Origin of the sequence: Bradyrhizobium sp. AUGA SZCCT0169, assembly GCF_018130085.1 — a bacterium.
Lineage (GTDB): Bacteria > Pseudomonadota > Alphaproteobacteria > Rhizobiales > Xanthobacteraceae > Bradyrhizobium.
The window spans coordinates 113472-205275 of sequence record NZ_JAFCMC010000009.1 but is presented as its reverse complement, the minus strand read 5'-3'; the positions used below and the strand labels follow the sequence as shown (position 1 = coordinate 205275).

Here is a 91804-nt window from a genome sequence, read left to right as displayed (position 1 = left end):
CCGGTGGCTCCAGTCAGACCGGTCGCACCCGTGGCTCCCGTCAGACCCGTGGCGCCGGTGGCTCCAGTCAGACCGGTCGCACCCGTGGCTCCCGTCAGACCTGTGGCGCCGGTGGCTCCAGTCAGACCGGTCGCACCCGTGGCTCCCGTCAGACCCGTGGCGCCGGTGGCTCCAGTCAGACCCGTGGCGCCGGTTGCGCCGGTATCGCCGGTCGCACCCGTGGCTCCGGTCAAACCTGTGGCGCCGGTGGCTCCAGTCAGACCCGTGGCGCCGGTTGCGCCGGTATCACCCGTTGCACCCGTGGCACCGGTCGCACCGGTATCGCCAGTCGCACCTGTGGCGCCGGTGGCTCCTGTCGAACCGGTGGCACCCGTGGCTCCGGTCGCACCCGTCGGGCCTGTTTGACTCGTGAGGCTGAAACTACCCTCTTCAAACGTAACGCCATTATCGCCATTATTATTGTCTACGGGATCGAAAACATAAGTATTTCCGGCACCAGGCGTAAGTGTACCGTATAAGTTGAAGCCGCTGTCGTACACGAGATAAGTATGAGTAGTGTCGGGAATTGTTATCGTCGTAGCAAACTCAAAAACCAAATTGTTATTTGCGGATGGAAGTACAAAGCTCCCAACGATTGTATCAGGAGTGGCTGTTTGATCCACGAGATAAAACGTGTTTATACTCTTACTATTACCATCAGCTATGGTACCGGTGAGTGTCAGATCGGCCGCTGCAAGCACCCCGGTGTAACTTGCCGCCCCATCTGTGGTCAGCGGCGGCAGGGGCCTGGATGCGCTCACGCTTGCGGATATTTTCCAGGCGCCGCCCAGGGCCGCTGCGCCCACAAGCGACGTAGAAGCGCAGACGTCTGCGCCCACGGCCGTACCCAGCGCCTCTATGAAGGCTTCGCCCGCATCCCCTGATGCCGTCTCACAGCTCCACAGCCGCAGGTCGCCGTGCCCGCCCAGGGCCCGGCCAATGGCGGCTAGATGGCGCGCGTCACGCTCAAGCGTCGCAAGTTCACCCTCATCACGCGCCAGCGTCTCCAACGACCATTTGTCTGAACTGAAGATCACCTGGCCCGGTGCGCCGTGCGCAACAACGTGGATCGCATCAAGTCGCGCAACACCGTTCAGTGCTTCTGCCATCTGCTGAGCCGCAGGCCTCCCGCGATCGAGCACGACAGCCCGCACTTCGGGGCGCAGATTTGACAGCAGTGTTGCTAGATCCGGAACGGCGGGATCAACGAACAGAAACTCTGATTGGTGGGCCATGGAATTGGTCCTCTTTTGACTTTGACCTTCACGATTCACGGCAGGCCGAGTGGTGGAGGAGATCAACAAACAAATAGACGCCCTAGCCGAGAGATTACTCTCCGCTAGGTCCATCTGGCTGTAAGGGATTCAGAGAGCTACGAACGGAAATAAACTGGCAGAGCTTGAACTCTCCGTTCGCATCAAAGGTGCCGATGTCGTAAGCGCTCGCGTAGCGTCCGACCTTCAACCGCATCTCGACCGTGTTAAAACTGTTCGATGCGTCTGGCAGATTGACTTGGGAGACGATCGTTTTTGTAGCCCGATCGACAATGAAGAAAGTGACGTTTTGGGTGGTCTCGCCGTGTGGCAAAGTCCCGGTCACGACAATTTCGTGCGAGACGCCGGCAGAGAGAAGGCCGCCATATTTGGCAATACCTACGGCCGTTAGCGGCGGCAGAACATTCTGTTGCTGATAAGAAATCGCCGACACGTCGGCTCGATCTGATTTAGACATACGCCCCACCTAACGCTACTCACGAGATCGACTTCCGGAGCAAATCGACGTTGGTCCGTCGTTCACACCCTGCTGAACTCAGCTCGAACTAGCATTTGTCTCGCCTTATACGCAGAGTCAATTACATCGCCACCAGCACGATATATGTGCGCGCATGTTCCGCATCAGCCAACGGCAACCTCACTGGCAACTGTCCGCGTTGGTTTGTCTGTAGCGGTTCCGAAACAAAAATTTACTTGCGCCCTACCTCGGCTGTTTCAATTGACGAACTTTGAGCGGTGCAGACAGATTGAACGGCCTTCGCCTGTTACCATCGCATCAATCGACGACGCGCCGGTGCCTTCGGTTCCACGACATACCCCTTTCGAGTTACCTCGAAATGTCTTCGCTGGCTGGTGCGCCTGCCCGACGCCTCTTAAGGGATTGCGGCTGACTCGAGATAGGAAACTAGGGTGTTCTTTCCCCTCGGCATTATTGAAGGAACCGAAGATGAGGTAGGCGCAGACAGAATTTGAATGTAGAGTGGTTATGCTGCTTGCGCGCAGATCGATATGCAGCGTCGTCAGACTTGAGAGATGGATCGAGAGTAGGCCTTCGCGTGAACCCTCAGCCTCACATCCAACATCCGGACACTTGCCGCGGGGCGAAGGGCGCGCCCAGTGACACAATGCCGGACGGGCAAGGCAGGCATGACGCAGCTAAGGCGCGCGTAGACGCGCTCGCCGTTGTTGCCCAGCACCACGGCGTCGAACTAGATCGCAAAGCGCTACGCGTTTCTCCCGGCGAGGTACCCTCTCCCGCCGCTCTTGCCACTTGGGCGCGCGAGGGCGGACTATGGGCAAAAGCGACGCGCCTGCGATGGCGCCACCTGATCCGCATGCAGTCGGACGCCCCGGTGGTGCTCTTGTTTTCCGACGGTGGTGCTGGCGTCCTCGTCTCGCGCGACGCCAACGCTGGCACAATACGTGTACGGGATCCGAGCCGTCCCGGCGAAGAACCCGTCGCCGTCGATGAGCTTCGCCTCGCAAACGTCTGGCATGGGGATGTATTGCTCCTGCGGCGTGAGCGAGGCACATCTGCCGATGACGAGCCATTCTCGTTCTCCTGGATGATGAGTCGCGTTCTGGAAGAGCGCCGCAATCTGCGCGAGATCGCCGCCGCCTCAATCAGCTTGAGTGTCCTGCAGATCGTGCCGCCTTTCCTTATCCTGGTCGCAATCGATCGGGTGATCACGCATCAGGCCATGGCGACGCTGGGCATGATCTCGCTGATACTCATCCTCGTCACGGCCTACGACACGCTGCTTGGCTACGCTCGTCGCGAGATCATCGAGGTCACCGCGACACGCATTGACGCGCGGTTGGGGATGCACGTCTTCCGGCGATTGCTCGCACTGCCAATGGACTTCTTCGAGCGCCATCCGACCGGCGAAACGGCCCGCAAAGTCGGCCAAATCTTCAACATCCGCAGCTTCTTCACCGGCAAGCTCGTTAGCACGTTTCTCGACGTATTCACCCTGATCGCATTGCTGCCATTTCTGTTCTGGATGAGTGCGACGCTCGCGTGGTTGGTGCTCGCGGCCTCTGCTGCCGTTGCACTCGTGGTATTTGCGTTTTTACCCGCGATAAGGCGGGTTTTTGCGCGCCTCGTGATAGCTGAAAACCGTAAGAATTCCGTGCTCGTTGAGACCGTATATGGCATGCGGACCGTCAAGTCGCTCGCAATCGAAAAAGTGCGCAACGAGGAGTGGGACGCGCGCGTGGCTGAGGCAGGCCAAGCGCGTCTCGACGCCGGTCGCATCTCGAACGTCGCGCAGACCATCGTGAACCCAATCGAGGCGTTCATCAATCGCGGCGTTCTGCTCGTTGGCTGCTACATCCTCATTGCTTCGCCTCCCGGGAGCACCGCGATTACCGGCGGTGCTCTCATCGCGTTCTTAATGCTCGGCGCTCGAGTAGCAAGCCCGCTGATTGGTCTGGCAAAGCTCATGCAGGATATCGAAGAAGTTCGCCTTTCGGTGAGCGAGGTGGCGGACGTACTCAACCATCCAACAGAAGCGGCGGCGATGCGGACCGGCCTTCGGCCGAAATTTGAAGGTGCGATTGCATTCCAAGACCTCACCTTCACCTATCCTGGGTCAACGGTGCCGGCGCTTGACCGCATCTCGTTCGAAATTCCAGCGGGAACCATGCTCGGCCTCGTGGGTCGCAGCGGCTCGGGGAAATCGACGATCGCGCGCCTCCTTCAGGGCATTAACCGCGAGTATAGCGGTTACCTTAAGATCGACGGCACCGATCTACGGGAGATCAATCTAACGCACCTGCGCAGCAGCTTTGGGGTAGTGATGCAGGACAACTTCCTGTTTCGCGGCACTGTGCGGGATAACATCATTGCCAGCCGACCTGGCTTGACGCTTGAGCATGCTGTGCAGGCGGCCCGTCTTGCGGGTGCCGAGGAGTTTATCGAGCGGCTGCCGCGCGGGTACGAGACTTGGCTCGAGGAAACCTCGTCCAACCTGTCGGGGGGACAGCGCCAGCGTCTTGCCATCGCGCGCGCGCTCGTCTCCGATCCGCGCCTGATGATCTTGGACGAGGCGACGAGCGCGCTCGATCCCGAGAGCGAGGCCCTTGTCAACGCGAACCTTTTGCGCATTGCCAAAGGTCGGACCATGATCATCGTTTCGCACCGCTTGTCCTCGCTGGTCGACTGCGACCAGATCCTCGTCCTTGACAAGGGTAAGGTCGTCGATATCGGCCCACATGAGGAAGTGCTTGAGCGCTGCGCCGTTTATCGACAACTGTGGCAGCAGCAACACCGGCATTTGGAGGGCGGGCGCCCACGTTCGCTTAAATCCGCCACGACACGAGAGTGACGATTATGGCCAGGCGCTCGGTCACCACTCGCGGATTGTTGCCAAACCTAAGGAAACGCGGGCCCACGCAACCGATACTGGTGGCGCTCTTCGAATTTCAGGCGGAAGTCCACCTGTTTATGTCGCACGCTTCTTTGAATGGTTCACCAAGCAAGGCCATAGAATGAGTTTCGTTGATCGTCTGATTGCGCCGGTCTCAATATCAGCCCGCGCCCGGCGTGGGACTGAACTCCTCGAGTCCGGCCGCGCGGCTGAAGGCTTCCATCAACTCGCCTACGCCGCTCGCGGCGGCTGTATTGAGGCGCAGTATCGAGTCGGGCGATGCTATCTCGAGGGCACCGGCGTGCCACAAGCGACCACGGAGGCGGTACGCTGGCTCCAGCGTGCTGCGGAAGCCGATTCAGCGGACGCCCAGTTTTATCTCGCGCTTCTGTATGTTCAAGGAGTGATCATCCCTGAGCAGTCGAGTGCGGCTCTCTTTACCGTCGACAATGAAAGTGGCGGCCCAGATTTCTTCACGGCACTTAATTGGGCGCGCCGCGCCGCCGAGGGCAACTCGGCCGAGGGCCAGGCGCTTCTGGGATATATTCTAACTTCCGGCCCCGATACCATAACCGATGAGCGGGAAGCTGAGCGCTGGTACGCGCGTTCGGCGGAAGCCGGCTGTCCTCAAGGGTCTCTTGGCCTTGGGCTCGCCCTGCTCCGCCGGGCACAGGACGAGCGGACACAGAAGGAAGCAGCTGAACAGATCGCGAAAGCGTCGGCGGCCGGCATTCCAACGGCCCTCTATCTCATCGCTGTGCTCACGGAATTTGGCATAGGCGTGGGAGGCGAACTCACTCGAGCCGTCGAGCTTTATCGTCGCGCTGCCGACAAAGGCGTGTGCCTAGCGCAAAGGCGTTTAGGCGTGGCCCTCATCAATGGTCACGGTGTCGAGCGCAACCTGGTCGAAGGGGAAACCTGGCTGCGCCGGGCCGCACTTGCCGGCGACGCAGAGGCGGCCGCCCGGGTCGGCCTTCTCTACGCTCGCGGAGGCGAATTGCCACCTAACTATGTCGAAGCCGTAGCATGGCTCGAGCGCGCCGCCGAAGGAGGTTACGCGCCAGCTGCGAGGACTTTGGGTCAACTCTACTCGATCGGCACCGCCGTCGGCCGCGATCTGGACCTCGCAAATTTCTGGCTGGAGCGTGCAGCCGAACTCGGTAACGAGGCGTCGAAAGCCGACTTTGCTAATCTCGTGCTCCGCGGCGGCGGCAAATCCGGCGATCAGGCCAAGACGCGTCATTGGTTCCAAGAGGCGGCCGAGACGGGGGACCTCATAGCCGCTTTCAACTTCGCCGTCTGCTTCGCCGAAGGAATCGGGATCGAGCGCGATGAGACCGCGGCTGCGCTGTGGCTTCGCCGCGCGGCAGTGGGCGTCCCGACTGCCCAGTACTGGTACGGTCGGATCTTGATCGAAGGCCGTGGCGTCCCAGAAAACCCAGTCGAAGGGCGAATGTGGTTGAGACGCGCCGCCGACGGCGGGATCGTCGATGCGCAAGTTCTTCTCGGCGAGATGCTTGTAAACGGCCGAGGCGGACCACCCGACCATCGCGCGGCCCGCGCGCTATTCGAAAAGGCTACTAGTCAGGGCCACATTGGGGCGATGTTCGCGCTCGGTGCGCTTTATCATGGCGGTCATGATATCGCAGCAGATCCTAGTCTGGCACAGCGCTGGTTCCGCGATGCAGCGCAGCGCGGGCATCCAAGGGCGCAACTGATGCTCGGCCGATATCTCCTCGGCGGCGCTGCGGGCCGGACTGATCTTGCCGAAGCACGGCAATGGTTCGAGGCGGCCGAAGCCCAAGGGGTGACTGAAGCGGCGCTCGAGTTAACACGTCTTGCTAAAGGACCGGGCGGAGAGGCTCGTAATTTGAAAGGAAGTGCCTCGGCCGCGTAGTCAACAGGAAGGTCTGAATGCGGGATTCGGAAATGGATTTTTCTCGCGTGTGGTGGCGCAAGCTAGCAAAAAGCCTGTGAACCTGTGCGGCGCGGAGGCACTGGCTAACCTAAAAAGCGTTCGGCGAAAGCTTTAATCCAATATGGATAGAATGACCAAGTACTACCCGCTCATTGATAAGGCTGTCACCACGCTGGCGCTCAATACCGGCGAGGCTCGGCGTGAGCTTTATGAGCGCACTCGCTCCGCCTTCATCCGGCATTCGGGCAACCAAAATCCGCCGCTCACGAAAACAGAGCTGATATGTGAGCATCTCGCCCTTGAGGAAGCGATCCAGAGGGTAGAGGCCGCCCGCAGCCGCACGGACCCGCCCAGCGGCGAAGCCTTTTCGGTGGCGGCGGTTGGGCAGATTCCAAACGGCGCTCGCTCCCCGGCTCTGCAACCAGTATCGGCCGCGGTTACTTTACTCAGCCGCGAGCCTGTCCAGGCGCCACAGCGTGAGCAGCCTGTATTCACGCGCCGCGAGCAAGCAGAAGCATTCCCCCGTTCGACGATGTTCGCCGCCAACATTGAAAAAGCGTCGGCCGCAACCCAGGCTGCGGATCCGCCGCGGGCGTCATCGCCTCTGCGCAAGCGCTTCAGTTTGTTTTTCGGTCGCAAGCAGGAAGCACCGTCGGTACCGCCGCCTCTTGAGTTCAAGTCTTCGAGCACCGCGCGAAAAGTTCTAGCCAAGCCTGCGGCCGGAAGTATTCGTTGGCCCTCTATCCCCACAGTCCCCGCCATAAAACGATTGTTCAGCGATCGTAATAAAGTCGATGCGCAACCGTCGTCGCTCCTCGAATTTGAGTCCCCGACGGCAGCGCTTGTTGAAGCACCGATCAAGCCTGCGGCGCGAAGCATGCTCTGGACGGTTGTCTCGGCGATCCTAGCCTCGATGGCGGTGTCTGCGCTGTTTCCTATTGATATGGTGGTGACCGGTTCGGGACGTGTCGTGTCGCTTCAGGCGACCAATGTCGTGCAGCCGCTTGAAACGGCTATTGTGCGCGCGATCAACGTGCGCGAGGGCCAAACCGTGCGCGCCGGAGAGCTGCTGGCGCGCCTCGACCCGACCTTCTCCGCGGCCGACGTAAGCGCGTTGCAGACACAGGTGAAAAGCTTTCAGGCAGAGGTCGACCGGCTCACGGCGGAAGCTTCCGGGACGCCGTACCAGCCGACGAGCGCGGATACCTCCACGGTCCTGCAAGTTGCGATGTATGGCCAGCGCCAGGCGCAGTATCGGTTTCAGATTGAGAGCTACAACCAGAAGCTCAGCGGCCTTCAAGCGCAGATAACCCGCGCTGAACACGACGTCGCGGCATTTGGCCAACGCCACCGGATCGCGAGCGTGCTCGAGTCAAAGCGACGGGAACTCGAGCGGTTGCAGGTCGGCAGCCAAGTGAACCGCTTAATCGCGGAAGACCAAGCCATCGAGATGCAACGCAACTTGACGGACGCGACGGGCGCGGCCGAGCGCGCCCGCCGCGATCTCGACCAGTTGGTCGCCGAGCGTGACGGCTACGAACAGCAGTGGAAGGCGAAGATAAGCGAGGAACTTACGTTGCGCAGACGCAGCCTTAGCGATGCAACTGAAAGCCTGCGCAAGGCGACGCTTCGGCGCGAACTCGTTGACTTACGCGCCGACCAAGACGCGGTGGTCCTCAGTGTGGCTAAGATCTCCGTCGGCTCTGTGATGCAATCCGGCGAACAGCTGATCACGCTCGTGCCGACCGATGCGCCGCTCGAGGTGGAGATGCGCATCGCCACCGCCGACGCGGGTTACGTCCACGCCGGACAGAAGGTCGCGATCAAATTCGACACTTTCCCGTTCGTCCAATACGGCATGGCCGAGGGGACAGTCCGCTTTATCAGCCCTGATAGCTTCGGCGGCGGGCAAGATACGCAGCGTGGAACCGTCGTCACCCAAGGTGATAGCTCTGCGGTCTTCTACAAGGCCCGCGCGGCCATTGATGAGCTTAAGATGTACGGCGTCCCTGGCGGCTTCCAGCTCAAGCCGGGCATGACCGTTACTGCCGACGTCAAGGCGGGCAAACGGACCTTGCTAACCTATCTGTTCGCCCGGGTACTGCCAGTTGGCCTCGAGGGAATGCGCGAACCTTGAATGGTTCACCAGCAAGGCCGAAGATGGTCCTGGCGCAGCGCTTTTCTCGCGAGGCCAGGGCAGTGCGGCTCTCGCCCATATCTCCTAGGCGGCGCAGCTCATTCCCTTTGAGGGGTTGGCTTGCCCTCATTCATGGGGTTCAAATGCGCTTCGATGAACGGTACTATAAGCACCGCTTGGTCCGGTTCGATCGCAACACTTGCGTCGTGTTAGCGAGTCCTAGATTGCCCTCATCGACGCAGCCGAGATCCGCGCCGCTCTCTCCGATGTCGCAGTGCAACAGATTGGCGCTGGATCTGCTGTGAATTTCCTTTCACCCGCCGGTGTGCGGAGAGAAAACCAAGCGTCCCTTGCCTCGGAGACCGAATTTGCCGCAGCGAAGCACTCCCTCGATCGGCCTGTGCATGAACCGCACCGACATTTTCCAAGACGCGTTTCATCTAAACCCGGTTGGTGCCGAGGCCGCGGCCCGTTCACTTGTTGCAGTTGGTTTGCACATCTCTACTTGCGAAGGGTTCGGCCGAGTCAGAACTCGAATTTGCCGCTATCGACTAGGGATCCAATCGCGTATTTGAAGTCTCATGCCAGTTCTCGGATACCGCAAGCGGAGGCATGCAGACATAGGCTTTCAGGCGCGGATATGCCCTGTTCATGATTGCGTCTATCGTCTTGTTTTCGATTACAACTCCAAACCCGTCGAATTCAATAAGCGTATCCCGCAATGGAAGGCATATCTCCATCATCGACTTCGCACCTGTCGGCGAAATCGTGTATGCCATCAGCCCAAAGCTATGACGCAGCCGAAGAGGATTGTAACTGAACTCCCTGCTTCGAAAGACCTCAATGTTCTTGCGGAGCTCTGTTTGATCGAATTGAAGTTTGCAGGTCGAAACCCCTTCCGGAATCTCCAGCCACAAGAACGCGTCGAAATTCCACCCCCAAAGGATGATGTCCCAATCAGCATCTAGCTTACAGAGAACTTCCGCTGAAGCAGATGAAAAATTCGGTGCAAAGATCGCGTCATCTTCCGCGATGGTGACTGATTCGCCCGACTCAACCGCCTTGCACCACAATTCGATGTGCGAATAGGCGTTGCCTAGAGCCGCATTGTTGTAGGACAGGGGCTTTGAAATGTAGCCCGTTTTTTCCAGCAGATCACGATCGAGTTTCCGTCCTTCGATGGCAGGAGGTCGAACTATGGCGGGAAGATGCGCGTTGCCCGCCAGAAATCGCTTGAGTCGCTCGTGGTCCCGTTCGAGATTGATGACATGTATTTGCATTCGCGCCCACAACGTGTTGATACCTTGACGGCTGACGTTACCTATAACGAGGGCATGGTTGCAGAGCAATCACAGCGCGAGGATTGCGATGCGTTATGTCGTTTTTGGAGCCAGGCTACTGTGAAACTTGATGCTGTCCAGCCGCCGATAACACGCGGCTAACCTCATTCACGGCCCAAGTATCGAACGCTCCACGTACCAATCGTCAAATTTCGACAGGGGCTCGAATAATCGCACAAACCCTCTGTCAATAAGTAGCTCGAAAACTGCTTGCCGGTTGGCCTCAACGTAGTTGTGCTCCACTGTCATGATTTTAATGTCATGTTCAGCGAAGTTGAAAGCTTTCAGGATCGCGGCCTCTGATCCTTCAGTGTCAATAGATACATAATCGATCTCCCGCGGAACATTGTGTGCTTTTAGGAGCTCATTGAGCGAGATCGTCTCCACAGAATAGACTGTACCCTTGGATCGATTGTTCTTTTGGTAGTCCAATTCTGCCAATTGCCTGATCGTAGACACTTCCGCCCATTCTGTTTCCAGAAATTCGAGTTGCTCGCCCGTCTGCGTCCACACGCAGCGGGTGTCGATCAATGCCTTGCGATTGGCCCTTAGCGCTGAGTGCCAACACTTAGCTGGCTCGGCTAGTAGCCCTTTCCAGCTGAAAAGCTCTTCAAGCATCAGTGTGTTGCTTAGGTCTCGACCGTTTGTCGCTCCAAATTCAACGAAAAACCCCTCCCGCTTTCCTCTCAATAGGAAGATTACCAGCAGGTCTTGAAAAAGCTGCGCGTGGGAGTTGATAAAGTTCTCGGCGCAAAACCGCGCAAATAGGGCACTAAAGTCATTGGCTCGGTTCAAATCGCGCAACATGTCGCGGAGGTTTATTATTTGATCGAAGCTAGCGACGGCTTGATGCGGGTTCATTCGTTAGTTTCTTCCGTTGATGCCTTCGGTGTTGTGCACTACGGCTTGAAGTCGGGAAATCTGGTCATCTGCGCGCTCTCCAAAAACTTGAAATGCCCGATGGTCGTTTCCCAGCTGCCTTAGGGACCGCGGGTCATTGAACTCCAATGAGGCTTCCACCACAAGAAAAACTCGCCGACGTGAACCGGCGGGCCTTGGCTCAGCCGATTCCGCTGTTCGATCTCGGCGTAATAGTGCTCTTTTAGATTCTGCGCCATCGCGACGCGAGCAAGCAGAAGCATCCCCTCGTTCGGCGGTGCCCCGCGCCAACGGCGAAACGACGTCGGAGTGGACCCGCAACCGTTGGCGCTCCTCGAATTTGAGTCCCCGACGGCAGCGCTTGTTGAAGCACCGATCAAGCCCGCGGCGCGAAGCATGCTCTGGACGGTTGTCTCGGCGATCCTAGCCTCGATGGCGGTGGCTGCGCTGTTTCCAATTGATATGGTCGTGACCGGCTCGGGACGTGTCGTGTCGCTTCAGGCAACCAATGTCGTGCAGCCGCTTGAGACGGCTATTGTGCGCGCGATCAACGTGCACGAGGGCCAAACCGTGCGCGCCGGAGAGCTGCTGGCGCGCCTCGACCCGACCTTCTCCGCGGCCGACGTAAGCGCCCTGCAGACACAGGTGAAAAGCTTTCAGGCAGAGGTCGACCGGCTCACGGCGGAAGCTTCCGGGACGCCGTACCAGCCGACGAGCGCGGATACCTCCACGGTCCTGCAAGTTGCGATGTATGGCCAGCGCCAGGCGCAGTATCGGTTTCAGATTGAGAGCTACAACCAGAAACTCAGCGGGCTTCAAGCGCAGATAACCCGCGCTGAGCACGACGTCGCGGCATTTGGCCAACGCCACCGGATCGCGAGCGTCCTCGAGTCAAAGCGACGGGAACTCGAGCGGTTGCAGGTCGGCAGCCAAGTGAACCGCCTGATCGCGGAAGATCAAGCCATCGAGATGCAACGCAACTTGACGGACGCGACGGGCGCGGCCGAGCGCGCCCGCCGCGACCTCGACCAGTTGGTGGCCGAGCGTGACGGCTACGAACAGCAGTGGAAGGCGAAGATCAGCGAGGAACTCACCTTGCGCAGGCGGAGCCTGAGCGATGCAACTGAAAGCCTGCGCAAGGCGACGCTTCGGCGCGAACTCGTTGACTTACGTGCCGACCAGGACGCAGTGGTCCTCAGTGTGGCTAAGGTCTCTGTCGGCTCGGTCATGCAATCCGGCGAGCAGCTGATCACGCTCGTGCCGACCGATGCGCCGCTTGAGGTGGAAATGCGTATCGCTACCGCCGACGCCGGCTACGTCCACGCCGGACAGAAGGTCGCGATCAAATTCGACACTTTCCCGTTCGTCCAATACGGCATGGCCGAGGGGACAGTCCGCTTTATCAGCCCCGATAGCTTCGGCGGCGGGCAAGATACGCAGCGTGGAACCGTCATCACCCAAGGCGATAGCTCTGCGGTCTTCTACAAAGCCCGCGCGGCCATTGATGAGCTCAAGATGTACGGCGTGCCTGGCGGCTTCCAGCTCAAGCCGGGTATGACCGTTACTGCCGACGTCAAGGCGGGCAAGCGGACCTTGCTGACCTATTTGTTCGCCCGGGTACTGCCAGTTGGCCTTGAGGGAATGCGCGAACCTTGATTTTGAATGGTTCACCAAGCAAGGGCCAAACACGGTCCCGGCACAGCGCTTTCTCGCGAGGCCAGACAGCGCGGCTCTCGCTGCGGCTCCTACAGCCGGCTGCTCGGGGGAACACCGAGCGACGTAGCCGCATGAAGAGAGAGGACGAGTTTGAACCCCCAAGCATGAGCGATTGGCCCCGGCTGAGATGGCCTCACCGAGATCTACCAGTGCGAAGCCCGCCGGCGTGAACCGGCGAGCGCGATAATCAGAGTCCGGTTTGGCTTACGGCTTTCGCAGGCACAAACCGACGGTCGGGGCCGTCCCGCATTTGGCGCCATCAGCGGTACCGCCACCTGGGCAGAACACCGACACCAGCGTTTCCGTAGATTCGCAGCTTACCGACCCGTCGGCCTGAACGGCTCGAACGGCGACGCCTGCGTCACCCTTGTCGCCCTTGGGACCCTTGTCACCGGTGTCACCCTTGGGGCCCGGTTCACCCTTGGGGCCGAGTTCGCCCTTTGGACCCGCCTCGCCCTTCGGACCCGGCGCGCCCTGAGGGCCTTGGGGCCCCTGTGCGCCGGGCTGGCCCTGCGCTCCCGCGATACCCTGCACGCCTTGCGCCCCTTGGGGGCCGGCCGGACCCTGCGGACCTGCATCGCCCTTAGGCCCAGGATCCTTACCGCATGCGCCAAGTGCCAGAGCCAAACCGATCGCGAGTATCGGGAAAATCCTCATGCGACGCCCCCTGTCATTTCCGCCGTTAATGGCGGTTGCCAACAATATGCCTCCAACCATGTCGAAGCTCCAGAGAGTTGACGACCGTCCAAAGGTCGAATGAACGCCGCAGCACACGGATGGCGCGTGTCGCCCTATCTCACCGCGATCGCCCTGACGAACAGCGCACAGGCCGCAGTGGATGCAATCGTCCGGACATGATTCCACAACGTCCAGTCGGTCAGAGCGCGCGCCCGTAGCGGTGCGGCCTCGGTACTTGCGGGATCGACGACGGCCAGCGCGTTGTTCAAGGGCACGTTGACGACGGCTGTGCACACGAACATGCCGATCACATAGAGCACGCCGCCGGCCAGCATCGCCGTCGCGCCCGGCTCGCCCCACCGAAGCCCGCCTGCAACCGCCAGCAGCAGGCTCGCAACCGTTGTGCCCAGGAAGAGCGGGATGAACAGCGAATGCACGATCACGGCGTTGATCGCGTTCATCGCCGTGATGCCTGCCACCTGCCTTGCTGACCTATTTGTTCGCCCGGGGTACTGCCGGTTGGCCTCGAGGGAATGCGCGAATCTTGATTTTGAATGGTTCACCCTAAGAAAGCCAAAGACGGTCCGAGCTAGGCGGGTGAACATCTCCTCGGCGGCGCCGCGGGTCGTACAGCCGCAGAGTTTTGTGCCCGATCAGGAGGGGTAATTGGCTTCCATGCCCAGCGGCGCGGCGTTGGTGGACTCGCTCGAGGGGGCAGCGCGGTTCTAACCTCCGAACGAGTCCGCTCGCGTGGCTGCTTCATGACCGCCGCTTAGTCGGTCACGGCAACACTACGGGCGCGGGAGTGCGCATAGCTTGTTGCCTCGCATACGAATTGAACGACCAAGCCTTCGTTGATTAGGCTTGATCCTACATCCATGCCACTCGGAGTGTGCTGCAACGACGGCCGAAGTTGCAACATCCCTGCCTTCATCCTAGGCGGACAAGAACAAGATGAAAGTCTGACCGGCCAGCGAGCAAATCGCCTGGACGCGGCATGATAGGACCGTGGGTGTCGTCGTAATCTTGGAGGCGGTCTTTCCCATCGTTGGGAGCGCAGGTGAACTGCGAGGCAATACCTCACGGACCCGTGCGCACCGATTGCTGCCTGGCGCACAGTATCGTCGTCGAAACCAAGCAGAGTGTTGTCGGTCGCATGATTGCGACTTCGTGGTTCAGCGCAGTAATCGCACCGCCTCGCGGCTCTCCGAACTCAAATTGGAGAACCGCAAGGAAATTAGATCGCGCCAACCCGTTCGATGGGTGGCCTAACCCATCAAGCCCACTTAGGCTCACGACCCACCGGATTCCTAGGAGGGTTCGGCACGCAATTTGATTGCCTCGATCTGGTTCGCATTAACAGATTTGGCAACATAAAACCTTTTGTATTCTTTGACTGCCACCAGGCGTTTCAAGACCTTCTCGATACGTCTGTCGATTTCCGCCTGAATCTTCAATTCCTTTTCCATGATATGCAGTAGGCAAGCGCGCTCAATCTGATCAAGTTTCAGTTTTTCAGCGGCCTGAAGCGATGGAACGATGAAGCCTGAGCCAACGAGGTTCAGCTCTTTCGCCAACACGGTTAGCTTATCGAAATCAACGGCCTGATTGACAGTCTGGGTATCAGCTTTCGCTTCGACGCGCCCATAAATTTGCTCTAGGTGTGTCTGAACGATCTTGCAGACACTCTGCACGGCTTCGGACTGCGACTTCACGGCAGGACCCAAATCAAAAGCGGCGATTTTGGCGTCAAGGTCCAGCTGCTTTTGGTAGGCCTGCTGTAATCCGGCCTCGAGACGGCGCTTTTTCCAGTACAGGCTAACTAGGTCAAATATCGCTGCTTCTTCTGAGATGCCATCGGGACAATATTCGTCTCGATAGGCTTGCAGTAGATCGTCGAATTCCTGCTTATTTTCCTCGGGTAAAACCACGTCAGTGGAGTAAAAACCGTGCGTGAGAGCATTTTTGGAAGTATTAGAGTTGGACATTTATGATCTCCTAGTAAGTATTGTGAAAAATTAGGTGCGAATACTAAAATAATATTAAATCTATATTTCAGTAATTAAGAGTATAATATAATATTATTACTTAGCAACTATTACGCCGAAGAATTTTTAGTCTTGAAAGATCCGAAATGCAACTGTTGCGAGCATCAGCCAAGAAGCTCGCAAAAGTTGCATTTTTCAGAAACGACGTCCAATGGGCTCGGTTCGATGGCGCCTCGGGCAGGTCTTGCCAATTTGCAAAACGAAGCCAATCTGACGGCCTTAAAACGGATCTGAATAGCCTCACCGAGGATATCGACTTTGCCGAGTTGCGAGCGCGCTGAAACGCATCCAAGGCCCCGCTATTTCTTCGGCAGTGCAGATGGCTTTATGGCCGCGCAACAGCGGCGCCTATCTCGCCGGTCTACTCGACGAGGCGCTGCGGCGAATCGCGCCGAATGCGCCGTCTCCTGCGCTGGCGTCGTTTTCGCAGCTGGTCATGACGCTGATCGCAGCCACCGTGCGCCACGCCATCGCGCTGGAGCCGAAGCAAGCCGCGCGCATGCTGACGCTGTTCAAGCGGATGCTGCCGAAGAACCTGGCGGCGCTGGAGATGTGACCAGAACGCGTCGTGTCAGCGATAGCCGGCGACGTCGGCGGGCCGGCCGGCGTCCTGGACCTCGACGACGTAGCGCCACGCATCGGGCCTGCTGCCGTCGAGGTCGGTAAATCCGTATATTTTTGCCAATTCGCCGCTCGACAGCGATTTTCCGTTCCAGCGCGCAACGTCGGGATCACCGGCAAGTGCGGTGACGGCGCGGCCGACGAAGGCCGGGCTCTCCGATATCGCAAAATGCGGCTGGACCTTGGTGGCGTCGTGCCAGTTCGCTTCAGTGACACGGTAGGCATCGAGCATCGCTTCCGACCGAAGCCACCCCGGCGTCAGCGCAACAGCCGCTCCGCCGTGCGGCGCCAGTTCATGGGCCAAAGCGAAGGCCATGCGGTTCACCGCGGCCTTGGCCAGATCGTAGAAGAACGAGACCCGGTAATTCGTGGCGTTGTAGGCGTCGGTACCGTCGGTCATCTCGACCACCAATCCGCCGCGTGTCTTGATCAGCAAGGGCGCGGCGAAATGGCTGGTGATGGCGTGGGTATCGATGGCGAGGCGGAGCGTACGCAGGCCATAGTCGAGAGAGGATTCCCAGACCGGCTTGTTCCACTCCATCCGGGTGGCGCCCCAGATGTCGTTCACGAGGATATGCAAGGCGCCCTGCTCGAATGCGATGCGATCGACCAGGCCCTGCACCTGTGTGGGTTCGAGATGATCGACCTGAACCTCGATGCCATGGCCACCGGCCGCATTCACCAGATCGGCGGTTTCCTCGATCGTCTCCGGCCGGTTCATCTCTGACGGCGCCTGTCGCGTCGTGCGCCCGGTCACGTAGACCGTCGCCCCGGCCGCCCCCAATTGGACGGCAATGCCGCGGCCGGCGCCGCGGGTGGCGCCTGCGACCAGCGCGACCTTGCCCGCAAGCGGGCCCTTCAATCCAGCGGCTTTCATGGACGGCATCGCTCCCTGAATGCGAAGTTTTCATCGCATCTAAGGAAATGATCCCGCTTCGTAAAGAGAACAGGCGTCGCGCCCTGGGGGTGCAGCAGCGGGCTACTGCTCGAACACCGCCGCACATGCCGGGCTCAGGCTTCCCCTCTGCCGGCGCAGGCAGGCGGTGATGGCGCGCGCGTTCGGGATTTCGCCGGCGCACAGGCGGTAGACGTCGGGCGTGCAGGCCCGGCGTTGCTCGGGCGTACCCTGTTGGGCGTTAGCCGACCCTGCTGCGAACAGCGCGAGGAGCATTCCGACCATCGAAGCGCGACGGATCCGGCTGCGTACCGCTCCAACTCGCGCCACGTGCGTCTTCATGTCCGCATCTCCCTTGGTCCGGTCCGGCTTGACAGCACGGACGTCATCCGACCGAATACGCGGAATAATTTTCGTGGAATGTGATTTTTCTCACACTTTATGCCGGGCGTTCGGGTCTACCGTGGCCCTCGGGGAATCAACCATTTAGTAACTACGTTTGCCGTGGTTGGCCGATCGATAAAATTGGATCGATCCGTTCAATCTGGAAACAAACCGGTTTTGAGAACGTGCGCTCTGGAACCCCGGAGAGCGCGATGAGCGAAGTTGAGTTCGACCGATTGCTGGACGCCGTGAAAACGGCCATTGCGCCCATACCGGAGGATGATTTCGTGGCCCAGACCCTGCCCTTTCGCCGGACGCCGCGCCCCGCCAACGACAACCGCGCCCCTTGGCCGCTGGTTCCGTTTCCTGAAGGCTGGTACGCCTCCTGCTGAGCGCCTGGACCTGACAACGGCCTGAAGCTCGTCCGGCCTCTCATATAATCGACCTAAGTTATTGATTATATGGATGGAGGCCACGACCAGAATTGAACTGGTGTACACGGTTTTGCAGACCGTTGCGTAACCACTCCGCCACGTGGCCCCATCGGGGCGGATCAATACAGCCCGCAAATGGGTTAGGCAACCTTCCTCGTTTCCCATCGACAAAGTTCTGAACCTCCAAATCCGTGGATGTCTGAAACTCGCGATCCGCCTCGCTGTTCGATCAGTCGAGCTCGAACGCGTTCTTGTAGTCGAGCTTCAGCGATGTCGGCTGGTCTTCCTTGAGCAGGAGGCAATTGCCGACCACCAGCACTTCGATATCGCTGCCCATAAAGCAGCGGAAGGCGTCTTCCGGCGTGCACACGATCGGCTCACCCCGGACATTGAAGCTGGTGTTGACCAGCACCGGACACCCGGTTTCGGCCTTGAAGGCCGTCAGCAGCGCATGAAAGCGCGCATTGGTGTCGGCATGCACGGTCTGTATCCGCGCCGAATAATCCACATGCGTCACGGCCGGGATGTCCGAGCGCGGGATATTGAGCCGCTCGATGCCGAACAGCTTTTCATCGCCGGGATTGGCGGGCCGGCGGTGCTTTTTCAGCACATCGGCGACGATCTGCATGTACGGACTGTCGCCGTCGAGTTCGAACCATTCGGCGACATCCTCGCGCAGCACGGCCGGTGCGAAGGGACGAAAGCTCTCGCGGAACTTGACCCGCAGGTTGAGCGAGCTCTGCATCCTCGGTGACCGGGGATCGCCGAGGATCGACCGCGCCCCAAGTGCGCGCGGGCCGAATTCCATCCGTCCCTGGAACCAGCCGACTGCTTTCTCCGCAACCAGTGCTTTGACGGTGCTTTCGATCAGCGCGTCATCGGTGAGCGCAGTGAACACCGCCCCCGCCTGCGCCAGGCGCTGCTCGATCTCGGCTTGCACGAATGACGGCCCGAGATAGCCGCCGGCCATGGCATCGCCGGCGGGAGTCGCGCGCGGCTTGCCGGCAAATTGATAATACGCCGCCAACGCCGCGCCCACCGCGCCGCCGGCGTCGCCCGCGGCGGGCTGCACCCATATGTTCTTGAAGGTGCGCTCCCGCAGAATTTTTCCGTTGGCGACGCAGTTCAGCGCCACGCCGCCGGCCAGACACAGGTTCTCCGATTGCCCCTCGCGGGCCAGACTGCGGGTCAGCCGCAGCACGATCTCTTCCGTTACCTGCTGCACGGAAGCGGCCAGATCCATGTGGCGCTGGTCGAGGCGCTCGGACGGCTCGCGCGGTTTGCCGCCGAACAGCTTGTCGAACCGGCCGTTGGTCATGGTCAGGCCGGTGCAATAATCGAAATATTGCAGATCAAGCCGGAAGCTGCCGTCGTCCTTGAGGTCGACGAGATGGTCGAGGATCAGTTTGGTATATTTCGGCTCGCCGTAGGGCGCGAGGCCCATCACCTTGTACTCGCCGGAATTGACCCTGAAGCCGGTGTAATAGGTGAAGGCCGAATAAAGCAGCCCCACCGAGTGCGGGAAGTTGATCTCGCGCGTCAGGTCGAGCGTATTGTCCTTGCCGTAGCCGGCCGACGTCGTCGTCCATTCGCCGACGCCGTCCAGCGTCAGGATCGCGGACTCGGCAAACGGCGAGGCAAAGAACGCCGACGCCGCGTGGCTCTGGTGATGATCGGCGAACAGCAGTTTGGCTTCCCAATCGACACTGCCGTCGATCTCCAGGAGATGGTCGCGGAGCAGGCGCTTTTGAAACAGCTTCTCCTTTAGCCAGACCGGGATCGCCTTCCGGAACGACTGAAAGCCCCGTGGTGCAAATGCAAGGTAGGTCTCGAGCAGGCGCTCGAATTTGAGGAACGGTTTTTCGTAGAACACGACGTGGTCGAGTTCGCTTGCGCTGATGCCCGCCGCCGACAGGCAATAACGGATCGCGGCGGCCGGAAAGTTCGGATCGTGCTTCCTGCGCGTGAAACGCTCTTCCTGTGCGGCAGCGACGATCTTGCCGTCCATCAGCAGAGCCGCGGCGCTATCGTGGTAGAATGCCGAGATGCCGAGAATGCGCACGCCGCCACTCAAAACAGGGTACAGACGAACGGCGTCAGCGCTGAGCCCTTGGTTACCGCCGGCAATGCTCCCATACGGGTATCGCGAGAAAGCGATCCCGGAAAGACAAATGGATCGCGCAGGCACGACATCAGGCGGACCCTAGAACTGCTGCCGCATGGATTGCGATGGTGGTCTCGGATCGGAGCGCGGCAGCCAATAGGTCGGCGATGAACGATCCCTGGCGAGCTTGAGGAAATCCTTGCCGAACAGGCGCATCGCCAGCCCAATCGGCAGGATCGTGCCAAAGAAGAGCAGCGCCATGATGACGGGGTTGACCACGCGGTACATCAGAAGCCCGAGCTTCAGCCATGCCCGGTTGGCGGGGTTGAGCGTTCGCGGACGCCACAGGGTCAGGCAGGCAAACACCGCGGCGCCGCCCAGCCAGAACGGCGCATGAGACGAAGCCTGGTAGAGACCGTAACCGCCGATCAGCGCAAAGACCGTGGCCATCGTGAACCCGAAATTGCGGTCGCTTGGCCCGACGACAACCTCGTCATGTTGTGACTCAAGCGATTGCATCGGTACTTTCTGCTGACGTTTTCGGCTTTGGTGACAGACAACGCGGCGGTTCTACTGATCGCTCGCAACCTTCGCTAGCATTATTTGGCGCGGGCTTTAACCCCTTTGCGGCGACGATAATCCTTCTTCTTCGGCTTGGGTGCGAGTTCCGGCATGGTGGTCTGAACCTCGCGATACCGCGTCAGCAGCCGCTCGAAACTGCCGTTGAGCGTCTCGGCGATATCGGGTCGCTTCTCCAGTCCGGCCAGCAGCATCGCCGCGGCCTCGATCGTGGAGAGCCCGTCGGCACGCGGCTCCTTGCGGAGCTTTCCATAACGCGAGGCGCGCTTGGGCCCAAGAATCACCCGCTGGCATTTCAGCATCCACGCATTGCGCCACCAAAGCGCCTTAGCCTGGCTCCAGGTGCCGTCGAGCAGCACAATGCCCTCGATATCGCTGAGAATCGCGCGCTGATGCGGTTCGATCTCGCCCTTGCGGTTGATCGCGACGATTTCGTTCTCGGTCTCGAGCTCGCTGACCTTGGCGGAACCAAGATACAGCACCGCCCAGCGTGAGGGATCGTCCACCGGCCGCCCCAGCGCCTTGGAGAGGCTCGGCCAAGACAATCCTATCTTGAGCACGGCGTCGCCAAAATGGAGTGCCGTCAGGCGCGCCGTACCCAGCGTCCGGTCCTGTTCCTGCGGATGCTGCAGGATCAGGAGCGAAACCTTGTTCTCGATCGGCGTGATGCTGTCACAGATACACAGAGGCACCGGTTTGCCGCAGTCGGCGCACTCCGGCACCTCGTCAGCTTCAGGCGCAATCTTGGCTTCAGATTGTTTTGACATCCGCCCGCTATACGCTGCGCCGCCCACCCCATCAACAATTCAGCGCCGTTCCGGTGATTATTCCGCCGGCGCCTGGATTGCGGCCGGTTCGGACCACCGCCGCCGCAACCGGTCGATCAGAAGGTAGATCACGGGTGTCGTGTACAAAGTGAGGATCTGGGACACGAACAATCCCCCGATGATGGTGATTCCGAGCGGCCGGCGCAGCTCGGTGCCTGGGCCGGTCGCTATGACGAGGGGGATGCCCGCGAACAGGGCCGCCAGCGTCGTCATCAGGATCGGACGGAACCGGGCGGTGCAGGCCTCGAAGATCGCATCCGCCGACGACAGACCACGGTGGCGCTCGGCGTCGAGTGCAAAATCCACCATCATGATGCCGTTCTTCTTGACGATCCCTATCAAGAGAATGATGCCGACAAAGGCGATCACGGTCAGCGGCGTGTTGGTCACCTGCAGCGCGAGCAGCGCGCCGAGCCCCGCCGAAGGCAGCGTCGAGATGATGGTCAGGGGATGGGCAAGGCTCTCATAGAGCACGCCGAGCACGATATACATCGCCACCAGCGCGCCGAGGATCAGCAGCGGCTGCCGGCCGCTGGTCTTGTTGAAGTCGCCGGCATTGCCGTCGAAACTGCCGCGGATGCCCTCCGGCATGTGCAGCTCGTCGACCGCGCGCTGGATGTTGGTGGTCGCGACCTCGAGCGGCACGTTGGGCAGCAGATTGAACGACACCGTCGTCGAGGGGAACGACTGCGAGTGATAGACCGCCAGCGGCGACAGGCCGCGCTGATAGCGCGCGACCGCCGATAGCGGCACCTGCGCGTCGTTGGCGCCGGCGACGAAGATACGTTCGAGGTTCGACGGATCCGCCTGGAACTTCGGGTCGATCTCCAGCACCACCATGTACTGGTTGCGCTGGGTATAGATGATCGAAATCTGCCGCTGCGCGAACGCGTTGTTCAAGGCGTTGTCGATGTCCTGGACGCGAACACCCAAGCTGGACGCCGTCTTCCGGTCGATCACCAATGACAATTGCAACCCGCCGGGATCGCGGTCAGAGGACACGTCGGTGATGCCCTCGACGGTCTCCATGCGCTTGCCGACAATGGGGGCCCATTTCTGCAGCAGACCGAGGTCGGTGCTCGACAACGTGTACTGATAGTCGGAATCGCTCTGCCGTCCGCCGGTCCTTATATCCTGGGCGGCGAACATGAACAGGCGGATGCCCGCGACGCGATAGAGCGCCCGGCGCAGGCGATCGATCACGTCGGCAGTCGATTGCCCCGCCCGCTCCTCCGGCGGCTTCAGGCTGATGAACATGGTGCCGCGGTTAGAGCCGCCGCCACCGGGACCGCCGCCGCTGCCAAGCGAGGAGCCGATCCCGGCGACCGCAGGGTCGGCCATGACGATATCGGCCAATTGCTGTTGCAGGCCGAGCATGGCCTGAAACGAGATGTCGGGGGAGGCGCGGGTCGATCCGATGATGAAGCCGCTGTCATCGGTCGGGAAATAGCCCTTCGGCGTCTTGATATAGAGCGTCACCGTCAGCGCGATGGTGGCAAAGAACACGAGCAGGGTAAGATACGGAAATTCCAGCACCCGGCGCAGCGTCCAGGTGTAGAACGACACGGTGCGCGACAGCGTGCCCTCGACCAGGCGGTCGAACCAGGTGGCGCGATCGGAAGTCGCCTCCTTGATGAAATGCGCGCAGATCATCGGGGTGACCGTCAGCGAGACCACGGTCGACACCACGATGGCAAAGGTCAGCGTCAGCGAGAATTCGCGCAGCAGCCGCCCGACGATCCCGTCCATGAAAATCAGCGGCGTAAAGGCCGCGATCAGCGACAGGCTGATCGACAGCACCGTAAAGCCGATCTGCTTGGCGCCTTCCATCGCTGCGGCGAGCGGCGCCATGCCCTGCTCGAGATTGCGGTACATGTTCTCGATCATCACGATGGCGTCGTCGACCACGAAGCCGACCGAAATCGCCAGCGCCATCAGCGACAGATTGTCGATCGAGAAGCCGGCCAGCCACATCCCGGCGCAGGTGCCGGCCAGCGCCAGCGGCACCGAGACGCCGGCGGCAATCGTCGGCGTCAACCGCCGCAGGAAGGCGAACACGACAACCATGACCAGGAACGCGGTCGCCAGCAGCGTAAACTGCATGTCGAGCACGCTGGCGCGGATGGTGCCGGTGCGGTCGACCAGCGTCGAAATCTCGACGCCGCCCGGCAGCCATTGCTGCAATTCCGGCAGCAGCGCCCTCACCCGGTCGACGGTATCGATGACGTTGGCGTCGCCCTGCTTGGTGATCTGGATCAGCACCGCCGGCTGCTTGTTGAACCAGGCGATCGAGCGGCTGTTGCGGACGGAGTCTTCCACCTCAGCCACGTCGGAGAGGCGAACGAAATTGCCCCCCGAACTCTTGATGATGATGTCGCGGAATTCGGCCGCCGTCCGCATCTGCTTGTTGGTCGAAATCGTCTCGCTCTGGCGGGCGCCGTTGAAGATTCCGACCGGGCCGAGCGGGTTGGAATTGACGATCGCCAGCCGGACGTCGTCGGTCGCTATCCCGGCATTGGAAAGCGCGACCGGGTTGAGCGCGATCCGTACCGCGGGCTGATCCGCGCCGCTGACGGTGACTTCGCCGACCCCCGGCACCTGCGAGATGCGCTGCGCGATCACGGTATCGGCGACGTCATACATCGCGCTTGTCGTCAGCGTCTTCGAGGTCAGCGCCAGCACGAACACGGGCGCCGCCGACGGGTTGGCTTTGCGGAACCGCGGCAATGACGGCAGGTCGGTCGGCAAATCCGCCAGCGAGGCGTTGATCGCCGCCTGCACGTCGCGCGCGGCGCGGTCGATGTTGCGGCCGATCGCGAACTGCAACTGGATGCTGGTGGTGCCGAGCGAACTGGTCGAGGTGATCTGGTCGATGCCCGAGATTTGCCCGAGTCGCCGCTCCAACGGGGCCGCAACCGTCGACGCCATGATCGAGGGGTCGGCGCCCGGGCGCGTGGCGGAAACCCGGATCGACGGAAAATCGACGTTGGGAACCGCCGACACCGGCAGAAACACGTAGGCGACAACCCCGACCAGAAAGAGCCCGATCGCCAGCAGCGTGGTGCCTACCGGCCTGCGGATGAAGGGCTCCGAGATCGAGATCGATGCCATTACTGCATCCCCTCGGTGGCGCCGGCAACGGGCGGCCCCGCAGGCCCCGGCTTCGGCACCGCCTTGTCGATTTTGCGGTTGAGCCGGTCGAGCGCCAGATAGATCACGGGCGTGGTGTAGAGCGTCAGCAACTGGCTCAGCAGCAATCCACCGATGATCGAGACGCCGAGCGGGAAACGCAATTCCGCGCCGGTGCCGCTTTCGAGCGCCAGCGGCAGCGCGCCGAACAGCGCGGCCAGTGTCGTCATCATGATCGGGCGGAAGCGCAACAGGCAGGCCTGCACGATGGCTTCGTGCGCGGACATGCCCCTGTGCCGCTCCGCCTCGAGGGCGAAGTCGATCATCATGATCGCGTTTTTCTTGACGATGCCCATCAACAGGATGATGCCGATCAGGCCGATCACCGACAGGTCCTGGCCGCACAGCATCAAGGCCAGGATGGCGCCGATGCCGGCCGAGGGCAGCGTCGAGAGAATGGTGATCGGGTGGATGTAGCTCTCATAGAGCACGCCGAGCACGATGTAGATGGTGACTAGCGCGGCCAGGATCAGCCATGGCTGCCCGGCCAGCGATTTGGCGAACTCGGCCGCGTCGCCGGCATAGACGCCGACGATGCTGCCGGGCATGCCGATGCGGGTTTCGATCGACTTGACCGCCTCGACGGCGTCGCCGAGCGCTTCGCCCGGCGCCAGGTTGAAGCTGAGCGAGATGGCGGGGAACTGCGCGTGATGCGAAATCGCCAGCGGCGCGGTGGTGCGCGTCAGCGTCGCGATCGCCGAGATCGGCACCTGACCGGCCGGGCTTCCCGGCGTTGCCGACGCGCCCGGCACGTAGAGTTTCGAGAGGATCGATGGATCGCGCTGATACATCGGCATGGCTTCCAGCACCACGCGGTACTGGTTGGCCTGGCCGTAGATGGTCGAAATCTGCCGCTGCGCAAAGGCGTCGTTCAGCGTATCGGTCACGACCTGCAGGCTGACGCCGAGCTGGCCGGCGCGCTGGCGGTCGATGTCGAGCGCGGCGCGCAAGCCACCCTCCTGCGCTTCCGACGAGACGTCGCGGAACAACGGATCCCGCCGCATTTCGGCAACGAGCCTGTTGGCCCATTTGGTCACTTCGGCGGAATCGGTGCCGGTCAGCGTGTACTGGTATTGCGAGCGGCTCGACTGGGTCGAGATCTGCACATCCTGCACCGGCTGGAAATAGATGGTCATGCCAGGAATCGAGGCCGTGCGCTGCTTCAGCCGGTTCACCACGACCATGATGTCGTCGCTTCGCTCGCCGCGCGGGCGCAGCGTCATCACCAGACGCCCGACATTGGTGGTCGGATTGACCGAGCCTGCGCCGATCACGGAGACCACGCCGACCACATCCGGATCGGCCTGGATCGCGGCCGCCGCCGCCATCTGCCGGCTTTGCATCTCGGCAAAGGAAACGTCGGGCCCGGCCTCGGTCACCGCCGTGATCGAAGCCGTATCCTGCAGCGGCAGAAACCCCTTCGGCGCGACCACGTACATGACCAGGGTAGCGACGATGGTGAGGAACGTCACGGCGAGCGTGGCGCGCTGGCGCTGCAGCACCCACAGCAGCGTGCGGTGATACAGTTCGACCGTGCGATCGATGAAGCGGCTGACGGCGGCCAGCCCCGGAACGGCGAATTCCTCATGGACGTTCTTGAGCAGCCGCGAGCACATCATCGGCGTCAGCGTCAGCGAGACGACCGCCGAGGTCACCACCGCGATCGTCAGCGTCAGCGCGAATTCGCGGAACATGCGGCCGACCAAGCCGGACATGAACAATAGCGGGATGAACACCGCGATCAGCGACACCGTCAGCGAAATCACGGTGAAGCCGATTTCGCTGGCGCCCTTCAGCGAGGCCTCCATCACGGACTCGCCGTCTTCCATGTGGCGGACGATGTTCTCGATCATCACGATGGCGTCGTCGACCACGAAGCCGGTGCCGATCGTGAGCGCCATCAGCGACAGATTGTCGAGGCTGAAGCCCGCGAAATACATGATCCCGAAGCTCGTGATCAGCGACAGCGGCAGCGCCACGCCTGCGATCAGCGTGGCGCGCAGCGAGCGCAGGAACAGCAGCACGACCAGCGTCACCAGCACCACTGAAAGGATCAGCGTGAACTGCACGTCATGGACGGAGGCGCGGATGGTGACGGTGCGGTCGCTGACGATGGTCAGCTTGACGCCGGCCGGGATCGCGCGCTGCACCTTGGGAATTTCCTCGCGGATCTGGCGCACCACCTCGATCACATTGGCGCCGGGCTGCCGCTGGATGTCGATGATGACGGCCGGCGTGCCCTGATACCAGCCGCCGGTGCGGTCGTTCTCCAGCCCGTCGATGATGACGGCGACATCGCCGATCGTGACCGGCGCGCCGTTGCGATAGGCGATGATGATCGGCTTGTAGGCCTCCGCCGCCGCGATCTGGTCGTTGGCGGCGATGGTGTAGGCTTGCTGCGCGCCATCGAGCGATCCCTTCGGGCCCGAGACGTTGGCCCCGGCAATGGCGGCGCGCAGGTCCTCCATCGAAATGCCGTAGGCGGCGAGCCGCGCAAGGTCGGCCTGCACCCGAATTGCAGGCTTCAATCCGCCGAGCACCGCGACGCGACCAACGCCGGAAATCTGGCTGAGCCGCTGCCCCAAAATCGTGTCGGCGATGTCGCTCATCGCGCGCAGCGAGATCGTCTCCGACGTCAGCGCCAGCGTCATGACGGGTGCATCGGCCGGGTTGACCTTGGCGTAGGTCGGTGGGTACGGCAGGTTTTTGGGCAGGATGCCGGCCGCCGCATTGATCGCGGCCTGCACGTCCTGGGTGGCGCCGTCGATGTCGCGGTTGAGATCGAACTGCAGCGATATCTGGCTGACGCCGAACGAACTCGTCGATTGCATCGACGACAGCGACGGGATCTGGCCGAGCTGACGCTCCAGCGGCGCCGTGATCAGCGAGGCCACCACGTCGGGGCTGGCGCCCGGCAGTTGCGTCGTGACCTGCACGGTCGGGAAATCGACCTGCGGCAGCGCCGACACCGGCAGCGCCCAATAGCCGAGCGCGCCGCCGATCAGCAGCGCGATCCCGAGCAACGAGGTCGCGATCGGCCGGCGGATGAATGGTTCGGAGACGCTCATGGTTGCGTCCTCATGGCTGCGATTTCGCAGGCCCGCCCGACTGTTGGCCGGCCGGTGCCGGCCCGGTCTGTCCTTTTTGATCGCCCTCGCCGCGTTCGCGTCTGCCGCGGTGTTCGCCGTCTTTGGCTTGACCTTCCTTGGCCTGGCCTTCTTTGGCTTGGCCGCCCTGACCGCCCTGACCGCCCTTGCCGTCGGGGCTGCGGCTGCGCTTGCGTGGCGCGAGGTCGGCGGTCGGCGCCCGGTCATCGGTGCCGATCAGAACCTTGGCGCCGTCGGACAGATTGGCAAAGCCCGTGGTCACCACGCGGTCGGAGGTCGAAAGCCCGCTCGCGATCACCGCATCGTGCTCGTTCTGCTGCGTCACCACCACCGGCTTGGCGGTCGCGATATCGCCGGGGCCGATCACGTAGCTGAATGTCCCGGCAGGGCCACGCTGGACCGCCGAGGTCGGCACCACGATCGCCTTGTCGAGCGTTTCGACCTTCAGCCGCACATTGACGAATTGGCCGGGCCAGAGCTGGAATTTGGCGTTGGGAAATTCCGCCTTGAGTTTCAGCGTTCCCGTGGTCGGGTCGACCTGGTTGTCGATGCCTTTCAGCGTGCCGGTGTCGACCACGGTGACGCCGTCATTGCCGAAGACGTCGACAGCGAGTGCGCCCTTGGCCGCGGCGGCATTGACCCGCACGATCTGTTGCTGCGGCAGGCTGAACTGCACCGCGATCGGCTGCAGCTGGGTGATGATGACAAGACCGGTCGCGTCCGACGCCTTGATGATGTTGCCCTGGTCGACCTGGCGCAGGCCGGCGCGTCCCGACAGGGGGGCGATGATCTTGGTGTAACCGAGAGTGGCTTGCGCATTGTCGATCGCGGCCTGGTCGGCCTTCACAAGCGCTTCCTGCTGGGCCACCAAGGCGCGCTGCGTATCGGCCTGCTGCTTCGATCCGGCGTTGGACGCCGCGAGCTGCTGGTAGCGGGCGAGATCGAGCTTCTGGTTGGCGAGCTGGGCTTCGTCCTGCGCCTTCTTGGCAACCGCCTGATCATATTGCGCCTGGTAGATCACCGGATCGATTTCGCCCAGCACGTCGCCCTTCTTGACGTCCTGGCCCTCGGTGAAGTTCACCGAGATCAACTTGCCGTCGACCTGGGCGCGCACGAGAACATTATTCAGTGCGCGGACGGAGCCGACGCCGTCGAGATAGACCGGCACGTCCTGGGTGCGCGGCGTCGCCGCCAGCACCGGCACCGGAAGGTCGAGCCGCGCGCCGCCGCGACCACCGCCGCCGCCGTTCGGTTTGGGCTGAAACGCGTACCAGCCGATGTAAGCCAGACCGCCGAGGATCACGAGCGTCACGGCAAGTGAAACCATGCGCTTGAGCACGCGCGACCAGAAACCCGCCTTGCGCACCTCTACAGTTTTGGCGCCTTCCTCTGACTCCGGCTTAAAGAGCATCGACCGGCCTTTCCATCCTAGGCTCCCAGCCGCCCCCCAGCGCCTGATACAGGCTGACGATCGCGAGCAGCCGGGCCAATTGGGCCTGCGATAGCGAATCTTCCGCCTGGAATAACGTCAATTGCGTATTTAGCACAGTTACGATGTCGGCAGTTCCGGCCCGCAATTGCTGCTCGGACAGTTGAAACGCCCGCCGCGAGGACGCCACCACCTCGCGCTGCAGCCGCAGCCGCTCCGTGGTCTGGCGGATCGACATCAACGCATTGTCGACATCGGCAAAGGCCTGCACCACCGTCTTGCGATAGGTCTGCAGCAACTCATCCTGCCGGGCCTTGGTAAATTCGAAATTGCCGAGGATCCTGCCGCCGTCGAAAATCGGCTGGGTCAGGCTGCCGACCATGCTGAAGAACGCGGCCTGCGGCTGAAACAGCGACGCCAATGCGGAGCTCTGATAGCCACCCTGCCCGGTCAGTTGAATGCTCGGGAAAAACTGCGCGCGCGCGTTGCCGACATTGGCGGTGGCGGACGCCAGCTGCGCTTCCTGGCGCCTGATGTCGGGGCGCTGCGTCAAGAGTTCCGACGGCAGGCCGGGCGTGACGCGGGGCGAGACAATCTGGTTCAGCGTGCCGCCGATGACGCGCACCGATTCCGGCGGCCGCGACACCAGCGTGGCCAGCGCATTGATGTTCTGGTCGAGCGTTTGCCGCAGCGGCGGCACCAGCGCGCGCTGGTTGGCAACAACGGTTTCCTGCTGGGCGACGTCGAGGTCGTTGCCGGTGCCGGCCTGCAGCCGCTCCTTGATGGCGTTGAGGATGCGGACCGCGCTGGCGATGTTGCGCTCTGCGGTGCGAATCCGGTCCTGCGCCGCGAGCACCTGGAAATAGGCGTTGGCAACCGTGGTCAGCGTGGTCAATGCGATGACGTCGCGGTCGAAGCGGTTGGCGACCGCGGTCTCTTCCGCCGCCTGGGCGGCGTCACGATTCTTGCCCCAGAAATCGAGCTCGTAGCTGGCGCTCAGCGAGGCCTGATAGTTGACGACCTCGCGGCCGCCATTGGTCAGGCCACTCGAACTCGAGCCGGAGGTTCGTGAATAGCTTTCCGAACCGCTGCCGCTCAGGGTCGGCAACAACGCCGCGCCGGCGATCCGCGCCTGCGCATCGGCCTGCAGGAAGCGTGCGGTGGCGGCGGCGATATCCAGATTGACGGTCTGGGCTTCTTCCATCAGCGTCGTCAGTTCCCGCGAGCGGAAACCGCGCCACCAGTCGAGCGTCGGCGGCGCGTCCTGCGGCTTGGTCAGGCGGGCGGCCTTGTAGCCTTCGGGGATGTCGAGTGCGGGATCGGGCAGATCCTTGGTCAGGATACAGCCCGCCGAACTGGCGACCAGCCCGAGCACCGCGATTGAGCGCGCAAAGCGGCTCACCCGGCGACTTGCACCTGGAAAGCGCGCCCGCCAGCCTTCAGCCACAGCCTCCATTATTCGCTGGGTCACACCCGTTCTCCACGGGACAAATTCCAGCGTGGCCCGCGATGAACGTTTGTTTGGGTAGTCTGCGACACGTTCACGGGGGTGATGCTTCCGTTGGAACCGAGCCGTCATACTACCCTTGCGATCAGGGCGCGGACAGTCCCGGAACCATCCCGACGATCGCTGGCGCAAGCGAGCCAATCGGCGATCAAAAGTGCAAGTTAGCCTTATTTTATCGGCCTTGGGACGCGGTCAGGTTAATGCCGGACCCGCGAAACCTTACGAAGATTTCACGGGTTTTTTCCCCATTCCCACGGCCCAAATCCGTCTGCTCGGGTGAAAACGCGCCTGCAGCCGATTCGAACTACCGGGAACCCCGGCGTAGCCGTCCCTTCGCCGTCCATGATCGCGAATCTTGCGCCGGCGAACACGTCATCATCGACGATGAGAACTTGTCGCCTGCTTCAGCAACCATCGGCAAGTAGTTCGGCGTTCCCGCCATCCGCGAGTGCATTTTCGGGCAAGATTATGCCAAGGCGCTCGCGATCTGGCGAAGCAATTTCCGCGAGCCCTGGCCGAACCAGATGCCGTCAGGGAAATATCGGGGCGCGTCAGGTGGTGTTCGCAAATCCAGATGACCGGCTGCGACTTAAGCGCTGGCTTGTATGCCCAGCGGCGGTCCTTTAGGGTTCGCTCAACGAATAGGCAAAGCAAACCGGCAATTCCAAATGACCTTCAACAAAGACGTCATCGAAGCCATCGGCAACACGCCGCTCATCAAGCTCAAGCGCGCTTCCGAAGCGACCGGCTGCACCATTCTCGGCAAGGCCGAATTCATGAATCCCGGTCAGTCGGTGAAGGACCGCGCCGGCAAATGGATGATCCTCGAAGCCGAGAAGCGCGGCGACCTCAAGCCCGGCGGCCTCGTGGTCGAGTCGACCGCGGGCAACACCGGTATCGGTCTTGCCGTCGTAGCGAGCGCGCGTGGGTACCGGACGATGATCCTGATCCCGGAGACCCAGAGCCAGGAAAAGAAGGACATGCTGCGGCTATGCGGCGCGGAACTGATCGAAGTGCCGCAGCTGCCGTACTCCAATCCGAACAACTACCAGCATGTCGGACGACGGCTCGCCGCGCAGCTGCGTAAGAGCGAGCCGAACGGCGTGCTGTTCGCCGATCAGTGGAACAACCTCGATAACGCCAAGGCGCATTACGAATCGACCGGCCCCGAGATCTGGCAGCAGACCGGCGGCAAGATCGACGGCTTCATCTGCTCGGTCGGCACCGGCGGCACGCTGGCCGGCACCAGCCGCTATCTGAAGGAAAAGCACCCCGGCATCGTCAACGCCTGCGCCGATCCGCATGGCTTTGCGATGTACGAGTTGTTCAAGAACGGCACGGCCAAATCGACACCGGGAGACTCGATCACCGAAGGCATCGGGCTCGGCCGCGTCACGCCTGTCATCGAGACCGCGAAGGTCGACGACGCCTTCCTGATCTCGGACGAGGAAGCGGTAAAGGTGATCTACGACCTGACCGAGCACGAGGGCCTCTGCCTCGGCGGCTCCACCGGCGTCAACATCGCGGGCGCGATCCGGCTCGCCAAGCAGCTCGGGCCCGGCAAGACCATCGTCACCATCCTTGCCGATTCCGGCGGCCGCTATCAGTCAAAGCTGTTCAATCCGGCGTTCATGCGCGCCAAGAATTTGCCGGTGCCGGAATGGCTGGAAAAGCGCCCGAAGGTCGATCTGCCGTTTGAGAAGGTGTGAGAGCAGCAAATCTCCAACGTCGTCATGCCCGGCCTTGTGCCCGGCATCCACGTTTTTGTTTCAATTAAGCAGAAGGACGTGGATGGCCGGGTCAAGCCCGGCCATGACGACAGATAGAACTGTCAATGCCGCAAGATCTGGCTGAGGAACAACTTCGTCCGCGCGTGCTGCGGATTGGCGAAGAAGTTTTCCGGCGTGTTGGATTCGATCACCTGGCCGGCGTCCATGAACACGACACGATTGGCGACTTCGCGCGCAAATCCCATTTCGTGGGTGACGACCAGCATGGTCATGCCTTCATTGGCGAGGTCGACCATGGTGTCGAGCACTTCCTTGACCATTTCCGGATCAAGCGCCGAGGTCGGCTCGTCGAACAGCATGACCTTGGGGTTCATGGTCAGCGCGCGGGCGATCGCCACGCGCTGCTGCTGACCGCCTGACATCTGCCCCGGATATTTGTTGGCCTGGTGCGGGATCTTGACCCGCTCCAGGTATTTCATCGCGGTCGCCTCGGCGTCCTTCTTGGGGATATTGCGCACCCAGATCGGCGCCAGCGTGCAGTTCTCCAGCACGGTCAAGTGCGGAAACAGGTTGAAGCTCTGGAACACCATGCCGACTTCACGCCGGACTTCGTCGACACGCCGCAAATTGGGTCCGAGTTCGATCCCCTCGACCACGATCTCGCCTTCCTGGAATTCCTCCAGCGCATTGATGCAGCGGATCAGCGTCGATTTGCCCGAGCCCGAGGGACCGCAAATGACGATGCGCTCGCCCTTGGCGACACCGAGGTTGATGTCTCGCAGGACGTGAAAGTCCCCGTACCATTTATTGAGAGCCTTGATGCCGACGATCTGATCTGTGCTCATGGTCATTTACTCAATTGCGGCGATGCGCGTTCAGCCTGTTCTCCACGAACAGCGAATAGCGCGACATGCCAAAGCAGAAGGCGAAGTAGATGATCCCGGTGAACGCAAAGCCGGTGAACAACGTGCTCGGCGTCGCCCAGTTCGGATCGGAAAACGACGCACGCAATGATCCCAGGAGATCGAACAGCGCGACGATCGAGACCAGCGAGGTGTCCTTGAACAGGCCGATGAAACTGTTGACGAGGCTGGGGATGACGTGGCGCAACGCCTGCGGCATCACGATCAGCCCGGTGGTCTTGGCCCAGGACAGGCCGAGCGCGCTTGCCGCCTCGCCCTGCCCGCGCGGGATCGCCGCCAGGCCGCCGCGGATGTTCTCCGCCTGGTAGGCGCCGGTGAACAGCGCGATCCCGATCAGGGCGCGCACCAATCCGTCGATGGTGAACCCCGTCGGAACGAACAGCGGTAACATATAGGTTGCGAAGAACAGCACCGTGATCAGCGGAACACCGCGCCAGAACTCGATGAAGGCGATCGAGAAAATCCGGATCAGCGGTATAGACGAACGCCGGCCGAGCGCTAGCGCAACGCCGATCGGCATCGATGCGACGATGCCGGTGACCGCCACCACCAGCGTGACCAGCAACCCGCCCCACAGCCGCGTATCGACCACGGGCAAGCCACCCCGGTCGAGCCCCATGACCGCGATCACGATGCCAATGCCGGCGAAGATCGCAAGGCAGGTGACGAGCGGACGTGAGCCGGCGCGCACGCCTCCGCTCAACCAGAACACCAGGGCGGAGACGATCAGGGTGGTCAATGCGAAGTCCGCCCACAGCGGACTGCCGGAAGCCTGAATCTGGTCGCGCAGCCAGGTCAGCGGCAGCAGCAGCCAGGAAACCATTGTCGAGAGCAGCACGATCAGTTGACCGAGCAGCCACAGCAGCGGTCCGATCAGGGCCGTCGCCCCGCCCGCGGCCGCCAGCTTGCGCCCGCTGTCACCGATGCTGTCGTTGAATCCCGACAAAAGCCCGGCCGTCCAGCTGACCCCGAGGCCGCCCAATCCGCCGCCATGCAGCAGGAAGAAGGCGATGACGGGCAATGCGATGAAGAAAAGTCCGGCGTTGAGGCCTTTGGCGGGCGCCTTGGGAATCAGCAGCGGCAGCAGCAGGATCACGGCCATGAGGAAGACCAGATTGACCCGCCAGCGCTCCGGCTCCGGATAGAAGCCGTAAATGAACTGACCGATTTTCGCCTGAATGAACGGCCAGCAGGCGCCGACCACGTCTCCGGCGTTTTTGGCGAGACACGCGGTGCGGTCGTTGCCGGTCCAGACCGCATCGATCAGCACGAATCTCAGCGCGGGAACGGCGATGAACCAGAGCAGCAGCGCGCTGACGATCGTGATCAGGACGTTGGTCGGCGAATTGAACAGCCGCGTGCGCAGGAAGCCGACAAAGCCGGTGGTCTTGATCGGTGCCGGACGCTCGCCGACGAGTTCCTGGCGGACGAAAACGGATGGTGTGGTCTCGCTCATCACCCCATACTCCGGCCGATACGCCACCCGTAGAAGCTCATGATAGCGCTCGTGACCAGCGAGATCACGAGGTAGACGCCCATGGTGATGCCGATGATTTCGATCGCCTGTCCGGTCTGGCTCAGCGTGGTGCCGGCGAACACCGAGACCAGGTCCGGATAGCCGATCGCCACCGCCAGCGTGGAGTTCTTGGTCAAGTTCAAATACTGGTTGGTCAGCGGCGGCAGGATCACGCGCAAGGCCTGCGGGATCACGATCAGCCGCAGCACCGAGCCGCGCTGCAGCCCAAGCGACGAGCCGGCTTCCATCTGCCCCTTGTGAACCGACAAGATGCCGGCGCGCACGATTTCGGCGATGAAGGCGGCGGTGTAGGTCGACAGCGCCAATGTCAGGGCGACGAATTCCGGAATGACCCGTGAGCCACCGGCGAAGTTGAAGCCCTTCAGGGCCGGTATTTCAAACTTTACGGGCGCGCCGAAGATAAGGGTCACAAGCAGCGGCAGACCGACCACCAGGCCCAGCGCATAGGGCCAGACCTTGATCACCTTGCCGCTCTGGAACAGCTGACGCCGGGAATAGCGCCACAACGCGATCGCCGCGACGATCGCGATCAGCAGCGCGAGGACGAACGGTTCGAAACCCGGCTCGCCGATCGGCTTGGGGATTACCAAGCCGCGATTGCTGAGAAAGAAGGTGTCGAGCACCGAGATGCTCTGCCTCGGATTAGGCAGCGCAGCGAGCACTGCCAGATACCAGAACAGGATCTGGAACAGCAGCGGCAGGTTGCGGATCAGTTCGACATAGCCGCCGGCCATGCGCGACAGCAGCCAGTTCGGCGACAGGCGGCCGAGCGCCACCAAAAAACCAATCACGGTGGCGAAGAAAATGCCGATCACCGAGACCAGCAGGGTGTTGAGCAGGCCGACCAGGAAAACGCGGATGTAGTTGTCGGAGCCTGAATACGCAATCAGGTTCTGGCTGACGTCAAAACCTGCCGTGTTGACCATGAAGCCGAAGCCCGCGGTGATCCGCTGCGCCTGCAGATTGGCGCGGGCATTGGCGACGATCTCGTAGGCGATCCAGGCCAGTGCGGCGACGAACACGAGCTGGATGACGAAACCACTCCAGCCCGCGCTGCCACCGAGCGCCCTCTGCAGTTTGGGAACCAACTGCGACGGTGGTTTTCGGGGTTCGATGGCCATCGCCGCAGCCCTCCGCCGATCAGCGGATCGGCGGCGCGTACTGGATACCCCCCTTGCTCCAGAGCGCGTTGATGCCGCGGGCAATGCCAAGCTTGGAGCCGGCGCCGACGTTGCGCTCAAATGACTCGCCGTAATTGCCGACGGCCTTCACGATCCGCGAGACCCAATCCTTGGTCAGGCCGAGCTGTTCGCCAAGGTTGCCGTCGGTGCCGAATACCCGCTTCATCTCCGGCTTGTCCGATTTCGCCATCTCATCGGCGTTCTTCTGGGTAATGCCCAGCTCTTCCGCGGTGATCATCGCGTAGAGCGTCCATTTCACGATGTCTGCCCACTGGTCGTCGCCATGGCGCACCATCGGGCCGAGCGGCTCTTTCGAGATCACTTCCGGCAGCACGACATGATCGGCCGGGCTCGCGAGTTTCAAACGATCGGCATAAAGGCCGGACACGTCTGTCGTGAAGACGTCGCAGCGTCCGGACTCATAGGCCTTGACGGCCTCGTCGTTGGTACCGAATGCGATCACCTCGTACTTCATGTTGTTGCCCTTGAAGTAGTCGGCGAGATTCTGCTCGGTAGTGGTGCCTTGCTGCACGCAGACCGACGCGCTGTTCAATTCCAGCGCGGAATTCACCTTCAGCGCCTTCTTCACCATGAAGCCCTGGCCGTCATAATAGGTCACGCCGGTGAAATTGGCGCCGAGCGAAGTATCGCGCGACAGCGTCCAGGTGGTGTTGCGCGACAGCACGTCGATTTCGCCGGACTGCAGCGCGGTGAAGCGATCCTTGGCCGACAGCGGCACGAACTTGATCTTGCTCGGATCGTTGAAGACCGCAGCTGAGATCGCGCGGCAGATGTCAACGTCGAGGCCGGTCCAGTTGCCCTTGTCGTCCGGAGACGAGAACCCCGGCAATCCCTGGCTGACGCCGCAGGAAAGCATGCCACGGTCCTTGACCGTTTTGAGGGTTTGCGCCGAGGCAGCCTGGACCGAAAGACCGGAGGCAACGGCAAGGGTGAGAACCAGGGATACGCGTTTCATGGGCAAGGCCTTTCAGGGGTCGTGCGGGAACGTTGGCTTGTCGTCCTCGAACGCTGTTGGGCCAACCCGATGATCCCCCACCGAAAAAAGCGCCAATCTGACCCGGCAGTTTGACACGCAATACGGTCGGACAGGGATCGAAGGTCGCGGCAGGCCCCTCAACGTGCGGCGACTGGTAGTTGTGCCGTATCACAATCCGACTGGCGAGCCGGGTCAAGGGGTTGACGGCCGACTTCTGTATTCTGTGAGTAATTAAACCGGCCCCCGACCCGGCAGGCCGGCGGTGTTTTGGCTATCTGTCATGGCTGCGGCAAAACGTCTTTGATGGCGCGAACGCCTTGGTTTTTCGAACGCTCGCCCGTCCAACCCGCAAAAATCCTAAACCGGACCGGTCACATCAGGCCGCGACGCCAAAGCCCGGGCGGGCTGTGCGAGCCTCGTCATTCCCTGCGACAGCTATCGCCCGGCGCCGGGCGGCCTGACGTTGCGGCTTCACATCGGGCTCGAGAATGTCGATGACCTCAAGCCCGATCTTGACCGCGCTTCACGGCGTTGAAGGGCGCCAGCCAGCGCCGCGATTTCTGCAAACTCCGCGATCCGCTGTTGCACAGCGGCGGATGCAGCGCGGGCCGCGATGGTCTTATCCGTAGAAATCCGGATTTATGCAGGCGTGGACACTAACCGCGCGTTCACCATGACGGCGAATCCCGCCGGTCTCGCCACCAAATCATTCACCCCTCAAGTTCCCTTATACCATTGCCCCGTTAGTCATGCCGGGTGGGACGGCCGTCGACGCCATGCGGATGATGGCGCCCAGCGTAAGAGTAGACAGTAAAGCGTATGAATGCTGCCGGTATCGTAGTTCCAGCCATCGCTCTCAGGGGCTGCGTTTCGGCTTATCCCGCGCGCGGATCGGACGAGAAGCCCGCCGCTGCCGAGCCGGTCGCGCAGCTGCCGACCACGGAGCTTCTCGTCGCCAAATCCGGCTCGATCGCGTGTGCCCCCTTCATCGCGGGTGAACCGATCCGATCGGAAATCATCCTGACCAACATCATCGTGCTGGCGATCGACCAGGCCCCCAAGAAAAAAGAGGGCAGGAACGCGCTGGTCGGCAAGGCCCTGAAGCGGGGCTCAAGCATCAACGTGGTTCGCTACGGCATTGCGAGCCAATCGACGGCACAGAAGTGACCGAAAGGACGCGGGGAATGAAGTTCGGGGGTAATCAGTCAGCGATGCGGACGGCTGCGGTCGGGGCCTTGTTGTTTTCGGCCATCGCCACGCTGGCGCTCAGCCCGTTGGCATCGGTCGTGGCGGCCGAGCTCGACAGGGAGTTGGCCAGGGAGCTGTCCAGGGATTCGGGCAACGATCCGGTGACGACTTCTGCCATCGGCCCGGTCAAGCAACGCTTCCTCTCCCTCGGCGTCGGCAAGTCCGTGGTGGTCGACCTGCCGCGCGACGTGAAGGATGTACTTGTCGCCGATCCAAAGATCGCCAACGCCGTCATTCGTTCGGCGCAGCGCGCCTATATCATCGGCGCAGCGGTCGGCCAGACCAACGTGGTGTTCTTCGATGCCGACGGCCAGCAGGTCGGCTCCTACGACATCGCGGTCAAGCGCGACCTCAACGGTGTGCGGGCGGCGCTCCGGCAAACGCTGCCGGGGATCAATATCGAAGGCGTCGGTGAAGGCGTCATCCTGACCGGCTCGGTATCGAGCCCGATCGAGGCCCAGCAGGCCGGCGACCTCGCTGCGCGGCTGGTCGGCAGTGCCGACAAGGTCGTCAATTCCATCGCCGTCCGCGGCCGCGACCAGGTGATGCTGAAGGTCAACGTTTCCGAAGTGCGACGCGACATCATCAAGCAGATGGGCGTCGATCTCAGTGCCAGCATGAATTACGGCACCGCCGTCGTGAACTTCAACAACAACAATCCCTTCACCGCCTACGGCCGTCCGCTGGTGTCTGACAATGGCCTCGCCGCCTCGAGCATCCTCAAGGGGCTGCCGACGGTCACCGCGACCATGCGCGCGATGGAATCCGCCGGCGTGGTCCGCACGCTGGCAGAACCGAACCTGACGGCGATATCAGGCGAGTCCGCGACCTTCATCGCCGGCGGCGAATTTCCGATTCCCGCAGGTTATTCCTGCGATCCCGTCACGCATATCTGTACGACGCAGATCCTGTACAAGAAATTCGGCATCTCGCTGAACTTCACGCCCGTCGTGCTGAGCGAAGGACGGATCAGCCTGCGGGTGATGACCGAAGTCTCCGAACTGTCGACCGACAATGCCATCACCCTGAACCAGAACGGCGCTGCACTGACGATTCCCTCGATCAGGACCCGCCGCGCCGAGACCACGCTGGAAATCCCCTCCGGTGGTTCGATGGCGATGGCCGGCCTGATCCAGCAGCAGACCAAGCAGGCGGTCAACGGATTGCCAGGCGTCAACCAGCTCCCGATCCTGGGCGCCCTCTTCCGCAGCCAGGACTTCGTCAACAACGAGACCGAATTGATGGTTCTCGTCACGCCCTATGTGGTCCGCGCGGTTGCCCAGAAGGAATTGTCCCGCCCCGATGACGGGTTTGCACCGGCGTCCGATTCCCAATCGACGCTGCTGGCCCGCATCAACCGGATCTATGGCCTTGCCGCCCGCGTCGGGCCGGTCGGCGCCTATGAGGGCAATTTCGGCTTCATCATTGACTAAGACGGCACGGCTCCACGGACGGGGATGAGGACAGAACGATGACAACCCAAACGAAGGTCGATTCCCGCCACAGCTGGCGACTGCTCGGGGCGCTGGTCGGCCTGTCCGCTGCGCTGGGGGCCTGCCAGCAGACCGGCGAGATCGTGACCGCGACCGTTCCCACCGATTACCGTCAGCGGCATCCGATCGCCGTTCAGGAAGGTAACCGCTCGATCGTCATTTTCGTCGGGCACGCCCGCGGCGGCCTCTCGGCCCCGCAGCGCAACGACGTCATGGGACTGGCCCAGACCTGGGCCCGCGAAGGCACCGGCGCGATCATCGCCGACGTGCCGGTCAACACGGCCAATGCCCGCGCGGCCGAGGCAACGTACCAGGAAATCCGCGCGATGCTGACCGCAGGCGGCGTGCCGTCAAGCGCGATCAGGCTGCGTCATTATCAACCGGATAGCCCGCAAACGCTTCCGACCATCAGGCTGATCTATCCGAAGATCTCCGCGGTGGCCGGCCCCTGCGGCCTGTGGCCGGAGGACCTCGGTCCCAACATCTACGACACCGGTTACAATGAAAACCGGCCGTACCACAATTTTGGTTGCGCCACCCAACGCAACCTCGCCGCCATGATCGACAACCCGGCGGACCTCGAGCAGCCGCGGCCCGAAACCCCCGCCTACACGATGCGGCGCAACGCGGCCTTCGACAAATACCGCAAGGGTGTATCGACCACGACCACCTATCCCGAATCCGAAAAAGCCAAACTGAGCGATACAGGTAAATGATCAGCCGGTCCCGAAAAGACTCTGAAGAAGAGCACGGCCTTACGCCGCCCGCCGATGAATATATTTCGCCGGCGCCGCGCGTGTCGGTGCAGGCCTTTTGCGCAACGGTTGCGACTGCCGCAACGGTGCGATCAGCCAGCGAAGACCGTCGCCTCGGCAAGGTTCATCTGTCCGTTCATATGGGCGGCATCGCGGCCGCCATCGATGCCTATCACAAGGCCCCGACGCCGAACGTGATCATGCTGGAAACCGAAGGCTCCAGCGACATGCTCGACGGTCTCGACGAACTCGCCACCGTCTGCGACGCCGGCACAAGGGTCGTCGTGATCGGCAGCGCCACCGATGTCACGCCCTATCGCGAACTGGTGCGGCGCGGCGTCAGCGACTACGTGGTCGGGCCGGTCGAAACCCTCGATGTGGTGCGCGCGATCTGCAGCCTGTTTTCCTCGTCCGAAGCCGTCGCAGTCGGCCGGATCGTTGCCGTGGTCGGCGCCAAGGGCGGCGTCGGTTCATCCACGGTGGCGCACAATGTGGCCTGGGCGATCGCACGCGACCTGGCGCTGGATTCCGTCGTGATCGACCTCGATCTGGCGTTCGGCACCGCCGGCCTCGACTACAACCAGGACCCGATACAGGGCATCGCCAACGCGCTATTCCAGCAGGATCGGCCCGACAGCGCGCTGATGGAGCGCCTGCTCGCGAAATGCTCCGAGCGTCTCAGCCTGCTGGCGGCCCCCGCGACGCTCGAACAGGTCTACGATTTCGGTGCGGACGCCTTCGATGCGATCTTCGATACGCTGCGCATGACCACTCCCTGCATCGTGCTCGATGTCCCGCATCAATGGTCGGCGTGGACCAAGCGCGCGCTGGTCGGCGCGGACGATATTCTGATCGTTGCCGAGCCTGATCTCGCCAACATGCGCAATGCCAAGAACATGCTGAACGTGCTCAAGGCAGCCCGGCCCAACGACCGGCCACCGCTCTATTGTCTCAACCAGGTCGGCATGCACAAGCGCCCGGAGATCACCCCGCGCGAATTCGCCAAGGCGATCGAGAGCCAGCCGATTGCGACTATCCCGTTCGATTCAAGGATGTTCGGCATGGCGGCCAATAACGGCCAGATGATCCAGCAAATCTCCGCCGGTCATCGCACCACCACGATGTTCTTGCAGATGGCGCAACGCCTGACAGGCCACGCCGTGACCAAGCGATCACGCGGTTCGCTGCTCGGGCCGATCATGCCGATCATCAACAAATTGCGCGCCGGCGGCCGCCGCTGAAGGCGCGGCGGGGCAACGGGACGGGCGCACGCCTTTCGCCCGTTCGGCCGCGGTCAATTCGAGCGCCCGGACGCAGCGCCCGGCATCCTGCCGCCCATCTCGGCGCGCGCATTCTCCTTGCGCGACAGCATGAGCTTCAACTGCGCGACGTTGGCGGCCGCTTCTTCGGGCGGAAGGTCGGCCTTCGCGATCTTTTCAGCCTCGGCCGGGTTGCCGCGCAGACCGACCACCAGCGCCAGATTGGCCCGCACGCGCGCATCATTGCCCGCACGGCTATGGGCGCGGCGCAACGTCTCCTCCGCCTTCGGCAGGTCTTTTGAAAGCACGTAAGACAGGCCGAGATTGGACAGCACCGACGGTTGGTTGGGCGTGATCCTCAGCGCGCTCGAATAATACTGCCGCGCTTCCTCGAACCGGCCGAGCTGATCGAGCACCGCACCTTGCGCGGAGAGTATCCGCCAATCCGGGTTGTCGGGGGTGTGGGCGCGGCCGAGCACGTCGAAGGCCTGCTGAAAATTGCCATTGTCAGCGAGCGCCCGGCCGTAGCCGGCGAGCAGCGCCTTGTTGCTGGAATGGGCGATGGTCGCCTGCTCCAGCACCGCGACCGCCTGCGACTTCTGTCCGGTGGCGCGCAACGCCTTGCCGTATTGCAGGGCCGCGTCGGCATCCTTCGTGTTGGCGCGATAGCGCGCCTCGAAAACCTCCAGGTCGCGGCGCGGGTCGGCGGTGCGGCTGGTTTCGGCTTTCTCACCGAGCGAGCCAGTGATATCCGACGACGTTACCGCGGTCTGGCAGCCGCTAAGCCCCAGCGCGAGAATCGCCGCGGATGATGTACACGCAAGAAGTCGCGCGAATTCAGATGGTTGGAAGAATTTCTGGAACATTTACTGGACCCGCGTCGGCGACTGTCCAGAATGCTCACAGCTTAACCCTAAATTCGGGTTAAGCAGGCCGCCTTTACGGTAATGGGCGGCCGCAATGGCCTGTTTAGCATCGGCCACGCGGCTGTGGGCCGGGCTCTGATCCCGGCCTCGCCGCATTCCCGTACTAGTCGACGAATTGAGCGCCGAGTTCGCAGCCGATCCGCCATGCGAGCTTGCACTGGCGTGGCCGCTGACCGGTCGAGAAAATCACGGTGAACTCGGGGGGAATCTCCGGGTATTCGGCGATTATCTTCACTCCGCCGTCCGACACGTCCGTGATCATGCAGTCGCGCGGCAACCCGCCGGTCCCAAACTGTATCTTCGCAAAGTTTCTGCACACACGACGTTCGCTTCTGCGGCGATTCGCTAACATCTTTGCCCCTGGCCCTGATCGAGAAAGTTGGTGTCTCTCGTTTACAGAAGAATTGTTGGAATTGGCCTAGCGGAACCGATCGCAATGTAATCGAAATGTAGCGGTTGTTTTCTAGCTCCGCTTACCTTGCGCTTGTGCTGACACGCTCGCGATCGATCGCTGCCTTTGGCTCTTGCCGGCACGTGCTCTGCCTGCGGCCACGCAAGCAATTTTCGGCAAATTAAAGGGTTGATCCGCGGCCTTTTGGCGATAGCCTGAACTTTCGACTCGCGCTGCCGGAAGCTATTCGCATGGGAACCGTCGTACTTCTCGACCTGATGGGTGGCGTTGCGCTGCTGCTGTGGGGCCTGCACATGGTCCACAGCGGAATCCTGCGCGCGTTCGGCCCTGACCTGCGTCAATTGCTGGCGAAGGGGCTCAACAACCGCTTCACCGCCTTTGCGGCGGGCCTCGGTCTGACGGCGCTGCTCCAGAGCAGCACCGCGACGGCGCTGATCACAAGCTCGTTCACGTCGGAAGGCCTGGTCAGCCTGGTGCCGGCGCTTGCCATCATGCTCGGCGCCAATGTCGGCACCACGCTGATCGTGCAGATCCTGTCGTTCAAAATCGCCGCCGTCGCCCCCGTCCTGTTCATCATCGGTCTGGTCGCCTTCCGCACCGGGCCGCGCTCGCGCATCAAGGATATCGGCCGCGTCTCGATCGGACTTGGGCTGATGCTGCTGGCGCTGCACATCCTGCTCGACACGCTGGCGCCGGCCGAAAACGCACCGGGCATGCGTGTGTTCATGAACGCCATCACCGGCGATCCCGTGCTCTGCATCGTCGTCGGTGCCGTCGTTACCTGGGTGGTGCATTCCAGCGTCGCCAGCGTGCTGCTGGTGATGTCGCTGGCATTTGCGCACTTCATTACACCCGTAGCGGCGTTGGCGCTGGTGCTCGGTGCCAACCTTGGTAGCGCGATCAATCCGATTGTCGAAGGCGCCCGCCGCGACAACCCCGCCAGCTACCGCCTGCCGCTGGGTAATCTTGCCAACCGGATGATCGGCATCGCCCTGGTGGCGCCGTTTCTGAACCCGATCGCGGAGCTGTTGCAGTCGTGGCAGCCGGACCCCGCCAAGGCCACGGCCCAATTCCACATCGCGTTCAACGTCGTGACTGCGATCGTCTTCATCGGCCTGCTCGACGGCATGGCGCGGCTGTTGAAAAAGCTGCTGCCGACGCGCGTCCGGGAGACCGACCCGCTCCGGCCGCGCTATCTCGACGAGAGCGCGCTGGAGACCCCTTCTTTGGCGCTCGCGGATGCCGCGCGCGAAACCCTGCATATGGGCGACCATGTCGAGGTCATGCTGCGCAAGGTGATGGCGGCGATGATGACCAACGACCGGGCGCTGGTCGACCAGGTCTCGCAGATGGACAACAGCGTCGACAGCCTCGACGAGGCGATCAAGCTCTATGTCACCAAGCTCACCCGCGGCAGCCTCGACGAGCGCGAGGGACAGCGCGCGATGGAGATCGTGTCCTTCGCCATCAACCTCGAACATATCGGCGACATCATCGACAAGAATTTGAGCGAGCTTGCGACCAAGAAGATCAAGCGCCGGTTCCAGTTCTCGGCCGAGGGCGCCGAAGAGCTTTCGGCCTTCCACAAGCGCACGATGGATTCGCTGCGGATCGCGTTCGGCGTCTTCATGTCCGGCGACGTCAATGAGGCCCGCAAGCTGCTGGCCGAGAAGGCCGCGCTACGCAACACCGAGCTTGCCGCCACCGAGCGGCATCTCGACCGGCTGCGCGAGGGCCGGCCCGAGACCATCGAGACCACCTCGCTGCATCTCGATGTGCTGCGCGATCTCCGGCGGATTCACTCCCATATCTGCTCGGTCGCCTACCCCGTGCTCGATGCCGCCGGTGAACTGGCGGCCTATCGTGCTACCGAAAGCGACATGGCGGCGCTGCCCGCACCGGCCGCGGGACGCAGCGGTTAGCGATCCAGCGTCTTCGACGCGCTGGCGCGGTTCTTCACGATCAGCATGATGTTTCGGATGTAGATGATGGTGGCCAGTGACTGGCCGATGATGATGACGGGTTCGCGTTTGGCGATGCCGTAGACCAGCGTCATCATCCCGCCGCCCATCGAGAAGAACCAGAACGCCATCGGCACCACGCTTTGCCCGACGCGCTCGCTCGAGATCCACTGCACCAGGAAGCGCGCGGTGAAGAACAATTGCGCGACCAGGCCGAACGCCAGCCAGAAATCGAACTTCGCGACGAAGACGTCGTAAAGATAATCGCCGAGCGCCTGCCCGTATTGAATCAGCATCAGGTCACCTCGGTCGCAACGGGCGTCGACTTCTTGCGGCGGATCAACCACCAGACGCCGGCCAGATCCATGATCCCGATCCATAGCCGGTCAAAGAAGCCGTAATTTGATACGCCGGAATGGCGCGGGCGGTCGATCACATCGACGTAAGCAATGCCAAAACCTTCACGGCGCACCAGCGCGGGGAGGAAACGATGCAGCCCGTCGAAATAAGGCATCGACAGGAATACCTCGCGCGGAAATGCCTTCAGCCCGCACCCGGTGTCGCGGGTGCCGTCGCGCAAAATCCCGTTGCGCACGGCATTGGCGATCCGCGACTGCATTTTCTTGAAACCGGTATCCTTTCGTCCGACCCGCTGGCCCGCGGCAAGGCCGATGCGGCCGCCGCCGCTCTCGACCGCCGAAATCAGATCCGGCAGAAACGCCGGATTGTTCTGTCCGTCGCCGTCGAGTGTCGCCACAATGGCGCCGCGCGCCGCACGAACGCCGCTGCGCACCGCCGCCGATTGTCCGGAGGATTTTTCATGCCGGAGCTGCCGGAGATTGCCGTGCACCTTCATCAGCGCTTTGAGGCACTCGGCGGTGGAATCGGTCGAGCCGTCATTGACATAGATGATCTCATAGGCCCAACGGCCATTCAGCGCGGCCGTGATTTCCGCAATCAGCGGCGCGACGTTGTCGGCCTCGTTGCGCACGGGCACAACGATGGAAACGGCGACCGCGGCTTGGTCGGAAGAGGGCAAATCTGTACTCATCGGTTGGGCTGGGGTTGGAACGGCTTGCTGGACCTGAAACCGGAACCGGTTCCGTCAGGCCTTCGCGGCGTCCGCTTTTATGGGGCGAATGCGCCCCGGGCAACCCTTTTGAGGCGTCCCCAGGAGGGCCCAACCAGTGGCAGAATTGTGCCGTCGCGGTGGATTGCAAAGCCGAGCCGCCGCGCCGCGAACCAGTAGCGCACGAACATCGCGCCGATGATGCCGACCAGCGCGCCCGCAACCACGTCGCTGGGATGATGGGCCAACAGCACCAGACGGGTTGCGCAGATGACGAGGGCGTAGACGAACATCGTGATCCGCGCCTGCGGCCACAACGCCGACACGGCAAAGGCCAGCGCGAAAGCGCAGGTCGCATGGCCCGAGGGGAAGCTTGAATACGCCCCTGTTCCGTTGAAGTGCGAGAAATGGAACACGTTGCCTTCGCCGCCGACGAACGGCCGGCCGCGTCCGACGCCCCATTTGATCAGTTCGGTAACCAGCGCGGACACCATCACCGCGCAGAACAAGAACTGTAAACGCGTGCCGAGACCGAGCAACAGGGAGCGCTGAATACCCCTGAACGCGGGTGCTGCTATCGCAACCAGGATCAACAGCGCGCCCAGCGCCGCCAGCACATATTCGTCCTTGCCGAAATCGGTGACGATGCGCATCCACCACAGCGAGGGCGTGCCCCGCTTCGGCATCTGGCCGATCTCCCAGGCATCGAGCACGAACATCAACGCGATGATGGCGGCGCCAAGGCCGGCCGACAGCAGCAATGCGTGACGCGCCGCCCGGCGGCCCGCCTCGGCCCGCCGCGAGTGCGACGGCGTGCGCACGAGCTGGGCCAGCGAGCGCCACCCCAGCACCACAAAGCGCGAAAGATAGTTTTGGGATTCGGCGATGACGGTCGGCGCTGGCATCTTATTCGGTGCCTTCGGAGCGGAAGATTGCGATTGAAACCGCCTTGCCCTGCGAGATGTTATAACCCTCGACACGCGTCGCCACGTTATAGCGCAGCCCGATCGCTTCGGCGCGCTGGACAAAACCGCGCTCCGAGCGCGATTCCACCAACGCAAAGCGGCAAGTGCCCTGCCCCAGGAAATCCGCCGCGCCCGATCCGTCGGTCAACAGCGTACTGGTTCCGGTCATGAAGACGAGACTGGGCTCGTGGAAACCGGCAGCCGCGGCCTTCGGCCCGACGCAGACGACGTTGCGCAGCGCGCGCGCAATGCCTGCGCTCGGAAACAGCGTCGTCAGCGACGGCATCACGATGCCATAGACGGCGATCGCCAGGCACATCGCTGCGATCACGGCATGCAACAGCGAGCGCTCGGCGCGACTTTCCTCAAACAGCCACCACGCGATCAGGCCGAAGATCATCGCCGCCGCCAGCACCGGCCAGGCCGGAAAGACCGGCTGATGCGTCAGCTTGATCGCCGCAACAATCGCGATCACGGCCGTAATCGCGGGGATCGCAAACCACCAGGCCGCGCCGCGCCTCAGCCAGGAGCGCGACAACACGCGGCGCTCCAGGGCGCCGACGGTCAGGATGGCGATGGCTGGATAGAGCGGCAGCACGTAGTGCGGAAGCTTGGTCATCACCAGTTCGAACACGATCCATGACGGCACCAGCCAGGCCAGCAGATACTGCGCGCCGGGTTCGCGCCGGGCCCGCCATACCGCCGGAGCCGCCATCCCCGCCAGCGGCGCACCGGGCCAGAACGTGACCCAGAACAGCAGCAGATACAGGCCGGGTGGCGCGCCATGAGACTCCTGCGCGGCGAGCTTGCTCAGCATGTCGCCGCCGAGCGAATTGGTGAAGAATGCATCGCCCGCGCGCCAGAAAATCGCGACAAACCACGGCAGCACCAGCACCAGCGTCCACATCAGGCCCCAGACCGGGCGCATACGCCAGAGCCAGACCGCCGAGCGGTCGAGGATCGCCAGCGCCGCGATGGTCAATCCCACGAACATCAGGATCAACGGGCCCTTGAGCAGGATGCCGCCGGCCAGTGCGGTCCAGAAAATCGCGGGCGAACTCCACGGCGGACGTGCCGGATCCTCGCCGCGCTGCCAGGACAGATAGACCCGCGCCATCGCGCCCATCGCGGCGGTGACTGACAGCAGCAGCATCGCATCGGTCTTGGCGAGCCGCGCTTCGGCGCCGAGCAAGACACAGCTGCACATCATCAGCGCCGCCAGCGCGGCGCCGCTCCGGGTCACAAAGGCGAGCGCCGTCCAGTAGGTCAGCAGGACCGCGCCGATCGCGCCAATCAAGGAGGGAACGCGATAGAGCCAGATGCGCAATTCCGCCCGCGGCAGGCCGAGCTTTGACGCGGTTTCGACCACCGCGGCCTGCATCCAGTAAATGCCGACCGGCTTCTTGTAGCGGACGTCATCCTGAAAGCGGATGTCAACATATTCGTCGCTTTCGACCATTTGCTTGGTCGCCTGCGCAAACCGCGCCTCATCGCGGTCGATGGCCGGAATCGTGAAGAAACCGGGCACGAAAAGCACGATGGCACACAGCGTGAGGAAGATGATCGCGCGGAAATGGCTGGCCGTGGCGAAGTCAAACGCGGCGAGCAGCCTGCGGCTGGAATTCGCAGGTTTCACAGACTGTTGGCCTGCTCCAAATCGCCGGGGTTGCACGGTTTCAACCATCTTGTTCGCATACGATGAAACCGCACTGCAAACAACACCGCAGTTCCCGCTATCCGGCGGTGTCCCCGGCCCCCTGATCGGTCAAATTGTACCTGTTCATTGTACCCGGATCACCACGGTGTCGGCGGCGCCGGTCGCGTCGATCACCGTGAGGCGTGCAAAGCCGGGCCCGGGCGGCTCGACCAGGCGCTGACGCCGGCTGCCGATCTCGCCGACCGCGATACCGTTCACCAGCATGGTCAGCGGCAGCACGCCGCCGGCGACCTTGACCGGCATCGCCGAGAACTGCCCGTCGTTGGAACGGTCGACGTCGATCCGCGAACCATTCAGCGGAAACTGGATGCGCGGCGCCTGATCGCTGCCGGTGCGGACCAACTCGCCGACGGGGCGGAAACGCCGCAGCGGCACCGGAAGCTTGGCATTGCCAGCGATCAGCGCGCCCTTCGGCGGCTTCGGCAATGCCGCAACGATCTTTCCGGTGCGGGCGAAGGCGTCGAACAGGATCGGTGCGGCAGCGGTACGGCCGGCCAGCCCGGCCACCGGCGCGCCGTCGGGACGCCCAACCCATACGCCGATGGTGATGCGGCCGTCGAAGCCGACCGACCAGGCATCGCGATAGCCGTAGCTGGTGCCGGTCTTGAAGGCGATCCGGTTATGCACGCCGTTTTCCGGTGGCGGCGTGCCGATCAGGACGTTGCCGACCTGCCAGGCCGCGGCCTGATCCATCAGCCGCATCGGATCGCGCTCGTCTTTGGCGAACATGATCTCGCGCAGCGGTTTGGTGGTGCCGAGCCGAGCCAGCCCGGCATAGAGCTGCGCCAGATCCTGCAGGGTAACGCCGACGCCGCCGAGGCCCATGGCAAGGCCCGGCGCTTCGTCTTTCGGCAGCACCAGATTGCCGCCGGCCTGCTTCAGCCGCGACGACAGCCGGCTGGAGCCGACGCGGTCGAGCAGCGCGATCGCCGGCACGTTGAGGGACAATTGCAGCGCCTTGCGTACGGGGACCGTGCCCTGAAACGTCATGTCGAAATTTTCGGGCGCGTAGGAGCCGAACCGGATCGGACGATCGTCGATCAGGCTCTCCGGATGCACAAAGCCATCTTCGAAGGCGAGACCGTAGATGAAGGGCTTCAGCGTCGATCCCGGCGAGCGCACGGCGCGGGTCATGTCGACCTGCCCGGCCCGCCGCTCGTCGAAATAATCCGATGAGCCGACCCGCGCCAATACGTCGCCGCTTTCATTGTCGACCGCGATCATGGCGACCGAAATGTTCGGCCCCTGCGCAATCGCGCGGTCGCGCGCCAGCGCTTCAAGCGTCTTCTGCAGGCCTGCATCCAACGTCAGCTTGATGACCGGCGTATCCCTCACGGTCGCCATCGACTGGTCGGCGGAATGCGGCGCCAGGATCGGCATCGGTTTGCGCAGCCGGGGCACGGTGACGGCCTTGGCCTGAACCGCGTCGTCTTCGGTTACGCGCTGCTCATTCACCATGCGTTCAAGCACGCGATCGCGCGCGGCGCGGGCGACCTCGGGATGACGGTCGAGGCGGCGCGTCTCCGGCGATTGCGGCAGCGCCACCAGAAGCGCCGCCTCCGCCAGCGACAGCCGCTTCGGTTCCTTGCCGAAATAGGCGATTGACGCGGCGCGGACGCCCTCCAGATTGCCGCCGAACGGCGCCAGCGCCAGATAGAGATCGAGTATCTGGTCCTTGTTCAGTTGCCGCTCGATCTGGATCGCACGCACCATCTGGCGCAGCTTGGCGTACACCGAACGCTCGCGCCGCGGCTCCATCAGCCGCGCCAATTGCATCGTGATCGTCGAACCGCCGGACACGATGTGGCCACGCGTCACCAGCTGAAGCGCCGCGCGGCCGAGCGCCAGCGGATCGACGCCGCGATGCGAGTGGAAGCGGCGGTCTTCATACGCCAGCAGCAGCTTGAGATAGCCGGGATCGACGCCGGTTTTGGCATCGACTGGCAACCGCCAGCGGCCGTCGGCCATCGCATAGGCGCGCAGCAATTTGCCGTTGCGGTCGATGATCGAGGTCGAGACCTTGCGCGCCTGCTCCAGCGGCAGCGGGCCGAGCGAGGCGACCCAGCCGGCGAACGCGCCGACCGTCATCAGGCTGACGACGGCCGATATCGCCGCCGCCTTCCTGATCCGTCGCCAGCGGCCCTTCGGAGGGCTTGCCGGTGCTATGGGCCCCGTCTCGCTCATTTGGCCGGACGGACCTCCACGGTGCCGGTGCCGGTGCGGCCATAGCGCGAGGGATTGTACATGTCCTCGACATAGGCCTGCGGCAGCACGTATTTGCCGGGGGAAACCGCGCGCACGACATAGGCGACGGTGAACACCGCCGTATCGTCGCTGGCGCGATCGATGGCCGCGGTGAAGCGGTCATCACGGAACTCGGTATTCTCGGGCTCCTCGCCGTCCTCGATCCAGTCCAACGTGCCTTTGTCGCCGGAAGACACCAGCCTCGGATTGTCGATCTCGAGGCCGGCCGGGAGGTAGTCGGCCACCATGATGTGCCCGTATTCCGGCTTGGCCTCGGTGATCTTCAGCACGACCGCAAATCGGTCGTTCTGCTTGGCCTTGCTGATATCGGCGGGCTTGCCGTCGAGCGTGAAGTAATTGCGCTCGATCTTGAAGCCGTTCGAGGCCGCGGGCTCCGGCGTGACCGGCGAACCCGAGACCGAGACCACGGCCTGTACCGGTGCGTCGCCGGTATTGGTGATCTTGACCGGCTTGCCGACCATCTGCTCGGCCTTGTAGCTGCGATAGGCCGCCGTCTTGATCGGCGAACCATCGATATCGAGCGCCATCGTCTCCTTCGAGAGCGCGCGCGAGGCCAACACCAGCCAGGCGTTTTCCTGCGTCGAGGTGTAGGGCGAAAGGCCCCGCGCCACTTCGACCCGCTGCACCGCCTGCGTCAGCGTCGCCCGCGGGGCGTTGCCTTCGCTGGCGAGCGAGACCAAAGCTGCGGCATCGCGCAAGGCGCTGCCATAGTCGACCCGGCCGAACTCGATCACGGGCTTCGGCACCAGTGCATCGAGCGCTGCGCCGTAGACGCGCTCCGCCCTCGCCTTGTCGCCGACCAACGCCAGCGCCGCCGCCAGTTGCGATTTCGCAATCGGCGTCGCCAGATTGTTCAGCTTGGTGTCGGCGAGATAGCGCAGGTCGCCGATCGGGGCGGCGCCGTTGCGGGCGAGCACGTAAAGGCCGTAGGCCAGATCGCGGCCGCCGTCCTTTTCGGGCTCGTTGGCGTTGACCACGGAGTTGCGGATGCGGTCGAGCGCGCTCTTGAACAGCCCATCCGGCACTGCAAAGCCCTTCTCACGGGCGCGGGTCAGGAAGTCAGTCACGTAGGCGTCGAGCCAGGCATCATCGCCGCCCGCCGACCACAGGCCGAACGACCCGTTCGAGCCCTGACGCGCCAGCAGCCGCTCGATCGCGTCCCGGATGCGCTGATCGACCGCGGTGTCCATCGCCAGATGGGCGCCCGCGGCGAGATCGTTGACGTAGAGCAGCGGCAGCGCGCGGCTGGTGATCTGTTCGGAACATCCATGCGGATAGCGATCCAGCGCCTTGAGGATGGTCGCCGCATCGAGTGCGGTGGACAGGCTGACGGAGAGCGACACGCTACCCGTTCCCGACACCAGGTCGGTGAACATGTCCGAGGTCAGCGTCAGGCTCTCGCCCTTGGCCAGGGTACGGATCGAGCGGCGCGCCAGGACCTGCGTCGCCGCCTTGACGTCGAGCGCATAGTGCCGCGCCAGCGCCAGGCCGTTCGGACCCTTGATGTCGACATCGAGATTGGCGGTGCCGGCGCCGCCGCCGTCGATCGCCAGCGACATCGAGGTCCGCTGCTTGGCGGCGAGCTTGACCGTGATGCTGGGGTTGCCGCTCACCTTCACCGGGCCCGTCGTCTTGACGCTGATGGTGTAGTCGCCGGGTGCACCTTCAACGTTGTCGAGATCGAAGCTCATGGTGCCGCGGTCACCGTTGAGCAGGAAGCGCGGCAATGTTGCGGTCAGCACCACGGGATCGCGCACGGTGACGTCTGTCGTGGCGCGGCCAAGCCTTGTCGCACTCCAGGCCACCGCCATGACACGCGCGGTGCCGGCGAACTCCGGAATGTCGAAGCTGATCTCGGCAGACCCGTCAGGGCCGACCGTGACGATGCCGGAATAAAGCGCGAGGGGTTTCTGGGTGGGCGGTGAGCCCTGCAGCTCGGCGCCGGCGCCGTCGCCGCCGGTCTTGAGCTGGCCGCGGGTGCCCTGCATGCCGTCGATCAATTGCCCGTAGAGGTCGCGGATCTCGGACGTCAGGCGGCGCTGGCCGAGATAGAAGTCATCCGGCGCCGGCGGCTTGTAATTGGTCAGGTTGAGAATGCCGACATCGACCGCGGCGACGACGATCTTGGCGTCTTCGCCGGGGTTGAGCCCGCCGAGCTTGACCGGAATCTTCAGGGCGGTTCCGGGGCGGACCAGCGGCGGCGGCGAGAGCGCCACCTGCAGGGTGCGGGCCTTCTTGTCGATGCCGAACCATTTCAGGCCGATCGCCCGTCCGGGCATCCGCAGCGCCGCGGCGTCGAGCGGACGGCGCAGCGTCGCCAGCACATAGGCGCCGGTGCCCCAATCCTTGCCGACTGATAGCTTGACCTGCTGGGTGCCTTCCTTGACGTCCACGGTCTGGGTCGTCAGCAGACGGTCGCCCAGAACGTTGATGGTCAGCTTGCCCGCTGTGCGGGCGTTGACCGACACCACCATGGTGTCGCCGGAGGCGTATTCCGGCTTGTCGATCGAGGTTTCGAGGAGATCGGGGGTGTCGGCGCTGCCGTCCGAATACCAACCGACATCGAACTGGACCGAGGTGACCGGTCCGTCCGCCTCGGTCGATTTGACGTCCAGGCGATAGCGGCCGGGCTGCGGCGCCAGCGACACCCTCGCCGCCTTGTCGGCTGACAGCGTCAGGTCGCCATCGGCGACGCGCGAGGTCGATTTGACCGGCTCGTATTCCCAGGACGAATTCTGCCGGTACCACTGGTAGCGCGATTCCATCTTCAGAAGCTCGTAACGCAGGCCGTCACGCGGCAATTGCTTGCCGTCGGGGGCGACGAAGACCACGTCGAATTCGGCCTTATCACCCTCCGCGACGCTCTTGTCCCCAAACAGCGGCTTGATGCCGATCAAGGGCGTGGCAGGCGCCACGGGGAGCACCAGCTTGCGCTCGACGGCGCGGCCACCGGCCTCCGCCATGCGGATGAAGATTTGCGCCTCCTGCGGGCGGGTCGAAGTTGACGCCTTGGCCAGCGACACCGGGAACGTCGCCACGCCATTGGCGTCGGCCTCCGGCAGGTTCTCAATCGGGGTGCGCTCGTTGCTGGCGGTTTCCTCGTCGGCAACGCCGAACTGGTAGCCGGGATAGCCCGGCCGCCCGGAGGCTGCCGAGGTGACCAGCATGTCGCCTTCGAGCTGCAGGCCGGAAGCCGGAGCGCCGTAGAGGAAACGACCATCGACCTTAAGTTCAACTGGAACTTCAGCTTTGATCATTTTCTCCTTGCTGGAGATGTTGAATTCGATCCGTTCGGGGATGTAGTCCTCGACCATGAAGGTGGTTTCGCCGACCGCCGACCCCTTGGGGTCGGTGAACGCGCGTACCCGCCAGGTCCCCGTCGGGACCGCCGAATTGAGCGGGACCACCATGCTGCGGCCGCCCGCGCCCTGATCGGGCAATACGGCGCGGCGGAATTCGACGCCATCCGGGCGTTCGATGACGAGGGTCAGCGGTCCGCCCGTCATGGCGTTGCCCTGCCCGTCGCGCAGCAGCGCGGTGAGATAGACGGTCTCGGTGGAGCGGTAGACCCCGCGCTCGGCGTAGACGAAGGCGTCGGCGCCTGATGGCACCACCCGGCCGGACACGCCACGGTCGGTGAGGTCGAACGCGGTGGTCTTGAGGCTGAGGAATGCGTAGTCCGACTTCTCGCTCATGACCGTGAGCAAGGCCGGCGACAGCCCGCCCTCGCCGCGCGCCAATCCCGCCTCGAACAGCACGTGGCCGGAATCGTCGGTCTTGCGGGTCGCCAGGATCTCGTTGTTACGGGCGATCAGCCGCACCTCGGCCTTGCCGACCGCCTCGGTGGACGCCAGCGAATTGACGAAGACGTGGACACCGTCATTACCTGAAAACGCCGACAGGCCCATGTCGGAGACGATGAACCACTGCGTCGCCAGCCTTCCGTCATCATCGCTGCCGGGGCCTTTGGCTGACGCCGTCATCACATAGACGCCCGGCTGCAGGTCGCCCAGCGCCTGGTCGACCGGGAACGCGGTAATGACGTCCTGGTTGAGCGTGGTGGCGGTGGCGAGTTCGCCGGTCCAGACCTTGACGCCCTTTTCGTCGCCGAGATCGCCGAGTTGGTAGCTCGACAGCGTCTTCTGGAAGTCGCTGTCGATCACCGTATTAATCAGGTTACGGTCGCCGATCCGGAACACGTTGACGTTCACGGCGGGCGTATTGACGCTGACCAGCGGGATGCCGCGCTGGCCGGTACGCGGCAGCACATAGGCGCGGCCGGTGAAGCGCACGAACGGCTTGCGGTCGCGGACATAGACGTTGAATTCGGCCGATTTCGGCAGGGTTTCCTTGACCGTGGACGGCAGGCCGGCACGAAGATTGATGTTGTAGCGCTCGCCGTGCTTCAGGCCATCGACGCAAAGCTGCTTGCCTTCGGCCGACAGCGCCGGCTTGTCGGTACCGGCCAGCGCCAGGAACGGCGCGAAATCGACTCGCTTGGCCAGATCCTCAGAGAACTGGAAGCACGCCCGCGGTGACGCGCCGTCCGAGTCCACGGTATAATCCAGAAGACGAAAACCGTGCTGGTCGCGCATCTTCTCGTATTGGCCGCGCACCTCGGCGACCTCGCGCATGTCGAGCGACAGCCGTAAGCTATCCAGCGCCGGCCGCCAGAGCTTGCGGTCTGACATCGCCCGGCCCAGCACCGCCAGCGCATCGGCCTCCTCGGCGGCGTTGCCGGCGCGCTGATAGGCGATGTAGGCGGCGGTCGAGGCGCGCTCGAGCAGGAAGGTCTGTTCGCTCGAGCTTGCGGAGCGGATCTGGAAGATGGTCTTGGCGAGTTTGAGCCAGTTGGCGGTGTCCTCCGGCGTGGTGGCCGCGATCTGTCCAAGGATTTGCAGGCCGGTGCGGAAGTCAGCACGCTTGAAGGCGGTATCCGCATCAGTCCGCAGCGTCGCGCTGGATTTGGAAACCGGCCCCGCCTCGCTCTTGATCTGGGCCTCCAGCTTGACCGCGGAATCGGCGAGATCGTCGCGTTTGAAGGCTTTATCTGCTGCCTGCGCTGCGACCAGGCCAAGCGCCATCGTGGCGCAAACGACTGCGGCGCGAACCAAACCGATCATGATGGAGCTCCTTGGGCGGACGACCGCCTCGTAACGGACGAAAAGTGCGCGAAAAGGTGACGGACTGATGGCGATGGAAGAGGCTTGCGAAAAAGTCGCATGCATGGCTCAGGCAGTCCACGGTCCCGGACCGCACCGGCGGGGTTACCGGCGCAGCATTGATTGATGGGCGAACCGAAGGCAATGGTCCGCCGTCTGGCTTTGTCGCAGCCTGAAGGAAATCGGTTCGGAACGGACTTGGCTATGAGGCGGATTTTTCATATTGGCAGTGCTAGAAAGACTCCAACGGTCCCATAGCTCAACTGGATAGAGTAACGGATTTCTACTCCGTGGGTTGCAGGTTCGAATCCTGCTGGGATCGCCAATAATTTCAATCGGATAGCTGGTTTGTTCTCGAAAAGGCAGTGTCGCATTCTGTATTGAAGAGAACGCCTGGCTTTCATGGTTGTCGCTCACCCGGTAACTGGCGCTGGCGTTTCTCATGGTGCAGTCACCATAAAGAGGCCGCCTGAGACGGCTACGGATCGATAATCCCGGTGCCTTCGTCATCCAGGCGAAACGTGCCTCGGCAAGCCATGTGAAATTTTCGCCCTACGACTGGCATCTCATCTTCCTTGCTGAACGAAGGCACGTTCACGACAAGTCGTTTTACCAGAACCTCTTTGAACCCATCCGGCTCTTCTAAAATCACCCGCCAGGTCCACTCGCCGTTGGGCGATTCAGCGGCCATCGTATTGTAGCGGTAGCGGATGAGATCGGTCATTGATTACAGGAGGTCCGATTAGAGCCGTACCGCAGCGCCAAGGCTCAGGACGTAGAGGATGACCACAACCGCCAGCATGGCGAGTACCAGGTCAAAGCGGGACAATCTGAGACGCGACTTTTCCATGGCCGCTCGTCTAGCAATATGGAGCTGATGAATCAAACGGACGCTGTGTGAGACCGGATCTTCGAAAGGCTTCAATCCAGCTTTCGCGCTTCTGCCGGCAGCATGATCGGGATGCCGTCCCGGATCGAGTATGCGAGGTGGCGCCACGATCGATATCGCGGTTACACCGCGTTCAGAGGCGCATATGACGCACTCGCAGCCTGCGGTTCGTCATCAGACGTTTCCCGCGGCAACATAGGTGCTACCAGCGCCGTAGTGATAGGCAAGGCTGTAGCCCTTCATGATGTTATTTGCCGCGACGATATCTCGCCGGTCGATGGAAAACAGATATTTCTATCTAACCACGATTTGTCAGGATAGCGATTCATCCCTCTTCCCCACTGAGCGTGTCGCATTTTTGGGCGACTCCGAAGAACGCGTGTTCGGTGGCGGCCAAATGCGCAGCGCGCGCGTGTCAATCCCGGCGAAGTGCTTCGTCGATTTTTTCGACGTCCGTGACATGAATCACAGACAGATCGCGCAAGAATTGCGATGCTGACCGGATCAGACGATCGTTTTCGGCCTGCCGTTTGGATTTGATGATTTTCTAAGTTGCTTTGTTTGCTGATGCAGGACTGAAGCTGGCGGCCTTGTTTTGAAGGCAACCTCGATCGCGCTGTACCTTGGAAACAGCCCGGTATTTTCAACCGGCACATCACGAGGACGCACGTCATGGCTGCACCCGTCGTTTCGGTCGGCAATCGAAGCCTGCCATCAAACCACTGGCAACTGTATCAACCCTGGATCAGCTATTCCGATGCCGACGGCAACCCAGCGGTAAGCTACCAGTTCTTCGATGGCGGTACGTCCGCGACCAGTGGCTATATCTGGACCTCTACCAACGACCATTGGCCCGCCGGCACCACGATTGACGTTCCCGCGTCGCAACTCTCCGACGTCTGGCTGCGGTCCGGCTCGACCACCGGCAGCGAGACGATGTGGGTACGCGCGTCCGACGGGACCGCCTGGGGCAACTGGGCGTCGTTCACCTTCACCACGACTCTCAACGCGACCCCGGTCGCCGCGATCGCCGATCAATCGGTGCACGTCAACACATGGAAGCAAGTATCGACCGTGTTGAGTTACTCCGTCGCCGACGGAGATGCCGCCAAAAAATATCAGTTCTGGGACAGCGGCACAGGGGCCACCAGCGGCTATTTCTGGACGCCCACCAATTCTCATTGGGCCGCCAACACGGTGATCGAAGTTTCCGCGGCCGACCTGGCCAATGTTTGGGTCCGGGCCGGCTCGACGCCCGAGTCGGAAACGATGTGGGTACGCGCATTCGATGGCTCCGACTGGGGCAATTGGGACAGTTTCACCGTGGCGTCGACGAACGCAAAGCCCGTCGCCGCCATCAACGATCATTCCTTACGCCAAGGCCATTGGGCCAACATCGACAATTGGCTCAGCGTGGTCGACGGGGACAACGATAACATCACGAAGTATCAGTTCTGGGACAGCGGCACGGCCGCGACGAGCGCTTTTTTCTGGACTCCGACCAACTCACATTGGGCTGCCAACACCACGATCGACGTTTCGGCCGCCGATCTCGGCAATGTCTGGATCCAGGGAGGCGCGGCGACCGGGTCCGAGACGCTTTGGGTCCGCGCATTCGATGGCAACGAATGGGGGAACTGGGATTCTTTCACGCTGACGACGACGATAAATACCGCGCCGACCGCGACGATCAACGACCATACGCTGAACGCCGCGCAATGGGCCCAGCTCGTCAACTGGACCACATCGTCCGACGCCGATGGCGACACGATCACACAATACCAGCTCTGGGACGGAGGCACCGCCGCCAACAGCGCCTATTTCTCGACACCCGCCAATTCACACTGGGCGTCGAGCACGGTCATTGATGTCGCGGCATCCGATCTGGCCAATGTCTGGATAAAAGGCGGTACGGCGGGCAGTACCGAAACCATGTACATCCGGGCTTTCGACGGAACCTCGTGGGGCAATTGGGATACGTTCACCGTGACCACACTGCCGAACCATGCACCGGTGGCTTCGATCAACAACCAGACCCTGCACGTCAATGAGTGGAGCCAGATCGGCAACCTGGTGTCCTATTCCGATGCCGACGCACATCCGGCAACCCAATATCAGTTCTGGGACGGAGGCTCCGGCGCTAACAGCGGCTACTTCTGGACGCCCACGAATTCCCACTGGGCTGCCAGCACGGTGATCGATGTCAGCCCCGCCGACCTTTCCAATGTCTGGCTCCGTGGTGGCGCCGCCACCGGCGGCGAGACCATGTATATCCGCGCGTTTGATGGAATCGACTGGGGTGCGTGGCATGCGTACGTGCTCACGACCATCGTCTAGAGCCCTGTCCGTTCCGATTGAAACCGGAACGGGGCTCTGGATTTTTGATCTGACGCGTTTTCTTGACACGAACCGGTAGCGTCTTCACTGGAAAACGCTCCAGCGACGACCCAACGCAACGTTGCCGGACCTTCTCGCGCCTAGGTCCGGATTCGCGTGCAGACCGGTTCCCTCGCTACACGAATCGATGCAGATTTGGCGTGCGTCAGTCTCCTGCAGGTGGTCCAGACAAACGCCATCCGGCTGCACTGCCAATCTGGCCCGAGCGCGGCGCTGGACACCGGCTCCGGATACGCCAGTCCGGTCGCAACACCGCCCGCGACGCAGGCGAACAAAACGATCGCTGCGGCGAGAACGACATTTTTAGGGGTGCACCAATTCGGGATCATGGCCGTCCTTCCTTTCAGGACCTGCCGCAACATAGGCTCGCGCCGGCCGTCCTTATGTGAGCGAATTCACAGTGTTTCGGCTTTCAGGTGCGACCGATTGCGCCGGCACGTTCCGGCCCAAGCGGGGCGGCGCTACCGATCGTATCGGGTTCCCTCTCCCGACATCCGACCGCGCCACAACCTGTGCGCTATCTGCCGGATCAATTCTGCAACACTCGGACGCCAAGATGCGCGGCAGGGGTATAAGTCCCGCAAATCCGTTGCGCGCGTGCAGAGGTTGATCAACAGTGTTGGTTTGGGGAAAGCGCGTGTGCGGAGCGTGCCATGAGCAAGCAGGAAGTGGGCTACGACTACGATCGCTATCGAAAACTACTGGCTGAAGCGACCGACGATGCCAAACGGCTCGAACTCATCGATCTCATGATCAAGGAGGGAGCCCGCGACAGGCTGGAAGCCCAGCGGACTTCCGATCGCGTGGCGATGACGGCCGTGACGGTTGCGAAAATTCTCGGTCCGGGCGGCCGCCGCGACCAATCCAGGACTGATTAGAACAGCGACTGATTAGAAAAGCCACTGCCTGGCTCGGCTCGGAACCGGGTTTCAGCCGTCGCTTGTGTCGAGGCCAACGCCATTGGCGATCCGGCCACGGCCGCCGCTAGAGCCTTTCCGTTCCGATGGAATCGGAACGGGGCTCTAGATTCTTGTCTTGACGCGTTTTCTTGACGCGAACCGGTGTCCACTTCGCTGGAAAACGCTTTAGCGCGCTCACCGGCAGCGGTCGACCAACCGGGTCGTTCACGGAAATCTCCCTGTTTGCCCCCTTCGGTGCTGGCATTTTGTCGCCGGTTCACCTACTGAAGCGCAAACCGCCAATCCCCTGCGTGTCACAACCAATCAAGAAAACGACAAGGCCCCTTTTTATGAGTGGATTCAAGGAACCCAGCTTCGCCGACCGCCAGAAGGCCGCCCAGCAAGCGAGACAGAACATCCTGAACAAGTTCAAGGCCCAGCCCGGCCCTGACGATCCGGAGGTGAAGCAGCGTCAGGCCGAGCGCGAAGCGCAGGCGGCCGCCCGCGCCAAGGCCAAGGAAGCCCGCGAAGCCGCCAAGGCCGAAGCCAAGGCGCGCGAGGAAGAGGCTGCGGCCGCGGCTGCCGCCCAGCTTGCCCGCGAAAAGGAAGAAGAGGCCGCCAGACAGGCAGCCCTCGAGGCCGAAGCAAAGGCCAAGCGCGATGCGCGCTACGCGGCCCGCAAGAGCGGCAAAGGCAAGAAGAAGTAACGCGCTCGTTCGGGCGCGGGTAACCGCGCCGGAAATCGCAAGACTCCGCGCAGGCGAGCCCGATTGCAAAAGCAAACGACGGCTTGGCTATTGTTCATGCCGTCTTTCACCAACCCGCCGTCCTTTGATGGCATCCGTCTTCATCATGTCCTGTCCTTCTTCGTGACACTCCTGGCGTGTTGAATAGCGAGTCGTTCTTCGTGGGTCGTCCTTGCGCTTATAGTCCTGGACGGCGGCAGGAGAGCGCCGTTGCCGCCATAGCGGATAATTGAAGCAGGCCAGCGCACGCGTCCCGAGAAACGGAGGCGAACGCATGGTCGACGAGACCACAAAACCCCTCCCCGTCCTGCGTGTGCGCTGCGGCAGACCTTGAAGTCTGGCTCTGGAATCAGCCACTGCTGCCTTGAGCGACAGGCTGCCTCGAACGACCAGAACAGAAACTCTACGCACGGCGGCCGGCTAAACGGTGCTCAACGCCGGCTTGGACACGCCGACCAAGAATGCAATTCAGGGGAGAACCATGCTCACACGCCGCCATGTTCTCGGATCCGCGCTCGCCGCGCCTGCCATTCTTCGCTTCGGCACGGGCACCGCACACGCCGCAACGAGGCTGAAGATTTCGCATCAGTTTCCGGGCGGCACCATCGACAAGGGTGATTTCCGCGACCGCCTGTGCCGTACGTTCGCGCAGGGAGTGGCCAAGCGCAGCGGCGGCGAGATTGCGGCCGAGGTCTATCCGAACTCCTCGCTGATCAAGACCAACGCGCAATTCTCGGCGATGCGCAAAGGCGAACTCGATCTAAGCCTCTATCCCCTTCCCTATGCCGGCGGCGAGTTGCCGGAAACCAATATCGGCCTGATGCCCGGACTGGTTTCGACCTACGATCAGGGCTTGCGCTGGAAAACGCACCCCGTCGGCAAGGCGCTGACCGATTTCCTGGCCGACAAGGGCATCATCCTGCTGAGCTGGGTCTGGCAGGCCGGCGGCGTCGCCAGCCGGTCCAGGCCGATCGTCGATCCGGAAGACGCCAAGGGCCTCAAGGTTCGGGGCGGTTCGCGCGAGATGGACATGGTGCTGCTGACCGCGGGCGCAGCGGTGCTCTCGGTACCATCAAACGAACTCTATGCGGCGATGCAGAGCGGCGCCTGCGATGCCGGAATTACCTCCTCCACCAGCCTGATCTCGTTCCGTCTGGAGGAGGTCGCAAAATCGCTGACCTCGGGCGCGGGCGCCTCCTACTGGTTCATGCTGGAGCCGTTGTTGATGTCGAAGGCGAGCTTCGACAAGCTGCCCAAGAACCAGCAGGACATCATTCGCGCGGTCGGCGCTGACCTCGAAGCCTTCGGCAAGAAGGGTGCGCAGGACGACGATATCGAAGTCGCGAAGGTTTATGAGAAGGCCGGCGCCAAAGTCAGCGCGCTCGATGCGGCAACCGTCGCCAAGTGGCGCGACATCGCGCGCGATACCGCGTGGAAAGACTACAGTGCCGCGACGGCGACGTCGGCCAATCTGCTGAAGCTCGCAACCGACGTCGCCGCCTGATGCCCGGTGAAGCGGGCGAGTAGCGAATGGCGAATAGCGGGACTTCCATTTGCTATTCGCTACTCGCCATGCGCCTCTTCGCGTTCAACGCCGAAGCGACGCGGCTGACCGGCGGCCTGCCAATCAAGCGGCTGACCTCGTTCGTCGCAGCTAGCAGCTTTGTCATGTCCACGCCGGTTTTGATCCCCAAGCCCTCGAGCATATAGACCACATCTTCGGTCGCGACATTGCCGGTGGCGCCCGGCGCGTAGGGGCAGCCACCGAGGCCGCCGGCGGCGGAGTCGATCACGCGCGCGCCTTCCTCCATCCCCGCATAGAGGTTGGCCAATGCCTGCCCGTACGTGTCGTGGAAATGCATTGCGAGTTTTTCCATCGGCACGCTGCCGGCTACCGCTCGCAGCAGTTGCCGTGCCTTCAGCGGCGTACCGACGCCGATGGTGTCGCCGAGCGAGACCTCGTAGCAGCCGAGGTCCCACAGCGTTTTGGCGACGTCCACCACGGCCTGCGGCTTGATCTCGCCGTCGAAGGGACAGCCGAGCACGCAGGAGATATAACCACGCACCTTGACGCCGTCTGCCTTAGCGCGGGCGACCACCGGCTTGAAGCGCTCAATCGACTCCGCGATCGAGCAATTGATGTTGGCGCGGGAAAATCCTTCCGAGGCGGAGGCGAACACGGCAATGACCTTGGCGCCGGCCGCTTGCGAGGCTTCGTATCCCTTTTCGTTCGGCACCAGCACGTGGAACTCGCTGCCTGCGATATGGCTGACGCCACGCAACACCTGGTCCGAGCCAACCATCTGCGGGATCGCTTTCGGTGACACGAAGGCACCGACCTCGACGGTGTGCAATCCTGCACCGATCAACGCCTCGATGAAGGCAATCCGATCAGCCACACTGATGGGGGTCTTCTCGTTCTGCAGCCCGTCGCGCGGCCCTACTTCAATGATACGGACAGCGTCGCTCATTTCGGCCTCACGAGGCTGCAGGTTCGACTTCGGCAAGTTCTACGCCTTCGCCAACGATATCGCCGACCTTACATTTGATCTTCTTCAACACGCCGGCAAACGGCGCGCGCAGGGTCTGCTCCATCTTCATGACTTCCAGCGTCAGGATCGCAGCCCCCTTCTCCAGCGTCGCCCCCTCCTCGGCCAGCAGCGCCACCACGGTGCCCGGCAACGGCGCCACGATCTTGTCCTCGCCGACATGCTCCTCGGTCTCGCCGCCGAACGGATCGACCCAATGCAGGTCGAAACGGCCGTTGCGGGTGCGCAGATAGAGTTCGTGACCCTCGATCACCGCGACGACACGGGATTTCATCCCGTCGAGCGTCAGATCAAAACCACCATCATCGGCAGGCGACGTCGTGAAAACGAACTGACGCTCGCCGATCGACAGCCTCGACGCCCCGTTGCCATAGTCCAGCGTGACCTTCTGCTCGGCGCCCTGTCCCTGGCGAAGCGCGAACACGCGCTGCCGCTGGCCGACCGGCTGCCAGCCAAAGGCCTGCCACGGCGAATGGGCCTCCTTGGCTGCGACCTTGCGCTCCTCGACTACGATAGCGGCGACCGCCGCACAGAGTTCAAGATCGCCGCAAGCGTATTTCGGGTCGGTCAGGCCTTTCAATTCGCGTTCAATAAAACTGGTGTCGATGGTGTTCGCCCGAACTTGCGGATGCGTCACCAGCGCTGACAGGAACGGGATGTTGGTCACGATGCCGCGGACGTCGGTCTCTTCCAGCCCGCGGTTCAGTCTCTCAATCGCGGCCTGTCGGGTCGGCGCCCACGCGATCAACTTGGCGAGCATGGCGTCATAATAGGGCGACACCGCATCGCCGCTGCGATAGCCGGCATCGATGCGCAGGCCGTCAACGGCGTCAGGCGTGCGCCATGTCTTGATCCGGCCGACCGAGGGCATAAAATTCTTCTGCGGATTTTCCGCGTAGACCCGCGCCTCGATGGCATGGCCGTTCAGTTTGATCTCATTTTGCGCCAGCGGCAGCTTCTCGCCGAACGCCACCCGCAACTGCCATTCCACGAGATCGACGCCGGTGATCAGTTCGGTCACGGGATGCTCGACCTGCAGGCGGGTGTTCATCTCGATGAAGAACACCTCCTTGCCGTCGGAGACGAATTCGATGGTGCCGGCGCCGACATAATTGACCGCCGCGGCCGCTTTGCGCGCGGCGGCGCAGACCGCCTCGCGCTGGGCGGCGTCGAGCGTCGGCGACGGCGCTTCCTCGATCACCTTCTGATGCCGCCGCTGCAGCGTGCATTCGCGCTCCCAGAGCGAGAGCAGGTTGCCGTGGCTGTCGCCGATGATCTGCACCTCGATGTGGCGCGGATTCTGGACGAATTTCTCGATCAGCATGCGATCGTCGCCGAACGCGGCCTTTGCTTCGCGCTTGGCACTGACGATGGCAGCCGCCAGTTCACCGGCCGAATTGACCACGCGCATGCCGCGCCCGCCGCCACCGGCGGAGGCCTTGACCAGTACCGGGAAGCCGATCTTGTCGGCGGCCTGCGCCAGAACAGCCTCGTCCTGGGCCTCGCCGTGATAGCCTGGCACCAGCGGCACGCCGGCCTTTTCCATCAGCGCCTTGGAGCCGGATTTGGAGCCCATCGCCGTCATCATCGCGGCGGTTGGACCGACGAACACCAGGCCGGCGTCGAGGCAGGCTTGCGCGAACTCGGCATTCTCCGACAGGAACCCGTAGCCGGGATGCACCGCTTCGGCGCCCGTCTGGCGCGCCGCCTCAATGACGCGCTCGACGTTGAGGTAGCTGTCGCGGGCCCGCGCCGGCCCGAGCAGCACGGCCTCGTCGGCCATGGCGACATGCATGGCGTCGCGGTCGGCCTCGGAATAAACGGCCACGGTGCGCAGGCCCATGGCGCGGGCGGAGCGGATCACGCGGCAGGCGATCTCGCCGCGGTTGGCGATCAAGAGCGTGCGGAAACGCCGGTATAGTTTCGAGCGGTCCATCTGCATCACATCCTGAACAGGCCGAACTTCGTCGGTTCGATCGGCGCGTTGGCAGCCGCGGACAATCCAAGGCCGAGCACCAGCCGCGTATCGGCGGGATCAATCACCCCATCATCCCATAGCCGCGCGGTGGCATAATAGGGACTGCCCTGGCTCTCATACTGGGCACGAATAGGCGCACGAAACTTCTCGTCCTCTTCGGCCGACCAGGTGTCGCCCTTGGCCTCGATACCGTCGCGCCGCACCTGGGCCAGAACCATCGACGCCTGTTCGCCGCCCATCACCGAGATGCGGGCGTTCGGCCACATCCAGAGGAAGCGCGGGCTGTAGGCGCGGCCCGACATGCCGTAATTGCCGGCGCCATAGGAGCCGCCGATCACGACGGTGAATTTCGGCACCCCGGCGGTCGCCACCGCCGTCACCAGCTTGGCGCCGTCGCGCGCGATGCCGCCGGCCTCGTATTTCTTGCCGACCATGAAGCCGGTGATGTTCTGCAGGAACACCAGCGGGATATTGCGCTGGCAGCACAATTCGATGAAGTGCGCGCCCTTCAGCGAGCTCTCGCTGAACAGGATGCCGTTATTGGCGATGATGCCGACCGGATAGCCCCAGATATGGGCAAAGCCGCAGATCAAGGTCGTACCGTAAAGCTTCTTGAACTCGTCGAATTCGGAACCGTCGACGATCCGCGCGATGATGTCATGAACGTCGAACGGCTTGCGGCCGTCGGCGGAAACCACGCCGTATATTTCTTCCGCCGGGAACAGCGGCTCGCGCGGCTCGCGCATGTTGAGCGCGGCGCGCGTCGGCGGCTTCAGCGTAGCCACGATGCGCCGCGCGATCCCGATCGCATGGGCGTCGTTCTGCGCGTAATGGTCGGTGACGCCGGACTGCCGCGAGTGCACGTCGGCGCCGCCGAGTTCTTCGGCCGTGACCACCTCGCCGGTCGCGGCCTTCACCAGCGGCGGTCCGCCTAGAAAGATCGTGCCCTGGTTGCGCACGATGATGCTCTCGTCCGACATCGCGGGCACATAGGCGCCGCCCGCCGTGCAGGAGCCCATCACAATGGCGATCTGCGGAATGCCAGCTGCCGACATCTGCGCCTGGTTGTAGAAGATGCGGCCGAAATGCCGCTCGTCGGGAAAGATCTCGTCCTGCAGCGGCAGGAACGCGCCGCCGGAATCGACCATGTAGACGCAAGGCAGATTGTTCTGCCGCGCGATGTCCTGCGCGCGCAGATGCTTCTTCACGGTCATCGGATAGTAGGTGCCGCCCTTGATGGTGGCGTCGTTGGCGACGATGACGCATTCGCGGCCCGAGATGCGCCCTACCCCGGTAATGACGCTGGCGGAATGGACGTCGCCGCCATAGAGACCGTGGGCAGCCAGCGGCGACAATTCGAGGAATGCGGTGCCGGGATCGATCAGCAGGTCGACGCGCTGGCGCGCCAGCATTTTGCCGCGCGAGGTATGCCGTGCGCGTGAGGTTTTACCGCCGCCGCCGGCAACCACCTTGAGTTTTTCTCTGAGGTCGGCGACGAGGCCGCGCATCACTTCGGCGTTGCGGGCAAAATCGGCGGATGTGGGATCGATCGTTGAATGAAGCGACATGGCCTATCGTTTCTTTGGGTGACGGGCGGTTGGTGCGTGGCCTCTAGGACTGGCGGGACAAGACCTCTCGCGAAACGGCGCGACAGGCTGTACCATCTTTGCGGCGAAGTGTCCCGGCAGCCGGGATTGCGGGCCCGCTTGCACGATCACGCCTCCTCCGAATTAAAAACGATCATACGTTTTTTTAATAGAGCTGCAAGAGGATGGTCATGATTTTTGAGTTTTGCCAAAATGGCATGTTATGCCGTTGAAATTCCTCACATCTCATGCAATAAACATACGGTCGTTTGTATCTTTATAAGCGTTTCAATCCACCACCCCGAGGACCAGATGGCACGTACGATCGGCTCCTATGGCCCGAAGACGCTGGAAGCGATCCGCAAGGCCGGGCTACGCCTGATCTTCGAACAGGGCTATTCGGCGATGAGCCTGCGCGACCTCGCCGCCGAGGTCGGGATCCAGGTGGGATCGCTGTACAATCATATCAGCACCAAGCAGGAACTGCTGTTCGAACTGGTGCAGGACCACGTCAACGAACTCATTCGTCAGCTCGATCTCGCGCTGGAAGGTAAGCAAGGTCCGGAGGAAAAGCTCCGCGCCTTCGTCGCATTCCACGTCACCTACCACATGAGCCGCAAGCGCGAGGTCTTCATCGCCAATTCCGAACTGCGCAGCCTGGAGCCGAAGAACTATGAGGCGATCGTGGCGCTGCGCAGCGCCTATGAGGCGCGGCTGGCGCGTATCCTCTCGGAGGGCGTTTCCGAAGGCGTCTTCGAAGTCGTCGATGTCAAGGTGGCGACGTTTGCGATCCTGGCGCTCCTGACCGGCCTCTGCACCTGGTACCGGCCGGGCGGACGCCTGACCAGGGACGCGATCATCGCCGCCCATGAGAAGCTGGTGCTGTCGGGCGTGTCGCCGCAGGCCGCGAGCGCCCCTGCCCGCAGCATCCGCAAGCCACGGCGGGTTGCAGCTGTCTAGCAGCGGCGGACTCCTGAGCGCGGACGAGCAGCCATGACAGCCAATCACAAGCTCGACGACATCGACCGGAAGATATTGTCCGAGCTTCAGAAGGATGGACGCATCCGGATCAACGAACTGGCCAGTCGTGTCGGCCTCTCCCTGCCGCCTTGCCTGCGGCGTGTGCGGTCCCTGCGCAGCCGCGGCGTGATCAAGGCGATCCGCGCCACGATCGACGAGAAGGTGCTCGGCTACGAGGTCGTGTCGTTCGTATCGATCCAACTGGCGAGCCAGGCCAAGGCGACGCTGGAAGCGTTCGAAGCCTCGATTGCGGCCCTGCCCATGGTTCTGCAAAGCTGGCGCATCTCGGGAGAAGCGGACTTTTTACTCAAATGCGTCGCGCCCGATGTCGAGGGGATGCATCAGCAGCTTCGGCAGTTCGCCGCCATGCCCGAGGTTCGGACTATCAGAAGCTTGCCGGTCCTTGGCGTCGCGAAGGATGCGCCCCTGCCGATGCCCGGGGAAAACAGTCCCTAGCGCTTCCAAGGCTCAATGGGGTCGATGACGTAATGGGTCCCGGGCCTAATGCGTCCAGGGCTCGCCGCGCCGGAACGCGAAATTGTCGGCATAGGCGACTTGGCGGTGCGCGGAGTCCTTGGGCTCGATCACCTGGTAGGGAATGCCCTTGCGTTCGCAATAGGCCACCGCGTCTTCCTTGGTGTCGAAGTGGAGCGTGAGCTGCTGCTTCATGTCGCCGGATGAGGTCCAGCCCATCAACGGTTCGATCGCCCGGGGCTGCTCGGGCTCGTAGTCGAGCTGCCATTCCCGGGTCTTGGCCCTGCCCGATTGCATCGCGTTTTTGGCGGGCTTAAAAATGCGTGCGGTCATGGATGGTCGAACCTTCAGAGATGTGCGACTTAAAGACACGAGACTTGGAGACGTTTGGCGCAGACGGCCGGGATAGTATAGAGACACCTTTCAGGGATTTGATCGGTGATTCCATAACCCCGGATGTACCATTCCGGACCGGTATAGTCATTATGCTGCACTGTGACAATCTTCGTCCGCCCTGCGGCCCGCGTATGGTTCGAGGCCTGATTCAAGGCTTGGTCCGGCGGCGCGATCGTCCCGACAGCATCACATCGAAGCGGCTCCAATGAAAATCAACGCCACCCTGCCCGAAAAAGGACGCGACCTCCGGCTCGACCTGTTTCGCGGGGTTGCGAACTGGGCGATCTATCTGGATCACATCCCGGACAACGTGGTGAACTGGATCACGACCCGCAACTACGGCTTCAGCGACGCGGCCGACCTGTTCGTTTTCATTTCCGGATATACCGCCTCCTTCGTCTATGCCCGGATGATGCTCGACCGCGGCTTCATCGTCGGCGCCACGCGGCTGACCAAGCGCGTCTGGCAGCTCTACGTCGCCCACATCATCCTGTTCGTGATCTATATCGCCTCGATCAGCTACCTCGCGCTGCGGTTTGGCGATTCCGAGCTCGTCAACGAGTTCAACGTCGTCGGCCTGGTCGACAACGCGACCGAAACGTTGCGCCAGGGCCTGTTCCTGAAGTTCAAGCCGGTGAACCTCGACGTGCTGCCGCTCTACATCGTGCTGATGGGACTGTTCCCGCCGGTGCTGTGGATGATGCTGCGCCAGCCCAACTGGACCATGGTCGCCGCAATCGTGCTGTGGTTGGTGTCGCGGCAAACCGGCTGGAACCTGGCGGCCTACCCGACCGGAACCTGGTACTTCAACCCGTTCGCCTGGCAGGTGCTGTTCGTGTTCGGCTCCTGGTGCGCGCTCGGCGGCGCCCGGCGGTCGGCGGCGGTGATCAATCACCCGCTGACGCTGTATTTCTGTATCGCCTATCTGCTGTTGGCGCTGGTCATGACGATGGCCGGCAGGTTTCCGGATTTCGGAAACATGTTCCCGCATTGGCTCTATTCGATGTTCAATCCGAACGACAAGACCAATTTGGCGCCCTACCGCTTCATCCATTTCGTGGTGATCGTGATCATGGTGATCCGGTTCATCCCGAAGGATTGGCCGGCGCTGGAATGGAGAATATTCGATCCGCTGGTGGTCTGCGGCCAGCAATCGCTCGCGGTATTCTGCGTCGGCGTGTTCCTGTCGTTCGTCGGGCACTTCCAGCTGTCGCTGAGCTCCGGCTCGCTGTTCGCGCAGATCTTCGTCAGCGTGACCGGCATCGCGATCATGACGATCGTCGCCTACTATATTTCCTGGTCGAAACGGCAGGACAAGCCGTTGCCCAAGCCGGCGCCGAAAGCGGCCGCTTGATCGAAGCGGCTTGATCGGTGTCCTCAACTTCCAGAACGGCCACCTTCAGGCCGACCGGGCGGTCGCTGACACCAGGTTCCTCACGTCGTCGTAGGTATCGACCAGCGGTCCGACGATCTTGTGCATGGCGGTCTTCGATACCACCGTGTCGTGCATGATCAGATGGTCGACCCCCGTGGTCAGGAAGCAGGCCACGGCATCGCGCGGCGTCTCGACGATCGGCTCGCCCTTGATGTTGTATGACGTGTTGATCAGCACGGGAACGCCGGTCAACGCATCGAACTCCTTCAACAACTGGTACAGCTTCGGATTGGTCGCTTCGCGCACGGTCTGGACGCGCGCCGTACCGTCGACATGCACGATCGCCGGTATCTTGTCGCGCCACTCAGGGCGCACCGGCTTCGCAAGCAGCATGAACGGCGAATCCGCGTCGCCCTCGAAAATATCCTTCATCCGCTCGGCCAATACGATCGGCGCGAACGGGCGGAACGCCTGCCGGTGCTTGACGCGGCTGTTCAGGATGTCCTTCATCTCGGGCTTGCGGGGATCGCCGAGCAGGCTGCGGTTGCCGAGCGCCCGCGGGCCGAACTCGGAGCCGCCCTGAAACCAGCCGATCACGCGCTGATCGGCGAGCAACTTCGCGGTATCGCGGCAAACATTGTCGCTGCGTCTCGCGTCGATCTGGATGCGCACCAAAAACCGCTGCAGCGCGGCCGCGACATCCGCATCGCTATAGGGCTTGCCGATATAGGAATGCTCCATGACGAAGTTGCGGCGCTGCTTCAGGATCTCGAGCCAGCCGTAATAGGCGCAGCCGATCGCAATGCCGTCATCGCCGGTCGCCGGCTGGATCCAGATATTGTCGAAACCGGCTTCACGGGCGAGCCGGCCATTGGCCACGCAGTTCAGGGCGACACCACCGGCCATCGTCAGGTTCTTGGCCCCGGTGGTCTCGCGCAGCCAGCGCGCGCGGGCGAGCAGCACGTTCTCGGTGTCGTCCTGCACCCGCCAGGCCAGATCCTCCCAGTGCCGCATCGCCGGGCTCTTTTCCCAGGTGCTGCCGTCCTGGATGTAGGGCTGCTTGAGATCGGTGGTCCAGTGCGGCACCTGCAGCGTGCCGTCTTTCAGCCCCATCAGGCTCGCGACCGCGTTGTGGCGGCCATAGGGTGCGAGCCCCATCAGCTCGCCGCATTTATTCCAGTCGCCGAAAATGTAGGTCGACGCCCGGCTGTAGAGCGCGCCCATCCCCGGCATGTTGTAGAATTCATCGCTCAGGAAGCCGCGGTCCGGCTCCATGAAAACCTTCTTCAGGCATTCGATCGTCGATCCCTTGAACTTGTAATAGCTCTCGGATTCGCGCGCGAGCGGCGTTGCGGTGTCGCCCGAGGGATAGGACTCCATGACGTCGGACTGATAGCTGCCGACGCCATCGACGATCATCACCACGCCTTCCTCGAACGGCGATACCGCGAACGCGCTGTAGGCGTGCGCCAGATGGTGGGAGATCGTTACCACCTTCTCCGAGTGCGACAAATACAACGGGTGCTTGGCCGCGTCGTCCCGTTCAAATTCGGGAAGGAAACCCGGCGCGTCAAAATAGACCAGCCGTTCTTCCATTTCCCCTACCGGCATGATGTAGCAATTGCGAACGATCAGATCGATGTCATCCAGCGTGATGCCTTCTGCCTCGAGGCAATAGTCGATCACCTCCTTGTAGAAGCCGGACGCGTGCTTGACCCGCGTGATCCGCTCCTTGGCGATCGCGAATGCGATGGCGCCGTCGCGTAGCAGGCAGGCGCTCACGTCATGGTCGTAGGTGTTCAGGCCGAGAACGTAGGTGTGCTGTTTGGGCATGGATACTCTTTAAGGCGGGGACCGTCGTGCTCGAGATCGTGTCGACGTCAAGTTGCTGGCTTGGGCTTGCCTGGTTTTTCTTGCCCGTTTTTTTGCCTGGTTGTTCGGCTGGTTTGTCTTGCCGAGTTTTCGTTTCGGTAATTCTGCAGTGCACAATCATCGGACAGAAAGATGAACGAAGATGAACGAAGATGAACGGCGCAACGCGAGAATTCGTCGCAAGCCGGAGTGTAACTTGACCTTATCTTTCCGTCTTAATAAAGTCCCGAATTGCCGAAAGAACCTTAGTAAAGATATTATCTTAGCTCATCTGAACCAAAGGCATTTTCGAGCGTCTAAGTTTGATAATGCGGAAGTCCAGGTGGTTTAGAAAGTGACCGGGAGATTCTAGAATGGCTAAACGCTACAATATCCTGACGCGTTGTCTTGCAGCGCTCGCCTTGTTGTTCGTCTACGTCGCCAGCACGTCTGCCATTCTGGTAGGTGCAACGACGTCGCCGGCGGAAGCCCGCGGTGGACGAGGCCGTGGCGGCGGGTGGGGTCGCGGTGGCGGTCGTGGTTTCTATCGCGGCGGCGGCTGGGGTCGCGGCCGTGGTTATTATGGCCGGGGCCGGGGCTATGGCTTCTACGGTGTTCCCGTGGTTCGCGGCGGACCCCGCTGCTGGTGGAATGCGTACGGCGTTCGCGTCTGCAGGTATTACTGATATCGGATTGATCGGCGAAAATTTACGCACGGTCTAAACAATAATCAGGTGTGCCGGACAACCGGCGCACCTTTTTCTTTGCCGCTAATTTGACACTTCCACTGAGCGAGCTGCGCTCAATCGACATGCGCACTGTCGCGTTGCGGCGCGCGATCGCTGTTGTCAGTGTCAGCGCGCCGTCAGGATGAAGCCGCGGCGGCATCGGGCTGATCGACGAAACGGACTCACTCCCGCAGAAGCATCTGCCAACAAGCTCGGCGCAATTCCATCCTGAAATTCCTCTCGGCGTTTCTCGCTAGCGACGGATCTATCCGTCGAGAATAGCGACGGCCCGGGTCCAGCCCGCCGAAGCGCGTTCGATCTTCACCGGGAAGCAGGACACCGTGAACCCGGTTGATGGCAGTTGCTCGAGGTTGTGCAACTTCTCGATGTGGCAATAGCCGATGTGACGGCCGGCCTTGTGGCCTTCCCAGATCAGGCTGGCGTCCTTGGTCTCGGCATATTTCTTTGCGGTGTAGACGAACGGCGCATCCCAGCTCCAGCCGTCGATGCCGGTCAGCCGCACGCCGCGCTCCAGAAGATACATGGTCGCCTCATAGCCCATGCCGCAGCCCGAGGTGACGTAATCCTGCCGGCCGTATTTGACGCCGGCGCTGGTGTTGACCACCACGATTTCCAGCGGCGACAGGGTATGACCGATACGCTTGAGCTCGTTCTCCACGTCCTTGGCGGTCGCCACATAGCCGTCGGCAAAATGCCGGAAGTCGAGCTTCACCCCCGGCTGTAGGCACCATTCCAGCGGCACCTCGTCGATGGTCCAGGATCGCTCACCCCGGTTCATGGTGGGATGGAAGTGCCAGGGCGCATCCAGGTGGGTGCCGTTGTGGGTCGAGAGCTGCACCTGCTCGACCGCCCAGCCCTGCCCGTCCGGCAGATCTTCGGCCTTCAGCCCGTCAAAGAACTGCAGCATGCGCGGCAGGCCCTGCTGGTGGTCGATGTACTGGATGGTCGGATGACCGCCCGGCGGATCGGCGGGTACATCGTTTTGCAGGGGAACGGAGATATCGATCAACTTGCGCGCCATTGGCGTTTCCTCGCTGAATGTTTTTGGTTCTTGTTGTGGTGGCGTGGTCGCGGCGGCCTATTGCCGTTCGACCCGGTTCTTCAGGATACCGATCTTTTCGACTTCAAGCTCGATGCTGTCGCCGTGTTCGAGATACCAGCCGAGTTCCAGTCCGCAGCCATTGCCGACCGTTCCGGAGCCGATGAATTCGCCGGGCATCAGCGTCTCGTCCCTGGTGACATGGGCGATAATCTCCTCGAATGAAAACAGCATTCCATCGGAAACCCCTTGCGAGCGCATCTTGCCGTTGACGCGCACTTCCATCTTCAATTTGTAGGGATCACCGAGCTCGTCGGGCGTGATGATCCACGGTCCCATTACATTGCCGCCATCGAAACTCTTGCCTTTTGCGGGGCCGAGCCGCCCCTCCATTTCGATACGCTGGGCGTCGCGCGCAGAAAAATCGTTGAAGATCGTAAAACCGAAGATGTGATCCTTGGCTTTCGCGGCGGAAATGTTGGCACCCTTGTTCTTGGTGATGATGCCGAATTCGCATTCATAATCCATCACCTGACTGTAGCGCGGCCACTTTACGGTGGTGTTGGTGCCGCGGACGCTGAAGCGGTTGGTAATGTAATAGATCGGCTGCTTGCGATAGACCTCCGGCAATTCGCCGAGCGGCTCGGCCTCGATGCGCGCCAGTTCCGCCATGTCGTTCCTGGCGCGTGCGGCGAGCTTGAGCTGGCCGCGCGGGGCCTGGAGAATGTGCAGCGGAAACGACATGCCGTCCCGCATCTGCCGCGGCTCCGGGATCGGGGCGAGGATATCTGCCGTTGCAACGGATACCGACAGGCTTTCGTCCTTGCCGTGCTTGTCGAACACGGCCGATGCCCGTTCGAGCGCGCCTTCGCCGGCATCAATCAGGGCAAGCATGGAAACGAAGGCCGGATTGGCGGCGCCGTTCCGGCCGGCGGCCGCGGCCAGATCGAACAGTTTGCCGTCGCCGGAATGCACGATCCCGACCTTTTCCTGACCGCCGGATTTGAACGTTGCGAGTTTCATTGTTTGCCGCCCTCTTGCTTTTGGATGAAATATATGATCAAAAAAAATATCGATAATCAAGCACCAAAAATGTAAACCAGGGAGATGACCGTGAAAACGATCCTTGCAACCTATGCGGTCAGCCTGGCGCTGACGGGAGCTGCCGTCGCGCAGGCCAAGATTCAGGTCGGTTGCACGGCGACGTCGGATTGCGCCTCCGCCATGGTGGCGATCGACGAAGGCATCTTCAAAAAGCACGGGCTTGAAGTCGAGATGACGCCGATCGGCATCAATTCGAACATCCCCGCCGCGATCCTTTCCAACTCGATTCAGATCGGTGGACCAACCTCGACCGTGTTCCTGCAGGCCGTTGACGGCGGCCTCGACCTCGTCGCCATCGCCGGCGCGAGCGTGATGAGCCCGGTGAACCAGGACAGCATCGCCGCCTTCGTCCGCAACGGCATCACCATCAAGGAGCCAAAGGATTTCGTCGGCAAGAAAGTCGGCGCGCCCGGCCTCAACGCCTTCCTGCATGTGCTGTTCGTAAAGTGGCTGGTGGACAAAGGCGTCGATCCCAGACGCGTCAATTTCGTCGAGGTCACCTTCCCGACCATGTCCGACATCATCAAATCAGGCAGCGTCGATGCCGTGCTGACCGCCGAGCCGTTCGTGACGCGTATGCTGAACGCAGGATTGGGCTCGGTCGGCGCGCGTTATGCAGCCGAGCTCGCGCGCACCGAGCCGATCATTTTCTACGCGGCATCCCGCGAATGGGCCGACAAGAACGCCGTCGCGATCAAGAAATTTCGCGATGCGATCGCTGAATCCGCGCTGATCGTCAATGGCGATCGCGAAAAGGCCTCCGCGTCGATTGCCAAATTCACCAAGCAGCCGATCGAATTGGTCAAGGCGACGCCCCCGAACCAATCCGAGCCGGCGCTCAAGCCCGAGCAGTTGAGCTGGTGGATCGAGGTAATGTCGTCGCAGAGAATGCTGCAATCCAGGCTCGATACCGCCAAACTGGTTCTGAAGTGAGGCTGTTGCAATGTCGACTACCGAGCGCAATTCGAGCCAACCCGCGACTGAGGCCGCAACTTTAAGCGAGCGCGCAGCCACGCTGGTCGAGCACGACATACTGGCCGGGCATCTCGCGCCGGGATCGCGGCTTGGGATCGTCGATCTGGTTCAGCGCTATGAGATCGGCGCGACGCCGCTGCGCGAAGGTTTGTCGCGGCTGATGTCGCGCGGGCTGATCGTCGGAACCGGACAGCGCGGCTTTCGTGTTGCCGACGTCAGCCGCGAAGACCTGCACGATATCACCGTGATGCGGACCGCGGTCGAGATCGAGGCGATCAAGCTGGCGATCACCCATGGCGACGATGCCTGGGAGGCCGGCATTGTCAGCACGCTGCACCAAATGCGCCGGCACATCGAGCGGACCGGCGATGAATTCCGCGAAGGCGCCGAGGACTTCGACCGGCTGCACAAGGGTTTCCACACCGCGCTTCTGACCGGCTGCGGCTCCAGGCGGCTGCTGGCCGCGCATTCCGATCTCTACGACCAAGCCTACCGCTACCGCCGCGTGATGATGCGCTCCCTCGACAGCGGCAAGAAGTTCGTACGCGTCCACCAATTGCTTGCCGACCGCGTTCTTTCCCGCGATATCGCCGGCGCGCAGGCGATGCTGGAGGCGCATCTGCGTTCGACGATCGACATCGTCTACCCCAATGGAAGCGAGAGCTGACGCCATGGCAAACGCCGCAAAACGCTTCGAAGTCATTCCCGGCCAACCGAGACCGCAGATCGCGTTCACGGACGTTACGCTCCAGCTCGGCGGCAAGACCATCATCGAGAATTTGAGCCTTGGCGTCCGGCCCGGCGAATTCCTCTGCGTCGTCGGTGCGTCCGGTTGCGGCAAGACCACCGCGCTGCGGCTGGCGGCGGGGCTCTACCAGCCGACCAGCGGCAGGGTGGATTTCGACGGCCAGCTGATGCTGCATCCGCGGCGCGAGATCGCCATCGTCTTCCAGGATTACGGCAAGGCGCTGCTGCCGTGGCGCACCGCGGCCGGCAATGTGTCGCTGGCGCTCGAAGCGGGCGGGATGCCCTCCGCCGAGCGCCCTGCCCGCATCGAGGAATTGCTGCGCACGGTGGGCCTGCCCGGCCATGCCGGAAAATATCCCGCCGAAATGTCCGGCGGCATGCAGCAGCGGCTGCAGATCGCGCGCTGCCTCGCGCAGGAGCCGAAGACGCTGCTGATGGACGAACCATTCGGCGCGCTTGATGCGATGACACGGCAGGGCTTGCAGGACGAGGTGCTGGCGCTGGTGGCTGCAAGCGGCGCAACCGTGATCTTCGTGACGCATGATCTGGACGAAGCCATCTATCTCGGCGACCGCGTCATCGGCCTGTTGCCGCATCCCGGAAGGATCGGCATTGAGCTTGCGGTCAATCTGCCGCGGCCGCGCGATCAGCTTTCGACCCGCGAACACCCGGAATTTCTGCGGCTGCGGCGGCAGCTGTTCGACTTCATCAAGGCGACCGAACAGTGACGACGGATAAGGCCAAGGATAAAGTCAAGGCGCTGATACTGCCGATGGCGGTGCTGCTCGCCTTCGAGGCCTGGGCGCGCGCGACGCATCTGCAAAGCGACAGCCTGGCGCCACCAAGCGAAATCATCATGGCGCTCGCCGGCGCCTTTGCAGACTTCTCCATCCTCACAGCAACGCGTGACACGCTGTTCTCAGCCTTTGCGGGCCTCGCGATCGGCACCGTCATCGGGCTGGCGCTCGGCATTGCCTTCGGGATTTCAGACACGCTCAACCGCCTGATGGAAGTGACGGTCGAGGCTGTCAGGCCGATCCCGTCGATCGCCTTGCTGCCGATCGCGCTGATTGCGCTCGGGTTCGGCTATCGCATGGAAATCGTGATCGTCGCGTTCGCCTGCGTCTGGCCGATCCTGATCCTGAGCCGGGCGGCGGTACGCAGTATCGAACCGCGGTTGATGGAAGTATCGCGGGCGCTGCGGCTACCCGCGCCGCAGCGGGTCTGGAAGATCATCATCCCCGCCGCGCTGCCGCGGATCTTCGTGGCGTTCCGGTTGTCGGCCGGTATCGCGCTGATCGTCGCCGTCACAGTCGAAATCGCGATCAATCCGCTGGGGCTGGGCGCCGGGATGATGCTGGCGCAGCAGGCGCTGCGGCCCGACCTGATGCTGGCCTATCTGGTCTGGATCGGCGCCATCGGTTACGCGCTGAATATCCTGCTGGTGGTGGCGCAGCACCGCCTGTTCGGCCGCGCCGCGTTGAGCGGAGACAGCGCATGAACCGCAACGCAAGCCTCTGGCTCTGGCTCTGGCGCGCCGCAAGCTTTGCGGTCGCCGCCTCCTTCATTGCGCTGTGGCAATTGATCGCCAATCTGAAGCTGGTCTCGCCGGTGTTCCTGCCGGGTCCGGACCGGGCCTGGGCCTCGCTGGTGCGTGGATTTTCCAACGGCGATCTCGGGAGCAAGCTCGCAGGTACGCTCGAGCACATGGCCTATGGCTGGCTCGCCGCATCGATCGCTGGCATCGCGATCGGCGCGATCATCGGCTCGTCGCGGATAATGCGGACCTATGTGGCGCCGTCGCTGGAATTTCTGCGGCCGTTGCCGGTATCGGCCATCATCCCGGTCGCGATTGCGATGCTGGGGCTGACCCAGGCCATGGCGCTGTTCGTGATCGCCTTTGGTGCCATCTGGCCCATCATGCTGGCGACCATTCATGGCTTTGTGGCGGTCGAACCTCGCCTCTACGAGGTGGCGCGCTCGCTGCAGATGTCGCGGCTGGCGGTCATCTTCAAGATCGCGCTGCCGTCCGCCAGTCCCGACATTCTGGCCGGCATGCGCCTAAGCCTCACCGTGGCGCTGATCCTCTCCGTGGTCTGCGAAATCCTCGCCGGCCTCGACGGTCTCGGCCATTGGGTGCTGCTCTCGGCCAGAGCCTTCCGCTCGGCCGATCTGTTCGCCGGCGTCATCCTGCTCGGCGTGACCGGCTACGTAACGTCGGTGGCGATGTCGATGGCCGAACACCGCCTGCTGGCGTGGCAGGCCGCGCAGCGCTGATATCCGTCTAAAGGAACGCGGGCGCTTGCACCAATCAAAAAATAACCAGTAAATTCAAACGATTATTGGTCGGGGCAGCTGGATTCGAACCAACGACCTGCAGTACCCAAAACTGCCGCGCTACCAGGCTGCGCTATACCCCGATTGGTGCTGGGAATGGACACGTCGATACACGCTTGGGGGCCCGCCAGCAAGGCGCTGGGCGGCCTGGCGTCGGCTCTGGCCGGGGGGCCCGTCCTAACTTTGCATGGGGTTGTTTTTGATATTTTGTGTCCAGGCCCTGCAGCGGACCGCCCATGGCGCGCCGAACGGGCGCAGCAACGCGCTGGCGGCCCTATGCCCTATCGGCCGTTGAACAGGGGGTGGGCCACCCGGTCGCCGGGCCTGATGCCGTATTTCTGCGCCGTGCCGGCAATCACCTCCAGCACGCCCTTGGCGAGCCCGCCCGACGAGATGATCTTGGTCGACATCGGCTCGGTATTCTCCGCGATCCGCAGGATGCGGCCGTCGGCGCGGATGAAGATCATGTCGAGCGAGATGTAGGTGTTCTTCATCCACATCGATATCTGCTGTTCGGGCGAGAAATCGAACAGCATGCCTTTGCCGTCGGGCAATTCCTTGCGGTGCATCAGCCCCGTGGTCTTCTCCTCTTCGGTCGTCGCCATCTCGACCGAGAACACCTGCACGCCGGATTTGGTGACGATCTCGAGCGGCTGAATGCTGGCGGCCTGCGCCGCTGGGCTTGCGCCGAGGCTAACGAGCAGGCCCAGCGCTGCGAGCAGCGACGCCGTCAGCCGCCCGCGCAAGACGGGCGCAACCATCGAAACCAAATTCATCACAACACTCACGCCGGACACCAGGATGATCCAGGGGGATTTAGGCTATTGCCAGGAAATCCTAACCCGATGATTGCGGCAAAGGCCAGAGGCCGGCGCACGCGCAGCCACCGACCGGCTCACGATTCCGTCAGGTGACAGGCCGGACAGCGGATACGGGCAGTTAGTGCGACGACAGTGCCGACGGCCCGGTCTCGGGGTGGATCTCCGCGGCCATCATGCCCTTGGAGCCGGGCCCGAACCGCACCAGCACGTACTGGCCAGGCCGCAGCTCGGTCATGCCGAAGCGGCGCAGCGTTTCCATATGCACGAAGATGTCGGGCGTCCCTTCGCCGCAGGTCAGGAAGCCGAAACCGCGCAGCCGGTTGAACCATTTGACCTGTGCGCGCTCCAGACCTGAGGTCGGCGTAACGCTGACATGGGTTCGCGGCGGCAGCATCTGCGCCGGATGGATCGCAGTGGACTCGTCCATCGAGACGATGCGGAAGGCCTGATAGCCCTTGGCGCGTTGCACACATTCGACCACAAGCCGCGCACCTTCATACGCGGTCTGATAGCCATCGCGGCGCAGCACCGTGACGTGCAGCAGCACGTCGGGCCAGCCATTGTCGGGAACGATGAAGCCGTAGCCTTTCGAGGCGTCGAACCATTTGATGACGCCGGATATTTCGACCAGGTTCGCAGCAGTTTCGCCGAGACCAGAAAGAGCATCCATCCCCGGATCGCGCTCGGCGCCGGCAGAATATTCACCTGGTCCAAGCCTGTTCTGCCCTGTCCCGCCTGACGGCGGCCCCCCGAGCTTCTTGGACTCAAATCCGTCCGACCCCATGACCCCGGACCTCACACATTCAAATGCGGTCCGCTATCACCGTAGCGGACCGGAACACGCGCCCATCCATGACCACTCATGATAACGCCGCGCGAATCTCTCGAATCAAAAGATAACACTCCCGCATGCGGCGCATAGCTAAAAAAACAATTCAGGCGGGAACTATGAACAGGCTTGCAAGCCTCGAATCAATTGCAGTTCAATTGCCTACAAACGGTCCAAGTGTCTCTCCGATGTCGTGCCGGATCACGAGATCGGCGACATCGTCCTGTTCCGTCGGCTCGTTATTGATGATGACAAGCTTGGCGCCGCAGTTCTTGGCCATCAGCGGAAAACCGGCGGCCGGCCAAACGACTAGCGAGGATCCGATGGCGAGGAACAGGTCGCAATGCTGGGCCAGTTCCGTGGCGCGGCGCATCGCGTCTTCCGGCATTGCCTGTCCAAACGAAATGGTCGCGGTCTTGACCGGTTCGTCGCAAACCGTGCAATCGGGCGCGCCGCCGGTCTCGTCAAAGCGCGCCTTGACCCAGGGCAGATCGTAAGCCTGCCCGCAGCCGATGCAGCGGGCGTAGGTGGTGTTGCCGTGCAGTTCGACCACGTCGTCGGCCTTGAAACCGGACGTCTGGTGCAGATTGTCGATGTTCTGGGTGATGATCGCGGGGATTTTGCCGGCCTTGTAGAGCGAGGCCAGCGCCCTGTGTCCACGGCCGGGCTTCGCCGCGGCAAAGGTCGGCTCCATCGCAAAGCGCCGCCGCCAGGCCTCGTCACGGGCGTCGGAACTGGCGACGAACTCGTCGAACGGAATCGGACGATTGCGAGTCCACAATCCGCCAGGCGAGCGGAAATCGGGAATGCCGCATTCGGTCGAGATGCCGGCGCCGGTAAAGGGAACGATGGACGATGCCTCGGCGATCATGTTGCCGAGCTGTTCGACGCCGCTGCGAAGGTCTGGTGCGATCACGTCAACATCCGATTTTCAAAGCGTTTCCAGGCGGAAGCCTGCCCCGCAACGGAAAACACGTCAAACAAAATTGGCCGCGCCGACGGTAGCGCGGCCAATCGGATCGGCTGTTCGGTCAGCCCCCGCACAACCGAACATCAGCCGCGCCATCAAGCAGGCATCATCAAGCGGCTTTGGCGACGGGTTCCTTGGGTTCCCGCACTTCTTCGGTCTTCTTGACCTTGGCGACGGGCGCGCTCTCCGTTTTCTTCGCAGGCTTGCCGTATTGCGCGAGTTTTTCCAGTTCCGCCTCGAGCTCGGCGCGGCGTGCGGCGACCTTCTCGAACAGCTTGTCGGTGGCGTGCTCGCGCAGTGCTGCGAGTTCTTCGATGCTCAGTGAATCCAGATCGATCTTTGCCATGCGAACCTCCGATTTGCTCGTCGCTACCGGGAAGGTGCGCACGCAACAAGCGGCGCGCGGGCCTTATCCACCGCCTTCGCTTTGCAAACAGACGACCACAATCCCGCAACGTGGCTTCCCAATTCACGCCCCAATCGCAACCGTCAATGGCAACCGGGACGACTCAAAAACACGACTCCAAAAAGGATGGGCAATGAACGAACAGGACGACAGGCTCGCGCGTGCGCGCGAAGAAATCGCAGCACGGGTCGCGAGCTTCAAGGCCACCCAGGAAAAATTCGAACGCGAGCGCGAGGAATATTACGCAACCACGCTCGGCAAAGCCTGGAGCGGATTTAACCGCCCATCGTTCTGGCGCTAGCGTCAAAGTCCGATCAGCAAAAGCCCCGGGGTGATGCTCCGGGCTCTTTTGTAAGTGCGCCACCAGGCGGAACCGGCCCGCCATTTCCGCCAAAAAATTTTCGGAGCGCGCCGGGAACGAACCCTGCGGATGCGCGTTCCCAAGCCAAGTGCAGCAACCTTGCCAGAGGTGAAAGCATGAAACACCCCGTCAGCGTCTTCGGAGGCTGGCGGGGTTTTTCATTTCGCGGAGGGCCCTGCCCGCAAAATATCCACGCCCATCCAGGCAAGAAGGAACCGATTGCCGCCCCGGGAATTTGTTCCCGAAAGAGGTGCAACGATGCCCCCATGGCTGGAAGTTCTGCTGAACGTGATCGCGTTTGCCGGCTTTATCGGCATCGCTAAATATCACAAGCCGCGCGGCGAAAAATTGCCGGACCGCTAGGGAATCCTAGTTCGCCTTGTGCGGCTCGCCCGCCGTCCGGACCAGCCTGTCAGCTTTGACCAGCACATGTCCGGTTTCCGGTTGCGACCGCAGTGAAAAACTGATGCCGACGAAGGCCAGGCAAAACAGCAGCCCGACCACCATCACGCGTCGGTGCGTCGGCTTGTCGGCGTTATGAAACGAAGGGACCATGGCTGTTTCCTCCAGCCATCCCTAGCGCAACCTCTGATAAGCACAACGCAATCCCGGTCTTAACCTAACTGAATAGGGTTATTGGCGGTTCGGAAAGGGATCGTTGACCTCGCCGGTTGGCGCGCACCCCACCCGATCCTGTACGCACGCACTTGTCCGCAGCAAATCCACAGGTAAATCACAGGGCGCAAAATGGGTTTTCCGGCGTTGCGCCCAATGCTTGCTGCGCACCCGTCCACACCCCCGGCGGCCGGACGCATCGAGCTTTCCCTTCGAGCGACATACGCATCGGCACAGCACGGACTAGTGCAACACGATCAAATGGATCGGACCAGAGGCTGGGGCGACACGCGAAGCGCTGCGCCAGGGAATCCGAAACATCGAAGCAAGACTCCTTTTGTTCTTCGAAGAACGAACAGGGGGCGCGCTTTCCGGACCGGCCGCCGCTTAAGATCGGGTTACTTCGCGAGCGCTCGCCGATGGCAAACCGCATCGTGGCCCACGCGCCGCCTGCCGCCAGGCCGGCCTGATCGGAGCGCTTCGGACGCTATCGGCTGTTCGCATCCGTCGTGATCGAACCTTCTTGGTCCGATTTGTACCTATCCGAAAAGGTGCTGACATGACCCAGGCAGATCATTACCGAGACCAGTCCATCCGAGCCAAGCGATTGGCCCGCGCCGTCAGGGATCCCGAGGCCTCGAAGAAGCTCTTCGAGATGGCCGAGAAATTCCGGCTCTACGCCGAACGGCTGGACAAGACCCTCTAAGACTCGCAGGCGACAAGACGCGTGGCGCGTTGCGCGACACGGCTTGCAGCGCGGCTATCGCGGAATTGATTCCGCGCGATAGATCCTGGTCCCGGTGGTTTCGACGATCCGGCCCTTGAGCGATCTGACGAACGCTTTCGAGCCTTCAACGGCGAAATGGGTGCGCAGCGCTGCCTCGTCCGCCCATTGCTCGAAGAAAAACAGGCGCATTGGATTCTGGCAGTCGACATGCACGTCGTGCGAGATGCAGCCGGGCTCCGTGCGGGAGCGCTCGACATGGTCAAGGCAGGCGGCCAGCACCTCCTCAAAACGGTCCTCACGCGCCAGAATACTCCCTGTCACCAAAATCATCTCGGCATCCCCTGCACGTCTCGCCGGTCCCTGCCCGGTACCGATCTACTCGGCAATTAACCCAATTCGCCGTTAACCCAATCTCTTTACAAAGTGTAAACGAACGCCTGACAGCTTTTGGTCAGGAGGATAATCTCATGCTTGTTTATCCCGTACCTGTTGAAGTGACGCAGGCCAGAATCCAGCTCCTTGTCGACCAAACCGCCAAGGCGCCGCCGAATACGATCAACGAAGACCTGAAGGCCGTCTACGACGCCAAGGCGCAGGCCCAGCAAGCACAGATCGAACAACACGCCCAGGCCGAGCCAGCCCCATTGGTCGACGTCAAGGTCTAGCCCATCGGAAGTGAACCTGGTCCCTCGCGCTGCCGGCGACGTGCCTGCCGCCGGGGGAGCGATGGCGATTGTCGACCGGCGCTCTGTGCTGGGATACTGCGTCCGCCCCGCGCAAATATCTGTGCGAGATCACGCTCTCGACACCAGCGCCTTAACGCCGTGGCGACGCGCGCGAGCAAACCTCATCAGGCCGCGCGTTTCGGACGGTCCTGCTGTACAAAATATTCGAGGATCTGAATGCGGATTTCCTCGGCGATCGGGCCTTCGACCCGGCGCATGCGGTTCCAGAGCCTGATGATTTCGCGTTGTTTCTCGATGTCCATGAATCAACCTCCAGGGAATGGCTTGAATAGAACATAACAAGAACAATTTGGCAAGTACTCCGGATCAGCAGCGCGCGAAAATCGGTTTGAACCAATTGCGCGGTGCGGTGACTTATGGATGAGTAGTCCCCCAGACACTCATCCCCATCAGAAAGCCCTGCTTCCCCCGAGCGGGGCTTTCGCTTGTGTAGCCGTCACCCCGCGCGTCTTACGTGGACGCTGGCCACCGCATAGAGTTCGGGCTCGAATTTTTCCGCGAGCTTACCTGCCGCCATCATGTGGCTCTTTGCATTCGGGATTGCGCTGCATGGCTTCGAAATCCTCCTTCGATCGCCATTGAGCGTAATTCGCGACGTGTTTGCCGCTAAGGCCGCGGTGAATGTTGGCAGCATCCCGGCTGATGCTTCATGACCTTGTCAGTAGCCTCGTCGAGCAATTTGACGAGTTCGTCGGCCTTTTCCGGGGCAACGGTGAAGACGTTGATAAGGGTAATGGGGCTGACGCCTTTGATGATCTCCGTCATGGCTCCTCTCCTTTGTGGAAAGAACCCGGCGGAGAAAGGTTCGTTCCGGCCGTCACCCGCCAGGCGATCAATGGCTAGCCTGCCGGCTCCGCTTTTGTTCTCGGAGAACGAACAGCGTCCGCAATTTTGCGGACGAGCAATCGTAAATAATTGGAAAACAAAAGGCCACGCGGGCGTTACGCCGCGTGGCCTTCAGCGAGACTGTCCCCCTAGGCCCTCCAGAGATTCCGTCTCGCGACGCATAATGTGCGGACGGGCTTGCCTGTCCAGCCCACGGTCGAATTACCCACAGTTCAGACGCGCCGGCACTCGTGCTTGGCCCGCCCGGCGCGCTTATCCTTCCCGCAACGGTGATAGTTGAGGAAGGTCGCAGCAAGGCCGCTCACTTCGGCTTCACTCATCGTGCGCCTCCATTTCGCTTTTCGCACCGATGATAGACATCTCCCTTGGTCTGAAGCTTGTTGGGATCAATCAGCTTAAGCGTGATTGAACCGTTGGACCGACCATCGTCTGCAAAACCATACCCTGTTCCCTTTAGTGAGCCATCCTTTAGCCGGGTAATGTGCTTGATCTGAAAGCCATGCTCGTAAAACAGCACTGTCCGGGGTTCGACCGTCATCCCGAGTTCGCTGGACTGCTGTCCGCACGCAGCAGCGTCAGAGGCCCACTTCCCGAGCATGCTGTTGGGAAGTTGGTCGGCTGCATGAGCCGTGCCGGAGATGAGAAGAGCGCTAAGCAGGTATTTCATACTGCCATCACTTTCCCAGCCACACCGCTATGTAAAGGGCCCGGGGTGGCGCCTGAATGGCATCTTGCCCCCTGCCCCGTGGGGGATTTTGCTGCTATTCAAGCCCCGAACCAAAAACCAAGCCTCGCAAAGGGAGCCAAGAAACATGCGTTTTCTCCACACCATGCTGCGCGTCCGCAATCTCGATGCCGCGATGAAATTCTATTCTGATGCGCTGGGGCTGAAGGAAGTGCGCCGGATCGACAACGACAAGGGCCGCTTCACGCTGGTGTTCCTGTGCGCCGCCGAAGACGAAGGCCTGCTCAAGGCCTCGCCGGCCACCCGCGGCGCGCCGCTGGTCGAACTGACCTACAATTGGGACGAAGAGAAATACGGCGAAGACCGCTATTTCGGTCACCTCGCCTATGAGGTCGACGACATCTACGCCACCTGCGATCGGCTGATGAAGATGGGCATCACCATCAATCGCCCGCCGCGCGACGGCAACATGGCGTTCGTCCGCTCGCCGGATCTGCATTCGATCGAGCTCTTGCAGAAGGGTGACCCGAAGCCGCCGGCCGAGCCGTGGACCTCGATGCCGAACACCGGCCACTGGTAGGCGTTGAGCCTGTTCGGTTCTTGAATGAATCAGAACGGGCTCTGGCTCTCTTGACGCGAACCGGAATCCACTTCGCTTGAAAACGTTACGGTACAATTTCTTTGTGCACGTCCGCCATCCCAGCTACCGGCTGGTGACGAAAGCGGACGTGCCGTTTCCCTCAGAAACCTCGGAAGACGACTGGACGTTGACGCGCAGCCGCGAAGCAGGCGACGTCAACGCCGAGGTGCGCGAAGCCATCGATCGAGACGGCTATTCGCTGTTTCGAATCGGACAGTCACTCTCCGACATTCCACCATCATAACGCGGCACCGCATGCGCAGTTTCGGTCCGCGCGAAGGAACAAGACACGCGCCCGCACGTTCTCTCCTCGATTGATATTTGGAGGATACGAGGATGGGACGAGGAATTTTGTTGTGGCTGTTGGGCGTACCGATACCGATAATTCTTCTGTTGTGGTTGTTCTTCGGCCGCTGACGGCAAACGTACGTGAAATCAGGCTCCGTCGCGACGCGGCGGAGCCTGTTTTTTTTGGTCCAGGTTTTGTTTGATCCAAGGCGGCCCGCGCTTTTTTGCTGATCTTCCGCTATGAACCGGTTGCAAGAAGATCACCGCAAGAAAACCACCGGGAGCAAAACACGTGGGTGACAACAAACAACAACTCACCATCTGGGGCCGGGCCAATTCGGTCAACGTTCAGAAAGTGCTGTGGTGCCTGCGCGAGCTCGATCTCGGCTATGAACGCATCGATGCCGGCATGCAGTTCGGCAAGAACAATGAAGCGCCCTACCTTGCGATGAATCCCAATGGCCGGGTGCCGACGCTGATCGACGGCGACTTCGTCTTGTGGGAATCCAATTCGGTGATGCGCTATCTCTGCCTCGCCTACGGCCAGAATTCGCCGATCTATCCGCATAGTCCGCAGGCACGCGCGGCCGTCGACCGCTGGCTGGACTGGACGCTGTCGACCCTGCAACCGGTGGACCGGCCGGTGTTCTGGGCGCTGGTTCGCACGGCGCCGGAAAAACGCGACATGGTCCAGGTCCAGAAGGACGCCGACGCCGAGGCCGTGCAATGGCGGATCGTCGACGCACAAGTGGCAACGCGCCGCTATATCGAAGGCGATCAGTTCACGATCGCCGATATCGCGCTCGGCGCTTTCGCGCGGCGCTGGTTCGGCGTCGAGGGCGTCACCAAGCCGAAACTGCCAAACCTCGAGCGCTGGTTCGCGCAGATCTCGGAGCGCCCCGGATTTATCCAGTTCATCGCGCCGCCGATGACCTGACGCTCAGCGCGACCGGGCCGATGTGCCGACGCCGATACTGACGGCACCGCCGATCTTCGCGCAGGTCTCGGTGCCCTCGACCCTGACGAATCCCGCCCCGTATGCCGCGCATGGATTGCCTGATGTCGCTCCCTTCAGCGGAAGCAGCTTGCCCGAAGGGGCCGTCCTGTCGGACTTCTGATGTCCCGATGGCTCGGCGGCCAACGCCGCCACGCCAGTCAGTACCAGAACCGGGATCGCAAGAAGGAAGTTTCGCATCCCGCCTTTTATCGTCCTGCGCCGCGGGGCGCTAGCGGACGAACTTGATGCCGACCGACTTGCCGCGGCGCCAGACCACTTCGCAGTTTCGCCCCGTGCGGGCGTCGCGCGAAAACGCCAGCTTCAATTTGGCGGGCAGCGTGTTGGGATCGTCGATCGTAACCTTGGCACCCGTCGTGGACAAATCCTGCACCACGCAGGGCCGTGCCGCAAAACCGCCGTCCAGGGTGATCCACCCGGATTGATGCAACGATTTGCGCGACTCGCGCTTTTTGGTGCCCAAGGCCATGTCAGAAGTTCCCCTGCCACCAGCCCTACTCCAGGCGGCTTTAAAATCCGTTGCAAAACATCGGGTTTTTTGGCCGGTGCTCCCTTGCCGGCGCGGGCCGCAAGCGCCCGGAAAAAGGCGGTTTCAGGCCGCTTGCCCGCCCGGCAAAACGCCACTATACGTTCGCCGGTCGCCGGCCTGATCCAACCCGATTATCGGCGACCAACACGGCGCATCATGCTGTAAAGCACTGATTTTCCGGTTGTTTTTGCTCCCTTCGTCTATCGGTTAGGACGCCACCCTTTCACGGTGGAGAGAGCGGTTCGATTCCGCTAGGGAGCGCCATCCCGTTTTTCGGCCATTGAATTCACAGGAAGCCGTGGGCGCCCACCGCGCGCAAACCAATTCATTTCCGGGCACGGCAATCATTCATCACTGCCGCGGAAAAATGGCGGGAGAACCAGGCCTCGAACCTGGAACCTCTGGTTTTGGAGACCAGCGCTCGTCCACTTGAGCTTCACTCCCTGAAGTGGTCCCGACCCACTGTGCTGCCCCGTGTTTTCCTGCTCCACAAGCAAGCGTCCTGGCTGATAGACGAGGTCGGAAGCAGGTGGTCGCTCGTAACGGTTTCGAACCGTCCTGTTCGCCGTTATGAGCAGCAAACCCTCCCGAGAGGCCGAGCGATGGATTTGGTGAGCGGGGCTGGATTCGAACCAGCGGTCACCGGAATCAAAATCCGGCGCCTTGGACCAACTTGGGGACGCGCCCGCGATGGCGCTCCCTACCAGATTCGAACCGGTGATCTTCACCGCGAAAGGGTGTTATCCTGGACCGCCAGGCGAAGGGAGCGGCTACGGTGATAAAGAAAGCGAAGAAGACCAAAAGGGCGATCGCGAAAAAGTGGAAACCGAAATCGGCAAAGAAACGGCCGCTAACGCAACGGGAAATGTCGGTCGCTGCACGGCTTGATGAGCTTGGTGTCGCCCATGAAGCCGCCGCGCAAATGCTCGAGATAAACTCGGAGATCGACCGGCTATTTGGAGCCGGACCCAAGCTGCAACTGAACCGAAGGCTCACCGCAGCGCGAATCGCATTCGAAGATGGGATCCTCAACTCGAATAGTATCAAGGACAGCCTCGCGGCAGCCAGGAAGGTAGCTGACTTGTGATTGGCGCGGGCTGCCGGACTCGAACCGACTTTGCCTGGCTGGAAACCAGGTGATCAGCCTATGACCCAAGCCCGCATGGGCAGCCTCTCGCGGATTGAACCGCTGATATCCCGGATCAGAACCGGGCGCTCTACCGACCGAGCCAAGAGGCAAAGGCTGGCGAGGCGCGAGCGTCCCGCTTTGTCTTTGAATCGATTGTGGTCAGTCTGGCTGGATTCGAACCAGCGATCCCCTGCTTCCAAGGCAGGTAGGGACGACCAGGCTCCCCTACAGACTGTCAATTTTGGCCGACCTGGAGGGACTCGAACCCCCGCCCTCCGCGTTCGTAGCACGGCGCTCTGAATCCAACTGAGCTACAGGTCGTTGATGGTAATCGGCTGACAAGCGGAATTGGCTCCCGACCACGGTTTCGAACCGCGCTACCCCGATTAACAGCCGGGTGCCCTCACCGAGATGGCTCGACGGGAATGAGATGGTGGAGAGTGCCGGTACCGCCCCGGCCGCTTCGATCTTGCAAGGATCAAATGCACCTTGTGCACCCCCGTGATGGTGTCCAGAGTCAGTGCCGCCCTGACCTCCCCGGCGTTTCAAGCCGATGCTTTCACTGGATTAGCTTTCTGGACGGCGAATTGCGCGACGCGCGCAGTTTCGCAAGATGGCGCGGACCAGCGGGATCGAACCGCTATCAATGCGCGGGCAGCGCATGGCACTCCCAATATACCAGGTCCGCGGGTTTGGACGGCTGTTGGGCATCTGCCGAACGATGGTGGGTAACCGCGGAATTGAACCGCGCGTGCGCAAAGGCGCAGGCTTTACAGGCCCGCTCAGTCACCAGACTTGGCGTTACCCGAAATGTTTTGAAAGCCTGCCGCAGAACCGAAACCGCCGGCCGTGGCCGGCGGCTTACTTCTCGAGTTCGACATCCCAGTACAGGAAGTCGCGCCAGGTCTCGTGCAGGAAGTTCGGCGGGAAATGGCGCTGCGCCGCCATCAGCTGATGCACCGTGGGCTCGAACGGCTTCCGGCGGGGCTTCTCCAGCCGTGTGTCTTTCCGCATATTGCAGGGGCTGCATGCCGTTGCGATGTTCTCCCAGGACGTCATGCCTCCGGCGGCGCGCGGCAGGACATGGTCGAAGGTAAGATCGTTCGGGCGGTGCGGAACGCTGCAATACTGGCACACGAAGTGATCCCGAAGGAACACGTTGAACCGGGTGAAGGCGACCCGGTTCGGCGGCCGCACATAACAGCGCAGCGCGATCACCGATGGCAACTTCATCTGGATCGACGGGCTCCGGGCGACCTCGTCGTATTCAGCGACGACGACGTGAGATCCCTTGACGACCGCCTTGATGGCGTCTTCCCAGCCGAACAGGCTGAGTGGGAAATAGCTGAGCGGCTGGAAATCCGCGTTGAGCACGAGCGCGGAGCAATTCTGGAACATGAAAACCTCCTCGCGTTGATGCTGATGGCGGAATTCTTTCAATGTGAATTCGCAGTGGCGCCCCTGACGAGAATCGAACTCGCCGCAACTCGATCGACAGTCGAGCCCCGTCACCAGCTGGGTCCAGGAGCAGTTTGAGCGCAAATTGAGCGCAATCTAGGTCTGCAACATGGTGCGGCCGCCGAGACTCGAACTCGGATGCACATGGCGCGCGCCCCTCAAGCGCGGGTGTCTACCGTTCCACCACGGCCGCAAAGTTATCTGAGCTCGGCCAGAGTCTGTTTCGAAATGGAGGACCAGGTCGGACTCGAACCGACGGTGACTTGCGTCGACGGATTAAGAATCCACTCCCTTGGCCGCTGGGGCACTGGTCCTTGATTGGAGGATCCGGGTGGTTTCGAACCACTTGCGCACGGCTTAAAAGGCCGCTCCATCTCCAGTCAGGTTTAACGCTCCGGATCCATCGCCTCGATGGCTTGTGGCGGCGAGTCGCGCCCGGTTTCGCAAGTGCCTTGATGGCATCGCTGCGTTCCATCAAGGTCGTGAAAGCGACGGTCATGTCGGCCTCCCTTGGTGGTGCTCCAGTCAGGAATCGAACCTGCATCAACCGCT

Annotated in this window: 80 protein-coding genes and 16 tRNA genes (1 of these 96 running past the window's edge); 34 read left to right on the top strand and 62 right to left on the bottom strand. The window is 62.1% G+C overall.

Annotated elements, in window-relative coordinates:
• Positions 1-1340: DUF4347 domain-containing protein (locus tag JQ609_RS13880; protein WP_249127957.1), on the bottom strand; the 1340-nt coding region annotated here is incomplete at its 3' end.
• A gap of 28 nt (positions 1341-1368) precedes the next feature.
• Positions 1369-1770, bottom strand: coding sequence for a hypothetical protein (locus tag JQ609_RS13875; RefSeq protein WP_212273808.1), 402 nt, complete (start codon positions 1768-1770; stop codon positions 1369-1371).
• A gap of 667 nt (positions 1771-2437) precedes the next feature.
• On the opposite strand from JQ609_RS13875, the gene JQ609_RS13870 reads away from it, so the two are divergent.
• The 3 genes from JQ609_RS13870 (at position 2438) to JQ609_RS35045 (ending at position 8739) form a co-directional block, all read left to right on the top strand.
• The gene (locus JQ609_RS13870) at positions 2438-4642 is read left to right on the top strand and encodes a peptidase domain-containing ABC transporter (protein ID WP_212273807.1); all 2205 of its coding nucleotides are present in this window, start codon (positions 2438-2440) and stop codon (positions 4640-4642) included.
• Positions 4643-4805: 163 nt separating this feature from the next.
• Complete coding sequence (locus JQ609_RS13865; RefSeq protein ID WP_212273806.1) at positions 4806-6581, top strand: tetratricopeptide repeat protein; 1776 nt, start codon at positions 4806-4808, stop codon at positions 6579-6581.
• Positions 6582-6732: 151 nt separating this feature from the next.
• Complete coding sequence (locus JQ609_RS35045; RefSeq protein WP_249127956.1) at positions 6733-8739, top strand: HlyD family type I secretion periplasmic adaptor subunit; 2007 nt, start codon at positions 6733-6735, stop codon at positions 8737-8739.
• Positions 8740-9290: 551 nt separating this feature from the next.
• Here the strand turns inward: JQ609_RS35045 and JQ609_RS13855 are convergent.
• Together JQ609_RS13855 and JQ609_RS13850 are read right to left on the bottom strand one after the other, a co-directional pair.
• Positions 9291-10019: a glycosyltransferase family 25 protein gene (locus JQ609_RS13855; RefSeq protein ID WP_212273805.1), complete on the bottom strand. Its 729-nt coding sequence runs from the start codon at positions 10017-10019 to the stop codon at positions 9291-9293.
• Between the two features lie 168 nt (positions 10020-10187).
• Positions 10188-10940, bottom strand: coding sequence for an FkbM family methyltransferase (locus JQ609_RS13850; protein WP_212273804.1), 753 nt, complete (start codon positions 10938-10940; stop codon positions 10188-10190).
• A 342-nt stretch (positions 10941-11282) separates the two neighbouring features.
• Between JQ609_RS13850 and JQ609_RS13845 the strand changes: the two genes are divergently transcribed.
• Complete coding sequence (locus JQ609_RS13845) at positions 11283-12614, top strand: HlyD family type I secretion periplasmic adaptor subunit (protein WP_249127955.1); 1332 nt, start codon at positions 11283-11285, stop codon at positions 12612-12614.
• Between the two features lie 264 nt (positions 12615-12878).
• Here JQ609_RS13845 and JQ609_RS35040 read toward each other — a convergent pair whose 3' ends face one another.
• The 3 genes from JQ609_RS35040 to JQ609_RS13830 all read right to left on the bottom strand — a co-directional run bounded on the left by JQ609_RS35040 (position 12879) and on the right by JQ609_RS13830 (position 15340).
• Entirely contained in the window at positions 12879-13208 is a 330-nt protein-coding gene (locus tag JQ609_RS35040; RefSeq protein ID WP_249127953.1) for a collagen-like protein, read from the bottom strand.
• Between the two features lie 257 nt (positions 13209-13465).
• A complete protein-coding gene (locus JQ609_RS13835; RefSeq protein WP_249127951.1) occupies positions 13466-13813 on the bottom strand; it encodes a DUF1772 domain-containing protein in 348 nt (115 codons plus the stop codon).
• A gap of 849 nt (positions 13814-14662) precedes the next feature.
• A complete protein-coding gene (locus tag JQ609_RS13830) occupies positions 14663-15340 on the bottom strand; it encodes a hypothetical protein (protein WP_212273801.1) in 678 nt (225 codons plus the stop codon).
• A 379-nt stretch (positions 15341-15719) separates the two neighbouring features.
• Here JQ609_RS13830 and JQ609_RS13825 point away from each other — a divergent pair, with 379 nt between their 5' ends.
• Positions 15720-15956: a hypothetical protein gene (locus JQ609_RS13825; protein ID WP_212273800.1), complete on the top strand. Its 237-nt coding sequence runs from the start codon at positions 15720-15722 to the stop codon at positions 15954-15956.
• Positions 15957-15971: 15 nt separating this feature from the next.
• Here the strand turns inward: JQ609_RS13825 and JQ609_RS13820 are convergent, their stop codons facing one another.
• Positions 15972-16898 (bottom strand): SDR family oxidoreductase, encoded by a 927-nt coding sequence (locus JQ609_RS13820; RefSeq protein ID WP_212273799.1) that lies wholly within the window; start codon positions 16896-16898, stop codon positions 15972-15974.
• 102 nt (positions 16899-17000) lie between these two features.
• Positions 17001-17258 carry a hypothetical protein gene (locus tag JQ609_RS13815; RefSeq protein ID WP_212273798.1) on the bottom strand — a complete coding sequence of 86 codons (258 nt, stop codon included), beginning with the start codon at positions 17256-17258 and terminating at the stop codon, positions 17001-17003.
• A gap of 254 nt (positions 17259-17512) precedes the next feature.
• On the opposite strand from JQ609_RS13815, the gene JQ609_RS13810 reads away from it, so the two are divergent.
• Positions 17513-17692, top strand: coding sequence for a hypothetical protein (locus JQ609_RS13810; RefSeq protein ID WP_212273797.1), 180 nt, complete (start codon positions 17513-17515; stop codon positions 17690-17692).
• 74 nt (positions 17693-17766) lie between these two features.
• On the opposite strand, the gene JQ609_RS13805 is transcribed toward JQ609_RS13810, so the two are convergent.
• The 8 genes from JQ609_RS13805 to JQ609_RS13770 all read right to left on the bottom strand — a co-directional run bounded on the left by JQ609_RS13805 (position 17767) and on the right by JQ609_RS13770 (position 30425).
• Positions 17767-17840 (bottom strand) — tRNA-Cys (locus JQ609_RS13805).
• A 123-nt stretch (positions 17841-17963) separates the two neighbouring features.
• A complete protein-coding gene (locus tag JQ609_RS13800; RefSeq protein ID WP_212273796.1) occupies positions 17964-19796 on the bottom strand; it encodes a carbamoyltransferase in 1833 nt (610 codons plus the stop codon).
• Positions 19797-19937: 141 nt separating this feature from the next.
• A complete protein-coding gene (locus JQ609_RS13795) occupies positions 19938-20357 on the bottom strand; it encodes an SxtJ family membrane protein (protein ID WP_212209516.1) in 420 nt (139 codons plus the stop codon).
• 80 nt (positions 20358-20437) lie between these two features.
• Positions 20438-21184, bottom strand: a complete 747-nt coding sequence (locus JQ609_RS13790; RefSeq protein WP_212209515.1) for a tRNA-uridine aminocarboxypropyltransferase — start codon at positions 21182-21184, stop codon at positions 20438-20440.
• Positions 21185-21241: 57 nt separating this feature from the next.
• Entirely contained in the window at positions 21242-24355 is a 3114-nt protein-coding gene (locus JQ609_RS13785) for an efflux RND transporter permease subunit (RefSeq protein WP_212273795.1), read from the bottom strand.
• Positions 24355-27501, bottom strand: a complete 3147-nt coding sequence (locus JQ609_RS13780) for an efflux RND transporter permease subunit (RefSeq protein ID WP_212273794.1) — start codon at positions 27499-27501, stop codon at positions 24355-24357. Before JQ609_RS13780 ends, JQ609_RS13785 begins: the two co-directional genes overlap by 1 nt.
• A 10-nt stretch (positions 27502-27511) precedes the next feature.
• Positions 27512-28951 (bottom strand): efflux RND transporter periplasmic adaptor subunit, encoded by a 1440-nt coding sequence (locus JQ609_RS13775; RefSeq protein WP_212273793.1) that lies wholly within the window; start codon positions 28949-28951, stop codon positions 27512-27514.
• Entirely contained in the window at positions 28941-30425 is a 1485-nt protein-coding gene (locus tag JQ609_RS13770; RefSeq protein WP_212273817.1) for an efflux transporter outer membrane subunit, read from the bottom strand. The genes JQ609_RS13775 and JQ609_RS13770 overlap by 11 nt, the downstream gene beginning before the upstream one ends.
• 719 nt (positions 30426-31144) lie before the next feature.
• Between JQ609_RS13770 and JQ609_RS13765 the strand changes: the two genes are divergently transcribed.
• Positions 31145-32185: a cysteine synthase A gene (locus JQ609_RS13765; protein ID WP_212273792.1), complete on the top strand. Its 1041-nt coding sequence runs from the start codon at positions 31145-31147 to the stop codon at positions 32183-32185.
• Positions 32186-32307: 122 nt separating this feature from the next.
• Here the strand turns inward: JQ609_RS13765 and JQ609_RS13760 are convergent, their stop codons facing one another.
• The 4 genes from JQ609_RS13760 to JQ609_RS13745 are packed head-to-tail and all read right to left on the bottom strand — an operon-like array spanning position 32308 to position 36823.
• Positions 32308-33051: an amino acid ABC transporter ATP-binding protein gene (locus tag JQ609_RS13760; RefSeq protein WP_249119262.1), complete on the bottom strand. Its 744-nt coding sequence runs from the start codon at positions 33049-33051 to the stop codon at positions 32308-32310.
• Between the two features lie 10 nt (positions 33052-33061).
• Positions 33062-34585, bottom strand: coding sequence for an amino acid ABC transporter permease (locus JQ609_RS13755; protein WP_212273791.1), 1524 nt, complete (start codon positions 34583-34585; stop codon positions 33062-33064).
• Positions 34585-35787, bottom strand: a complete 1203-nt coding sequence (locus tag JQ609_RS13750; protein ID WP_212273790.1) for an amino acid ABC transporter permease — start codon at positions 35785-35787, stop codon at positions 34585-34587. The genes JQ609_RS13755 and JQ609_RS13750 overlap by 1 nt, the downstream gene beginning before the upstream one ends.
• 19 nt (positions 35788-35806) lie before the next feature.
• Positions 35807-36823: an amino acid ABC transporter substrate-binding protein gene (locus JQ609_RS13745; protein WP_212209508.1), complete on the bottom strand. Its 1017-nt coding sequence runs from the start codon at positions 36821-36823 to the stop codon at positions 35807-35809.
• Positions 36824-37663: 840 nt separating this feature from the next.
• Between JQ609_RS13745 and JQ609_RS13740 the strand changes: the two genes are divergently transcribed.
• Genes JQ609_RS13740 through JQ609_RS13725 form a run of 4 tightly spaced genes read left to right on the top strand, consistent with a single transcriptional unit; the run spans position 37664 to position 41581 of the window.
• Positions 37664-38011, top strand: a complete 348-nt coding sequence (locus JQ609_RS13740; RefSeq protein WP_212273789.1) for a hypothetical protein — start codon at positions 37664-37666, stop codon at positions 38009-38011.
• 17 nt (positions 38012-38028) lie between these two features.
• A complete protein-coding gene (locus JQ609_RS13735; RefSeq protein ID WP_212209505.1) occupies positions 38029-39525 on the top strand; it encodes a type II and III secretion system protein family protein in 1497 nt (498 codons plus the stop codon).
• Between the two features lie 38 nt (positions 39526-39563).
• Positions 39564-40301, top strand: coding sequence for a CpaD family pilus assembly protein (locus JQ609_RS13730; RefSeq protein ID WP_212273788.1), 738 nt, complete (start codon positions 39564-39566; stop codon positions 40299-40301).
• Complete coding sequence (locus JQ609_RS13725; RefSeq protein WP_212273787.1) at positions 40298-41581, top strand: AAA family ATPase; 1284 nt, start codon at positions 40298-40300, stop codon at positions 41579-41581. Before JQ609_RS13730 ends, JQ609_RS13725 begins: the two co-directional genes overlap by 4 nt.
• Positions 41582-41634: 53 nt before the next feature.
• Here the strand turns inward: JQ609_RS13725 and JQ609_RS13720 are convergent, their stop codons facing one another.
• Together JQ609_RS13720 and JQ609_RS35765 are read right to left on the bottom strand one after the other, a co-directional pair.
• On the bottom strand, positions 41635-42465 hold the full coding sequence (locus JQ609_RS13720) for a tetratricopeptide repeat protein (protein ID WP_212273786.1): 831 nt from the start codon (positions 42463-42465) through the stop codon (positions 41635-41637).
• A gap of 163 nt (positions 42466-42628) precedes the next feature.
• The gene (locus tag JQ609_RS35765; protein WP_192735824.1) at positions 42629-42877 is read right to left on the bottom strand and encodes a PilZ domain-containing protein; all 249 of its coding nucleotides are present in this window, start codon (positions 42875-42877) and stop codon (positions 42629-42631) included.
• Between the two features lie 290 nt (positions 42878-43167).
• Between JQ609_RS35765 and JQ609_RS13710 the strand changes: the two genes are divergently transcribed.
• Positions 43168-44859, top strand: coding sequence for a Na/Pi cotransporter family protein (locus JQ609_RS13710; protein WP_212273785.1), 1692 nt, complete (start codon positions 43168-43170; stop codon positions 44857-44859).
• Here the strand turns inward: JQ609_RS13710 and JQ609_RS13705 are convergent.
• The 6 genes from JQ609_RS13705 to JQ609_RS13680 all read right to left on the bottom strand — a co-directional run bounded on the left by JQ609_RS13705 (position 44856) and on the right by JQ609_RS13680 (position 56037).
• The gene (locus JQ609_RS13705; RefSeq protein ID WP_212209500.1) at positions 44856-45194 is read right to left on the bottom strand and encodes a lipid-A-disaccharide synthase N-terminal domain-containing protein; all 339 of its coding nucleotides are present in this window, start codon (positions 45192-45194) and stop codon (positions 44856-44858) included. The genes JQ609_RS13710 and JQ609_RS13705 overlap by 4 nt on opposite strands.
• On the bottom strand, positions 45194-45949 hold the full coding sequence (locus JQ609_RS13700; protein ID WP_212273784.1) for a glycosyltransferase family 2 protein: 756 nt from the start codon (positions 45947-45949) through the stop codon (positions 45194-45196). Before JQ609_RS13700 ends, JQ609_RS13705 begins: the two co-directional genes overlap by 1 nt.
• 77 nt (positions 45950-46026) lie before the next feature.
• Positions 46027-46872 (bottom strand): phosphatase PAP2 family protein, encoded by an 846-nt coding sequence (locus JQ609_RS13695; RefSeq protein WP_212273783.1) that lies wholly within the window; start codon positions 46870-46872, stop codon positions 46027-46029.
• Position 46873: 1 nt separating this feature from the next.
• Entirely contained in the window at positions 46874-48616 is a 1743-nt protein-coding gene (locus JQ609_RS13690; protein WP_212273782.1) for a glycosyltransferase family 39 protein, read from the bottom strand.
• Positions 48617-48712: 96 nt separating this feature from the next.
• Positions 48713-50737, bottom strand: a complete 2025-nt coding sequence (pbpC, locus tag JQ609_RS13685) for a penicillin-binding protein 1C (protein ID WP_409411176.1) — start codon at positions 50735-50737, stop codon at positions 48713-48715.
• Positions 50738-50829: 92 nt separating this feature from the next.
• The gene (locus JQ609_RS13680) at positions 50830-56037 is read right to left on the bottom strand and encodes an alpha-2-macroglobulin (protein ID WP_212273780.1); all 5208 of its coding nucleotides are present in this window, start codon (positions 56035-56037) and stop codon (positions 50830-50832) included.
• Between the two features lie 287 nt (positions 56038-56324).
• Between JQ609_RS13680 and JQ609_RS13675 the strand changes: the two genes are divergently transcribed.
• Positions 56325-56401: transfer RNA gene (locus JQ609_RS13675), tRNA-Arg, on the top strand.
• 153 nt (positions 56402-56554) lie between these two features.
• Here JQ609_RS13675 and JQ609_RS13670 read toward each other — a convergent pair.
• Positions 56555-56800 (bottom strand): hypothetical protein, encoded by a 246-nt coding sequence (locus tag JQ609_RS13670; RefSeq protein WP_212273779.1) that lies wholly within the window; start codon positions 56798-56800, stop codon positions 56555-56557.
• A gap of 837 nt (positions 56801-57637) precedes the next feature.
• Here JQ609_RS13670 and JQ609_RS13665 point away from each other — a divergent pair.
• The 4 genes from JQ609_RS13665 (at position 57638) to dctP (ending at position 62511) form a co-directional block, all read left to right on the top strand.
• Positions 57638-59302, top strand: a complete 1665-nt coding sequence (locus tag JQ609_RS13665; protein WP_212273778.1) for a hypothetical protein — start codon at positions 57638-57640, stop codon at positions 59300-59302.
• 713 nt (positions 59303-60015) lie between these two features.
• Positions 60016-60240 (top strand): hypothetical protein, encoded by a 225-nt coding sequence (locus JQ609_RS13660; protein ID WP_212209457.1) that lies wholly within the window; start codon positions 60016-60018, stop codon positions 60238-60240.
• A 371-nt stretch (positions 60241-60611) separates the two neighbouring features.
• Entirely contained in the window at positions 60612-60968 is a 357-nt protein-coding gene (locus JQ609_RS13655; protein WP_212209456.1) for a DUF6481 family protein, read from the top strand.
• A 520-nt stretch (positions 60969-61488) separates the two neighbouring features.
• The gene (dctP, locus tag JQ609_RS13650; RefSeq protein WP_212273777.1) at positions 61489-62511 is read left to right on the top strand and encodes a TRAP transporter substrate-binding protein DctP; all 1023 of its coding nucleotides are present in this window, start codon (positions 61489-61491) and stop codon (positions 62509-62511) included.
• 52 nt (positions 62512-62563) lie between these two features.
• On the opposite strand, the gene JQ609_RS13645 is transcribed toward dctP, so the two are convergent.
• Genes JQ609_RS13645 through JQ609_RS13635 form a run of 3 tightly spaced genes read right to left on the bottom strand, consistent with a single transcriptional unit; the run spans position 62564 to position 67102 of the window.
• On the bottom strand, positions 62564-63478 hold the full coding sequence (locus JQ609_RS13645; protein WP_212209454.1) for a hydroxymethylglutaryl-CoA lyase: 915 nt from the start codon (positions 63476-63478) through the stop codon (positions 62564-62566).
• Between the two features lie 7 nt (positions 63479-63485).
• Complete coding sequence (locus tag JQ609_RS13640) at positions 63486-65492, bottom strand: acetyl/propionyl/methylcrotonyl-CoA carboxylase subunit alpha (RefSeq protein ID WP_212273776.1); 2007 nt, start codon at positions 65490-65492, stop codon at positions 63486-63488.
• A 5-nt stretch (positions 65493-65497) separates the two neighbouring features.
• Positions 65498-67102, bottom strand: a complete 1605-nt coding sequence (locus JQ609_RS13635; RefSeq protein ID WP_212273775.1) for a carboxyl transferase domain-containing protein — start codon at positions 67100-67102, stop codon at positions 65498-65500.
• A 330-nt stretch (positions 67103-67432) separates the two neighbouring features.
• Here JQ609_RS13635 and JQ609_RS13630 point away from each other — a divergent pair, with 330 nt between their 5' ends.
• Both JQ609_RS13630 and JQ609_RS13625 read left to right on the top strand, forming a co-directional pair.
• On the top strand, positions 67433-68080 hold the full coding sequence (locus JQ609_RS13630) for a TetR/AcrR family transcriptional regulator (RefSeq protein ID WP_212209451.1): 648 nt from the start codon (positions 67433-67435) through the stop codon (positions 68078-68080).
• Between the two features lie 33 nt (positions 68081-68113).
• Positions 68114-68596, top strand: a complete 483-nt coding sequence (locus tag JQ609_RS13625) for an Lrp/AsnC family transcriptional regulator (protein WP_212273774.1) — start codon at positions 68114-68116, stop codon at positions 68594-68596.
• A gap of 45 nt (positions 68597-68641) precedes the next feature.
• Here JQ609_RS13625 and JQ609_RS13620 read toward each other — a convergent pair whose 3' ends face one another.
• Positions 68642-68947 carry an ETC complex I subunit gene (locus tag JQ609_RS13620; RefSeq protein WP_212209449.1) on the bottom strand — a complete coding sequence of 102 codons (306 nt, stop codon included), beginning with the start codon at positions 68945-68947 and terminating at the stop codon, positions 68642-68644.
• Positions 68948-69215: 268 nt separating this feature from the next.
• On the opposite strand from JQ609_RS13620, the gene JQ609_RS13615 reads away from it, so the two are divergent.
• Positions 69216-70364: an OpgC domain-containing protein gene (locus JQ609_RS13615; protein ID WP_212209448.1), complete on the top strand. Its 1149-nt coding sequence runs from the start codon at positions 69216-69218 to the stop codon at positions 70362-70364.
• 45 nt (positions 70365-70409) lie between these two features.
• On the opposite strand, the gene JQ609_RS13610 is transcribed toward JQ609_RS13615, so the two are convergent.
• The gene (locus JQ609_RS13610; protein WP_212273773.1) at positions 70410-72218 is read right to left on the bottom strand and encodes a carbamoyltransferase C-terminal domain-containing protein; all 1809 of its coding nucleotides are present in this window, start codon (positions 72216-72218) and stop codon (positions 70410-70412) included.
• A gap of 392 nt (positions 72219-72610) precedes the next feature.
• On the opposite strand from JQ609_RS13610, the gene JQ609_RS13605 reads away from it, so the two are divergent.
• Positions 72611-72922, top strand: coding sequence for a hypothetical protein (locus JQ609_RS13605; RefSeq protein ID WP_212209446.1), 312 nt, complete (start codon positions 72611-72613; stop codon positions 72920-72922).
• Positions 72923-73229: 307 nt separating this feature from the next.
• Here the strand turns inward: JQ609_RS13605 and JQ609_RS13600 are convergent, their stop codons facing one another.
• Positions 73230-74006, bottom strand: coding sequence for a cyclase family protein (locus tag JQ609_RS13600; protein ID WP_212273772.1), 777 nt, complete (start codon positions 74004-74006; stop codon positions 73230-73232).
• 57 nt (positions 74007-74063) lie between these two features.
• On the bottom strand, positions 74064-75047 hold the full coding sequence (locus JQ609_RS13595; protein WP_212273771.1) for a fumarylacetoacetate hydrolase family protein: 984 nt from the start codon (positions 75045-75047) through the stop codon (positions 74064-74066).
• 99 nt (positions 75048-75146) lie between these two features.
• On the opposite strand from JQ609_RS13595, the gene JQ609_RS13590 reads away from it, so the two are divergent.
• From JQ609_RS13590 to JQ609_RS13570, 5 genes are read left to right on the top strand one after another with little or no spacing between them, the layout of a single operon-like run.
• Complete coding sequence (locus JQ609_RS13590; protein ID WP_312014850.1) at positions 75147-76061, top strand: ABC transporter substrate-binding protein; 915 nt, start codon at positions 75147-75149, stop codon at positions 76059-76061.
• Between the two features lie 10 nt (positions 76062-76071).
• Positions 76072-76770: a GntR family transcriptional regulator gene (locus JQ609_RS13585; RefSeq protein WP_212209442.1), complete on the top strand. Its 699-nt coding sequence runs from the start codon at positions 76072-76074 to the stop codon at positions 76768-76770.
• A gap of 4 nt (positions 76771-76774) precedes the next feature.
• Positions 76775-77578, top strand: a complete 804-nt coding sequence (locus JQ609_RS13580) for an ABC transporter ATP-binding protein (protein WP_212273769.1) — start codon at positions 76775-76777, stop codon at positions 77576-77578.
• A gap of 44 nt (positions 77579-77622) precedes the next feature.
• Entirely contained in the window at positions 77623-78351 is a 729-nt protein-coding gene (locus JQ609_RS13575) for an ABC transporter permease (protein ID WP_212273816.1), read from the top strand.
• Positions 78348-79127: an ABC transporter permease gene (locus JQ609_RS13570; RefSeq protein ID WP_212273768.1), complete on the top strand. Its 780-nt coding sequence runs from the start codon at positions 78348-78350 to the stop codon at positions 79125-79127. The genes JQ609_RS13575 and JQ609_RS13570 overlap by 4 nt, the downstream gene beginning before the upstream one ends.
• A gap of 66 nt (positions 79128-79193) precedes the next feature.
• On the opposite strand, the gene JQ609_RS13565 is transcribed toward JQ609_RS13570, so the two are convergent.
• The 5 genes from JQ609_RS13565 to JQ609_RS13545 all read right to left on the bottom strand — a co-directional run bounded on the left by JQ609_RS13565 (position 79194) and on the right by JQ609_RS13545 (position 82153).
• A tRNA-Pro gene (locus tag JQ609_RS13565) sits at positions 79194-79270 on the bottom strand.
• 198 nt (positions 79271-79468) lie between these two features.
• Positions 79469-79963 carry a DUF192 domain-containing protein gene (locus tag JQ609_RS13560; RefSeq protein ID WP_212209438.1) on the bottom strand — a complete coding sequence of 165 codons (495 nt, stop codon included), beginning with the start codon at positions 79961-79963 and terminating at the stop codon, positions 79469-79471.
• 163 nt (positions 79964-80126) lie between these two features.
• Positions 80127-80792 (bottom strand): cold-shock protein, encoded by a 666-nt coding sequence (locus JQ609_RS13555; protein WP_212209437.1) that lies wholly within the window; start codon positions 80790-80792, stop codon positions 80127-80129.
• 199 nt (positions 80793-80991) lie between these two features.
• A complete protein-coding gene (locus JQ609_RS13550) occupies positions 80992-81753 on the bottom strand; it encodes a Sir2 family NAD-dependent protein deacetylase (RefSeq protein WP_212036624.1) in 762 nt (253 codons plus the stop codon).
• Between the two features lie 163 nt (positions 81754-81916).
• Complete coding sequence (locus JQ609_RS13545) at positions 81917-82153, bottom strand: hypothetical protein (RefSeq protein WP_211995089.1); 237 nt, start codon at positions 82151-82153, stop codon at positions 81917-81919.
• A gap of 193 nt (positions 82154-82346) precedes the next feature.
• Here JQ609_RS13545 and JQ609_RS13540 point away from each other — a divergent pair, with 193 nt between their 5' ends.
• Entirely contained in the window at positions 82347-82514 is a 168-nt protein-coding gene (locus JQ609_RS13540; RefSeq protein ID WP_212209434.1) for a hypothetical protein, read from the top strand.
• A 429-nt stretch (positions 82515-82943) separates the two neighbouring features.
• Here JQ609_RS13540 and JQ609_RS13535 read toward each other — a convergent pair whose 3' ends face one another.
• Positions 82944-83129 (bottom strand): hypothetical protein, encoded by a 186-nt coding sequence (locus JQ609_RS13535; protein ID WP_212209536.1) that lies wholly within the window; start codon positions 83127-83129, stop codon positions 82944-82946.
• Positions 83130-83748: 619 nt separating this feature from the next.
• On the opposite strand from JQ609_RS13535, the gene JQ609_RS13530 reads away from it, so the two are divergent.
• Positions 83749-83895 (top strand): hypothetical protein, encoded by a 147-nt coding sequence (locus JQ609_RS13530; RefSeq protein ID WP_212273767.1) that lies wholly within the window; start codon positions 83749-83751, stop codon positions 83893-83895.
• Positions 83896-83949: 54 nt separating this feature from the next.
• Here JQ609_RS13530 and JQ609_RS13525 read toward each other — a convergent pair whose 3' ends face one another.
• Positions 83950-84246, bottom strand: a complete 297-nt coding sequence (locus JQ609_RS13525; RefSeq protein WP_212273766.1) for a putative quinol monooxygenase — start codon at positions 84244-84246, stop codon at positions 83950-83952.
• 137 nt (positions 84247-84383) lie between these two features.
• On the opposite strand from JQ609_RS13525, the gene JQ609_RS13520 reads away from it, so the two are divergent.
• Positions 84384-84581, top strand: coding sequence for a hypothetical protein (locus JQ609_RS13520; RefSeq protein WP_212273765.1), 198 nt, complete (start codon positions 84384-84386; stop codon positions 84579-84581).
• A gap of 185 nt (positions 84582-84766) precedes the next feature.
• On the opposite strand, the gene JQ609_RS13515 is transcribed toward JQ609_RS13520, so the two are convergent.
• From JQ609_RS13515 to JQ609_RS13505, 3 genes are all read right to left on the bottom strand, one after another.
• Positions 84767-84904: a hypothetical protein gene (locus JQ609_RS13515; protein ID WP_212273764.1), complete on the bottom strand. Its 138-nt coding sequence runs from the start codon at positions 84902-84904 to the stop codon at positions 84767-84769.
• Positions 84905-85268: 364 nt separating this feature from the next.
• Positions 85269-85427, bottom strand: a complete 159-nt coding sequence (locus JQ609_RS13510) for an antibiotic biosynthesis monooxygenase (RefSeq protein WP_212273763.1) — start codon at positions 85425-85427, stop codon at positions 85269-85271.
• A gap of 397 nt (positions 85428-85824) precedes the next feature.
• Positions 85825-86175 carry a hypothetical protein gene (locus tag JQ609_RS13505; protein WP_212273762.1) on the bottom strand — a complete coding sequence of 117 codons (351 nt, stop codon included), beginning with the start codon at positions 86173-86175 and terminating at the stop codon, positions 85825-85827.
• 145 nt (positions 86176-86320) lie between these two features.
• On the opposite strand from JQ609_RS13505, the gene JQ609_RS13500 reads away from it, so the two are divergent.
• The 3 genes from JQ609_RS13500 to JQ609_RS13490 all read left to right on the top strand — a co-directional run bounded on the left by JQ609_RS13500 (position 86321) and on the right by JQ609_RS13490 (position 88058).
• Positions 86321-86773, top strand: coding sequence for a VOC family protein (locus JQ609_RS13500; RefSeq protein ID WP_192735781.1), 453 nt, complete (start codon positions 86321-86323; stop codon positions 86771-86773).
• A gap of 76 nt (positions 86774-86849) precedes the next feature.
• A complete protein-coding gene (locus JQ609_RS13495) occupies positions 86850-87077 on the top strand; it encodes a hypothetical protein (protein WP_212273761.1) in 228 nt (75 codons plus the stop codon).
• A 336-nt stretch (positions 87078-87413) separates the two neighbouring features.
• Complete coding sequence (locus JQ609_RS13490) at positions 87414-88058, top strand: glutathione S-transferase family protein (RefSeq protein WP_212273760.1); 645 nt, start codon at positions 87414-87416, stop codon at positions 88056-88058.
• 3 nt (positions 88059-88061) lie between these two features.
• Here the strand turns inward: JQ609_RS13490 and JQ609_RS13485 are convergent, their stop codons facing one another.
• Together JQ609_RS13485 and JQ609_RS13480 are read right to left on the bottom strand one after the other, a co-directional pair.
• Positions 88062-88316 (bottom strand): porin, encoded by a 255-nt coding sequence (locus JQ609_RS13485; protein WP_212273759.1) that lies wholly within the window; start codon positions 88314-88316, stop codon positions 88062-88064.
• A 31-nt stretch (positions 88317-88347) separates the two neighbouring features.
• On the bottom strand, positions 88348-88605 hold the full coding sequence (locus tag JQ609_RS13480) for a PilZ domain-containing protein (protein ID WP_212273758.1): 258 nt from the start codon (positions 88603-88605) through the stop codon (positions 88348-88350).
• Between the two features lie 249 nt (positions 88606-88854).
• Here JQ609_RS13480 and JQ609_RS13475 point away from each other — a divergent pair.
• Positions 88855-88929, top strand: a tRNA-Glu gene (locus JQ609_RS13475).
• A gap of 104 nt (positions 88930-89033) precedes the next feature.
• On the opposite strand, the gene JQ609_RS13470 is transcribed toward JQ609_RS13475, so the two are convergent.
• From JQ609_RS13470 to JQ609_RS13460, 3 genes are all read right to left on the bottom strand, one after another.
• A tRNA-Trp gene (locus JQ609_RS13470) sits at positions 89034-89109 on the bottom strand.
• Between the two features lie 165 nt (positions 89110-89274).
• A tRNA-Gln gene (locus JQ609_RS13465) sits at positions 89275-89352 on the bottom strand.
• A 4-nt stretch (positions 89353-89356) separates the two neighbouring features.
• Positions 89357-89433: transfer RNA gene (locus JQ609_RS13460), tRNA-Glu, on the bottom strand.
• Between the two features lie 7 nt (positions 89434-89440).
• Here JQ609_RS13460 and JQ609_RS13455 point away from each other — a divergent pair.
• Positions 89441-89752, top strand: coding sequence for a hypothetical protein (locus JQ609_RS13455; protein WP_212209426.1), 312 nt, complete (start codon positions 89441-89443; stop codon positions 89750-89752).
• A gap of 1 nt (position 89753) precedes the next feature.
• Here the strand turns inward: JQ609_RS13455 and JQ609_RS13450 are convergent.
• The 10 genes from JQ609_RS13450 to JQ609_RS13405 all read right to left on the bottom strand — a co-directional run.
• A tRNA-Gly gene (locus JQ609_RS13450) sits at positions 89754-89827 on the bottom strand.
• 123 nt (positions 89828-89950) lie between these two features.
• Positions 89951-90029 (bottom strand) — tRNA-Pro (locus JQ609_RS13445).
• Between the two features lie 7 nt (positions 90030-90036).
• Positions 90037-90115: transfer RNA gene (locus JQ609_RS13440), tRNA-Arg, on the bottom strand.
• A 28-nt stretch (positions 90116-90143) separates the two neighbouring features.
• Positions 90144-90219 (bottom strand) — tRNA-Asn (locus JQ609_RS13435).
• A gap of 297 nt (positions 90220-90516) precedes the next feature.
• A tRNA-Tyr gene (locus JQ609_RS13430) sits at positions 90517-90601 on the bottom strand.
• A gap of 54 nt (positions 90602-90655) precedes the next feature.
• The gene (locus JQ609_RS13425) at positions 90656-91192 is read right to left on the bottom strand and encodes an HNH endonuclease (protein ID WP_212209425.1); all 537 of its coding nucleotides are present in this window, start codon (positions 91190-91192) and stop codon (positions 90656-90658) included.
• Between the two features lie 55 nt (positions 91193-91247).
• Positions 91248-91323 (bottom strand) — tRNA-Asp (locus JQ609_RS13420).
• Between the two features lie 39 nt (positions 91324-91362).
• Positions 91363-91445, bottom strand: a tRNA-Leu gene (locus JQ609_RS13415).
• Between the two features lie 36 nt (positions 91446-91481).
• A tRNA-Lys gene (locus JQ609_RS13410) sits at positions 91482-91566 on the bottom strand.
• A gap of 200 nt (positions 91567-91766) precedes the next feature.
• Positions 91767-91804 (bottom strand) — tRNA-Ile (locus tag JQ609_RS13405) (it continues 36 nt past the right edge of the window).

What these genes read in the sequence shown, in the direction of transcription:
- JQ609_RS13875 (WP_212273808.1), bottom strand. Translation starts at nt 1,770, where the DNA reads ATGTCTAAATCAGATCGAGCCGACGTGTCGGCGATTTCTTATCAGCAA.
- JQ609_RS13870 (WP_212273807.1), top strand. Translation starts at nt 2,438, where the DNA reads ATGCCGGACGGGCAAGGCAGGCATGACGCAGCTAAGGCGCGCGTAGAC.
- JQ609_RS13865 (WP_212273806.1), top strand. Translation starts at nt 4,806, where the DNA reads ATGAGTTTCGTTGATCGTCTGATTGCGCCGGTCTCAATATCAGCCCGC.
- JQ609_RS35045 (WP_249127956.1), top strand. Translation starts at nt 6,733, where the DNA reads ATGACCAAGTACTACCCGCTCATTGATAAGGCTGTCACCACGCTGGCG.
- JQ609_RS13855 (WP_212273805.1), bottom strand. Translation starts at nt 10,019, where the DNA reads ATGCAAATACATGTCATCAATCTCGAACGGGACCACGAGCGACTCAAG.
- JQ609_RS13850 (WP_212273804.1), bottom strand. Translation starts at nt 10,940, where the DNA reads ATGAACCCGCATCAAGCCGTCGCTAGCTTCGATCAAATAATAAACCTC.
- JQ609_RS13835 (WP_249127951.1), bottom strand. Translation starts at nt 13,813, where the DNA reads ATGAACGCGATCAACGCCGTGATCGTGCATTCGCTGTTCATCCCGCTC.
- JQ609_RS13830 (WP_212273801.1), bottom strand. Translation starts at nt 15,340, where the DNA reads ATGTCCAACTCTAATACTTCCAAAAATGCTCTCACGCACGGTTTTTAC.
- JQ609_RS13825 (WP_212273800.1), top strand. Translation starts at nt 15,720, where the DNA reads ATGGCTTTATGGCCGCGCAACAGCGGCGCCTATCTCGCCGGTCTACTC.
- JQ609_RS13820 (WP_212273799.1), bottom strand. Translation starts at nt 16,898, where the DNA reads ATGAAAGCCGCTGGATTGAAGGGCCCGCTTGCGGGCAAGGTCGCGCTG.
- JQ609_RS13815 (WP_212273798.1), bottom strand. Translation starts at nt 17,258, where the DNA reads ATGAAGACGCACGTGGCGCGAGTTGGAGCGGTACGCAGCCGGATCCGT.
- JQ609_RS13810 (WP_212273797.1), top strand. Translation starts at nt 17,513, where the DNA reads ATGAGCGAAGTTGAGTTCGACCGATTGCTGGACGCCGTGAAAACGGCC.
- JQ609_RS13795 (WP_212209516.1), bottom strand. Translation starts at nt 20,357, where the DNA reads ATGCAATCGCTTGAGTCACAACATGACGAGGTTGTCGTCGGGCCAAGC.
- JQ609_RS13790 (WP_212209515.1), bottom strand. Translation starts at nt 21,184, where the DNA reads ATGTCAAAACAATCTGAAGCCAAGATTGCGCCTGAAGCTGACGAGGTG.
- JQ609_RS13785 (WP_212273795.1), bottom strand. Translation starts at nt 24,355, where the DNA reads ATGGCATCGATCTCGATCTCGGAGCCCTTCATCCGCAGGCCGGTAGGC.
- JQ609_RS13780 (WP_212273794.1), bottom strand. Translation starts at nt 27,501, where the DNA reads ATGAGCGTCTCCGAACCATTCATCCGCCGGCCGATCGCGACCTCGTTG.
- JQ609_RS13775 (WP_212273793.1), bottom strand. Translation starts at nt 28,951, where the DNA reads ATGCTCTTTAAGCCGGAGTCAGAGGAAGGCGCCAAAACTGTAGAGGTG.
- JQ609_RS13770 (WP_212273817.1), bottom strand. Translation starts at nt 30,425, where the DNA reads ATGGAGGCTGTGGCTGAAGGCTGGCGGGCGCGCTTTCCAGGTGCAAGT.
- JQ609_RS13765 (WP_212273792.1), top strand. Translation starts at nt 31,145, where the DNA reads ATGACCTTCAACAAAGACGTCATCGAAGCCATCGGCAACACGCCGCTC.
- JQ609_RS13760 (WP_249119262.1), bottom strand. Translation starts at nt 33,051, where the DNA reads ATGAGCACAGATCAGATCGTCGGCATCAAGGCTCTCAATAAATGGTAC.
- JQ609_RS13755 (WP_212273791.1), bottom strand. Translation starts at nt 34,585, where the DNA reads ATGAGCGAGACCACACCATCCGTTTTCGTCCGCCAGGAACTCGTCGGC.
- JQ609_RS13750 (WP_212273790.1), bottom strand. Translation starts at nt 35,787, where the DNA reads ATGGCCATCGAACCCCGAAAACCACCGTCGCAGTTGGTTCCCAAACTG.
- JQ609_RS13745 (WP_212209508.1), bottom strand. Translation starts at nt 36,823, where the DNA reads ATGAAACGCGTATCCCTGGTTCTCACCCTTGCCGTTGCCTCCGGTCTT.
- JQ609_RS13740 (WP_212273789.1), top strand. Translation starts at nt 37,664, where the DNA reads ATGAATGCTGCCGGTATCGTAGTTCCAGCCATCGCTCTCAGGGGCTGC.
- JQ609_RS13735 (WP_212209505.1), top strand. Translation starts at nt 38,029, where the DNA reads ATGAAGTTCGGGGGTAATCAGTCAGCGATGCGGACGGCTGCGGTCGGG.
- JQ609_RS13730 (WP_212273788.1), top strand. Translation starts at nt 39,564, where the DNA reads ATGACAACCCAAACGAAGGTCGATTCCCGCCACAGCTGGCGACTGCTC.
- JQ609_RS13725 (WP_212273787.1), top strand. Translation starts at nt 40,298, where the DNA reads ATGATCAGCCGGTCCCGAAAAGACTCTGAAGAAGAGCACGGCCTTACG.
- JQ609_RS13720 (WP_212273786.1), bottom strand. Translation starts at nt 42,465, where the DNA reads ATGTTCCAGAAATTCTTCCAACCATCTGAATTCGCGCGACTTCTTGCG.
- JQ609_RS35765 (WP_192735824.1), bottom strand. Translation starts at nt 42,877, where the DNA reads ATGTTAGCGAATCGCCGCAGAAGCGAACGTCGTGTGTGCAGAAACTTT.
- JQ609_RS13710 (WP_212273785.1), top strand. Translation starts at nt 43,168, where the DNA reads ATGGGAACCGTCGTACTTCTCGACCTGATGGGTGGCGTTGCGCTGCTG.
- JQ609_RS13705 (WP_212209500.1), bottom strand. Translation starts at nt 45,194, where the DNA reads ATGCTGATTCAATACGGGCAGGCGCTCGGCGATTATCTTTACGACGTC.
- JQ609_RS13700 (WP_212273784.1), bottom strand. Translation starts at nt 45,949, where the DNA reads ATGAGTACAGATTTGCCCTCTTCCGACCAAGCCGCGGTCGCCGTTTCC.
- JQ609_RS13695 (WP_212273783.1), bottom strand. Translation starts at nt 46,872, where the DNA reads ATGCCAGCGCCGACCGTCATCGCCGAATCCCAAAACTATCTTTCGCGC.
- JQ609_RS13690 (WP_212273782.1), bottom strand. Translation starts at nt 48,616, where the DNA reads ATGGTTGAAACCGTGCAACCCCGGCGATTTGGAGCAGGCCAACAGTCT.
- pbpC (WP_409411176.1), bottom strand. Translation starts at nt 50,737, where the DNA reads ATGACGGTCGGCGCGTTCGCCGGCTGGGTCGCCTCGCTCGGCCCGCTG.
- JQ609_RS13680 (WP_212273780.1), bottom strand. Translation starts at nt 56,037, where the DNA reads ATGATCGGTTTGGTTCGCGCCGCAGTCGTTTGCGCCACGATGGCGCTT.
- JQ609_RS13670 (WP_212273779.1), bottom strand. Translation starts at nt 56,800, where the DNA reads ATGACCGATCTCATCCGCTACCGCTACAATACGATGGCCGCTGAATCG.
- JQ609_RS13665 (WP_212273778.1), top strand. Translation starts at nt 57,638, where the DNA reads ATGGCTGCACCCGTCGTTTCGGTCGGCAATCGAAGCCTGCCATCAAAC.
- JQ609_RS13660 (WP_212209457.1), top strand. Translation starts at nt 60,016, where the DNA reads ATGAGCAAGCAGGAAGTGGGCTACGACTACGATCGCTATCGAAAACTA.
- JQ609_RS13655 (WP_212209456.1), top strand. Translation starts at nt 60,612, where the DNA reads ATGAGTGGATTCAAGGAACCCAGCTTCGCCGACCGCCAGAAGGCCGCC.
- dctP (WP_212273777.1), top strand. Translation starts at nt 61,489, where the DNA reads ATGCTCACACGCCGCCATGTTCTCGGATCCGCGCTCGCCGCGCCTGCC.
- JQ609_RS13645 (WP_212209454.1), bottom strand. Translation starts at nt 63,478, where the DNA reads ATGAGCGACGCTGTCCGTATCATTGAAGTAGGGCCGCGCGACGGGCTG.
- JQ609_RS13640 (WP_212273776.1), bottom strand. Translation starts at nt 65,492, where the DNA reads ATGGACCGCTCGAAACTATACCGGCGTTTCCGCACGCTCTTGATCGCC.
- JQ609_RS13635 (WP_212273775.1), bottom strand. Translation starts at nt 67,102, where the DNA reads ATGTCGCTTCATTCAACGATCGATCCCACATCCGCCGATTTTGCCCGC.
- JQ609_RS13630 (WP_212209451.1), top strand. Translation starts at nt 67,433, where the DNA reads ATGGCACGTACGATCGGCTCCTATGGCCCGAAGACGCTGGAAGCGATC.
- JQ609_RS13625 (WP_212273774.1), top strand. Translation starts at nt 68,114, where the DNA reads ATGACAGCCAATCACAAGCTCGACGACATCGACCGGAAGATATTGTCC.
- JQ609_RS13620 (WP_212209449.1), bottom strand. Translation starts at nt 68,947, where the DNA reads ATGACCGCACGCATTTTTAAGCCCGCCAAAAACGCGATGCAATCGGGC.
- JQ609_RS13615 (WP_212209448.1), top strand. Translation starts at nt 69,216, where the DNA reads ATGAAAATCAACGCCACCCTGCCCGAAAAAGGACGCGACCTCCGGCTC.
- JQ609_RS13610 (WP_212273773.1), bottom strand. Translation starts at nt 72,218, where the DNA reads ATGCCCAAACAGCACACCTACGTTCTCGGCCTGAACACCTACGACCAT.
- JQ609_RS13605 (WP_212209446.1), top strand. Translation starts at nt 72,611, where the DNA reads ATGGCTAAACGCTACAATATCCTGACGCGTTGTCTTGCAGCGCTCGCC.
- JQ609_RS13600 (WP_212273772.1), bottom strand. Translation starts at nt 74,006, where the DNA reads ATGGCGCGCAAGTTGATCGATATCTCCGTTCCCCTGCAAAACGATGTA.
- JQ609_RS13595 (WP_212273771.1), bottom strand. Translation starts at nt 75,047, where the DNA reads ATGAAACTCGCAACGTTCAAATCCGGCGGTCAGGAAAAGGTCGGGATC.
- JQ609_RS13585 (WP_212209442.1), top strand. Translation starts at nt 76,072, where the DNA reads ATGTCGACTACCGAGCGCAATTCGAGCCAACCCGCGACTGAGGCCGCA.
- JQ609_RS13580 (WP_212273769.1), top strand. Translation starts at nt 76,775, where the DNA reads ATGGCAAACGCCGCAAAACGCTTCGAAGTCATTCCCGGCCAACCGAGA.
- JQ609_RS13575 (WP_212273816.1), top strand. Translation starts at nt 77,623, where the DNA reads ATGGCGGTGCTGCTCGCCTTCGAGGCCTGGGCGCGCGCGACGCATCTG.
- JQ609_RS13570 (WP_212273768.1), top strand. Translation starts at nt 78,348, where the DNA reads ATGAACCGCAACGCAAGCCTCTGGCTCTGGCTCTGGCGCGCCGCAAGC.
- JQ609_RS13560 (WP_212209438.1), bottom strand. Translation starts at nt 79,963, where the DNA reads ATGAATTTGGTTTCGATGGTTGCGCCCGTCTTGCGCGGGCGGCTGACG.
- JQ609_RS13555 (WP_212209437.1), bottom strand. Translation starts at nt 80,792, where the DNA reads ATGGGGTCGGACGGATTTGAGTCCAAGAAGCTCGGGGGGCCGCCGTCA.
- JQ609_RS13545 (WP_211995089.1), bottom strand. Translation starts at nt 82,153, where the DNA reads ATGGCAAAGATCGATCTGGATTCACTGAGCATCGAAGAACTCGCAGCA.
- JQ609_RS13540 (WP_212209434.1), top strand. Translation starts at nt 82,347, where the DNA reads ATGAACGAACAGGACGACAGGCTCGCGCGTGCGCGCGAAGAAATCGCA.
- JQ609_RS13535 (WP_212209536.1), bottom strand. Translation starts at nt 83,129, where the DNA reads ATGGTCCCTTCGTTTCATAACGCCGACAAGCCGACGCACCGACGCGTG.
- JQ609_RS13530 (WP_212273767.1), top strand. Translation starts at nt 83,749, where the DNA reads ATGACCCAGGCAGATCATTACCGAGACCAGTCCATCCGAGCCAAGCGA.
- JQ609_RS13525 (WP_212273766.1), bottom strand. Translation starts at nt 84,246, where the DNA reads ATGATTTTGGTGACAGGGAGTATTCTGGCGCGTGAGGACCGTTTTGAG.
- JQ609_RS13520 (WP_212273765.1), top strand. Translation starts at nt 84,384, where the DNA reads ATGCTTGTTTATCCCGTACCTGTTGAAGTGACGCAGGCCAGAATCCAG.
- JQ609_RS13515 (WP_212273764.1), bottom strand. Translation starts at nt 84,904, where the DNA reads ATGGACATCGAGAAACAACGCGAAATCATCAGGCTCTGGAACCGCATG.
- JQ609_RS13510 (WP_212273763.1), bottom strand. Translation starts at nt 85,427, where the DNA reads ATGACGGAGATCATCAAAGGCGTCAGCCCCATTACCCTTATCAACGTC.
- JQ609_RS13505 (WP_212273762.1), bottom strand. Translation starts at nt 86,175, where the DNA reads ATGAAATACCTGCTTAGCGCTCTTCTCATCTCCGGCACGGCTCATGCA.
- JQ609_RS13500 (WP_192735781.1), top strand. Translation starts at nt 86,321, where the DNA reads ATGCGTTTTCTCCACACCATGCTGCGCGTCCGCAATCTCGATGCCGCG.
- JQ609_RS13485 (WP_212273759.1), bottom strand. Translation starts at nt 88,316, where the DNA reads ATGCGAAACTTCCTTCTTGCGATCCCGGTTCTGGTACTGACTGGCGTG.
- JQ609_RS13480 (WP_212273758.1), bottom strand. Translation starts at nt 88,605, where the DNA reads ATGGCCTTGGGCACCAAAAAGCGCGAGTCGCGCAAATCGTTGCATCAA.
- JQ609_RS13425 (WP_212209425.1), bottom strand. Translation starts at nt 91,192, where the DNA reads ATGTTCCAGAATTGCTCCGCGCTCGTGCTCAACGCGGATTTCCAGCCG.